Annotated in this window: 103 protein-coding genes and 2 pseudogenes (2 of these 105 cut by a window edge); 50 read left to right on the forward strand and 55 right to left on the reverse strand. The window is 70.5% G+C overall.

Features of this window, described 5'->3' with window-relative positions:
- The 4 genes in view from Aco04nite_RS16295 to Aco04nite_RS16310 are tightly spaced (each overlapping or abutting the next) and all read right to left on the reverse strand, a layout consistent with a single transcriptional unit that may run on beyond the window.
- Window positions 1-627, reverse strand: partial view of an ABC transporter substrate-binding protein gene (locus Aco04nite_RS16295; RefSeq protein WP_212998056.1) — the 5' portion only. The gene continues 303 nt to the left of window position 1, outside the view; the window shows 627 of its 930 coding nt (coding positions 1-627); it begins with the start codon at window positions 625-627; its stop codon lies off the left edge, out of view.
- A complete protein-coding gene (locus Aco04nite_RS16300) occupies window positions 624-1307 on the reverse strand; it encodes an ABC transporter permease (RefSeq protein WP_244876040.1) in 684 nt (227 codons plus the stop codon). The genes Aco04nite_RS16295 and Aco04nite_RS16300 overlap by 4 nt, the downstream gene beginning before the upstream one ends.
- Complete coding sequence (locus tag Aco04nite_RS16305) at window positions 1292-1927, reverse strand: ABC transporter permease (protein ID WP_212998057.1); 636 nt, start codon at window positions 1925-1927, stop codon at window positions 1292-1294. The genes Aco04nite_RS16300 and Aco04nite_RS16305 overlap by 16 nt, the downstream gene beginning before the upstream one ends.
- Entirely contained in the window at window positions 1924-2916 is a 993-nt protein-coding gene (locus Aco04nite_RS16310; protein ID WP_212998058.1) for an ABC transporter ATP-binding protein, read from the reverse strand. The genes Aco04nite_RS16305 and Aco04nite_RS16310 overlap by 4 nt, the downstream gene beginning before the upstream one ends.
- A 57-nt stretch (window positions 2917-2973) precedes the next feature.
- On the opposite strand from Aco04nite_RS16310, the gene Aco04nite_RS16315 reads away from it, so the two are divergent.
- On the forward strand, window positions 2974-4413 hold the full coding sequence (locus Aco04nite_RS16315) for an aromatic amino acid ammonia-lyase (protein WP_244876041.1): 1440 nt from the start codon (window positions 2974-2976) through the stop codon (window positions 4411-4413).
- Window positions 4414-4476: 63 nt separating this feature from the next.
- Here the strand turns inward: Aco04nite_RS16315 and Aco04nite_RS16320 are convergent, their stop codons facing one another.
- Window positions 4477-5046, reverse strand: coding sequence for a TetR/AcrR family transcriptional regulator (locus tag Aco04nite_RS16320; protein ID WP_212998060.1), 570 nt, complete (start codon window positions 5044-5046; stop codon window positions 4477-4479).
- A 74-nt stretch (window positions 5047-5120) separates the two neighbouring features.
- On the opposite strand from Aco04nite_RS16320, the gene Aco04nite_RS16325 reads away from it, so the two are divergent.
- A complete protein-coding gene (locus Aco04nite_RS16325) occupies window positions 5121-6023 on the forward strand; it encodes an NADP-dependent oxidoreductase (RefSeq protein ID WP_212998061.1) in 903 nt (300 codons plus the stop codon).
- Window positions 6024-6052: 29 nt separating this feature from the next.
- A pseudogene (locus Aco04nite_RS16330) lies at window positions 6053-6664 on the forward strand (SDR family NAD(P)-dependent oxidoreductase).
- A gap of 162 nt (window positions 6665-6826) precedes the next feature.
- Here the strand turns inward: Aco04nite_RS16330 and Aco04nite_RS16340 are convergent.
- From Aco04nite_RS16340 to Aco04nite_RS16350, 3 genes are read right to left on the reverse strand one after another with little or no spacing between them, the layout of a single operon-like run.
- Window positions 6827-7891 (reverse strand): saccharopine dehydrogenase NADP-binding domain-containing protein, encoded by a 1065-nt coding sequence (locus tag Aco04nite_RS16340; protein ID WP_212998064.1) that lies wholly within the window; start codon window positions 7889-7891, stop codon window positions 6827-6829.
- Window positions 7892-7943: 52 nt separating this feature from the next.
- Window positions 7944-9395 (reverse strand): aromatic amino acid lyase, encoded by a 1452-nt coding sequence (locus Aco04nite_RS16345; RefSeq protein WP_244876042.1) that lies wholly within the window; start codon window positions 9393-9395, stop codon window positions 7944-7946.
- Between the two features lie 5 nt (window positions 9396-9400).
- Entirely contained in the window at window positions 9401-10405 is a 1005-nt protein-coding gene (locus Aco04nite_RS16350; RefSeq protein WP_212998066.1) for an ornithine cyclodeaminase family protein, read from the reverse strand.
- 246 nt (window positions 10406-10651) lie between these two features.
- Between Aco04nite_RS16350 and Aco04nite_RS16355 the strand changes: the two genes are divergently transcribed.
- From Aco04nite_RS16355 to Aco04nite_RS16370, 4 genes are all read left to right on the forward strand, one after another.
- Window positions 10652-11317, forward strand: a complete 666-nt coding sequence (locus tag Aco04nite_RS16355; RefSeq protein ID WP_212998067.1) for a TIGR03618 family F420-dependent PPOX class oxidoreductase — start codon at window positions 10652-10654, stop codon at window positions 11315-11317.
- Window positions 11318-11385: 68 nt separating this feature from the next.
- Complete coding sequence (locus Aco04nite_RS16360) at window positions 11386-11820, forward strand: LLM class oxidoreductase (protein ID WP_212998068.1); 435 nt, start codon at window positions 11386-11388, stop codon at window positions 11818-11820.
- A complete protein-coding gene (locus Aco04nite_RS16365) occupies window positions 11820-12620 on the forward strand; it encodes a nitroreductase family protein (protein ID WP_212998069.1) in 801 nt (266 codons plus the stop codon). Before Aco04nite_RS16360 ends, Aco04nite_RS16365 begins: the two co-directional genes overlap by 1 nt.
- Window positions 12621-12693: 73 nt before the next feature.
- Window positions 12694-13980: an HNH endonuclease signature motif containing protein gene (locus Aco04nite_RS16370; RefSeq protein WP_212998070.1), complete on the forward strand. Its 1287-nt coding sequence runs from the start codon at window positions 12694-12696 to the stop codon at window positions 13978-13980.
- Between the two features lie 553 nt (window positions 13981-14533).
- Here the strand turns inward: Aco04nite_RS16370 and Aco04nite_RS16375 are convergent.
- Entirely contained in the window at window positions 14534-15667 is a 1134-nt protein-coding gene (locus Aco04nite_RS16375; RefSeq protein ID WP_212998071.1) for a glutamate--cysteine ligase, read from the reverse strand.
- Between the two features lie 71 nt (window positions 15668-15738).
- Between Aco04nite_RS16375 and Aco04nite_RS16380 the strand changes: the two genes are divergently transcribed.
- Entirely contained in the window at window positions 15739-16131 is a 393-nt protein-coding gene (locus Aco04nite_RS16380) for an ester cyclase (protein WP_212998072.1), read from the forward strand.
- Window positions 16132-16249: 118 nt separating this feature from the next.
- On the opposite strand, the gene Aco04nite_RS16385 is transcribed toward Aco04nite_RS16380, so the two are convergent.
- The gene (locus Aco04nite_RS16385) at window positions 16250-16960 is read right to left on the reverse strand and encodes a hypothetical protein (RefSeq protein WP_212998073.1); all 711 of its coding nucleotides are present in this window, start codon (window positions 16958-16960) and stop codon (window positions 16250-16252) included.
- Window positions 16953-18176: a TIR domain-containing protein gene (locus Aco04nite_RS16390; RefSeq protein WP_212998074.1), complete on the reverse strand. Its 1224-nt coding sequence runs from the start codon at window positions 18174-18176 to the stop codon at window positions 16953-16955. The genes Aco04nite_RS16385 and Aco04nite_RS16390 overlap by 8 nt, the downstream gene beginning before the upstream one ends.
- A 240-nt stretch (window positions 18177-18416) precedes the next feature.
- Here Aco04nite_RS16390 and Aco04nite_RS16395 point away from each other — a divergent pair, with 240 nt between their 5' ends.
- On the forward strand, window positions 18417-18848 hold the full coding sequence (locus Aco04nite_RS16395; RefSeq protein WP_212998075.1) for a MerR family transcriptional regulator: 432 nt from the start codon (window positions 18417-18419) through the stop codon (window positions 18846-18848).
- Here Aco04nite_RS16395 and Aco04nite_RS16400 read toward each other — a convergent pair.
- Window positions 18845-20713, reverse strand: coding sequence for a glycoside hydrolase family 27 protein (locus Aco04nite_RS16400; protein ID WP_212998076.1), 1869 nt, complete (start codon window positions 20711-20713; stop codon window positions 18845-18847). The two genes, Aco04nite_RS16395 and Aco04nite_RS16400, sit on opposite strands and share 4 nt — an antisense overlap.
- Before the next feature lie 68 nt (window positions 20714-20781).
- Window positions 20782-21387, reverse strand: a complete 606-nt coding sequence (locus Aco04nite_RS16405) for a DoxX-related protein (protein WP_212998077.1) — start codon at window positions 21385-21387, stop codon at window positions 20782-20784.
- Between the two features lie 3 nt (window positions 21388-21390).
- Between Aco04nite_RS16405 and Aco04nite_RS16410 the strand changes: the two genes are divergently transcribed.
- Complete coding sequence (locus Aco04nite_RS16410) at window positions 21391-22341, forward strand: AraC family transcriptional regulator (RefSeq protein WP_212998078.1); 951 nt, start codon at window positions 21391-21393, stop codon at window positions 22339-22341.
- Window positions 22342-22440: 99 nt separating this feature from the next.
- Here Aco04nite_RS16410 and Aco04nite_RS16415 read toward each other — a convergent pair whose 3' ends face one another.
- The 4 genes from Aco04nite_RS16415 to Aco04nite_RS16430 all read right to left on the reverse strand — a co-directional run bounded on the left by Aco04nite_RS16415 (window position 22441) and on the right by Aco04nite_RS16430 (window position 26837).
- Window positions 22441-23577 carry a chymotrypsin family serine protease gene (locus Aco04nite_RS16415; RefSeq protein ID WP_212998079.1) on the reverse strand — a complete coding sequence of 379 codons (1137 nt, stop codon included), beginning with the start codon at window positions 23575-23577 and terminating at the stop codon, window positions 22441-22443.
- 183 nt (window positions 23578-23760) lie between these two features.
- Window positions 23761-24558 carry an SDR family NAD(P)-dependent oxidoreductase gene (locus tag Aco04nite_RS16420; RefSeq protein WP_212998080.1) on the reverse strand — a complete coding sequence of 266 codons (798 nt, stop codon included), beginning with the start codon at window positions 24556-24558 and terminating at the stop codon, window positions 23761-23763.
- A gap of 64 nt (window positions 24559-24622) precedes the next feature.
- The gene (locus Aco04nite_RS16425) at window positions 24623-26017 is read right to left on the reverse strand and encodes an XRE family transcriptional regulator (protein ID WP_212998081.1); all 1395 of its coding nucleotides are present in this window, start codon (window positions 26015-26017) and stop codon (window positions 24623-24625) included.
- A gap of 46 nt (window positions 26018-26063) precedes the next feature.
- The gene (locus Aco04nite_RS16430) at window positions 26064-26837 is read right to left on the reverse strand and encodes an RNA ligase family protein (protein ID WP_212998082.1); all 774 of its coding nucleotides are present in this window, start codon (window positions 26835-26837) and stop codon (window positions 26064-26066) included.
- 197 nt (window positions 26838-27034) lie between these two features.
- Between Aco04nite_RS16430 and Aco04nite_RS16435 the strand changes: the two genes are divergently transcribed.
- From Aco04nite_RS16435 to Aco04nite_RS16450, 4 genes are all read left to right on the forward strand, one after another.
- Window positions 27035-30907, forward strand: coding sequence for a Pls/PosA family non-ribosomal peptide synthetase (locus Aco04nite_RS16435; protein ID WP_212998083.1), 3873 nt, complete (start codon window positions 27035-27037; stop codon window positions 30905-30907).
- A 174-nt stretch (window positions 30908-31081) separates the two neighbouring features.
- Window positions 31082-32425 (forward strand): M1 family metallopeptidase, encoded by a 1344-nt coding sequence (locus tag Aco04nite_RS16440; RefSeq protein ID WP_212998084.1) that lies wholly within the window; start codon window positions 31082-31084, stop codon window positions 32423-32425.
- 78 nt (window positions 32426-32503) lie between these two features.
- The gene (locus Aco04nite_RS16445; RefSeq protein ID WP_212998085.1) at window positions 32504-33865 is read left to right on the forward strand and encodes an aminopeptidase P family protein; all 1362 of its coding nucleotides are present in this window, start codon (window positions 32504-32506) and stop codon (window positions 33863-33865) included.
- 88 nt (window positions 33866-33953) lie between these two features.
- Window positions 33954-34334, forward strand: coding sequence for a DUF2750 domain-containing protein (locus tag Aco04nite_RS16450; RefSeq protein WP_212998086.1), 381 nt, complete (start codon window positions 33954-33956; stop codon window positions 34332-34334).
- Here Aco04nite_RS16450 and Aco04nite_RS16455 read toward each other — a convergent pair.
- The gene (locus tag Aco04nite_RS16455; RefSeq protein ID WP_212998087.1) at window positions 34327-35361 is read right to left on the reverse strand and encodes an LLM class flavin-dependent oxidoreductase; all 1035 of its coding nucleotides are present in this window, start codon (window positions 35359-35361) and stop codon (window positions 34327-34329) included. The two genes, Aco04nite_RS16450 and Aco04nite_RS16455, sit on opposite strands and share 8 nt — an antisense overlap.
- A gap of 73 nt (window positions 35362-35434) precedes the next feature.
- On the opposite strand from Aco04nite_RS16455, the gene Aco04nite_RS16460 reads away from it, so the two are divergent.
- Window positions 35435-36073: a TetR/AcrR family transcriptional regulator gene (locus Aco04nite_RS16460; protein ID WP_212998088.1), complete on the forward strand. Its 639-nt coding sequence runs from the start codon at window positions 35435-35437 to the stop codon at window positions 36071-36073.
- Between the two features lie 18 nt (window positions 36074-36091).
- Here the strand turns inward: Aco04nite_RS16460 and Aco04nite_RS16465 are convergent, their stop codons facing one another.
- Window positions 36092-38206 carry a catalase gene (locus Aco04nite_RS16465; RefSeq protein ID WP_212998089.1) on the reverse strand — a complete coding sequence of 705 codons (2115 nt, stop codon included), beginning with the start codon at window positions 38204-38206 and terminating at the stop codon, window positions 36092-36094.
- A 108-nt stretch (window positions 38207-38314) separates the two neighbouring features.
- Between Aco04nite_RS16465 and Aco04nite_RS16470 the strand changes: the two genes are divergently transcribed.
- Window positions 38315-39499 carry a zinc-dependent alcohol dehydrogenase gene (locus tag Aco04nite_RS16470; protein ID WP_212998090.1) on the forward strand — a complete coding sequence of 395 codons (1185 nt, stop codon included), beginning with the start codon at window positions 38315-38317 and terminating at the stop codon, window positions 39497-39499.
- 48 nt (window positions 39500-39547) lie between these two features.
- Here the strand turns inward: Aco04nite_RS16470 and Aco04nite_RS16475 are convergent, their stop codons facing one another.
- Both Aco04nite_RS16475 and Aco04nite_RS16480 read right to left on the reverse strand, forming a co-directional pair.
- On the reverse strand, window positions 39548-40327 hold the full coding sequence (locus Aco04nite_RS16475; RefSeq protein WP_244876043.1) for a S1 family peptidase: 780 nt from the start codon (window positions 40325-40327) through the stop codon (window positions 39548-39550).
- Window positions 40328-40393: 66 nt separating this feature from the next.
- Entirely contained in the window at window positions 40394-40705 is a 312-nt protein-coding gene (locus Aco04nite_RS16480; RefSeq protein ID WP_212998091.1) for a hypothetical protein, read from the reverse strand.
- On the opposite strand from Aco04nite_RS16480, the gene Aco04nite_RS16485 reads away from it, so the two are divergent.
- Entirely contained in the window at window positions 40677-40970 is a 294-nt protein-coding gene (locus Aco04nite_RS16485; RefSeq protein WP_212998092.1) for an MDR/zinc-dependent alcohol dehydrogenase-like family protein, read from the forward strand. The two genes, Aco04nite_RS16480 and Aco04nite_RS16485, sit on opposite strands and share 29 nt — an antisense overlap.
- A 76-nt stretch (window positions 40971-41046) precedes the next feature.
- On the opposite strand, the gene Aco04nite_RS16490 is transcribed toward Aco04nite_RS16485, so the two are convergent.
- Both Aco04nite_RS16490 and Aco04nite_RS16495 read right to left on the reverse strand, forming a co-directional pair.
- Complete coding sequence (locus Aco04nite_RS16490) at window positions 41047-41820, reverse strand: hypothetical protein (RefSeq protein ID WP_212998093.1); 774 nt, start codon at window positions 41818-41820, stop codon at window positions 41047-41049.
- The gene (locus Aco04nite_RS16495) at window positions 41817-42329 is read right to left on the reverse strand and encodes a SigE family RNA polymerase sigma factor (RefSeq protein WP_212998094.1); all 513 of its coding nucleotides are present in this window, start codon (window positions 42327-42329) and stop codon (window positions 41817-41819) included. Before Aco04nite_RS16495 ends, Aco04nite_RS16490 begins: the two co-directional genes overlap by 4 nt.
- Window positions 42330-42457: 128 nt before the next feature.
- Here Aco04nite_RS16495 and Aco04nite_RS16500 point away from each other — a divergent pair, with 128 nt between their 5' ends.
- The gene (locus Aco04nite_RS16500; protein ID WP_212998095.1) at window positions 42458-43480 is read left to right on the forward strand and encodes a fatty acid desaturase family protein; all 1023 of its coding nucleotides are present in this window, start codon (window positions 42458-42460) and stop codon (window positions 43478-43480) included.
- 16 nt (window positions 43481-43496) lie between these two features.
- Window positions 43497-44186 (forward strand): copper resistance CopC family protein, encoded by a 690-nt coding sequence (locus tag Aco04nite_RS16505; RefSeq protein WP_212998096.1) that lies wholly within the window; start codon window positions 43497-43499, stop codon window positions 44184-44186.
- A gap of 9 nt (window positions 44187-44195) precedes the next feature.
- Here Aco04nite_RS16505 and Aco04nite_RS16510 read toward each other — a convergent pair whose 3' ends face one another.
- On the reverse strand, window positions 44196-45062 hold the full coding sequence (locus tag Aco04nite_RS16510; protein WP_244876044.1) for an EamA family transporter: 867 nt from the start codon (window positions 45060-45062) through the stop codon (window positions 44196-44198).
- Between the two features lie 155 nt (window positions 45063-45217).
- Between Aco04nite_RS16510 and Aco04nite_RS16515 the strand changes: the two genes are divergently transcribed.
- The gene (locus Aco04nite_RS16515) at window positions 45218-46975 is read left to right on the forward strand and encodes an XRE family transcriptional regulator (protein ID WP_212998097.1); all 1758 of its coding nucleotides are present in this window, start codon (window positions 45218-45220) and stop codon (window positions 46973-46975) included.
- 75 nt (window positions 46976-47050) lie between these two features.
- The gene (locus Aco04nite_RS16520) at window positions 47051-48715 is read left to right on the forward strand and encodes a beta-1,3-glucanase family protein (RefSeq protein ID WP_212998098.1); all 1665 of its coding nucleotides are present in this window, start codon (window positions 47051-47053) and stop codon (window positions 48713-48715) included.
- 1 nt (window position 48716) lies between these two features.
- On the opposite strand, the gene Aco04nite_RS16525 is transcribed toward Aco04nite_RS16520, so the two are convergent.
- The 3 genes from Aco04nite_RS16525 to Aco04nite_RS16535 all read right to left on the reverse strand — a co-directional run bounded on the left by Aco04nite_RS16525 (window position 48717) and on the right by Aco04nite_RS16535 (window position 51009).
- Window positions 48717-49238, reverse strand: coding sequence for a hypothetical protein (locus Aco04nite_RS16525; protein WP_212998099.1), 522 nt, complete (start codon window positions 49236-49238; stop codon window positions 48717-48719).
- 150 nt (window positions 49239-49388) lie between these two features.
- The gene (lepB, locus tag Aco04nite_RS16530) at window positions 49389-50024 is read right to left on the reverse strand and encodes a signal peptidase I (RefSeq protein ID WP_212998100.1); all 636 of its coding nucleotides are present in this window, start codon (window positions 50022-50024) and stop codon (window positions 49389-49391) included.
- A gap of 64 nt (window positions 50025-50088) precedes the next feature.
- Window positions 50089-51009: an NAD(P)-dependent alcohol dehydrogenase gene (locus tag Aco04nite_RS16535; RefSeq protein ID WP_244876045.1), complete on the reverse strand. Its 921-nt coding sequence runs from the start codon at window positions 51007-51009 to the stop codon at window positions 50089-50091.
- Window positions 51010-51085: 76 nt separating this feature from the next.
- Between Aco04nite_RS16535 and Aco04nite_RS16540 the strand changes: the two genes are divergently transcribed.
- Window positions 51086-51655 (forward strand): TetR/AcrR family transcriptional regulator, encoded by a 570-nt coding sequence (locus tag Aco04nite_RS16540; RefSeq protein ID WP_212998102.1) that lies wholly within the window; start codon window positions 51086-51088, stop codon window positions 51653-51655.
- On the opposite strand, the gene Aco04nite_RS16545 is transcribed toward Aco04nite_RS16540, so the two are convergent.
- Genes Aco04nite_RS16545 through Aco04nite_RS16575 form a run of 7 tightly spaced genes read right to left on the reverse strand, consistent with a single transcriptional unit; the run spans window position 51642 to window position 58527 of the window.
- Window positions 51642-52475, reverse strand: coding sequence for a helix-turn-helix transcriptional regulator (locus Aco04nite_RS16545; protein WP_212998103.1), 834 nt, complete (start codon window positions 52473-52475; stop codon window positions 51642-51644). The two genes, Aco04nite_RS16540 and Aco04nite_RS16545, sit on opposite strands and share 14 nt — an antisense overlap.
- Window positions 52472-53311 carry an alpha/beta fold hydrolase gene (locus tag Aco04nite_RS16550; RefSeq protein ID WP_212998104.1) on the reverse strand — a complete coding sequence of 280 codons (840 nt, stop codon included), beginning with the start codon at window positions 53309-53311 and terminating at the stop codon, window positions 52472-52474. Before Aco04nite_RS16550 ends, Aco04nite_RS16545 begins: the two co-directional genes overlap by 4 nt.
- Window positions 53312-53363: 52 nt before the next feature.
- Window positions 53364-55106 carry an ABC transporter ATP-binding protein gene (locus tag Aco04nite_RS16555; protein ID WP_212998105.1) on the reverse strand — a complete coding sequence of 581 codons (1743 nt, stop codon included), beginning with the start codon at window positions 55104-55106 and terminating at the stop codon, window positions 53364-53366.
- Window positions 55103-55906 carry an ATP-binding cassette domain-containing protein gene (locus Aco04nite_RS49600; RefSeq protein ID WP_212998106.1) on the reverse strand — a complete coding sequence of 268 codons (804 nt, stop codon included), beginning with the start codon at window positions 55904-55906 and terminating at the stop codon, window positions 55103-55105. Before Aco04nite_RS49600 ends, Aco04nite_RS16555 begins: the two co-directional genes overlap by 4 nt.
- Window positions 55903-56682, reverse strand: coding sequence for an ABC transporter transmembrane domain-containing protein (locus Aco04nite_RS16565; protein WP_212998107.1), 780 nt, complete (start codon window positions 56680-56682; stop codon window positions 55903-55905). The genes Aco04nite_RS49600 and Aco04nite_RS16565 overlap by 4 nt, the downstream gene beginning before the upstream one ends.
- A gap of 11 nt (window positions 56683-56693) precedes the next feature.
- The gene (locus Aco04nite_RS16570; RefSeq protein ID WP_212998108.1) at window positions 56694-57740 is read right to left on the reverse strand and encodes a helix-turn-helix domain-containing protein; all 1047 of its coding nucleotides are present in this window, start codon (window positions 57738-57740) and stop codon (window positions 56694-56696) included.
- A 13-nt stretch (window positions 57741-57753) separates the two neighbouring features.
- On the reverse strand, window positions 57754-58527 hold the full coding sequence (locus Aco04nite_RS16575; RefSeq protein WP_212998109.1) for an enoyl-CoA hydratase/isomerase family protein: 774 nt from the start codon (window positions 58525-58527) through the stop codon (window positions 57754-57756).
- A 174-nt stretch (window positions 58528-58701) separates the two neighbouring features.
- Between Aco04nite_RS16575 and Aco04nite_RS16580 the strand changes: the two genes are divergently transcribed.
- The 4 genes from Aco04nite_RS16580 to Aco04nite_RS16595 all read left to right on the forward strand — a co-directional run bounded on the left by Aco04nite_RS16580 (window position 58702) and on the right by Aco04nite_RS16595 (window position 65898).
- Window positions 58702-59688, forward strand: a complete 987-nt coding sequence (locus Aco04nite_RS16580; RefSeq protein ID WP_212998110.1) for a phosphotransferase family protein — start codon at window positions 58702-58704, stop codon at window positions 59686-59688.
- Window positions 59689-59726: 38 nt separating this feature from the next.
- On the forward strand, window positions 59727-61043 hold the full coding sequence (locus Aco04nite_RS16585) for an MATE family efflux transporter (RefSeq protein WP_212998111.1): 1317 nt from the start codon (window positions 59727-59729) through the stop codon (window positions 61041-61043).
- A 149-nt stretch (window positions 61044-61192) separates the two neighbouring features.
- Complete coding sequence (locus Aco04nite_RS16590) at window positions 61193-64369, forward strand: LamG-like jellyroll fold domain-containing protein (protein WP_212998112.1); 3177 nt, start codon at window positions 61193-61195, stop codon at window positions 64367-64369.
- Between the two features lie 902 nt (window positions 64370-65271).
- Window positions 65272-65898 carry an excalibur calcium-binding domain-containing protein gene (locus Aco04nite_RS16595; RefSeq protein WP_212998113.1) on the forward strand — a complete coding sequence of 209 codons (627 nt, stop codon included), beginning with the start codon at window positions 65272-65274 and terminating at the stop codon, window positions 65896-65898.
- Between the two features lie 17 nt (window positions 65899-65915).
- On the opposite strand, the gene Aco04nite_RS16600 is transcribed toward Aco04nite_RS16595, so the two are convergent.
- The 4 genes from Aco04nite_RS16600 to Aco04nite_RS16615 all read right to left on the reverse strand — a co-directional run bounded on the left by Aco04nite_RS16600 (window position 65916) and on the right by Aco04nite_RS16615 (window position 70851).
- Window positions 65916-66749: a hypothetical protein gene (locus Aco04nite_RS16600; protein ID WP_244876046.1), complete on the reverse strand. Its 834-nt coding sequence runs from the start codon at window positions 66747-66749 to the stop codon at window positions 65916-65918.
- 46 nt (window positions 66750-66795) lie between these two features.
- Window positions 66796-68568 (reverse strand): AMP-dependent synthetase/ligase, encoded by a 1773-nt coding sequence (locus Aco04nite_RS16605; RefSeq protein WP_212998222.1) that lies wholly within the window; start codon window positions 68566-68568, stop codon window positions 66796-66798.
- Between the two features lie 115 nt (window positions 68569-68683).
- Window positions 68684-70360, reverse strand: a complete 1677-nt coding sequence (locus Aco04nite_RS16610; RefSeq protein ID WP_212998114.1) for a pectate lyase family protein — start codon at window positions 70358-70360, stop codon at window positions 68684-68686.
- A 140-nt stretch (window positions 70361-70500) separates the two neighbouring features.
- A complete protein-coding gene (locus Aco04nite_RS16615; protein ID WP_212998115.1) occupies window positions 70501-70851 on the reverse strand; it encodes a MerR family transcriptional regulator in 351 nt (116 codons plus the stop codon).
- Between the two features lie 52 nt (window positions 70852-70903).
- Between Aco04nite_RS16615 and Aco04nite_RS16620 the strand changes: the two genes are divergently transcribed.
- Both Aco04nite_RS16620 and Aco04nite_RS16625 read left to right on the forward strand, forming a co-directional pair.
- The gene (locus Aco04nite_RS16620; protein WP_212998116.1) at window positions 70904-72163 is read left to right on the forward strand and encodes an MFS transporter; all 1260 of its coding nucleotides are present in this window, start codon (window positions 70904-70906) and stop codon (window positions 72161-72163) included.
- Between the two features lie 51 nt (window positions 72164-72214).
- A complete protein-coding gene (locus tag Aco04nite_RS16625) occupies window positions 72215-72931 on the forward strand; it encodes a mycothiol-dependent nitroreductase Rv2466c family protein (protein ID WP_212998117.1) in 717 nt (238 codons plus the stop codon).
- 5 nt (window positions 72932-72936) lie between these two features.
- Here Aco04nite_RS16625 and Aco04nite_RS16630 read toward each other — a convergent pair whose 3' ends face one another.
- Complete coding sequence (locus Aco04nite_RS16630) at window positions 72937-73497, reverse strand: TetR/AcrR family transcriptional regulator (protein ID WP_212998118.1); 561 nt, start codon at window positions 73495-73497, stop codon at window positions 72937-72939.
- A 107-nt stretch (window positions 73498-73604) separates the two neighbouring features.
- Between Aco04nite_RS16630 and Aco04nite_RS16635 the strand changes: the two genes are divergently transcribed.
- Window positions 73605-74474 carry an alpha/beta fold hydrolase gene (locus Aco04nite_RS16635; protein ID WP_244876047.1) on the forward strand — a complete coding sequence of 290 codons (870 nt, stop codon included), beginning with the start codon at window positions 73605-73607 and terminating at the stop codon, window positions 74472-74474.
- A 48-nt stretch (window positions 74475-74522) separates the two neighbouring features.
- Here Aco04nite_RS16635 and Aco04nite_RS16640 read toward each other — a convergent pair whose 3' ends face one another.
- From Aco04nite_RS16640 to Aco04nite_RS16650, 3 genes are all read right to left on the reverse strand, one after another.
- Window positions 74523-74972: a hypothetical protein gene (locus tag Aco04nite_RS16640; protein ID WP_212998120.1), complete on the reverse strand. Its 450-nt coding sequence runs from the start codon at window positions 74970-74972 to the stop codon at window positions 74523-74525.
- The gene (locus tag Aco04nite_RS49605) at window positions 74972-76894 is read right to left on the reverse strand and encodes a serine/threonine protein kinase (RefSeq protein ID WP_280519348.1); all 1923 of its coding nucleotides are present in this window, start codon (window positions 76892-76894) and stop codon (window positions 74972-74974) included. Before Aco04nite_RS49605 ends, Aco04nite_RS16640 begins: the two co-directional genes overlap by 1 nt.
- 113 nt (window positions 76895-77007) lie before the next feature.
- A complete protein-coding gene (locus Aco04nite_RS16650; protein WP_212998122.1) occupies window positions 77008-78912 on the reverse strand; it encodes a potassium transporter Kup in 1905 nt (634 codons plus the stop codon).
- A 115-nt stretch (window positions 78913-79027) separates the two neighbouring features.
- Here Aco04nite_RS16650 and Aco04nite_RS16655 point away from each other — a divergent pair, with 115 nt between their 5' ends.
- The 5 genes from Aco04nite_RS16655 to Aco04nite_RS16675 all read left to right on the forward strand — a co-directional run bounded on the left by Aco04nite_RS16655 (window position 79028) and on the right by Aco04nite_RS16675 (window position 84763).
- Window positions 79028-80047 carry an ABC transporter ATP-binding protein gene (locus Aco04nite_RS16655; RefSeq protein ID WP_212998123.1) on the forward strand — a complete coding sequence of 340 codons (1020 nt, stop codon included), beginning with the start codon at window positions 79028-79030 and terminating at the stop codon, window positions 80045-80047.
- Window positions 80037-81236, forward strand: coding sequence for an ABC transporter substrate-binding protein (locus Aco04nite_RS16660; RefSeq protein WP_212998124.1), 1200 nt, complete (start codon window positions 80037-80039; stop codon window positions 81234-81236). The genes Aco04nite_RS16655 and Aco04nite_RS16660 overlap by 11 nt, the downstream gene beginning before the upstream one ends.
- Window positions 81237-81238: 2 nt before the next feature.
- Window positions 81239-82075, forward strand: coding sequence for an ABC transporter permease (locus Aco04nite_RS16665; protein WP_212998125.1), 837 nt, complete (start codon window positions 81239-81241; stop codon window positions 82073-82075).
- Window positions 82072-82890 (forward strand): ABC transporter permease, encoded by an 819-nt coding sequence (locus Aco04nite_RS16670; protein ID WP_212998126.1) that lies wholly within the window; start codon window positions 82072-82074, stop codon window positions 82888-82890. Before Aco04nite_RS16665 ends, Aco04nite_RS16670 begins: the two co-directional genes overlap by 4 nt.
- A 448-nt stretch (window positions 82891-83338) precedes the next feature.
- Entirely contained in the window at window positions 83339-84763 is a 1425-nt protein-coding gene (locus tag Aco04nite_RS16675; protein ID WP_212998127.1) for a tetratricopeptide repeat protein, read from the forward strand.
- Here Aco04nite_RS16675 and Aco04nite_RS16680 read toward each other — a convergent pair.
- Both Aco04nite_RS16680 and Aco04nite_RS48845 read right to left on the reverse strand, forming a co-directional pair.
- Entirely contained in the window at window positions 84712-85281 is a 570-nt protein-coding gene (locus Aco04nite_RS16680) for an ATP-dependent Clp protease proteolytic subunit (RefSeq protein WP_212998128.1), read from the reverse strand. The genes Aco04nite_RS16675 and Aco04nite_RS16680 overlap by 52 nt on opposite strands.
- A 145-nt stretch (window positions 85282-85426) precedes the next feature.
- Window positions 85427-85634: pseudogene (locus tag Aco04nite_RS48845) on the reverse strand (helix-turn-helix domain-containing protein); the annotation flags it as partial.
- Between the two features lie 32 nt (window positions 85635-85666).
- Here Aco04nite_RS48845 and Aco04nite_RS16690 point away from each other — a divergent pair.
- Entirely contained in the window at window positions 85667-87028 is a 1362-nt protein-coding gene (locus Aco04nite_RS16690) for a serine hydrolase domain-containing protein (protein ID WP_244876048.1), read from the forward strand.
- Here Aco04nite_RS16690 and Aco04nite_RS16695 read toward each other — a convergent pair.
- A complete protein-coding gene (locus Aco04nite_RS16695) occupies window positions 87022-88467 on the reverse strand; it encodes a GGDEF domain-containing protein (protein WP_212998130.1) in 1446 nt (481 codons plus the stop codon). The genes Aco04nite_RS16690 and Aco04nite_RS16695 overlap by 7 nt on opposite strands.
- Before the next feature lie 123 nt (window positions 88468-88590).
- Between Aco04nite_RS16695 and Aco04nite_RS16700 the strand changes: the two genes are divergently transcribed.
- From Aco04nite_RS16700 to Aco04nite_RS16720, 5 genes are read left to right on the forward strand one after another with little or no spacing between them, the layout of a single operon-like run.
- Window positions 88591-89019, forward strand: coding sequence for a YbaB/EbfC family DNA-binding protein (locus tag Aco04nite_RS16700; protein ID WP_212998131.1), 429 nt, complete (start codon window positions 88591-88593; stop codon window positions 89017-89019).
- An 8-nt stretch (window positions 89020-89027) separates the two neighbouring features.
- Window positions 89028-89342 carry a WXG100 family type VII secretion target gene (locus tag Aco04nite_RS16705; RefSeq protein ID WP_244876049.1) on the forward strand — a complete coding sequence of 105 codons (315 nt, stop codon included), beginning with the start codon at window positions 89028-89030 and terminating at the stop codon, window positions 89340-89342.
- On the forward strand, window positions 89342-89836 hold the full coding sequence (locus Aco04nite_RS16710; RefSeq protein WP_212998133.1) for a WXG100-like domain-containing protein: 495 nt from the start codon (window positions 89342-89344) through the stop codon (window positions 89834-89836). Before Aco04nite_RS16705 ends, Aco04nite_RS16710 begins: the two co-directional genes overlap by 1 nt.
- A 6-nt stretch (window positions 89837-89842) precedes the next feature.
- Window positions 89843-90337, forward strand: a complete 495-nt coding sequence (locus tag Aco04nite_RS16715; protein ID WP_244876050.1) for an EndoU domain-containing protein — start codon at window positions 89843-89845, stop codon at window positions 90335-90337.
- Window positions 90338-90355: 18 nt separating this feature from the next.
- A complete protein-coding gene (locus tag Aco04nite_RS16720) occupies window positions 90356-90799 on the forward strand; it encodes a hypothetical protein (RefSeq protein WP_212998134.1) in 444 nt (147 codons plus the stop codon).
- Here Aco04nite_RS16720 and Aco04nite_RS16725 read toward each other — a convergent pair.
- The 5 genes from Aco04nite_RS16725 to Aco04nite_RS16740 all read right to left on the reverse strand — a co-directional run bounded on the left by Aco04nite_RS16725 (window position 90796) and on the right by Aco04nite_RS16740 (window position 92809).
- A complete protein-coding gene (locus Aco04nite_RS16725) occupies window positions 90796-91290 on the reverse strand; it encodes a hypothetical protein (protein WP_212998135.1) in 495 nt (164 codons plus the stop codon). The two genes, Aco04nite_RS16720 and Aco04nite_RS16725, sit on opposite strands and share 4 nt — an antisense overlap.
- 129 nt (window positions 91291-91419) lie before the next feature.
- Window positions 91420-91683, reverse strand: coding sequence for a hypothetical protein (locus Aco04nite_RS16730; RefSeq protein ID WP_212998136.1), 264 nt, complete (start codon window positions 91681-91683; stop codon window positions 91420-91422).
- A 93-nt stretch (window positions 91684-91776) separates the two neighbouring features.
- The gene (locus Aco04nite_RS16735) at window positions 91777-92307 is read right to left on the reverse strand and encodes a 2'-5' RNA ligase family protein (protein ID WP_212998137.1); all 531 of its coding nucleotides are present in this window, start codon (window positions 92305-92307) and stop codon (window positions 91777-91779) included.
- The gene (locus tag Aco04nite_RS49610; protein WP_280519349.1) at window positions 92307-92429 is read right to left on the reverse strand and encodes a hypothetical protein; all 123 of its coding nucleotides are present in this window, start codon (window positions 92427-92429) and stop codon (window positions 92307-92309) included. Before Aco04nite_RS49610 ends, Aco04nite_RS16735 begins: the two co-directional genes overlap by 1 nt.
- Before the next feature lie 71 nt (window positions 92430-92500).
- Complete coding sequence (locus tag Aco04nite_RS16740; protein ID WP_212998138.1) at window positions 92501-92809, reverse strand: hypothetical protein; 309 nt, start codon at window positions 92807-92809, stop codon at window positions 92501-92503.
- Window positions 92810-92976: 167 nt separating this feature from the next.
- Between Aco04nite_RS16740 and Aco04nite_RS16745 the strand changes: the two genes are divergently transcribed.
- Window positions 92977-93177, forward strand: a complete 201-nt coding sequence (locus tag Aco04nite_RS16745) for a hypothetical protein (protein WP_203842538.1) — start codon at window positions 92977-92979, stop codon at window positions 93175-93177.
- A 1-nt stretch (window position 93178) separates the two neighbouring features.
- On the opposite strand, the gene pdhA is transcribed toward Aco04nite_RS16745, so the two are convergent.
- Window positions 93179-94309, reverse strand: coding sequence for a pyruvate dehydrogenase (acetyl-transferring) E1 component subunit alpha (gene pdhA / locus Aco04nite_RS16750; protein ID WP_212998139.1), 1131 nt, complete (start codon window positions 94307-94309; stop codon window positions 93179-93181).
- A 466-nt stretch (window positions 94310-94775) separates the two neighbouring features.
- On the opposite strand from pdhA, the gene Aco04nite_RS16755 reads away from it, so the two are divergent.
- The 3 genes from Aco04nite_RS16755 (at window position 94776) to Aco04nite_RS16765 (ending at window position 99225) form a co-directional block, all read left to right on the forward strand.
- Window positions 94776-96125 (forward strand): FAD-dependent oxidoreductase, encoded by a 1350-nt coding sequence (locus tag Aco04nite_RS16755; RefSeq protein WP_212998140.1) that lies wholly within the window; start codon window positions 94776-94778, stop codon window positions 96123-96125.
- A gap of 145 nt (window positions 96126-96270) precedes the next feature.
- Complete coding sequence (locus tag Aco04nite_RS16760; protein WP_244876051.1) at window positions 96271-97635, forward strand: glucose/sorbosone family PQQ-dependent dehydrogenase; 1365 nt, start codon at window positions 96271-96273, stop codon at window positions 97633-97635.
- Between the two features lie 60 nt (window positions 97636-97695).
- On the forward strand, window positions 97696-99225 hold the full coding sequence (locus tag Aco04nite_RS16765) for a helix-turn-helix domain-containing protein (RefSeq protein WP_212998141.1): 1530 nt from the start codon (window positions 97696-97698) through the stop codon (window positions 99223-99225).
- Here the strand turns inward: Aco04nite_RS16765 and Aco04nite_RS16770 are convergent.
- Entirely contained in the window at window positions 99206-100630 is a 1425-nt protein-coding gene (locus Aco04nite_RS16770; RefSeq protein ID WP_212998142.1) for an AfsR/SARP family transcriptional regulator, read from the reverse strand. The two genes, Aco04nite_RS16765 and Aco04nite_RS16770, sit on opposite strands and share 20 nt — an antisense overlap.
- Before the next feature lie 120 nt (window positions 100631-100750).
- Here Aco04nite_RS16770 and Aco04nite_RS16775 point away from each other — a divergent pair, with 120 nt between their 5' ends.
- Window positions 100751-103468 carry a helix-turn-helix transcriptional regulator gene (locus Aco04nite_RS16775; protein WP_212998143.1) on the forward strand — a complete coding sequence of 906 codons (2718 nt, stop codon included), beginning with the start codon at window positions 100751-100753 and terminating at the stop codon, window positions 103466-103468.
- A gap of 16 nt (window positions 103469-103484) precedes the next feature.
- Entirely contained in the window at window positions 103485-104444 is a 960-nt protein-coding gene (locus Aco04nite_RS16780) for an alpha/beta fold hydrolase (protein ID WP_212998144.1), read from the forward strand.
- A gap of 26 nt (window positions 104445-104470) precedes the next feature.
- Here Aco04nite_RS16780 and Aco04nite_RS16785 read toward each other — a convergent pair whose 3' ends face one another.
- Window positions 104471-105259, reverse strand: a complete 789-nt coding sequence (locus Aco04nite_RS16785) for an alpha/beta hydrolase (protein ID WP_244876052.1) — start codon at window positions 105257-105259, stop codon at window positions 104471-104473.
- A gap of 43 nt (window positions 105260-105302) precedes the next feature.
- Between Aco04nite_RS16785 and Aco04nite_RS16790 the strand changes: the two genes are divergently transcribed.
- Entirely contained in the window at window positions 105303-106481 is a 1179-nt protein-coding gene (locus Aco04nite_RS16790; RefSeq protein WP_244876053.1) for an FAD-dependent monooxygenase, read from the forward strand.
- A 68-nt stretch (window positions 106482-106549) separates the two neighbouring features.
- A complete protein-coding gene (locus Aco04nite_RS16795) occupies window positions 106550-107380 on the forward strand; it encodes an oxidoreductase (protein ID WP_212998146.1) in 831 nt (276 codons plus the stop codon).
- Between the two features lie 115 nt (window positions 107381-107495).
- On the opposite strand, the gene Aco04nite_RS16800 is transcribed toward Aco04nite_RS16795, so the two are convergent.
- Window positions 107496-108254: a DeoR/GlpR family DNA-binding transcription regulator gene (locus tag Aco04nite_RS16800; RefSeq protein ID WP_212998147.1), complete on the reverse strand. Its 759-nt coding sequence runs from the start codon at window positions 108252-108254 to the stop codon at window positions 107496-107498.
- A 38-nt stretch (window positions 108255-108292) separates the two neighbouring features.
- Here Aco04nite_RS16800 and Aco04nite_RS16805 point away from each other — a divergent pair, with 38 nt between their 5' ends.
- Window positions 108293-109525: an MFS transporter gene (locus Aco04nite_RS16805; protein WP_212998148.1), complete on the forward strand. Its 1233-nt coding sequence runs from the start codon at window positions 108293-108295 to the stop codon at window positions 109523-109525.
- A gap of 1497 nt (window positions 109526-111022) precedes the next feature.
- Here Aco04nite_RS16805 and Aco04nite_RS16810 read toward each other — a convergent pair.
- Entirely contained in the window at window positions 111023-111262 is a 240-nt protein-coding gene (locus Aco04nite_RS16810; RefSeq protein WP_212998149.1) for a hypothetical protein, read from the reverse strand.
- Between the two features lie 625 nt (window positions 111263-111887).
- Between Aco04nite_RS16810 and Aco04nite_RS16815 the strand changes: the two genes are divergently transcribed.
- Window positions 111888-111979: the start of a D-alanyl-D-alanine carboxypeptidase family protein gene (locus tag Aco04nite_RS16815; protein WP_244876054.1), read on the forward strand. 1192 nt of this gene lie beyond the right edge of the window; the window shows 92 of its 1284 coding nt (coding positions 1-92); it begins with the start codon at window positions 111888-111890; the stop codon falls past the right edge of the window.

Genomic DNA, 111979 nt, shown 5'->3' on the forward strand with positions numbered 1-111979 from the left:
CGGGCCACCGGCGTCGAGCGGCTTGAACTCCTTGAACTTCACGCCGTACAGGCTTTCGAGTCCCTTTAGCCCCTGGTAGCGCTCGGCCCATTCCGGTCCCGCGCCGACGGTGAGCTGACCGGCCACCGGCTTGAGGTCGTCGATGGTCTTGAGGCTGAACCTGGTCGCGGTCTCCTGGGTGACGCTGAGGGTGTCCTTGTCCTCGGCGGCGGACTGCTCCAGGACCTCGGTGCCGGCGGGCAGCACCTTCTTCAGCGCGGCGAGCACGTCGGTCGGCGAGCTGACGCCCTCGGGCGCGCCACCGGTGGCCAGCGCGGCGAGCAGGGCGCCGTTGTACTCGGGGAGCAGGTCGATCGACTTGTCCTGCAGCGCCTTGAGGTAGAGCTCGCGGGCGCCGATGTTGAACGTCCGCTTGACCTTCACCTGCTTGGCCTCGAGAGCCTGGGCGTAGATCTCGGCGAGCAGCTCGCTCTCGGCGAAGTTGGCCGAGCCGATGGTGATGCTTCCCGGCGCCGACGACGCGGAACCGGCGTCGTCCTTCAGCGGGTCGTCACCGGCGCCGCAGCCGGTGAGGGCGATCGTCGTCAGCGCGGCGATCGCCGCACCGATCAGGCGTATGCGTGTCATGAAGGACCTTTCGGAGAGGGATTCAGGCCGGGGGATACGACCCAGCGCTGCACCAGTGCGAGCAGCAGATCGAGCCCGACAGCCAGCACCGCGACGACGATGGCGCCGGCCAGCACTCGGGAATAGTCGTTGACGGCCAGGCCGTCGATGAGGAGCCGGCCGAGACCGCTGAGGCCCACCGCCGCGGCGACGGTCGCCGTCGCGACGACCTGGAGCGCGGCGCTGCGGAACCCGCTCATCAGCACGGGCAGGGCCATGGGCAGCTCGACGCGGGTGAGGACCTGCCAGGGGCGCATGCCCATGCCACGGGCGGCGTCGACGACCCGCTGGTCCAGGCTGCGCATCCCCGCGTACGCGGAGGTCAGGACCGGCGGGATGACCAGCACGCTCAGGGCGATGAGTACGGGTGTGAGCCCGAGCCCCAGCAGCGTGACCATCAGCATCAGCAGGCCCAGCGTGGGCAGGGACCGGCCCGCGTTGCCCGCGTTGATCGCCAGGAACGAGCCGCGCCCGGTGTGCCCGATGTAGAGCCCCGCGGGCAGCGCGATGACCGTGCCGATGAGCAGCGCCAGCGCGACGTATCCCAGGTGGGACAGGATCAGCTGGGGGATACCACCGGACAGCGTGGGATCCCAGTGCGCCGCGTCGAACAGGTAGGAGAGGTTCACACGCGACTCCACGGGGTGATCAGGCGCTGCACGAGCACGATGGCCAGGTCGGCGACCGCCGCGAGCGCGATCGAGAGGATGATGCCGACGAGGATGGGCTCGAGGTAGAACAGCTGGAAGCCGCGGGTGAACAGCTGCCCGAGCCCGCCGACGCCGATCAGGGCACCGACGCTGACCAGGCTGATGTTGGCGACGGTCGCCGCGCGCAGCCCCGCCAGGATCACCGGCAGCGCCACCGGGAGCTCGACGTCGACCAGGCGCCGGAACCGGCGGTAGCCCATCGCGGTCGCGGACTGGGTGACCAGCTCGTCGACCGAGCGCAGCCCGTCGGCGACGGTCCGTGCCAGCAGCGCGACCGTGTAGATGCTCAGCGCGACCACGATGTTGAGCGGCGAGAGGATCTTCGTGCCGAGGATCACCGGCAGGAACACGAACAGCGCCAGCGACGGGATCGAGTACAGCACCCCGCAGATGTTGACCAGCGGGTGGTAGACCCGGGGGAACCGGACACCGAGGTAACCGATCGGCAGCGCGACCACGAACCCGATGAGCACCGGCAGCAGGGCCAGCACGATGTGCTGGCGCAATGCGGCCAGGACGACGTCGGTGTTGTTCGACAGATAGGTGATCACGGCTGCTCGCGGCGCCGGGCGGCCAGGTGGTCGACGAGGTCGTGGTGACGCACGACCCCGTCGGCGACGCCCTCGGCGTCCACCCTTACCGCGATGCCGGCCGGGGAGATGATCGCCAGGTCGGTCACCAGCCGCAACGAGTCGGCGCGGGTGAAGCTGCCGTACCCCACGGGACGCCCCGCGTCGTCCAACGCCAGATCGCCGACCTCGGACAGTGGGCGTACGGGCAGGTCGGCGGCCGACTCGAAGGACAGGCTGCGCAGCCCGCGGTCGCGGCCCACGAACTCGGCCACGAAGTCGTCGGCGGGGTTCGCGAGCACCTCCCGCGGCGTGCCGACCTGGGCCAGCCGGCCGCCCTGGCGGAAGATGGCGACCACGTCACCGAGCTTGATCGCCTCGTCGATGTCGTGCGTCACCATCGCGATCGTCTTGCCCAGGTCCTTCTGCAGCCGCAGGAACTCGCGGTGCAGCCCCTCCCGGACCACCGGGTCGACCGCGCTGAACGGCTCGTCCATCACCATGATCGGCGGGTCGGCGGCCAGCGCGCGGGCCACGCCGACGCGCTGCTGCTGCCCGCCGGAGAGCTGAGCGGGGTAGCGCTTGGCGAACTCGGCGGACAGGCCGACCCGTTCCAGCAGGCCCAGCGCGTCGGTCCGGGCCTGCTTACGGGTACACCCGAGCAGCATCGGCACCGTCGCGACGTTGTCCAGCACCGTGCGGTGCGGGAAGAGCCCGGCGTGCTGGATGACGTAGCCGATGCCCCGGCGCAGCAGGGCCTCGTCCTGCTCCGCCACGTCGCGTCCGTCGATCAGTACCCGGCCCGACGTGGGCCGTACCATCCGGTTGATCATCCGGAGCGAGGTGGTCTTGCCGCAGCCGGACGGCCCGACGAGCACGGTGGTCTTGCCGGTGGGCAGCTCGAGCGAGAGATGATCTACCGCGGTGCTGCCGCCTGGATAGACCTTCACCACGTCTTCGAATGTGATCATGGAACCTCCTGAAGATCTTTATTCATACTTCCGGTGTAGTGAATGGGGTGTCAACAGGTGACCAGCGAAGACACGGTGGTCCGCCTCGACGGGCAGACTTTGACGACGGACGGCCTGCTCGCCGTCGCCTCCGGTGCGGCGGCCATCGAGGTCGACCCGGTGGCGCTGGGCCGCATCGGCGACCGGCACGCCGCGCTGGACGACGCCCGGGCCCGCGGCGCGGTCTACGGCGCCAACACCGGCGTCGGCGCCAACCGGCACGAGAGTACCGGCGACGATCTTGACCACGGCCTGCGGCTCCTGCGCAGCCACTGCGCGGCGACCGGCCCGGTCGAGGACGACGTGACGGCCCGCGCGGCGATGACCGTCCGGCTCAACCAGATCCTCGCGGGCGGATCGGGCATCTCCCGCCGGGTCACCGACGCGCTCGCCGAGGCGGTGCGCTCGGGTGCCGTACCCACCCTGCACTCCTGGGGTGCCATCGGCACGGCCGACCTGGCCGCCCTCGCCGAACTGGGCCTCACCCTCGCCGGCGAACGCCCCTGGCGCTACGGGCCCGGCCCGGTCACCACGATCGACGCCACCGACGCCCTCCCGATGATCAGCTCCAGCGCGCTGACCGTCGCGACGGCAGTGCTCGCCCTCGACCGCGTCCACACCCAGCTGCGCGCCTCCACGGTCATCGCCGCGCTGACATTCCTTGCTCTACAGGGCAACCCGGGAGCGTACGAGGCCGTCGTCCACCAGGCCCGCGCGCATCCCGGTCAGGTCGAGGTCGCGGGGATGCTCCGCCGGCTGGTGGCGGGCTCAGGTGCTCCCGCTCGTATCCAGGACCCGTTCGGGCTGCGGGTCCTGCCCCAGGTCACCGCACCCGCCGTCCACGCCGTCGACGCGCTGCACGACGTGCTGACGGCCGAGCTCAACGCGGCCGTGGAGAACCCGCTCGTGACCGCGGACGGCGTCCACCACCACGGTCAGTTCCACACCGCGACGCTGGCGTCCAGCCTGGACGCCGTACGCGGAACGTTCCTGCCCGTCCTGTCCCTGTCCTCGGCCCGCCTCGGCCTGCTGATGCGGCCCGACCTCACCGGTCTGCGCGCGTTCCTGGCGGCCGGCCCGGCGGGCAGCTCCGGCCTGATGATCAGCGAATACGTGGTCCAGGACCTGCTCACCGAGATCCGCGTCGGCATGCAGCCCGTCGCGGCCGGCACGCTGACCATTTCCCTCGGCCTGGAGGAACACGCCAGCTTCGCCACCCAGGGCGCCCGCTCCCTGCGCAGAATGTCCCACTACGCACCGACCCTGCTCGCCGCGGAACTGGTCGCCGCCGTCCGCGCCCTCCGCATGGCCCCGGGTCGTCTCACCGACGGCCCCGTCCGGCAGGCCTTCGAGATCGCCGCGGCCGCCCTGGAGCCCAGCTTCGAAGACCGCCCGCTGGGCACCGACCTCGAACGCGCAGCCGCCGTGCTCCCGGAGCTGGCACTCGTCGCGGCATAGGTCCGCCGCGGCTCGGGTCGGCGTGCGCCGTGGCCCGGGTCGGCGTGCGCCGCGGTGAGGGGCTCAGCAGAGGGCGCTGGCTGCCTGGACCTCGGTGAGGGCCTGGCGGGCGAGTTCGCCGAAGCCTGCGGTGCTGGTGGGGTCGTGCCAGCGTTCGTAGGCGATTTTCCAGGCGAGTGCGGCCAGTTCCGCGGCCACGGAGGCGGTGAGGGCGGGGACGCCGCGGCCGGTGAGGGCCTTGATCATGGCGGCGGTGATGCCCAGGCCCTTGAGGGCTTCTCGCTCTCGGAGCTCGGGGGTGGCGGCGATGACCGTCCAGCGTTTGGCGCTGAATTCGCGGCGGGTGGGGGTGAAGGTCTGGGCGCCGAGGGTCTCGAGGGCGTGGGCTACCGCTTCGAGGGGGGTGGCTTCGGGGGGTGCCGCGGTGATGGCTGCGGCGGTCAGGGTAGCGACCGTGTCGCCGCCGAAGAGGACTTCGCGTTTGTCGGGGAAGTGGCGGAAGAACGTGCTCTTCGTGAGGCCGGCGCGCTGGGCGATGTCGATCACGGTGGTGTTCTCGTAGCCGCGCTCCGCGAAGAGATCGAGGGCGGCGGAGGCGAGGCGTTCCGGTGCGTCGGGGTCCCAGCGAGCCATGGTCAGCAGTGTACGGCACTTGGTCCCATCACTCGTGTACGGTTACGGGACCAAGTCCCGTCGCGGAGGTTGTCATGAGCCGAGCTGTCATGTACGAGTCGTTCGGAGGGCCCGAGGTCCTCGAGCTGCGGGAGGTTCCGGAGCCGCACGCCGGTCCGGGGGAGATCCGCGTCCGCGTGACCGTGACCGGGCTGAACCCGATGGACTGGGGCATCGCCGCCCGCCCCGAGGTGGCCGCGCGGTTCGGCACGACCCTGCCGGCCCGGTTCGGGTCCGACTTCGCGGGTGTCGTCGACGAGGTCGGTGACGGGGTCACGGGATTCGCCGTGGGTGACCGGGTCTTCGGTGGCGCGCTCGGGCGGGCCGCTGCCGACTTCGTGGTGGTCGCTCCGCCGCTCTTCCGTACGCCGGCGGGGGTCAGCGACGACGTGGCCAGCACCATTCCGGTGGCCGGCCTGACCGCCGTGGCAGCACTCGACGCGATCGGCGTGGGAGCCGGCGACACCGTCCTGATCGGAGGCGCCGCGGGCGGGGTGGGTGTCTTCGCCGTGCAGCTCGCGACGCTTGCCGGTGCGCAGGTGATCGGCACGGGTTCGGCGGGGACGTTCGAGTTCCTGCGGGAGCTCGGTGCCGTACCCGTTGCCTATGGTCCTGGACTGGCCGATCGGGTGCGGGCGCTGGCTCCCGGCGGCGTGACCGCGGCGACCGACCTGTTCGGTGTGGAGACCGCCGAGACCGCGCTCGCGCTCGGCGTGCCGGCCGAGCGGATCTCCACGGTCGCCGGGCAGGTCGCCGGCGTGCGCTCCACCGGTGCCTTCGACGCCGCACCGGATGCCGTGGGGCGGATCACCGACGCGATCGTGGGCGGCGGGCTCACCGTGCCGATTGCCGCGACGTTCCCGATCGAGAAGCTCCGCGACGCCGTCGCCCTGCAGGCCGGCCGGCACGTCCACGGCAAGATCGCGATCACACTGTGAGCGGGACGTTCGATTACCGTGCGCAGACCGTGCTGGTCACCGGCGCGAGCTCGGGGATCGGTGCCGCGTTCGCCTCCGCCCTGGCGGCGCGGGGTGCGGATCTGGTGCTCGTCGCGCGCCGGGCCGAGCGGCTGGAGTCGATGGCTCAGGAATTGCGGGGCGCTCACGGCGTACGTGTGGAGTGTGTCCCTTGCGACCTTTCGCACCCTGCTGCCGCAAGCGAGTTGCAGAAGGCCGTCGCCGACCGTGGTGTGCGGGTGACGAGCCTGATCAACAATGCGGCGATCGGCAGCTTCGCCCTCTTCGCCGACTCGGACCCCGCGGGTCTGGCCGCCGAGATCGCCGTCGACGTGGCAGCGCCGGTGCAGGTGACTGCCGCGTTCATGCCGCAGCTGATGAGTGCGGGCACCGGGTTCATCATCAACGTCGCCAGCGTCTCGGCGTACTAACCGACGCCCCGGATGGTCGTCTACAGCGCCGCGAAGGCGTTCGTGGTGAGCTTCAGCGAGTCACTCTGGACGGAGCTGCGGGGCACCGGCCTGACCGCGTTCGCCGTGTCACCCGGCGGCACCACTACCGAGTTCACCGCCGGGATGGGACCCGATGCCGGCGTGCTGACCGCCGGCAGGATGCAGCTCTAGTGTCCTGATCGGCTTGCAGCGGGTGGCGAGGGCGGCAGGATCTGGCCGCGGGCACGAAGTTGCGCCGAATCCGGCTCTGCCGCAACCTTCTGCGGCTTTCTCCCTCACGGCGTGACTGCGACACCCCGGTCGCCGCAGCTATCGTGACACGTAGCTACCGGCTCAGGGCATCAGATACTCGCCACCGCACGACTCGGCGAGGGTGGTGCCGAAAAGGGCGGCCGGGGTGTACGCACCCGGCCGGCCCTCGCCGTTCAGCAGCCGGAGGGTGACCTCGGCGGGCACGGCGCCGGTGTACTCCTGAGCCTCACCCACCCGCAGCCACCCCTCCCGGGTCTCGCCGTCCGCCCAGGTCGCGACCGCGTGCCCCCAGGAGTGCTCGCGGGGCTTGTCCTTCGCCTTCACCTGCACCCCGGCGAGGCGGCGCTGGGCGAACGACCGGGCCGGCGCCCATTTCAGCATGAGCATCGCGGCCGGCATCACCGCGCGGACGAGCGCCCCGGACGGGACTTCGCTGGAGGCCGAGAGCACGTTGCGGGCGCCGCTCGCCCGCTGTGCCGCGAGCACCTCGCCGAGCGGCATGACCGCCGTGGTCACCTCGGAGCCGTCCGGCAGGGTGAGGCGCAGGGGGTCACCGCCGATCCGGGCCGGCGCGAGGCGGCCGTCGGTGATCTGACCACCCGCGAGCTCATTCGGGTCGCCGAGGATCGTGCCGGCCAGGGCCTCGCCGATGGTGCCCGCCTCCATTGCCAGGGAGGGCACCATGTCGACCCGGATCCGCAGCGGCGCGGGACGGCCCTCGCACAGTTTCACGACGACGCTCTCGGTGGCGGTCACGCCGAATCCGGCGCCGGTGACGAGGGTGCACCCGGCGGCTGTCGCCGCGGCGTCGCGGTCGAGCGTGGCGCCCACCGCGGTGATGTCGTTGGCGAGGTCGAGGTAGTGGCTGCCGGCGGCCAGGCAGGCGTCGATGAGCGGCCCGGCCGTCGTGGTGAACGGCCCGACCGTGTTGATGACCACCGCGGGGTGCTGCCGCCGGATCTGTGTGGCGGTGGCGTCGACCGAGGCGGCGACCAGTGTCCCGCTGCCGGTCGCCCGCGCGGCGGTGGTCAGGCGGTCCGCGTCCCTGCCCACCAGCACGGGGGTGAGCCCGCGTCGGCCCAGCTCGGCCGCGATGGCACGACCGCTGCGGCCGGTGCCGCCGAGAACCCAGATCTCTGCACCCATGGCGCTGTCTCCCCTGTTGCGAGCGCGCCCGATGACACGCTATGCCGTCACTCTACGCAGTGATGACATGGAGTGTCAACGAGCCCTCTGCGAGGAGGCCGATGATCCGGTCGAGGTCGCGTCCGAACGGCCGGTCGCCGGTGCCGGGAGGCAGGGCCGCGGCGACCTCACCGAAGGGTGCCTCCCGGGCATCGAGAAGGAATGCCTGGTGTACGCCGAGCAGCTCGCACGCCAGCACGTCCCGCAGCCCGGTCACCGCCTCTCCCAGACACTCGGCCGCCTCGAACCCGAAGCTCTGCACGTCCTCCTGCCCCAGCGACGTCTCCATCGCGCCACCCAGCGCGGGCAGCGTGAAACGCCGCAGCCGGTGCGTGACGCCCACGGCCCGCTTGTGCACGGCGGCCATCCCGGCGTGCAGGCCGGGGGAGTCCGACAGCTGCCGGGGCAACCCGGTGACCGCCGGGTCCAGCATCCGGTGCAGGCGGGCCGTCCCCAGGTCGGCCAGGTGCGCGAGGGCGGTGGTCAGCGCACCCGCCGTCGCGGCCAGGTCGGTGCCCGCGAAGCCGGCGGTGCCGACGAACCGGCCGTCGAGGTGCGCGGGGGAGTCGGTGACCGCGGTCAGAGCGCGCTCGGCGGCGGCCTCGAGCGCCGCGACCGCGCGCAGGGCCACGGCCAGGGCGGGCGCGGTGACCCGGAACGACACCGGTGCCTGCAGAGCCCGTGCCGGGCCGGTGCCGCGCAGCTCCAGCAGGGTGGCGAGGACGGTCCCGAGCTCGTCGCTGTCGGCCAGCGCCGGATGCAGCGGATCGGGGCTCGCGCGGACGACGGCGTGCGCCGCTGCCGCCACGGCGATCTGCTGGGTCAGCAGGGTCCGGACGGCGGCGGCGTGCAGCACCGCGAGGCCGGTCAGGCCGGGCACGCCCTCCAGGAACGCGACGCCCTCCTTGGGGCCGAACGAGCGGGGGCTCAGGCCGGCGGCTTCGAGGGCGGGGGCGGCGTCGGGCGCGTGACCGGCGGCGTCGAGCACCTGGCCGGTGCCGAGCAGGACGGCGCCGGTGTGGGCGAGGGGAATGATCTCGCCGGCGGCGCCGCTGCCCCGGGCCGGGACCGCCGGGATCACGTCGTGGTCCAGCAGGTCGATCAGGCTCCGGCACAGCTCGGCCGAGACGCCGGCGGCGGGATGCAGGAACGTACGCAGCCGCGCGGCGAGCAACGCCCGGGCCTCGTCCCGCCGCAGCCACGGCGCCGAGCCCACAGCCCGCCCGGCCATCAGGGTGTCCTGGTGCCGAGCCTGGGCGTCGGCGTCCAGGCGTACGCCCGCCATCGCGCCCATTCCGGTGTTGACCCCGTAGACCGGCTGGTCGCCGTCCAGGTCCGCGAGCACGGCCTGGCGGTTCGCGCTGAGTTCAGCGATCAGCGCCGGGCTGAGCTCGACCCGGCACGTGCCGCGGGCGAGCTGCTCGATCACGGCGCGGTCGAGCTCGTCGGCCCTGCTTACGAGCACGGTCCTCATCGGTACCGCAGGAGGGTGCCGGTGTCGGCGGCCTCGGCACGGGTGAGGATCAGGTGCGCCACCGCGACGTCGAGGATGGACAGGCCGCGGTGCCAGTAGAGGATCCGCTCGTCCGGGTGCTCGCGGCCCGGTTTGCGGCCCGTGACGATCTCGCCGATCTGGGCGTGGAGCGTCTTCTCGCTGAGCCGGCCGGTGTCGACGTGCGCGCGCAAGGCTCCGAAACGCCCGGAGCGCGACTCGCTCCAGTCGTCGACGACCACCTTGTCCATGACGTCGAGCAGATCGAGTTCCACAGCGCTGATCGTTCCGTACGGTACGACGAACGCGCCGGGCTTCACCGCAGCCGTACGCAGCAGGGGCTGAGGTTCCTGCAACCGGGACGCCTCGACGAGGATGTCCGCGCCCTCGAACGCCTCCGCGGCGGTGTCCACGGCCCGCACCGGCGTGTCCGTCGCCGCGCGCAGCTGGGCGGCGAAGGCCTCCCGCGATTCGGGGCGGCGGCTGGTCACCCGGATCTCGTCGAGCGGGAACAGGCTGTCGAGCATGGTGACATTGGAGAACGCCGTGCCCCGCGCGCCGACGTGGCCGAGGATCCGCGAGTCGGGGCGGGCTAGGAACTTGGCGCCGACCGCGGTCATCGCGCCCGTGCGGGCCTCGGTGATCCAGGTGGCGTCCATGATCGCGAGCGGGACACCGGTCGTCGGGTCGTAGACCGTGATCAGGGCCAGTTCGCTCGGGAGCCCGTACTGATAGTTGTCGACGAAGTCACCGACGACCTTGACGCCGCTGAGACCGTGCTCGCCGAGGGTGCCGACGTGCCCGCGCAGGACGTTGAAGTGCCCCGCGCCGCCGTTGTCCGGCACGAGGTGGGTCCGGGGCTCGAAGACGGTCAGCCCGCGCCCGTGCGCGTCGACGGCACCCTGCACCGCGTTGATGACCTCGGCCGGCCCGATGCCCAGCGAGTCGATGTCCGGCCCCGAGAGGAAGCGCAATTGGATCATGCACCTCACCCTATCGGCCCTGCTCAGAGCAATTCCTGTCTAGCATGTGGGAAAACTATGTAATGCGGGCCACCGAGGCAACCTGGGGTCTACCGCTGCGACGCCCCCAAACCCGGCGGCCCCCAACCCGGAATCGCCCGGCCCGGAATCGCCCGGCCCGGAATCGCCCGGCCCGGAATCGCCCGGCCCGGCGACGCCCGGCACGGAGGTGGCCTGCCCGAGGCGGTTGTGCGGTTAAGTGATGGGGTGCGGGAGCTACGTGATCGGCCTGAGTTCGCGGTTTTGTCGACCAGCGGGCCGGATGGTGTCGCTCAGCTGTCCGTGATGTGGGTCGGGTGGGACGGCGACGAGCTGGTGATGGCGACCAAGGGCTGCAGGCGCAAGGTTGCCGATGTTCGCAGGGATCCGCGGGTGACCGTGCTCGTCCACGATCGTGACCGGCCGGCCCGCTTCGTCGAGCTCCGTGGTCCCGCCCAGGTCACCGAGGAGGATGCGAGAAGCCTGGTCGACACGCGCGCACAGCGGTACACCCGCAAGGACCACGTGCGCGGGGGTGTTGCAGAGGAAGCGGATCGGGTTGTTCCTCGAGGCACGCCGAGCCGGTTGCCGCGAGGAGGTTCGGGCGGTGGCGATTCTGGGACTGGGCGGGGACCGTCCCGGTGCGTGGCGTGGGTGCCTGCCACGGATCGCCTCGTGGTCGAGGGCGTGGGGTGCGGGGCTGACGTGCTCACGGCGTACCGGAGCGGGCTGATCTGGATTGAGGCTCCTGACGAGGTGCGGCGGGAGCGGGCGATGGCCCGGGACGGTGACACCTACGCGCCGCACTGGGAACGCTGGGTCCGGCACGAGGACGCTTTCTACGCCGCGAACGACGTGCGCGGGCAAGCGGATCTGATCATTCAGAACGGCTGACCATCATGAACGGCCTTCCGCGACGACAACCGCGACCGCGCCACTGCGTCGGGCCGCCACTCGACGACGTGAAGGTCGCCCTCGGCCTGCCTGTGGGTTTTTCTGGTCCGGACGACCCGATCAGCATCACTGACCTGCCTGTGGACATCCTCGGCAGCGCGTTCTCCGCCGGGCTCAGCGTCTCCACCCGCGCGCTGATCGCCGAAGCACCCCGCACACCCCGCGACCTGATCCAGCGCGGCGCCGGTGGCTCCGGTCACCGCCTGCTGGTCGGCTCTGCCCGGGAGGTCGCCGACGACCTACGCTCGTGGTTCGAGGCAGGCACCGCTGACGGCTTCACGATCATGCCGGCCGACACCGCCGTCGACCTCCCGAACTTCGCCACCCTGGTGGTCCCGATCCTGCAGGAGTACGGCTTGTTCCAGAAGGAATACCCCCACCCCACCCTGCGCGGGCGGCTCGGCCTTCCGGCCCGTCAGGGCTTTTTCGAGGTGGCTGCCTGATGCCCGCCGCCGCCGCCCGCTACGGCGACCCGCTCGCCACCCTCGGCGTCCTCAACGACGTCCTGCGCCTGCAACTCGAGCGCCGCTCGGTCCGCAAGTTCACATCCCGCGACGTCACCGACGACGAGCTCACTGCCCTGATCGCGGCAGCCCAGTCCGCGGCCACGTCCTCGAACCTGCAACCGTGGAGCGTGGTGGCGGTCCGGGACCCCGCCCGCAAGGCCCGCCTGGCCGCGCTGGCCGGCAACCAGGCATTCGTCGCCCAGGCCCCGCTGTTCCTGATCTGGGTCGCCGACCTCGGCCGGGCCCACCGCCTCGCCCAGCGCGCCGGGACCCAGGTCGAGGCCGCGGACTACCTCGAAACCACCATCATCGGCTTCGTCGACACTGCGTTGGCCGCCCAGAACGCGGTTGTTGCCGCAGAGTCTCTCGGCCTGGGCTCGGTCTTCGTCGGCGCGGTCCGCAACCACCCCGAGGAGATCGCGACTGAGCTCGGCCTGCCGCCGCGCACGGTGGCGACCTTCGGGTTGGCCGTCGGCACCCCTGACCCCACGGAAGAAGCCGACGTCAAGCCACGCCTCCCGCAGGCCGCGGTCCTGCACCATGAGCAGTTCGACGCCGCCGCCGCGGACGCGCACATCGAGGCGTACGACAAGAGACTATCGGCCTACAACGAACGCTTCGGCCTGCGCGGCGCCTGGAGCGACCGCGTCCTCACCCGCCTTGCCGGCCCCGCCTCCATGGCCGGCCGCCACCGCCTCCGCGAAATCCTCGAACGCCTCGGCCTGCCCTCCCGGTGACGGTAGTCACATGGGTTCTCCAGGGGCCTAATGGAGCCTGAAACTGTCGTACGCCTGTTCTAATCTGGTCCTCATGTTGGCGCAGGTGCAGCAACTGGGTGTGGTCGCGGCGAAGGTCGCCGCGGCCCCGCTCTGGCAGCTGTCCGACACCGAGCTGACCGAGACCTTGAAGGCCGCGCACCGCCTGGAACAAGCCGCCAAATTCCTGCAGGCCCGGGTGACCCGTCAGATCGACACCCGAGGCGTCCCCGCGGCGCAGGGCTACCGATCCGTCACCGAGTGGCTGCGCGGCATGCTGATCCTGGACCTTGGCCCAGCCCGCGACCTCGTCGCCCACGCCGCTGTGCTGGACCACCCGGCGATCTCCCAGTCGGTCCTGGACGGCGACACCGATCTGAGCCAGGCCACGGTGATCACCCAGACCATCGAGAACATCCCCACCGACCTCGCCACCCTGAACGGTCCAGCCGGGGCACCGGTCATCAATGCCGCACAGACCGTGCAGGATGCCGAAACCCTGCTTCTCGACATGGCGGGCCGGCTGTCGGCAAACCAGCTGCGCCGTGCGGGGGACCGGATCCTGGCATACGTCGCCCCGGAGGTGGCCGATCGCGCCGACCGGGCCGCCCTGGCCCGCCAGGAAGCCCGCGCCCGTCGCGAACGCCGTCTCACCCTGTCACTCCCGATCGACGGCCTGGTGCACCTGTCCGGGATCCTCGGCGTCGAGGACGCCGCGACCATGCAAGCCGCGCTGCACCCGCTGTGCAAACCCGCCCCCGACGACAACCGAACCCCCGCACAACGCCGTGCGGACGCCCTGCTCGAGGTCTGCCGGTTGGCCCTACGCACCACAGAGCTTCCCACCGACGGCGGCGAACCACCCCAGCTCGCGATCACGGTCGCCTACGACCCGCTCACCCAGGCCCTGGGCATCGCCTCGACCGACACCGGCCTGCGCATATCCCCTGACACCATCCGGCGCCTGGCCTGTGACGCCCGGATCCTGCCGGTCGTCCTGGACGGCAAGGGCCAGGTCCTCAACGCCGGCCGCCGCCGCCGCACCGCAACCGGAGCCCTACGCCGCGCCCTCCACATCCGAGACGGCGGATGCGCCTTCCCCGACTGCGACCGCCCACCGAGATGGACAGACTCCCACCACATCCGCCACTGGACGACCGGCGGCCCCACCAACCTCGACAACCTCGTCCTCCTGTGCCGCCGTCACCACAACGTCGTCCACGACCCAGCGGCCGGCTGGACAATCACCCTCGGCCCCGACCGCCACCCCCTCTTCATACCCCCACCGACCCTCGACCCCACCCAGCTACCACGCCGCAACCTCTACCACCTGCGCCAGTGATCAAGCCCCAGTGATCAGGCGCCAATCGTTGGGCGCCACTGACTGGGCGCCACTGACTGGGCGCCACTGACTGGGCGCCACTGACTGGGCGCCACTGACTGGGCGCCACTGACTGGGCGCCACTGACTGGGCGCCACTGACTGGGCGCCACTGACTGGGCGCCACTGACTGGGCGCCACTGACCGGGCACCGATGATCAGTCGCCAGTGATCGGGCCTGGCCACCATCCCGTCACCAGCTCGCGTCCGGGCGCCCCGCTGCGCTGGATCGAGTAGCCCCGCGCCCTGGCTACCGCGCCCTGGCTACCGCGCCCTGGCTACCGCGCCCTGGCTACCGCGCCCTGGCTACCGCGCCCTGGCTACCGCGCCCTGGCTACCGCGCCTGGCCACCGCACCCGGGCGCCCCGACTGTCGCACTATGCCGCGACACCCGCACCCGCACCCGCACCCGCACCCGCATCAGCTGCCAGCCCCTGGCTGGCATATCGCCCTTGTGGAATCGGCACACCGTAGTGCCGTCACGCAGCGCGCCGGATTTCGCGGAACCACTCGCCTTATTGGGGTCGGCCCTCGCGTAGTTCGCGTACGAGGGAGGACACCACGGATTTGAGGCTGCCGTTGTTCGCCGCGGCGACGCGGAGCTGACGTTGATAGCTGGCGCCGTGTTCGGCGATGTCGCGCAGGTGGTCGAGCTGGGTCGTGCAGTCGAGCGCCTCGGCGATCGGGGCGAGGGCGGGCAGCAGCTCGTCGAGGTCCTTGGTGACCAGGCGCTCGTCGCCGTCGGCGTTCTGGATGATGATGGCGTCCATGCCGTAGCGGGCCGTGCGCCACTTGTTCTCGCGGACGAACCATGGTTGCAGGCCCGGGACGTCGCGGCCGGCGTCGAGCTCGCGGGAGAAGTGCTCGACGAGGCACTGGGTGAGGGCGGCGACGGCGCCGATCTCGCGTACGTTGGGGATGCCGTCGAAGCTTCTGACCTCGATCGTGCCCCACTTCGGTGACGGGCGGATGTCCCAGCGCAGTTCGTTCAATTCCTCGATGACGCCGATGTGCTGCAGGTCGGCGACCATAGCCTCGTACTGTGCCCACTCGGTGAACTGCGGCGGCAGGCCGGCCGTCGGCAGCTGCTGGAACATCAGGGCCCGGTTGGACGCGTAGCCGGTGTTCTCCCCGGCCCAGAACGGGCTCGACGCGCTCAGCGCCTGAAAGTGCGGCAGATAGTTCAGCAGTCCCTCGATGATGGGCAGCACTTTGCGCCGGTCCTCGACCGCGACGTGCACATGCACGCCCCAGATCATCATCTGCCGTCCCCACCAGCGGGTCCGGTCGATGAGCGTCTCGTAGCGCGGCTTCCCGGGCGTCACCTGCTGCTGGAACCACTGGCTGAACGGATGCGTTCCCGACGACATCAGGTCCACGCCCATCGGCTCGGCGAGCGCACCCACCCGCTCGACCAGGCGCGTCAGGTCGTCCACGGCATCCTGGGCGCGCAGGTGCGGCGCGCTGACCACCTCGACGGTGTTGGTGAGCAGCTCACCCGTGACATGCGGAAACCCCTCGAAAGCGCCGAGCCGCGACAACAGCTCCGGAGCGGCCGGAGCAAGCTCCCCACTGCGCCGATCGACACACGCGATCTCCCACTCGATCCCCAGACGCGATCTCTGCGACAGTGCGAAGTCGATACCCATGAACCTGATGCTACGAATCATGAGCTGAGCGCGCAGGAGAGTCCCACGCCCGTAAGGCAGGATGATCACCCATGACGAACACCGCCCTGGAGGCCCACTACCGCGCCTACCTGGCAGCCCTCAACGACCGCCGCCTCGATGACCTCGACCGCTACGTCCAGGACAACCTCACGTACAACGACAGACCGATGACCCGCCGGGAGTACCGGGACCTGATCGCCGCCGACATCGCCGCGATTCCCGACCTGTTCTACGCCGCGGACATCGTCGTCGCCGCGAACGACCAGGTGGCCTGCCGCATCGTCTTCGACTGCACGCCGCAGAGCGAATTCCTTGGCTTCACCCCGAACGGCAAGCGCTTGCACTTCGCGGAACACGTCTTCTACCGCTTCGATGAGGGCCGCATCGCCGCAGTCTCATCGCTGATCGACCGCCCGGCCATCGAGGCCCAGCTCCGCTCATAGCCCCCGTGTCTCCTCGCTGAGCATGACGCTGGCAACCCTTGGCTGCTTCTCCTCAATCGGATGGGGGTTCGGCCGCGAGGGCCGGATGGGGGTTCAGGCGCGAGGGCCGGATGGGGGTTCAGGCGCGATGGCTGGGTGGGGGTTCAGCCGCGAGCTGGGTGGCGACAGCGAGGGACAAACCGTCCGGTAGCCGGATTTGCTCGCTGGATGCCGGATCCAGGCTGGTATTGCGATACCGGATGAGGCTGAGGTCCGCCGGTCGCAGGCTCACGTGCACCGGATCGGCGGCGAGGATGTCCCGGATCTCGGTCTCTGCCGAAGGTTCTGGGGCCGTGGAGTATTCGCCCAGCACCAGGTAGCAGTCGGGGTCGAGCTCGTTGCCGGGCTCGTGGTATCGGTGGCGGAAGCCGAACGCCTCGGCCTCGCGCCTGATGCCGGCGAGTACCTGGGTCGGCGGGAACGGCCAGCCGATCACGATGGCTTGGCCACCCCGAAGTCCGAAAGCGCGCTCGTAGGGGTCCTGACCCCGGCTGGTGAACGAGGACGACCGCGGCAGGTAGCCGCCGAACCGCAGGTCGACGGGATGCTCGAGGCCCCGGCTCACACTGTGCGCGAGCCCCAGCACGTCCTGCGCCGTGACGGGGCGCAGGCGGAACTCGAGTCCGATGACGGTGGCGTGAATCTGTTCCAGGCTTCGCGGCACGAATGTCGGGACCCGTGCGCCAATTTTGTTCTGCAGCGAAGTCAGCCAGTCCTGCATTTTTTTCGGCTTCTCGCCATAAAACCCCACCAGGGTCGCACCGGCGTAGGCCGCAGCCGTGTCATCCATTGAAGACGTCTTCCAGAGCGTCGATGCCGATGGGTTTTGAATGGGCCCACTGGCGACGGAAGTCGGACGCGAAATGATTGAAAGGACCGTTTTCCTCCATGCGGCTGAATTGAAGCACGGGGCCCAGGTGCTGGGTGGTGTAATAGCCGCCCGGTTGGACCCGGATCTCGGCATCCGGCCGGAAGCTGGACGAGTCGTCGGGGTCCTCGGGGATGCCGGTCGGTGGTGCGTCGATGTCGCCGTCGATCATGACGCCGGTGAACGGGTACATGAAGGGGGCGAGTCTCATCTCGAAGGTGGGGAAGGCCGAGAATCCGCCACGGCGGATCGCCTGGTAGACGGCGCGGACGTCGATGGTGAGGTCCCGCCCTTCGCACGTGGACAGGCGCTGCATGTCGGGGGTGCCGGGGTCGAGGATGAGAACCTTGACGGCGACCGGATCCGCTCGCCGGAGCAGTTGGAGAAGCGTCTTGTCCAGGATCTGGAAGGACGACGACGCTGTCACACCGCTGATCGCGAGTTCCTTGTCGGCGCGGGCGTAGAACTCGTCCGGCGGGAGGGCGGTCAGCGACCCCTTGCGATGCTCGATGTCCCGCAGGCCCGCGACCCGCGCGGCCTCGAAGATGGACACACCGCGATCGCTGTACACGGGCTCGCTGACCCGGGCCTCGGCGCGGGCGACGATCTCGTCGATGCCGGGGATCTTCGCGCCGTCGATCCTGTCGTCGGCGATGGTGCATCCGGCCCGCCGGAGCAGGCGGGCCAGGCGCGGGACGGCGCCCCGGGCCCCGAGGTCGACCACGGTGAGCCCGTCGAGATTGCTGGCCTGCCGCACCGCACCGATCCGCGCGAAAATGGTCCGGTCGGGCAGGTGCGCGATCGCCATGCCGGTCTCGATCAGCACGTTCTGCCGTGGCTGACCCGAGTAGCGGGAGTCCGCGAGGCGGGAACCGTCCTGAACCAGGAGCGGATGAGTCACGGCGAGGTCGTCCGGCGTGAAGATCACGATCACGGCCCGGACGTCGGCGAAGAGCTCACGAACGGCAGCGATGGTGTTGGGCAGACCGGTCTCGGTCCGCAGCAGCGCCTCCTCGAAGGAGAGCGGAGTCAGACCCAGATCCGTGATCAGCGCCTCGATGGCATCCTTGGCGGGAATGTCGCGGCCATAAACGACCGCGACCACATCAGGGGTGGATTCTCGTGCCGCGTCGCTCAATTCGTCCTCGACTCCGCTCGTGGCGTTTCAGTATTGATTTTGCCCACACCTCGGTCAAGCACGGATCTCAGACGCGACCGAATGGCCCAGGCGTTCCGGCACAGAAAATGACGGGCCTCTACCAGGCGATCGACCGGGTACGCCGGCAGCGGCCGGACAGGCCGATCACGAGGTTTGCAGCCGACGCCGATCGCTGCGGGTTCTTGTGTTCAAGCGCTTGAGGTGTGTGACGCTGGCTGAATGGACGTTTTGACGATCCGGGACGTGGCCCGGCGGTGCGGGCTGAGCGAGCCGACGCTGCGGTATTACGAGGACATCGGGCTGATCGGGCCGATCGGGCGCGACGCGAGCGGGCATCGCCAGTACGACACTGCCGACCTCGACCTCATCGGGGCGCTGTCGTGTCTGCGGGCCACCGGGGTGAGCATCGGCGACATGCGGACCTACAAGGCCAACCTCGCCAACCGGGAGGAGACGGCCGCCGAGCAGCGGGACCTGCTGCTACGGCACGCGGAGCGGATCGAGGCGGAGATCGTCGCCCAGCATGCGCGGATCGGCTACCTGCGTGCGAAGGCCGCGGTCTGGGACGCCCGGGACCACGCGGACGGTGTTGCCGAGGCCGAGGCGTGGCAGGCCGTCAAGGAGGCGGCCCAGCACCTCGGCTTCCACTAACGCCAGCTCCATTTCTGGTTGTCGGCGGTGCCGCAGGTCCAGAGGACGAGCTTGGTGCCGTTCGCGGTGCCCTGGCCGGAGGCATCGAGGCAGAGGCCGGACTGCGTACCCGTGATGGTGCCGTTGGTGTTGAGGGTCCATTTCTGGTTGGGCTGACCGTTGCAGTCCCAGATGACCACCGCGGTGCCGTTGACCGTGCCGGCGTTGTAGGCGTCGAGGCACTTGTTCCCGTACACATAGAGCTGTTTTGTTGAAAGGTGGGTCCAGGCCTGGTTGGTCTGGCCGGCGCAGTCCCAGAGCTGGGCCTGGGTGCCGTTGGTGGTGGTGAAATTGTTGATGTCCAGGCAGCGGCCGGACTGCTTGCCGACGAGCGCGCCGGTTCTCGGGCCGCTGCCGGGGCTCTCGGTCCCGGTGACCGTCAGCAGGACCGCCTCGTGGGCCGGGACGCTCGCCGCGTAGCTCGTGGTTCTGCTGCCGAGGTCGGTAGCGGACCAGACGTTACGGACGGTCGCGGTGGCGGCGAGGCCGAGGTCGGCGAAGGTCGCGGTGACGGTGGCCGCGGTGCCGGTGCGGTTGAGCAAGACGACCGCGCGGCGGCCGCTGCCGGTGAGCACCTTGCTGTAGACCTGCAGGCCCTGGATGGCCTCGGCGACCCTGACACCCTGCCGGCCCAGCGGATCCTGATCGATGGCGATGACCTCGCGGTTCGTCAGGACGGTACGGGTCTCCGCGCTCATGGTCGTCAGGTTGTTCCCGGCCAGCAGGGGCGCGCCGGAGATCGCCCACAGGCTCAGATGGCTGCGGTTCTGCGCGGCGCTGAAACCGGGCATCCCCGCGATCAGCATGTCCGGGTCGTTGTAGCGCCCGGCGCCCTGCGCGGCCGGATGCTGCGCGGAGTCGAAGTTCGCCAGCACGCGGTCCATCGACGGGCTCTCGCCGTAGAAGATGATGTCAGTGCTGGTCCGCCACATCGTCGAGATCCCGGGAGCCCAGTCCCACGGATTCTGCTTCCCCCAGTTGCACACCGACAGCACCATCGGACGCCCGGTCACGCTGGTCGCCCGCACAATCGACTGCGCAATCGACTGGTACGCCGTCCGCGCATCCAGCCCCTCCGCGTCCCCGCCGCACCAGTCGACCTTCACGAAGTCGAAGCCCCACTGCGAGAACTGCAGGAAGTCCTGGTCGTAATGACCCTCGGACCCCGACCCTGGCGCCGCCGGACGACCGGTGGGGTAGTAGTAACCGCACCCGTCGCGGCCGGCGTCGGTGTAGATCCCGGCCTTCAGACCCTTGCTGTGGATGTACGCGGCAATCGCCTGCATCCCACCCGGCCACTCCGCCGTGTCCACAGTGATGTTGCCCGCCGAGTCCCGCGTTCCCTGCCACCAGCCCTCGTCGATGTTGACGTACTGATAGCCCGCATCCCTCATCCCGCTCGCGACCATCGCGTCGACCTGAGCCTTGATCACGCCGTAATTGATCTGCGCCGCAAAGGTGTTCCACGAAGCCCAGCCCATGGGCGGCGTCCCCACCACGGCGGCCGCCGTTGTATTGGCCGCTGCTGGGGCGTTGCTCGGCGTGGTTGCGTTGCCTGATGTGGTTGCGCTTCCAAGCATGGTGGTGCTGCCGAGTGTGGTTGCGCTGCCGGTTGCGGTGCGTGCCGTGGTGGTGCTGCCGAGAGTGGTCGCGCTGCTGGTTGCGGTTGCGGTGCGTGCCGCGGTTGCGCTGCCCAGCGTGGTTGCACTGCCTGTGGTGGTTGCGCTGCGTGGTGGGGTTGCGGTGGCCGGGGCCGTGAGACCGATCAGGCCGGCGGTGGTGACGAGTAGTGGTGCCGCGAGCCAACGCAGGAATCGGGTGCTCATCGGTGCCTCCCGGCCGGGACGAAACAAAACCGCAACACCGAGATAGTTAACGTTCACATAGGCAGATGTCAATGATTGTGGATGGCGACGACGACGGCCCAGCCGACGTACCCCAGGTTGAGCAGCACCTTCACTGCCGCGCCCACCAGCCTGCGAGCCCGCCGCGGCGAACCGGCCGAGCCGTCGAGGATGGCGAGGTCGGCGAGGTCGACGGGAATGTGATCCCGGCGGCTCGGCTCGGCCGGCTCCTGGCGCGGTGGCTGGGCCGGGTCAGGGCGCGGTGGCTGGGCCGGGTCAGGGCGCGGTGGCTGGGCCGGGTCAGGGCGTGGTGGCTCGGCCGGGTCCTGGCGTGGTTGCCCGGCCAGGTCGGGGCGTGGTGGCTCGGCCGGGTCCTGGCGTGGTCGCTCGGCCGTGGTTCGCATCAGGGTGTCGATGTGCGCCACCATGAAGACCGCGATCATTGCCGCGGCGGCCCATGCGCCCGCCTCCCGGCCCTGCGGTGTGAGCAGCGCAACCCCGTCGATTATCAGCGCGACCCCGCCGGCGAGGACAATGAGATCGGGCCGCCCCAGCCAGCCCGGAACCAGAGCGCGGACATACGCGGGCCGGACGAAATGTGCAATGCCGTTTACGAACAGGAAGAGGGCCAGGGCGATGGCCGCGACAGTGTGCATGCCATGAGCGTGGCGTCGACCGGTGCGTGGACGCTTGAACGAAACGATCGCCGCTTGGACTTCGCCACCACTCCCGTCGCGACGGTGTTCGCTGAATCCGCGGGCTTCCGGGTCACGGCGCACCGTCACCCGGCGTGGAAGATCGTTCTACCCCTCGGCGGCCACGTCGAAGTCAGCTACGGCCATACCGGTTTGACCGGCGCAGCCGACGATGCCGGCGGCCGCTCTGTCCTCGCGGCCGGCTCCGACGGTGCCCGCGCGATCGCTCCGGCCGGCTCCGACGGTGCTCGCGCGATAGCTTCGGCCGGCTCCGATGGTGCTCGCGCGATTGCTCCGGCCGGCTCCGACGGTGCTCGCGCGATTGCTCCGGCCGGATCTGGCGGTGTCCGCGTGAGTGCTCCGGCTGGCTTCGGTGATGTCCGCTCGGTTGGCGGAGCCGGGGTGATCGTGGCGCCGCAGGTGGTGCACAGTTGCTCGGTTTCCTCGGCCTATGTCGCGCTTCTGCTGGAGCCCTGGGAGTTGGCGCCCGCTGACCGGCCGGTCAGCGTCGATGTGGCGGGGGCCAGGCGCATCCTCGCGGCGCTCGGCCATGCCGGTGCGGGCGCTGACCTGGTCGCCGCTCGTGCCGAGATCGTGGGGCTCGCCGGCGTGGGTGTGCCGCTCGAGCCGCGGGTGGCGTACGCGGTGGATGCGGTCGTCCGCGACGGGTCCATCAGTGCGGTTGCCGCTGAGGTCGGGCTATCCGCGCCGCGGCTTCGTGCGCTGGTGCGGGGCTCGGTGGGGATTCCGTTGGCTCGGATCAGGTTGTGGGCGCGGTTGCGCTGTGCCGTTGCGGTGCTGCCAGGCGGGCCTGCGGCGGTGGTTGCTGTGTCCGCGGGGTTTGCGGATCAGGCCCATCTTGTCCGTACGGCTCGCGGGTTGCTCGGCCGTACCCCGTCCGAGCTGTTTCGGTGACCTGGAGCTGTTCCGGTGGCCTGGAACGGGGCGGTGGGCCGGCCCGCACGGCGGAACGGACCACGCGCCGGGCGTGATCCGTTCCTCAACCCGAGCGGGCTACTGGGCGATCCAGACGCCGTAGTCGCGGGTGGCGGTGCCGAAGTCCTGGAAGCCGAGGATGGTGTTGTTGCCGACGTACGTGTAGCAGTTGATGCCCTTGGCGATGGCGGCGCCACTTGCGGAACCGGTGTAGACCGGGCCGCCGCTGTCGCCGCCGCGGACGGCGGGCTGGCCGTCGACCTGGCGGGCCTCGACGGCGTCGCCGGCGTCGGTGTTGAACTTCTCGACCAGGAGGCCGCAGACCGGGCCGCCGGTGTCGCGGGCCGAGGAGCCGCCGGACTGGCAGAGGTATTCGCCGGGGAAGACCCAGTCCCAGCCGCCGACGGTGGCGACGGAGTTGGATTCGAGGCCGCCGAGGTACATCAGGTCGTCGACGTTGCCCGGGGTGGCGACCAGGCCGAGGTCGTGGGTGGCGTTCTTCGCGGTGAACGTTCCCATGAACTCGCCAGTGCCGTCGGTGATGCGGTCGCCGTTGTTGCCGCAGTGGCCGGCGGTCAGGATGAAGCGTTCGTTGGCGGCGTTGCGGACCGGGAACCCGGTGGTGCAGCGGGCGTTGCCGTTGATCTGGTCGGCGCCGCCCTTCCAGGGTGCCCAGTCGTCGCGCCGGCTGGTCTCGACCTTCGGTCCCTGGTCGACGATCTCCACCGGTACGCCGACGTCGGGGGCCTGCTTGCGCCCCACGGCCGTACGCATATCGAGCCCGACCACGACTTTGCTGCCGTCTACCGCGTACTTAACTCGGGTCTGGTTTGAGGAGTAGGTGGCCCGGAGGGTGGCGCCGGCCGTGCGCAGCTCCTGCAGTGTGTGATCGGCCGGGGAGACCTGCACCGGGGCGATCGCGCGGGCGGCGGTTACAGCCTTGCGGATCGGTGCGGGCAGCGCGCCCTTCCACCAGACGCCGACGTGGCCGTCCTCGAGGGCGATGCCGGCGTACCCGTGGGAGGCGCCACGCTCGACCGCGGTGCGGATGATGCTCGCGGCCCTGGTCAGGGGGATCTGCTTGCTCGCTACGGCGGTGATGTCCGTGGCGGGGGAAGCCGCGGACGGTGCCGCCACGGCGGGGGAGGAAGCGATGACGGTTGCCGCGGTGATGGCGAGGGCTGCGGTTGCGCCGAAGCGCCTGGTGCGTTTCATCCGGTTTGCCTTTCGGGGGGCACGCGCGGGGACGCGTGCGGACGGGCCAACCTGCCGCAGACTGCGCGGCGCCCCCAGCACACCACCGGGCACCCGCCCTGACCAGGCACTTCACCGGCAACTGCATTTATGCCGGCCTATTAACAGTACGCGCGCACGATCGTCCCCGTGCGGGGCTGAGGGCTACGCCGGACCGTCGTGCTGGTAGCGGGATGCCAGCTGCGGGCTCTGCCCGTGGAACGCGGCGAGGTCCGACCGGAAGACGGTTTCCAGGAGCGCGTAGTCCTTGACGCCGGGAGCGATGACGACCTCGCCGAGCTCGACGCCGGCCAGGGCGGCCGTGACCACATCGGCGGCGGACATGCGGGGGTACGCCGACAGGTCCATGCCCTGGACCTCGTGGAACTCGGTGGCCACGATGCCGGGGCAGACGACGTGCGCGGTGACACCGGTGCCGTCGAGTTCGGCGTGCAGGCTCTGGGTCATCGCAACGGTGTGGGCCAGTGTCCCGGTGTAGACGGCGCGGCCGGCGCGCAGCTGGTACGGGGCGACGGGCGCGGGGCCCGCGAAGGCGATCATCCCGGCAACATTGACGATGGTTCCGCTGCCACGTTCGATCATGGCGGGCAGGGCCGCGCGGGTCAGCAGGGTGGGCGCGGCCACCTTTACCTGGATGAGCTCGCGGGCCTTGGCCGCGGGGAGCTCGGCCATCGGCATGTAGTGGGCGACGCCGGCATTGTTGACGATCGTCGTCAGCGGCCGGGCGGCGCACACGCTGGCCACCTCGTCGATGCCGTCGTCGGTGCCGAGATCGGCGGCGATCACCTCGACGTGGACGCCGGGCAGGGACGCCGCGAGCTTCGCCAACCGGTCGCGGCGCCGCGCGACGACGATCAGGTCGACGCCGTCGGCGGCCAGGCGCTCGGCGAACGCGCGGCCGATTCCCGATGATGCGCCGGTGATGAGTGCCAGTCCAGACATGATTCTCCTTCGTCGCGGGTCGGTGGCCGAGGCCGTGACACCACGATGCGGCCCTGGCGTCCGGTCAGACAGGGCCCCGGTTGGACAGGGCCCCGGCAGGGCCCCTCTGGTGCTCGCGCCGGAGACGCTCGGCGGCGTAGAGGGCGACCAGGTCGTGGAAGCGGTACCGGCGGCCGACGGTCAGCAGCAGCCCGGCGTCGACGAGTTCCTCCAGTGCCGCGTCCGTGTCCGGTTCGCTCAGCCCCGCGGCTGCGGCGGCCCGTGTCACGTCGAAGTCCGCGTGGGCGATCGCGGCGCAGTGGCGGAACACGAGGGCCGTTGCCGGCGCGAGCTGGGCGTGGGAGACGGAGAAGGCTTCGCGTACGCCCTGATCGCCCGCGGTCAGTGCACCGAGCCGCCTGTCCTCGTCGCGAAGCTGCCCCACGATTCGTGCCACGCTCCACGACGGGCGACTCGCGAGCCTGTTCCCGGCGATGCGCAGCGCGAGTGGCAGGTAACCGCAGAGCCGGGCCAGCTCAGCGGTCGCGCCGGCCTCCGCCGTGGCCCGCGGGCCGATGATGATCTGCAGCAGGCGGACGCCGGCCTCGTGATCCAGCATGGGGAGCGCCAGCCTTTCGACCGCTTCGAGGCCGGTGAGCGGGCGGCATGCGGTGATCAGGACCAGACAGCCCGGAGCGGACGGGAGCAGTGGGCGCACCTGGCGTTCGCTGACAGCGTTGTCAAACACCACGAGCAGGTGCCGGCCCTGCGTCACCGTGCGGTAGAGCGCGGTACGTTCCGCCGCTGACCGCGGGATCCGGCTGTCCGGCACCCCCAGTGACCGCAGGATCCGCCCGAGAGTGACCGTCTGTTCGAATGCCGGCGCCGGGTCGGTGGCTGCAAGGGTTGCAGGGGCCGTCCCGCTGAGGTCTATGTAGATCTGGCCGTCGGGGAAGCGCTCTCTCAGCCGGTGGCCGGAGGCGACCGCAAGGGTGGTCTTGCCGACGCCCGCGAGGCCGTGCAGGACGACGACGGTTGGACCGGTGTCGCCTCCGGTGGCCGCCGCGCCGGAGAGTGCTGCCAGGTGGGCCAGTTCGGCGGTGCGGCCGGTCAGGTCGTTGATCGCGGGAGGGAGTTCGTGAGGGACCAGGACCCCGGCGTGGTGGCCCGGTGCGGGGGCGGCGGGAGGAGGGTCGATGGCGAGGGTCAGGAAGCCCTCGCGGTCGCCGTCGTTCAGGCGCAGGGCCTCGGCCAGCAGGGCGACCGTGCGGCGGCGGGGTGCGCGGACCTGGCCCCGTTCCAGGCTGCGGATGCCTCGGACGCTCAGGCCGGATGCCTCGGCCAGGCCCTCCTGGGTCATACGCTGCGTGTGACGCCAGTGCCGCAGCTCGGCGGCGAACCGATCCTCAGCGGACCGGTCGGCCCTGTCCCGCCCGGCCCTGTCCCGCCCTGCCCTGCCTCGTTCGGAGTCGAGCACCACCGCGTGCCCCCTTGGTCCACCGCCGTCGGAAATAGATGATAACGAACTAATGCGAGCGGCGGCGCAGCGTACGGTCATAGTCCTGGAACCGCGCCTTCGCGATCACCGACCGGTCCGGGCCGCGCAGCACGATGCCCTCCGCGCGGCCCTGCCCCGAGTCGTCCAGGGCGACCAGCGTGCGGGGCAGCCGCTCGCCGAGGAAGCCGTGCATCTTCTCGATGTCGGTGGGCAGCTCGGCCGCGTCGATCGTGAACAGGCGCGGTGTGAGGTCCACCCCGGCGGCGTCGGCGGCCGGCTGCAGTTCGTGCTCGGCGAGGTACGTCTGGCCGCCACCTTCCCGCCACGCCGAGATCTGCTGCGGGGGCCACGCCAGCCGTGCGGCCAGATCGTCGACGACGGCCACGTCGAACAGCCGCCAGCCGACCGCGCCCCGGGTGCTGTACTGCTTGGCCTGACCACCGATCTTGGCGCCGTACAACTCGAGGTAGTAGACCCGGGCCCGGTCGCCTGCCGGTAGCCGATCGGCCAGCGGCCTGAGGTTCTCGACGATGCCCTGCGAAGGGTTGCCGATGAGGTCGCCCTTCGCGTAGAGCAGCTCTTCGCGCGACCCGAGCAGGTAGGTGCCGTCGGGCAGCACGATGATCCGCGAGTTGGTGCCGTCGACCTTCTCGGTGGCGATGACCGGGCCGTCGAACGCGGTGGCGGGCTCGACGAGGTTGCCGTTGCGCGGGTCGAGCCGGTGGTAGGTGGGGATGGACGGGTACTTGGTGAGCGAGTTGAGGGCTCTCAGGTCGATCGCGCGTACGTCGAAGCCGGTCATCAGGCAATGCTGCCCGGCACGCCGGCCGGGTCACAAACCCTTTAGCGACCGGTGGGGCCGCTGTTCCGGTGCTCGCCGCAGGATCCGCCGGGGGTGTGTTGTCGGACACGAATCCGAAATGTCCCCGTCGCTTGCGCCGATGGGGACGTAGCGTGGACGGTTGCCCTGGACCGTGAGCTGGAGATGGAGCGCGCCTGGTGACTGTGACGACTGATCTGCGGTTGGTCACACTTCCTTCTATTGCCGAGGCGTCGCTCGCCCCGGCAGTGTTTCGCACCGACTCGGCGCCGGTGCGCCGCTCCCTGCTCGATGTTCTCGACGAGACCACGCGCGAGCACTCCCACGCCGCCGCCATCGACGACGGCACCCGGATGCTGACCTACCGTCAGCTGGCCGACGAGGTCGACGTGCTGCGCGGCAGGCTGGCCGGGCACGGCATCGGGGTCGGCGACCGGGTCGGCGTACGCGTGTCCTCCGGGTCCGTTGATCTTTATCTTGCGATCCTCGGGGTGCTCGCGGCGGGTGCGGCCTATGTGCCGGTCGACGCCGATGATCCCGAGGAGCGTGCTGAGCTCGTCTTCGGCGAGGCCGATGTCGCCGCGGTGCTGGGTGACGGCCTGACCGTCTCGATGCGGCGCGAGCCCGTGGGGGAGCCGGGGCGTCCCGGGCCCGGTGACGACGCCTGGATCATCTTCACGTCCGGCTCGACCGGCACGCCGAAGGGCGTCGCCGTCACGCACGGCTCGGCGGCCGCGTTCGTGGATGCCGAGGCGCAGCTGTTCCTGAGCGGTGACGACGCCGAGCCGATCGGGCCGGCCGACCGGGTGCTGGCGGGGCTGTCCGTGGCGTTCGACGCGTCCTGTGAAGAGATGTGGCTGGCGTGGCGGCACGGTGCCTGTCTCGTGCCGGCGGCCCGTTCGCTCGTGCGCAGCGGTGTCGATCTCGGTCCGTGGCTCGCCGGTCAGGGCATCACCGTCGTGTCGACCGTGCCCACGCTCGCCGCGCTGTGGCCCGTCGAGGCGCTCGATGACGTACGCCTGCTGATCTTCGGTGGTGAGGCCTGCCCACCGGAGCTCGCCGAGCGACTGGCTGTCGAGGGACGCGAGGTCTGGAACACCTACGGGCCGACCGAGGCGACCGTGGTGGCCTGCGGCGCCCGGCTGACCGGTGAGGGGCCCGTGCGCATCGGGCTGCCGCTGCTCGGCTGGGAGCTTGCCGTGGTCGACGCGGCCGGTGAGCCGGTGGCGATGGGCGGGACGGGCGAGCTGGTGATCGGCGGGGTGGGACTCGCCCGCTACCTCGACGCCGCCAAGGACGCGGAGAAGTTCGCGCCGCTCGACTCGCTGGGCTGGCAGCGGGCCTACCGCAGCGGTGACATCGTGCGCGCGGAGCCCGAGGGCCTGCTGTTCGTCGGGCGCGGGGACGAGCAGGTCAAGCTTGGCGGGCGCCGGATCGAGCTGGGCGAGGTCGACGCCGCGCTGCAGGCACTTCCCGGGGTCGCCGGTGCGGCCGCCGCCGTGAAGAAGACCGCCGCGGGCAACCAGCTCCTGGTCGGCTATGTCGTGGTTCGTGAGGGCGCCGAGTTCGACACGACCGTTGCCGCGACGCAACTGCGGGAGCAGCTCCCGGCCGCTCTCGTGCCGTTGCTGGCCGTGGTCGACGAGCTTCCCACCCGGACGTCCGGCAAGGTCGACCGGAACGCCCTCCCGTGGCCGCTCGCGACCGCCAAGGACGGCGCCGCCGAGCTGACGGCGACCGAGGAGTGGCTCGCCGGCGGCTGGGAGGAGATCCTCGGCCTGCGTCCCGCCGAGGCGGACGCCGACTTCTTCACCCACGGCGGCGGCAGCCTCACCGCCGCGCAGCTCGTGGCGTGGATCCGTGCCAGCCACCCGCAGGTGTCGGTCGCCGACATCTACCAGAACCCGAGCCTGTCCGGCCTCGCCGCGGTGCTCGAAGGGCTCGACACCACGGCGGCGGTCCGCCGCGACGTCCGGCCGACGCCCAGGCGGGCCGGGCTCATCCAGGGCCTGCTGCTGCTGCCGATGCTCGTGCTCGTCGGGCTGCGCTGGCTGACCTTGCTGGCCGGGCTCGGCAAGATCGCCGCCCTGATCGGGCCCGCGCCGTGGGCGCCGCCGGTCTCCTGGTGGTGGATCGCGGCCGGCTGGCTGGTGCTGTTCAGCGCGCCCGGGCGGATCGGTCTCGCGGCCGGGGCGGCCCGGCTGCTGCTGCGCGGCGTGGGCACCGGTGACTACCCGCGCGGTGGCGGCGTCCACCTGCGGCTCTGGGCCGCCGAGCGGTTCGCCGACCTGACCGGTGCGACCAGCGTCGCCGGCGCGTCCTGGATGATCACCTATGCGCGGGCGCTCGGGGCGCAGATCAGCCCCGACGTCGACCTGCACTCCGCGCCGCCGGTCACGGGCGCGCTGAAACTCGGCCGCGGCGCCGCCATCGAGCCCGAGGTCGACCTCTCCGGGTACTGGGTCGACGGCGACGTCGTGCACATCGGCAAGATCCGCATCGGCGCCGGCGCCCGGGTCGGCGCGCGCAGCACCCTCATGCCCGGCGCCCGGGTCGGCAAGAACGCCTGGGTCTCCGCCGGCACCACCGTCTCCGGCGCCGTGCGCGCCGGGAAGAGTCACGGCGACTGGCCCGAGCCCCGCGTGGCCTCGTCGAAGCTGCGGTCCGGCTACTGGGCCGCTGCCTACGGGACGACCGCGCAGCTGCTGGGCCTGGTGTCCGTTCTCGCCGCCCTGCCGGGGCTCGCCCTGCTCGGCTGGACCCTCTCGGACGGGCTGAGCGCGGAGATCGCCTGGGTGATCCCGGTCGCGGCCGTCGCTTATTTCCTGGCGTACGCCGTGATCGTGCTGGTCGCCGTCCGGCTGCTCAGCATCGGGCTGCGCGAGGGCTACCACCCCGTCCAGGGCCGCGTGGCCTGGCAGGTGTGGGCCACCGAGCGGCTGATGGGCATGGCCCGCGTCGGGTTGTTCCCGCTCTACGCCAGCCTGTTCACACCGGTGTGGCTGCGGCTGCTCGGCGCCGAGGTCGGTCGTGGCGTCGAGGCGTCGACCGTGCTCGCGGTGCCCGCCATGACCACGGTCGCCGACGGCGCGTTCCTGGCCGACGACACCATGGTCGCCACGTACGAGCTCAACCACGGCTGGCTGCGGGTCGCCCCGGCCCGCATCGGCAAGCAGGCGTTCCTCGGCAACTCGGGCATGACCGCCCCGGGCCGCTCGGTGCCCAAGCGCAGCCTGGTCGGGGTGCTCTCGTCGGCACCCCGCAAGGCGAAGAAGGGCTCGTCGTGGCTCGGTGCCCCGCCGATGCCGCTGCGCCGCACGGTCGAGGCCGCCGACACCAGCCGGACGTTCGACCCGCCGCTGCGGCTGAAGCTGGCCCGCGCGGCGATCGAGCTGTGCCGGATCGCCCCGGTGATGCTCGCCGCGGCCCTCGCCGTGCTCGTCCTCGCGACGCTCGACGTCGTGTGGCACAGCGCCGGTGGGTGGGCCGCCGCGCTCGCCGCCGGCCCGGTGATGTTCGCCGCCGCGCTCGTCGCCGGCGCTGTCTCGACGGCCGCCAAGTGGCTGCTGATCGGGCGGTTCCGGGTCGTCGACCACGCGCTCTGGACCTCGTTCGTGTGGCGCAACGAGCTCGCCGACACGTTCGTCGAGGTGCTCGGCGTGCCGTGGCTGGTCCGCTTCGCGACCGGCACGCCGCTGCTCCCCGCCTGGCTGCGCACGCTCGGCGCGAAGATCGGCCGGGGCGTCTGGCTGGAGACGTACTGGCTGCCCGAATATGATCTTGTCAGCCTGGGCGACGGGGCAACCGTGAACCGCGGTTGTGTGATTCAGACCCACTTGTTCCATGATCGTGTCATGAGCATGGACGAGGTGACCCTGGGCGCCGGTGCCGCCCTCGGCCCGCACAGCATCGTGCTGCCCGGCGCGAGCATCGGCGCACGCACCACCGTCGGCCCCGGTTCCCTGGTCACCCGCGGCGACGCGGTCCCCCAGGACAGCCGCTGGCTGGGTAACCCGATCGCGACCTGGTCGGCCCCGGCCGGTCAGGCATGACCGACTGCACCGAGCCACGCCTGCCTGCAGCCGGCGACGGCCCGCAGCGGCGAGGGCCAGAAGGGCATGCCGAAGGTGAGTCGGCATGACCGACTGCACCGAGCCACGCCTGCCTGCAGCCGGCGACGGCCCGCAGCGGCGAGGGCCAGAAGGGCATGCCGAAGGTGACTCGGCATGACGCCTAAGTTACCTGGTCCGCGGGGTGCCAAGCCGGGGGCGGACCACTCGCAGGACTCGTACCTGCCGGAGCACGGCAACGGCGGGTACCGGGTGGAGCACTACGACCTGGACCTGGAATACCGGATCACGTCCAACCGGCTCGGCGGCAAGGCGACCATCACCGCCGTGGCCGGTCAGGCGCTGTCCCGGTTCTCGCTCGATCTCGGGCGTTTCCGGGTGCAGGACGTGCGGGTGGACGGGTGGCCGGCGAAGCACCTCCAGCGCGGCCACAAGCTTTTCATCAAGCCCCAGCGCCCGATCGACGACGGCGACACGTTCCGCGTCGACATCCGGTATTCGGGGACGCCGCTGCCCATTTCCGGCCGGTGGGGTGACATCGGGTGGGACGAGCTGACCGACGGCGTGCTCGTCGCGAGCCAGCCGAACGGGGCACCGTCGTGGTTCCCGTGCGACGACCAGCCCGCGGCCAAGGCGACGTATCGGGTGGCGTTGACGGTCGCTTCCGCGTACGCCGTGCTGGTGACCGGTGATCTTGTCTCGAAATGGCGTGGTGCGGGCGCGACCAGCTGGGTCTATGAGCGCCGCGAACCCACGTCGCCCTATCTGATGAGCGTCCAGATCGGACGTTACGAGATGATGGAGCTCGCCGCGCCCGGCCCGATCAAGCAGCGCGCCGCCATCCCGCCGAGGTTGCGCGCGGGCGCCGCCTACGACCTCGGCCGGCACGACGAGATCATGGCGACGATGCAGCGCTACTTCGGGCCGTACCCCTTCAAGGAGTACGTGCTCGTGGTGGCCGACGACGAGCTCGACGACCCGATCGAGGCGCAGGGGATGGCCATCTTCGGCGCCAACCACATCGACGGGAAGCGCACCCACGAGCGGCTGGTCGTGCACGAGCTGGCGCATCAGTGGTTCGGCAACAGCCTCACGGTCGCGGACTGGCGTCACATCTGGCTCAACGAGGGCTTCGCGACGTACGCGGAATGGCTGTGGTCCGAGGTCAGCGGTGGTCTCCCGGCGGACACCCTCGCGGCCCAGTGGCACGGCTACCTCGCGGTCAGCGCGGCCGGCATCCGGGTGGTGGACCCGGGCGTCGACGCGATGTTCGACCCGGCCGTCTACAAGCGCGGCGCGCTCACCCTGCACGCCCTGCGCAAGAAGGTCGGCGCCGGCTCGTTCTTCCCGATGGTCCGCGCCTGGGTGGCCGAGCACCAGCACGCGACGGTGACCAGCGAGGACTTCCGGGCACACGCGCAGCGCTTCTCCCGCGAACCCCTCGACGGGCTGTTCAAGGAGTGGCTCGACACGCCGGCACTGCCCCCGCTGCCCCGGTGAGGGACGGCCGATTCCTGGTGGCACCCGCGTCGCCGCCCGTGTTCTGATGGAACGCGTCGAGCTCCTGGAGGCGAAGCGATGACCGAGTTGAGCACCCCGCCGTGGGCCGGGACGAAGCCTCCGTGGCTGGCCGACGACAGCCCCGGCTTCCTGGCCCGCATCGGCCAGGGCTGGGCCGAACGCGACGTCCCCGCCCCGGTCGATCCGGCCGCGGCGCGGGCTGCTGCCGCGCACCGGGCCCGGCTCAGCGCCGCACTGCCCGGCCAGACCCTGGTCCTGGCAGCCGGGCAGGCCCGGCCCCGCAACGGTGACGCGGACCACCCGTTCCGCGCGGACAGCGACTTCGTATGGGCGACGTCGTGTCAGGTCGAAGGGTCGGTGCTGGTCATGACACCGGCACCGGGCGGCCACGACGCGGTGCTCTACCTGCCCGCACCGGCAGGGCCCGGGGAGCGCGACTTCTACGCGAGCGCGGCGCACGGCGAGCTGTGGGTGGGGCCGTCCGCGGGCCTCGACGCGTGGTCGGCGGCCCTTGATCTGCCGGTCCGGCCCCGCTCGGCGCTCAGGACGCCCGACCCCTCGCCCGACGCCGATCTGCAGCGGGTCGTCGCCGACCTGCGCATGATCAAGGACGACTGGGAGATCGCCCAGCTGCGCGAGGCGATCGACCACACCGTCGCGGGGTTCGCGGCCGTGGCCGACGAGGTGCCGCGCGCGGTCGCCGACGGGCTGGGGGAGCGCTGGCTGCAGGGCACCTTCGACAGGTACGCGCGGACGTTCGGCAACGGCCCCGGCTACAGCACGATCGTCGGCTCCGGTGACCACGCCCCGATCCTGCACTGGGTCCGCTGCGACGGCCCGGTCCGGCCCGGTGAGACGTTGCTGCTCGACATGGGCGTGGAGGCGAGGTCGCTCTACACCGCCGACGTGACCCGGACGATCCCGGTGGGCGGCGCCTTCTCACCCGTTCAGCGGCAGGTGCACGATCTGGTCGAGGCCTCCCACCGGGCGGGTATGGACCAGGTGCGCCCCGGCGGTCTGTTCTCCGACTTCCACTTCGCCTCCCTGGAGGTCCTCGCCCGCGGCCTGCACGACTGGGGCCTGCTGCCGGTCTCGGTGGACGAGGCACTCGCACCGCGGGGCCAGGAGCACCGCCGCTACATCGTCTGCGGCATCGGTCACCACCTCGGCCTCGACGTGCACGATTGCGGCTCGTCGAACTACGACCAGTACCAGGGCGCGCCGCTCCGGTCCGGCATGGTGCTGACCGTCGAGCCCGGCCTGTACTTCCACGCCCACGACGAGACGCTGCCACCGGAGCTGCGCGGCATCGGCGTACGCATCGAGGACGACCTCCTGGTGACCGCGACCGGGCATGACGTTCTCTCCGGAGCCCTGCCGATCGACGCCGCCGGCCTGGAGAAGTGGGCCGCCCGCTGACCACGGCCGGGGAGCGCCGCCTGCCGTTCATGGTGGGCGGGCCGATACGATCGCAGCCGTACATCGGTGGGCGGTTATCGGAGGTCACGTGGCACGGGATGACATCTCGCGGGGCGAAGCGGAACGGCTGCGCGCGCTGGGCGGGGACGACCGGGTGGCCGCGACGTTCGACGTGCTCGCCGGCAAGGGTGTGCTGTGGGTGTGGGGGGACGAGTTCGACACCCTGTTCACCGAGGACGCGCGGCGCACGACCCTGCTGCCGATCTGGCCCTATGCCACCGTGGCCCAGCTGGAGAACGAGGAGGACGCCGAGCCGGGGGAGCACCCGATCGCGATTCCCGTGGACGAGTTCCTGAAGGAGTGGCTGCCGCAGCTCGAGGAGGACGACGCGGACATCGCGATCTTCCCCGTCGACGGGCACAACGCCGGCCAGCTCACGCTCAAGGAATTCCGCGCGAAACTCAACTGAGCGTTTCGCGCAGGGCGGGGGCGATCTCCGTGCCCAGGCGGTGCACGGAGGCCTCGACCAGCGGGGCCGGGAGACCGCCCCAGTCGGCGAGGAGTTGCAGGCGGTCGTAGCCGAGCACCTTGTGCAGGTGGACGAGCTTGTCGATGACGTGGCCGGGCGTACCGATCATCAGGGGCCGGTCGGGGCCGGTGCCGTCGGTGAAGGCCTGCGGGGTGACGACGAAACCGCCGCCTCCGGGGTGCTTGGGCCGCAGGAAGTCGTGATAGTTCGGGTACGTCGACGCGGCCTCCGCCTGCGTTTCCGCACCGAAGTAGTGCGCCGCGACGCCCACCCGCAGCCGATCGGCGTGCCCGGCCCGTGCGCCGGCCGCGCGGTAGAGGTCCACCAGCCCGCGGAGGTGCTCCGGGGAGCCGCCGAGGTAGCCGAGGATCAGCGGCAGGCCCAGCAGCCCGGCGCGGGCGGCGCTGGCCGGGGTCCCGCCGGCGCCGATCCATACGGGCAACGCCGCTTGCACGCCACGCGGCACCACGGCGGCCCGGGTCAGCGGCGGGCGGTGGGTGCCGCTCCAGGTGATCTCCGGTTCGTCGCGCAGGCGCAGCAGCAGGTCCAGCTTCTCGGTGAACACCTCGTTGTAGTCGTTGATGTCGACCCCGAACAGCGCGAACGGCTCCGGGTACGCACTGCGGCCCACGGTGATCTCCGCGCGGCCGCCGCTGATGAGGTCGAGGGTGGCGAAGTCCTGGTGCACGCGGACGGGGTCGAGCGCGCTCAGCACGGTCACGCCGCTGGTCAGCCGGATCCGGGCGGTGCGGGCCGCGACGGCGGCCAGCACGGGCACGGGTGACGAGACGACGAAGTCGCGGCTGTGGTGCTCGCCGAGCCCGAAGACGTCGAGGCCGAGTTCGTCCGCTTGGACGCCCAGCTCGATGATCTGGGCCGTGCGGGCGGCTTCGGTGACGGTGGTGCCGTCGACCGTGCGCGGCTGACGGTCGGCCAGGCTGGCGACACCGATTTCTACAACTGACATGATCGGTCCTAAAGTGGAAGGGGTCTTCCGCAACAGTATCCGGAAGAGGGCTTCCAGTTAAGGGGTGTGGGTCATGTCACGGCAGCCTCGGGCCGATGCGGTCCGCAACCGGGAGCGGGTGCTGGCGGCGGCCGCCGAGGTGTTCGGCGAGGCGGGCATCGACGTGCCGATGAGCGAAGTCGCACGTCGCGCCGGCGTGGGGATCGCCACGCTGATCCGCAACTTCCCGGCTCGCGCCGACCTCGTCGAGGCGACGTTCGGGGCGGCGATGACGGACTACGCGGACACGGCCACCAGGGCGGCGGCGGATTCCGATCCGTGGGCCGGTTTCTGCGGGTTCATCGGGTACGTCTGCCGGATCCCGCAGCGCGACCGCGGCTTCGCGCAGGTCCTGACCACGATGTTCACCGGCGCCGAGCTGCTCGAGGCGCAGCGCCAGCGCGGGCTGCGGGAGTTCATCCGGCTCGTCCGCAGGGCCAAGGCCGCCGGGGCGCTGCGGGCCGACTTCTCCCCGCACGACCTGCCGCTGATCCTGCTGGCCACCGGGGGAGTGATGCGCACTCAGAGCCCGGCTCTCGCCACCGCGCAGGACCGGCTGATCGGCTACCTGCTCCAGGCCTGCGCCGCGTCCAACACGACGCCGCTGCCAGGAGCGCCACCGCCGCGGGACCTCTACGCAGCTCTGGAGTTCCGGCGTGGGGGCCAGAGCTGACCCCCACGCCGCGGTTGCTTAAGCCGCCGGGCCGGCGGAGGACATCACCAGGGCGGCGCGGTCCCAGGCCCGGTGCAGGCCGACGGCCTTGATCAGATCCTTGGTGTACGCGCTCGACACCCCGTCGCTGAGCAGGATGCCCGGCGCGGTCGTGTCGATGCCCGCCGTGAGCAGGGCCTGCTCGCCGTCGCCCCAGGCACCGATGGCCTTGGCGTGCCGGAAGGCCTCCTGCAGCAGCACCGTCAACTTGATGTCGGCCAGTGCGCCGGCGCCGCCCGCGATGAGGATCGCGTCGTACTCCACCGAGCGGGTGGTGAGCAGCGTCCGCTCGATGATCTCGGTGCGGGCGCCCTTGCCGAGCGTGCCACCGACCGGGGCGATGACGCGGACGAACGCGCCCTTGGCCTCGAACGCCTTGCGGATCTTGCCGATGCCCGCCAGGTCGGCGCCCGGGGCGGCGACGATGCCGATGACCCGGCCGGCGATGGGACCGGGGACCGGGGAGATCTGCGACAGTGCCGGGGACGGCTGCACGTCGTCGGCCGGCTTGCCGACCGGTGCCGGCATGCCGAGACCCGCGGCGACTTGCTCGCACAGGTCGGCGTCGACGTTGGCGAGCACGCCCAGGGCGCGTTCCCGGATCGGCTGCTCGTAGACCTTGCCGAGCTCGAACGTGAAGGCCTCGACGATGTGCAGCTTCTCCACCGGGCTCATGCTCGCGTAGAACAGCGTGGCCTGCGAGAAGTGGTCGTCGAACGAGACCGGGTTGGCGCGCACCTTCTCGCCGTGGACGAGCCGCGGGACCTGGACGTAGCCGCCCTGCGGTTCGGTGGCGGGCTCGGGGCCCTCGTCACCGGCCAGGCTGTTGGGCAGGTACGGCGCGACGCCGCGGTGGATGACGCTCTGGTGCATGCCGTCGCGCAGGTTGTCGTTGACCGGGGCGTGCGACCGGTTGATCGGCAGCTGGGCGAAGTTGGGGCCGCCGAGCCGGGTGAGCTGGGTGTCGAGGTAGGAGAACAGCCGCGCCTGCATCAGCGGGTCGTTGGTGACCTCGATGCCGGGGACCAGGTGGCCGGTGTGAAACGCGACCTGCTCGGTCTCGGCGAAGTAGTTGTCCGGGTTGCGGTTCAGCGTGAGCCGGCCGATCAGCTGGACCGGTGCCAGCTCCTCGGGGACGATCTTCGTGGGGTCGAGCAGGTCGATGCCCTCGAACGTCTCGTCGTCGCTGTCCGGCATCACCTGGATGCCGAGCTCGTACTCGAGGAACGCTCCGGCGTCGATCGCGTCGGCCATGTCCCGGCGGTGGAAGTCCGGGTCGGTGCCCGCCGCCAGCTGGGCTTCCTCCCAGACCAGGGAATGCACCCCGGCCACGGGCTTCCAGTGGAATTTCACCAGACTCGTAGCGCCCTCGGCGTCGACCAGCCGGAAGGTGTGGACACCGAAGCCTTCCATCGTCCGGTAGGAACGCGGAATACCCCGGTCGGACATCGCCCACATGACGTGGTGGGTGGCCTCGGTGTGCAGGGAGACGAAGTCCCAGAAACTGTCGTGCGCGCTCTGCGCCTGCGGGATCTCCCGATCCGGGTGCGGTTTTCCGGCGTGGATGATGTCCGGGAACTTGATGCCGTCCTGAATGAAGAAGACGGGCATGTTGTTGCCGACCAGGTCGACGTTTCCCTCGGCAGTGTAGAACTTCACGGAGAAACCGCGGGTGTCGCGAACGGTGTCCGCCGATCCGCGGGAGCCGAGCGCCGTGGAGAAGCGGACGAATACCGGTGTCTCGCGGCCCTGTTCGGCCAGGAAAGGCGCCTTCGTCACCGATCCGGCACTGCCGTACGCTCGGAAAACTCCGTGCGCGGCGGCACCGCGGGCGTGCACGACCCGCTCCGGAATGCGCTCGTGGTCAAAATGGGTGATCTTTTCGCGCAGGTGGAAGTCCTCGAGCAGCGAAGGCCCCCGCGGCCCGGCTTTCAGGGAATGATCCGTGTCCGACAACCGCAGCCCCTCGGCGGTGGTCAGGAAGGCGCCGTTCTGCAGTCCTTGCTCAGGGGCAAGGGCCTTGCTCACCGGGCTGGTTTCCGCGGGATCGAGAGCGGCGGGGGACGGAGCCGGGGTGTTCTTCTTCGCAGCCATGCACAACCTCGATCACATAATGGAAACCATGAACGATGGTCGGGTGCCCTTGGTGAAGCACCTGAAACATCGATGAATAATCTGCGGGCGCCCGGGCATCCCGAACAAATGCGAGCTCTGACGTGGCAAGGAACTACCAAGGTGTCCGTGGAAACCGTGCCGGACCCGGTTATCGAAGAACCGACGGACGCGATCGTGCGGATCACGTCGACCGCGATCTGCGGCTCCGACCTGCACCTGTACGACGTCCTCGGCATGTATCTCGACGCCGGTGACGTCCTCGGTCACGAGCCGATGGGTATCGTCGAGGAGGTCGGCCCCGGGGTCACCCACATCAGGGCCGGCGACCGGGTGGTGATCCCGTTCAACATCTCCTGCGGCCACTGCTGGATGTGCACCCGCGGGCTGTTCGCCCAGTGCGAGACCACCCAGAACCGGTCGCAGGGTACGGGCGCCTCGCTGTTCGGCTTCTCCAAGCTCTACGGCCAGGTGCCGGGCGGCCAGGCCGAGTTCCTGCGCGTCCCGCAGGCCCAGTTCGGCCCGATCAAGGTGCCGGACGGCCACCCCGACGAGCGCTACCTGTTCCTGTCCGACGTGCTGACCACCTCATGGCAGGCGGCGAAGTTCGCGGACATCGCGCCCGGTGACACGGTGGTCGTCACCGGTCTCGGGCCGATCGGCCAGATGAGCGCCCGGATCGCCCGCCACCTCGGCGCCGGCCGCGTGATCGCGATCGACAACGTCCCGGAGCGGCTCGCGATGGCCCAGCGCCACGGCATCGAGGTGCTGAACTTCGACGAGGTGGATGACATCCCGGCGGCGATCCGCGACCAGACGGCGGGGCGCGGCGCGGACAGCGTCATCGAGGCGGTCGGCATGGAGGCCCACGGGACGCCGTTCCAGTCGGCGGCGATGAAGGCAGCGGGAATGCTCCCCGACGCGATCGCCCGCAAGGCCACCGAGAAGTTCGGCGTCGACCGGATGGGTGCCCTGCGGACGGCGTTCGACGCGGTCCGCCGCGCCGGCACGATCTCGATCATCGGCGTGTACGGCGGCAATGCCGACCCGTTCCCGATGATGGATCTCTTCGACAAGGGCGTGACGCTGCGCATGGGCCAGGCCCACGTGAAGCGCTGGGTCGACGACGTCCTGCCGCTGCTCACCGGTGACGACGACCCGCTCGGCGTGGACGACCTGGTCACGCATCGTGTGCCGCTGGAGGGCGCGCCGGACGCGTACGAGATGTTCAAGAACAAGTCGGACGGCTGCATCAAGGTCGTACTGAAGCCGTGATCCCTGACGGTGGTCGCCGCCCGACGACGCGGCGGCGACCACCGGGGATCAGGCGTTGACGATGTCCAGGATCCAGTCGGCGATGTTGTCGGTCCGGGCCGGGCTCTCGATCTCGGTGTGCGGGCAGCTCGGCCCGTTGCTCACGACCGCGACCAGCTCCGGGCCCCGCCAGCGCGGCTCGCGGAAGAACGGGCCACCCGAGTCGTAGGGGCAGGGCGTCGTGTCGGCCTGCGGGGCCAGCCCCCGCACGCCCAGGGTCGACTCCTGCAGCGACTCCACCTCGAGCTGCCCGGTCTGCAGATGTGTGGCCGGAACCGGGTTGGTGCTGGTCAGCGAGCCGTACCCGGTGAGGCGCAGCACGTCGCCTGCCTCCGGGGCACGCTTGGAGACCTTGAGCGGCTTGATGTCCGTGATCGGCGACGCCAGCTGCGCGAGCGCCACATCGGCCGTGGCCGACTGCCGGACCGCCACGATCTCGAGGTCGTGACCACCGGTCCCCGTCGTCAGATCGGTACGCCCGACGGTCGCCACGGTCGACGCCGCAACCGGCCGCTCGACGCGCACGCTGTTCTCGTCCCGGAAGCAGTGCCCGGCCGTGACCACCCAGTCGGGCGCGATCAGGGCACCGGAACAGGCGCTGTTGCGGGTGCCGCCCCCGAGCACGGGGATGCCGGTCATCGTCAGCTTGACCGAGAACCGGTACTTGCCGTCCTGCACGGCCTCACCGTTGGCGATCGCGTTGGCCGGCCCGATGCCGAACATCGCAATCCCGGCGGCAACCACCACGGTGGCGGCACCGGCGAGCAACCCTACTTTTCTGCGACGCAAAGCGTTCTCCTCGTTCGATGAACGTATCGATGCTTCGCGCCACGCTAGCCCTGCCATTCAAGCCGATCAACTCGACGGCCATCTACGTGAATATGTGCTGGTCAGGGCCGCGATCGAGCCCTTGATGACCTCTCGGTGAGCGGCTGCTGCCGATGCGTCATCGAGCCCCTCGGTGACGCCGGATCTGCTCAGTGCCAGCACCACGGTGACGAGGTGCTGGTCGTAGAGGCGGGCGGCGTACTCCGGCAGATCCTCGACGTCGAGCGGCACGTCGCTGAGCGTCTGCACCACGACCGCGTCGAACACGGCGTCGAAGAGCCCGTCCTTGCTGCCGTAGTACGCATAGTCGGTGACCCGCGGCGGATCGGCGTTCACCACGTCCAAGACCAAGATCGACGATGCGTACGCCCTGGGCGCCCACGACGTGGTGCTCTCCACCGACGACGCGCAGCCGGCCGAGCGGGCGGACACGTTCGACCTGCTGCTCGACACCGTCTCGGCGGGCTACCCGAAGACGCCGGTGATGCGGACGCTCGCGTTCGACGGGGCCCTGGTCTCCCTCGGGCTGCCCAGCGGTTTTGACGTGTCGCCGATGGTCCTCGTGGCCGGCCGGCGCTGGACCGGCTCCGGGGCAACGACGTGAAGTACCGCTTCGTGATCGACCTGGCTGCGGCACCGCGCCCCGCCTGACGAGCAGAGGGGCGCGGCGCATCCTGGTGTCAGCCGATGACGAAGGGCTTGCCGACCGGGAGTTCGGCGCCGGCCGCGTCGTAGGCGGTCCAGTCGCTGGTGTCCGGGAGCTCGTTCTTGGTGACCTTGCCGAGCTTGTACATCGGGTCGTTCTTGTCAGCCTGGAGGTAGACCTGGTCGAGGGGGAACCAGAAGAAGACGACGTTCGGGTCCTCGCTCCAGGTCGCCGTCTTCGCCGTGCGGACCTTGCCGCGGGACTTGACGGTGATCGTGGTGGCGGGGCCGACGTAGTAGCCGTACATCGGGAGGTTGACGTTCTCGGACGAGGACGGCAGGCCGATGGCGTGGAAGCCGGGGCTGTTGTCCGGGGCCTCCTCGTCGAACGTGTTGTCGCAGAAGGCCTGCGCGTCGGTGGGGGTGGCGGCGCAGACGCGGATGCCGAACTCGATGTCCGGGTATGCCGGGTTGTCGTTGTGGAACGCATTGATCTTGATCTTGGAGTTGCGCTGGCGGATGCCGGTGTCGACGGGCAGGCCCCAGTAGCCGTCCGGGGCGGCGGAGGCCGACGGCGTGGGCCAGGCGCTCGCGGCCGGGGCTCCCGTCTGGGCAGGGGGCGCCTGCGCCTGCCAGGTCGTCGCGGTCACGCCGCCGGTGACCACGAGGGCCGCCGCCGCGACGGTCGCGATCGCGGCGCGGCGCTTGAGACGCAGCTTGCGGCCCGCGCTCATGATGTCGTCCAGCGCGGGCGGGCGGCCGTCCTCGTCGCCGTGCAGGGCGGTCCGGAAGGTGTCGAGATCGTTCATGACGTCACTCCGTTCATTACGGGTTCGGTGTCGAGGCTGATCCGCAGCTTGGCCAGCGCGCGGGCGTTGAGGCTCTTCACGGTGCCGACGGCGATGTCGAGCTCCGCCGCGACGTCGCGTTCGCTGAGGTCGAAGTAGTGCCGGAGCACGACCACGGCGCGTTCGCGGTCCGCGAGTTTCGCCAGCGCGGCCAGCAGCCAGCGCTGCTCGGTGATGTCGCCGGCGAGGTCCTGCTCCGACGCCCGGTCGGGGAGGCGTTCCAGCTCGTGGGCGTCCTCCCGGATCGGGCGGCGCCACTGGTCCTTCAGGTGGTTGACCATGATCCGGCGGGTGTACGCGTACGGGTCCTGCCGCTGCACCCGCCGCCAGGCCGCGTACGTCTTCACGAGCGCGGTCTGCGCGGCGTCCTCGGCCTGCTGGCTGTTGCCGGTCAGCAGATACGCGGCGCGGCGCAGGCGCTGGAAGCTCGCCCCCGCGAACTCGGCGAACTCCGCGTCACCGCGCGCCATGGGCTGTCCTCGTTCTCGTCATGTCTTCTGGACGCGCGGGGCGGCCGAAAGGTTCGCAGCGACTTCACAGCTGCGGGGGGTGCTAGCACTCCTGACCCTGCCCCGGCGGTCGCGAGATCCTTGAGGGTATGACGACGACAGCTGTGCAGCGACCGAGCAGGCCGGCGGCCAGCGATTTCGCCGCCCTGAACAGGACCATCGCCGAAGCGGGACTGCTCGAACGGCGACCGGCCTACTACGCCGTACGCATCGGTGTGGTCGCTGCCATGCTCGTCGGCGGCTGGGCCGCGTTCTTCCTGATCGGCTCGTCCTGGTGGACGCTCGCGGTCGCGGCGTTCCTGGGAGTGGTGTTCTCGCAGGTCGCGCTGATCGCCCACGACCTCGCGCACCGGCAGGTGTTCCGCACGAAGGCGCCGAGCGAGCGCGCCGGGCGGATCGCCGCGAACGTCGCCGTCGGGATGAGTTACGGCTGGTGGATGGACAAGCACACCCGCCACCACAACAACCCCAACCATGACGACCTCGACCCGGACGTGCAGCCGGAGGTCCTGATCTGGGCGACCAGCTCCGCCCTGGGCCGCCGCGGCCTGGCGGCGTTCATCACCCGGCACCAGGCGGGCCTGTTCTTCCCGCTGCTCACGCTGCTCAGCATCGACCTGCGGGTGTCCAGCATCAAGGCGCTGGCCCGCCCCGGGATGAAGAAGCGTGGCCTGGAAGCCGGCCTGATGGCGCTGCACCTCGTCGCGTACGTCGCCGCGCTGCTCGTCGTGCTGTCGCCGCTGCAGGCGCTCGCGTTCTTCCTGCTGCACCACGCGGTGTTCGGGGTCTACCTGGGCATGACGTTCGCCCCGAACCACAAGGGCATGCCGCACCCGGACGGCGACGAGGACTACCTGCGCAAACAGGTCCTGACCTCGCGCAACGTCAACGGCGGGTTCCTGACCGACGCCGCGCTCGGTGGCCTGAACTACCAGATCGAGCACCACCTGTTCCCCGCGATGCCGACCCCGAACCTGCGCAAGGCGCAGCCGATCGTCCGGGCGTACTGCGAGCGGATGGGCGTCACCTACGAATCGACGAGCCTCGTCGAGTCGTACCGTCAGGCATTGAGCTATCTCCATGAGGTGGGGGCTCCGCTCCGAGCGGTGTGACGGCTAAGCTCCTTCGATGGGACGCTGGTTCGCCGTTATCGTGGCCGGTCTGCTCGTCTCCCCGTTGCTGCTCGTCGCCCTGTTGCTGGCGCCCGGACCCGCGCTGGCACACGGTGGCCTGGTCGTCACCACCCCCGCCGAGGGCCAGCAGGTCAGCACCCCGCTCGACGCGGTCACGCTGACCTTCACCGAGAAACCCGCGACGTTCGCCTACTTCACGGTCACGGCACCCACGGGTGCCCGGGTCGACGGCGGCTGGTCGAACGCCGAACCGGTCCCGCTCACCACCCCGGTCACCGAGTACCAGCTCACCGATGGTGTCTGGCAGCCGCAGGCCTACCGCACCGGCTTCCCCGTCCGGGTCACCGTGAGTCACTGGCCGGTCCCCGGCACCTACGTCGTCGGCTACCAGACCGTCGCTTCCGACGGTGACCAGGTCAAAGGCCAGATCCGCTTTGTGTACGCCGGAAGCCCGACCCCCGCACCGCCGAACTGGCAAGCGCCGGCCGACCAGCCCCAACCCGAACTCCTCGCCGCCGCCGGCCCGTCAACACCACCACAGGCCGCCGCCAAGCCCGCGAACGCCACCAGCGTCTGGGTCTGGCTGGTCCCCGTCCTCCTGCTCACCGCCGCCGTCCTGCTCTACCTCACCGTCCGCCCCCCGAAACGCCGCCCCGCCCGGCCCCCGCTCCGCGACGAGGGCTGATCCGGGCAGTCAGGCGGCGAAGCAGGCCAGGGCGACCAGGGCGCTGAGCACGCCCGCCAGGTGGACGCGGGGGAGGGGCTCCCCGAGGACCCCGACGTTGAGCAACACGGTCACCGCCGGGTACATCGAGGCGAGCATCGCGGCCGCGCCGAGCGCGCCGGCCGCGGCGGAGACGGCGAACGTCGCGTCGCCGATCGTGTCCAGCGCACCCACGGCGGCGGGGAGCAGGAACCAGCTCGTCGAGGGTGAGCCCGGACGCCCCCGCAACGCCCCGGACCACGCCGGGCGGCACATGACGAGCAGCAGGGCGACGACGCCGCCGGTGATGCGGGCATAGGCCGTGGCGGCGTACGGATCATCCGGTGCGGCCTCGTGGAGCAGCACGAAATAGGTACCGAAGCCCAGAGCCGCGCCCACCGCCGCGAGTGACGAGCGGAGGCCGGCGGTCCGGCCGGTCTGCGACTCGCCGGGCCTGCTCGTCAGCACGACAGCGGCGAGGGCGGCCACCGTGCCGGTCGCTTCGGGCAGGCCGAAGTGTTCTCCGTGCGTCAGCCCCCACCCCAGCGGCACCAGCGCCGCGCTCGCCGCCACCGGTGCGACGACCGTGAGTGAATGGTCCCGCATCGCCCGGTAGAGCAGCCCCATCGCCGGTATGCCGATCATCCCGGCCACGGCGGCGCCCACCAGGACCCGGGCGCCACCGGGCAGCGCCTGGCTCCGGTCGGCCAGATAGAGCAGGGCGATCACCATGCCCGCGACCTTGGCGCCGACCAGGACCGCACGCACGGGCAGCCGCCGGGCGCAGACCCCGGCAAGGAAGTCCGATCCACCCCACGCCAGCCCCGCCGCCCCGGCCGCCGCCATCGCCCCGTCCACCGCTGTGCCCCCTCGCTGTCGGACCACCCCCGGCCCGCGGCAGCTCCCTTCCCGGACGAATCCGGCACAAGGGGAACGAGGGTGTCGCCGTCGAGGACTCGCGCCGCGGTTGTGCGAGGCTTTCCCGGTTGCCGGGGCGGGGTGGGGAGATCGGTGTGGCGGACGACGGGTCCTTCGGGGCGGTCCTGCGGCGGTTGCGGGTTGCCGCCGATCTGACGCTGGAGCGGCTCGCGGAGCTCTCCGGGGTCACCAGCCGGGCGATCAGCGACATGGAACGCGGGGTCAGCCTGCGGCCGCAGGCCCGGACGGCCGCGGCACTGGCCGACGGGCTCGGGCTGAGCGGCGCGGATCGGGCGCTGCTGCTCGCGGCCCGCACCCGCCGGGACGCGCCGGCGCCGGTGGGCGGGCTGCCGTTGCCCCGGTGGATGGCTGACTTCACCGGTCGCGGCGTGGAGCTCGCGCAGGTCGCGGACTGGTCGGCGCGGGAGAGCCCGGTCGTGGTGATCAGTGGCGTGCCGGGCGTCGGGAAGACGTCGTTCGCGGTGAAGGCCGCTCAGGCGTGGGATGCCGCGGACCGGTTCTTCGTCGACATGCGAGGGCTGGACGCGGTCCCGGTGACGGCGGAGGCGGCGCTGGGCCGGTTGATCCGGGCGGTCGCGCCGGGGGAGGGCGCCCTGCCCGCGGAGCTCGAGGAGCTGAGTGCGCGGTGGGCGGACGTGGCCGGGGACCGGCGCATGGTTGTCGTCCTGGACAACGCCGCCGACGAGGCGCAGGTGCGGCCGGTGCTGCTCCGGACCGGCAACCGGGTGACGGTCCTGGTGACGAGCCGCAGCGTGCTCGGTGGCCTCGAGGGCGTCCGGTGGGTGTCGCTGGATCGGCTGCCCGCCACCGAGGCGGTGGCCCTGCTCGCGTCGATCGTCGACGACCAGGCGGCCCCGGAGGACGGTCTGCGCCGGATCGCCGAGTTGTGTGCCCACACGCCGCTGGCGTTGCGGATCGCGGGGAACCGGCTGGCGAACCGGCCGGGGTGGACGACCGGCGACCTGATCGCCCGGCTGAGCGCGCAGGAGCGGCGGCTGGACGCGCTGACGGCGGGTGACCTGCAGGTGCGGGCGGCGATCGGCCTGTCCTACCAGCAGCTGTCCGGGGCCACCCGGAGGTTGTTCCGGCGGCTCGCGCTCGTGCCGGGTGCGTCGACCGGGGTGGAGCTCGCCGCGGTGCTGGTGGGGGAGACGCCGGTGGTGACGGAGGACGCCCTCGACGAGCTGATCGAGCTGAGCCTGCTCCAGCAGACGCCGGACGGCCGGTTCCAGATGCACGACCTGCTGCGCCTCTACGCGACGGCGGTGCTGGAGCGCGAGGACGACGCGGGCGACCGGGTCGGCGCCGTGCAGCGCCGGGACGCCTGGCTGCTGGACACCACGATCGTGGCGGGGCGGTTCTTCGAGCCCGGGTACGGACCGGCGGCGTCCACGCCGTTCGACTCGCAGGCCGCCGCCGACGAGTGGCTGCGTGCGGAGGCTGACAACTGGCTGCCCGTCCTGGCCGGGGCGGCGGCGGACGGCGAGGACCAGCGCGTGGTCGACGTGGCGGAGTCCCTGCACTGGTTCTCCGACGGCTGGGCGTACTGGCCGGGCTGGGAGGACGTCTTCACCCTGTCGTCGCAGGCGGCGCAGCGGTTCGGCGACGACAAGCTCCAGTCGACCCATCTCGGCTATCTGGCCTGGGTCTACACCATCTGCCGCAACATTCCGGACCGGGCTGCTGCCGTCGCGCGCGAGGCACTGGAGCACGCCGAGCAGCTCGGCGGGCCGGCCTTCAAGGCGAGCAGCGTCGCGATGGACCGCGTCGCGCAGGCCGAGAAGCTGCTGGCCGGGGCGGACGAAGGGGCAGGGATCGAGGAGCGATCTTGACGGGCTCCGGGCGTACCCGCAGGGTGGGAATGCTCTTAGGTTTGTTTACCGTCTCTCCCCCTGAGGTTCATCCCCGTGCGTACGAAGAAGAAGATTCTCGGCATCGCCGCGGCTTTTGCCGTGGTGGTGGCCGGCGGCACCTATGCCGCGATCGGGCAGGCGTCGGCGGCCACCGGTCCCGCGCTGCTGCCCGTTTCCGTCAGTAACCAGACCGGTCGCGGTGAGGCCGTCTATCTGTACGTGATCGGCACCAACCTGAACACCGGCAAGCTCGGTTATGTCAACGCCGCAGGGTCGTTCGCGAACTGGCCCGCCGGGGCGAACCCGCCGTCCGCGGCTCCCGACGTGGCGATCGGCGGGCCGGGCAACGGTGGTGCCAGCACGTTGCAGTTGCCGAAGGGTATCTCCGGGCGGCTCTACTTCTCGTTCGGGCAGAAGCTCAAGTTCTTCCTGACGCCGGACGGTCTCGTGCAGCCGGCGCCGTGGGCGGGCGGCGACGCGAACCGCGACATCCTGTTCGACTGGAGCGAGTTCACCTACAACGATGCCGGGATCTGGCTCAACAGCTCGCAGGTGGACATGTTCGCGGTGCCGCACACCGTGTCGACCAAGGGTTCCGAGGGTAGCCATTCGACGGGCACGCTCGTCGCGAACGGCCGGGCCAATGTGATCAACGGGATGAAGTCGGCGGGGCTGTCCGGGTCGGTCTACACCCGGTCGGACGGTACGGTGCTGCGCGTGCTGGCGCCGGGTAAGGCGGCCGACACCGGTGGGCTGAGCACCACGTATCTGGACCCGTACATCACGAGTGCGTGGAACGCGTACACGAGCAGGACTTTGACCGTCGTGCCGTTCGGGGATCAGCCGAACCTCAAGTACTCCGGGCGTACGTCGGGCAACGTCATGAACTTCACGAACTCGTCGGGGCAGCAGGTGGCCTCGTTCAGCAAGCCGAGCTCGGCGAACGTGTGGGGCTGTGACGGCGCGCTCGGGGCGCCGAACGACCAGGTCGTCGGGCCGATCGCGCGGACGCTGTGCGCGGCGCTCAACCGGGGCACGCTGGGGACCGTCGACACCCAGCCGAGCACCAACGCGGCGGACTTCTACAAGAACAATCCGACGAATCAGTACGCCAAACTGGTCCACCAGAACATGGCCGACGGCAAGGCGTACGCGTTCGCGTTCGACGACGTCGGCAACTTCGAGTCCCTGGTGCACGACGGCGCTCCCACCTCGGCCGGCATCACGCTCAACCCGTTCACGGGCGGCGGCGGTGGCAGCACCCCGACCACGCAGCCCACCACGCAGCCCACTACGCAGCCCACGACCCAGGCTCCGACCACGCCGCCCGCATCCTCGGGAACGTCGCTGATCAGTGACTGGAACGGCAAGTGCATCGACGTCCCGGCGGCGAACTACGCCGACGGCGTCCAGGTGCAGATGTGGCCGTGCAACAACCTGACCCCGCAGAAGTGGACCGCCACCGGGGGCACGTTGCGCACCCAGAACGCCAAGTGCCTGGACGTGGCGGGCGGCTCGACCGCGAACGGTTCCGCCATCCAGATCGCGAACTGCTCGGGGAACGCCGCTCAGCAGTGGGTGCTGTCGGCCGCCGGTGACCTGGTGAACCCGCAGGCGAACAAGTGCATCGACATCAAGGACTGGAACTCCGCGGACCACGCGAAGCTTCAGCTCTGGGACTGCGCCGGCACGCAGAACCAGAAGTGGCACAAGGGCTGAGTCACGAAGAACCGTCCGGCCGCACTCCCGCGGCCGGGCGGTTCACGTGTGCCCGGATGGTGCCGGCCGACGCGTCCAGACCGCTGATCACCATGGAATAGCGGACCTGACCGGCCCTGCGCCTGCGCTGGGCCCGCCGTCCGAGGCGGTTCAGATGCAGCACCTGCGCATCGTCGGCCTCGTCGACGAAGACCTCGAACACCGCGACGGGCCACCTCCCCCGCACACGGGTCCGCGCTACGGCGGTGTGCGGGACCAGGACCGCGTCACGTCCCGCGGCGCCCAGCTCGATGCCCTCGTCGCCGAAGCTCAGGAACGCCGGTCGCCGGAACGTGGGCACGACCGTGAAGAGCGTGAACGCGACCGTGTACATACCGACGTGGATGATCCCGCTGCTGATCGTCTCGGAGCTCCAGCGCCCGAAGATCGCGGACAGTGCCAGATAGCCGGCGACACACCCGATGACCGACGCGACGAGACCTATCGTGATCGTGGCGAGCGCGAGGCGCCGGCGCGAACCCACATACGTTGTTTTCACTGGGCGCGGTGGGTTCCGGACCACCGCTCGACGTCGTCGAGCATGCCGAGACGTTCAGTCAGTGCGCCGGCCTGGAAGCGGCTGCGGGCGCCCAAGTTCTCCATGAGCGTGGATGCTATCCGGCGGGCCGTGTGCTCAGGGAGCGGGAACGCCGTCGAACGTCTTCGGCACGGTCAGCCACGTCGCCCGGCCGGCCGGCCAGAAGACGGTGAAAGCGCGGCCCACGACCGAATCGGCTGGGATCGTCGCCTCCTGGATGTTCTGGCTGGTCCGCCAGTGCTCCAGGGAGTCCGCGGACGCCTCGCGATGGTCACCCATCACCCAGATCCGGTCACTCGGGACGGTGATGTCGAACGGCGCGCCGGCAGCCTCGTTGGACACCCCGCCGGCATCCTTGTAGATGTACGGCTCCACAAGAGCGTGACCGTTGACCGTGATGCGCTGCTCGGCGTCGCAACACTGCACCCGGTCACCACCGACCCCGATGATGCGCTTGATGAAGTCCTCGCCCTCGTCCCCGCTCTGCCACTGCTTCGGCGCCCTGAACACGATGACCTCACCGCGCCGAGGGTCACGGAAGTCGTAGACGAGCTTGTTCACCAGCACCTTGTCGTCGATGTCGAGCGTGTGCTCCATCGACGGCGAGGGGATGAAGAAGGTCTGCAGCACGAACGCTCGCATGAGGACAGCAACAAGGATCGCCACCCCGACGAGGACCGGCAGCTCTCGCCAGAACGACCCCTGGCGCTTCTCGATCTGCTCCTCAACCACACCCGGAGCGTACGCGCCCCACGCTCGGCCACGCTCCCAGCCGCCGGCCGATCTCCGGGGAGCGTCAGGGGACCAGGACGAGTTTGCCGCGGTGGCCCGGCTCGGTGAGGGCGCGGTGGGCGTCGGCGATGCGCCGCAGCGGAAAGACCGTGTCCACCACGGGCCGCACCGAGCCCGCGGCGACGAATCCCGCGAGGTCGTCGAGCAGGCGGGTGTCGGGGTAGCTGCTGAACGTACGGACGCGTTGCTCGCCGAAGACGGCCGAGGCGGCGATCGCGGTCATGGCTTTCGCCGAGCCGAAGTTGACGGTGACCATGCGGCCGCCACGCTTGAGACGGCGGCGGTAGGCGAGCAGGTCCGCGCCGACGGTGTCCAGAATGACGTCAGCGGGCTCGAGATCGGCCGGTGCCACCGTCCGGTAGTCGATGACCTCGTGCGCGCCCAGTTCCGCCACGAAATCGAGGTCACGGCTGCCGGCCAGCGCGACCACGTGCGCGCCCAGCGCGACGGCGAGCTGCACGGCGACCATCCCCACCGTGCCGGCCGCGCCCCGGATCAGGACCCGCTCACCGGGGCGGACGTGGGTCATGTCGCGCAGGGCGGTCAGGGCCGTCGTGCCCGAGGTGACGAGTGCGGCGGCGTCGGTCCAGGACAGTGTGGACGGCATCGGGGCGACGCGGTCCGCGGGCACCACGGCGTATTCCGCGGCGGAGCCGGTGACGTGGCCGGACTTGGGGGAGACCATGCCCCAGACGGGCGCACCAGTGGCAAGGTCCGTCCCGGCGAGGTCGAGGCCGACGCCGAGGGGGAACTTACGGCCGGTCACGATCTTCAGGGTGCCGCTGCGGACCACCGCGTCGTGCCGGTTGACCGCCGAGGCCTCGATCTTCACGAGCACCTCGCCGGGACCTGCCGTGGGCCGCGGCACCGACGCCATCTCCAGGACCTCCGGACCGCCGTAGCGCTGGAACTGTGCTGCCGTCATCTGCCGCATGGAAACCGCCTCATGATGTATGCGATGTGAACGGCACTAACATAGCAGCAATGTTAGAATCGTCAACATGGCGGATCGGAAGACGTATCACCACGGGGCGCTGCGGCAGGCGCTGATCGACGGGGCGAAGGAGATCCTCGCCGAGAGCGGGCACGAGCAGTTCAGCCTCAACGAGGTGGCCCGCCGCGCCGGGGTCAGCACGGCCGCCCCCTACCGGCACTTCACCAACCGCGACGACCTGCTGAGCGCGGTGGCCGAGGAGGGTTACCGGACCCTCGCCGACGATCTCGAGAAGGCCACCGGGCTCGTGGGTCTCGGCGGCGCCTACGTGCGGTTCGCGCACGAGCATCCGGGGCTGTTCGTCACGATGTTCCGCAGCCGCCCGGGCGGTGAGGCCTCCGCGGCGGGCGAGGCGGCGTTCGGGACGCTGCTACGTGCGGTCGTGGCCGCGCAGGAGAGCGGCGAGATCGTCTCCCACGCGTCACCGGAGCTCACCGCCCGCTCGATCTGGGCGACGCTGCACGGCCTCGCGGTGCTCCACCTGCAACGCCCGCACGAGCGTTACGGCCTGGGCGGCGAGCCGGAAGAACTCGCCGCGACCACCCTGTCGGCGTTGCTGGGCGTCAAGCCCGGGTGATCAGGGCGTGCAGGCGGGTGAGTGCGGTGGTGGTGTCCGCGGTGGCGGGGCGCAGGAGCAGCATCCGCTGGCGGGAGAGCGGGCTGAGCATCACGACGCAGTCCAGGTCGAGGCGGCCCACCCGGTCGTCGTGGACCTGTTTCGTCGCGCAGTGCAGCACCGACACCTCGTGGTCGCCCCACATGGCCGCGAATTCGGCGCTGGCCGTGCTCAGCTGCGCGACCAGCGTGGTGGCCGCGGGATCGCCGTCGCGGCGGGCGACGATGGTGCGCAGGTCGGCGACGTACGCCCGCCCGGTCTGCTCGTGCTGCTCCTCGGGTTCCAGCTTGAGCCGCCACGCCGGCGACGTGAACCACCGCCACACCAGGTTCGGCTCGAAGCCGGGCAGCCCGGCGAACTGCCCGAACAGGGCGACGTTGAGCGTGTTCTGGGCGACCACGGTGCCGAGCTCGTCGGAGATGAACCCGGGGGTGGTGGCGGCGACCGCGTCGAGGACGCAGAGCAGGCCCGGGTCGACGTAGCCGGCGGGTTCGGGCTGCAGGGGCGCGGCCTGACCGGCGAGGCGGTAGAGGTGTTCGCGCTGGTCCCCGGTCAGCCGCAGGGCGCGGGACAGGCCGCCCAGGACGGCGGCCGACGGTTTCGGCCCGCGGCCCTGCTCGATGCGCTCGTAGTAGACCGGGGACATGCTCGCCAGGGTCGCCACCTCGTCGCGGCGCAGCCCCGGGGTGCGACGCCGCCCGATGACGGCGATGCCCACCGCCGCGGGTGCCAGTGACTCGCGGCGGTGCCGGAGGAAATCCCCCAGCTGGTCGAGGCTCATGACCTCACTTTAACGATCACCTCGGCGAGCTCCTCCGGCGCGGACAGGAACGGCGAGTGCGAGGTGGCCAGTTCGACGACCGTCGTGGGCGCGGCGGACACCGCGTCGATCTCCGTGACGAAGCGGCGCTGCAGGGCTGCCGGGACGGCGCGGTCGCCGGTGCACACGATGTAGGTGTGGGGCACGGATCCGTACCGTGCGGGGGTGATCGGGAAGGTCTCGCCCGGGATGCCCGCGGGGCCGTCCGGGGTGAGCAGGGCGATCGCCGCGCCGGCCGTAGGCTCGTCGACGTCGTGGTAGAAGGCGTCCCGGGCGGCGGCGTGCCCGGCCGGGTCGCCCGGGTCCAGCCGCAGGGCCCCGACCACGGCCGGGTCGGCCCGCAGCAGGGCGCCCACCTTCTCGCCCTCGTTCTCCGGGCTCGCGATGTAGTCGGCGGCCGGGACCCCGCTGACCGGCGCGAACGCGGCGAGATACACGAGCTCGGCGAAGAGCTCGGGGGCCAGCTCCGCCGCGGCGGTGGCGACGACCCCGCCCATGCTGTGCGCGACCACGACGCACGGGCGTCCGTTGCCGGCCAGGCGGATCTGCGCGACCAGGTCGCCCGCCGCGGACGAGGCGGTCACCCCGGCGGACGGCGCGGGCTCGGTCGCGAAGGCCGCCGGGTCGAAGGGCCGGGACCAGCGGGCGCGCGGCGAGCGTGCCTTCAGGCCGTGACCATCGAGGTCGACAGCGACGGAGGGTACGCCCGCAGCCGCCAGCTGTCCCGTCAGCCGGCTCCAGCACCAGCTTCCGTGCCACATGCCGTGCACCAGGATGACCGGGTTCTGTTCGTTCATGATCAGAACGTAGATTCCGCGCCGCGCGGTAACCACGCACAATCAGTACGGGTCAGCGCGACCACGCCGCCCACAATGTCGCGTAGTGGCCACCGCGCGCGAGCAGCTCGTCGTGCGTACCCGTCTCCGCGATCCTCCCGTCGGTCAGGACCGCGATGGCGTCGCAGGCACGGGCCTGGGTCAGCCGGTGCGCCACGACGATCGCGGTGCGTCCGGCGATCAGGGCCGACGCCGCTTCCTCGAGATCACGGGCGCCCGCGCTGCCCGCCTCGGCGGTGGCCTCGTCGAGGATGACCACGGGTGGGTCCCGCAGGGCGAGGCGGGCCAGAGCGAGTTGCTGGATCTGCGCGGCGGTCAGCGGGTGCTCGCCGGGGCCGACCAGCGTGTCCAGGCCCGACGGCAGTGCTTTGACCCAGGTGTCCGCGCGGACGGTCCGCAGCGCCGCGAATATCTGATCGTCACCGCACGGCCCCTTCGCCGCGAACGTGACATCGTCGCGCAGCGTCCCCGTGAACACATAGGTCTCCTGCGAGACCACCCCGACCCAGTCACGCAGCGTCCCCGCGTCGAGGTCCTGAATGCCGGTCCCGTCCAGCGTCAGCGTGCCGGCGGTCGCGGGGAACGTCCCGGCCACCAGGTTCGCCAGGGTCGTCTTCCCGGCCCCGCTGCCGCCGACGAGCGCGAGCGACGTACCCGCCGGCACCACGAGGTCGATGCCCCGGAGCACCACCGGCCCCTCGCCGTACGCGTGCCGCACCCCGCTCACCGCGACCGCGACGGACCGCCCAGGGGCGGCCCGGATTCCCGGCGCGGGCGGCGCCACGAGCAGCACCCCCGCGGTCCGGGCCAGCGAGGCCTGCGCGCGCTGCACGTCGTCGAAGGAGAGCAGCAGCTCACCCAGCGGCGAGAACAGCCGGTGGAACAACAGCGCGGCAGCCGTCACCGCACCGACCGTCACGACATCCGTGCGGACCAGCCACCACCCGGTCAGCAGCACCGCGGACAACCCGGCCGCCTCGGCCGCGTTCATCGACTTGCTGAACCAGAGATAACTGCGGGCCGCACGCAGGGCCACGCTCAGATTGTCCTGCGAGGCCGCCTCGAGCCGCCGCGTCTGCAGCGCCGCCATCCCGTACGCGTGCACGGTGGATCTGCCGTGCAACGACTCCAGCATGACCCGTCCCCGTTCGGCGGCCAGCCTGCGCTCCGTGGCGTAGAGCAGCGCCGCCCGGGGCAGGTAGGCCCGCAGGCTGAGCCCGTAGATCGGGAACACCACGACGAAAGCCAGCGCCAGCCGCCAGTCCAGCGCGAGGAACCCCACCGCCGACAGCACCACGGTGACACCCGCGCTCAGGACCTGCGCCACCACCGGCACAGCCGCGACGAAGTCCTCCAGATCCTCGGTCACCCGGGACGACACCTCGCCGCCGCCGACGTTCTCCAGCAGCGCCGGTGGCAGCCCGAGCGTGCGCTCCACGACCTTCTCGCGCAGGTCGGCCGCGATCAGTGACCCGAGCCGCTCATTGCCGCGCAGGGCCAGCGCGGAGCAGACCGCCCCGGCCAGAACAGCCCCGGCCAGGACCAGGATCAACTCATACGGGTACGCACCCCCGCCCCGAACCGCGTCCACCACCCGCCCCAGCACCAACGGCACGGTGACGGTGGCGGCGGCCCCGAGCCCGGTCCACCCGAACGCGAGCCAGGCCGCCCCGGGATGCGCCCGGACTGACTCCCCGAGCACCGCCGAACTCTCCCGCGCGGTGGCGATGGGCAGCGTGTGGGTGCTGGTCGTCATCGCAGCACCGCCTCGGCATAGTCGGCGTCCCCGGCCAGCCGGGCATGCGTATCCGTTATGGGTGGCCGGTCGCCGGGGAAGAACACCACCCGGTCGCAGCGGGCGAGCAGCGGCGGCGAGGTACAGACGACAACCGTGGTGCCACCCGCACCACCACCTGCGCTCGCACCACCATCGGCCGCGTCCCGGCGCAGCGCGGCCAGCCCCTCGGCCACCGCGTCCTCGGTGACGGCGTCCACCGCGGTGAGCGGGTCGCGCAGCACCAGCACCGGTGGCCGGGCGGCGAGAGCACGGGCCAGCGCGACCCGTTGCCGCTGCCCGCCGGAGAGGTTTACGCCACCGTTGAGAAGCGCGGTGCTCACCTCCGCCGCCTGCGCCGCGGCGAGCGCCCGGGACGGGTCCCCACCCCGGCCGGTGTCGAGGGCCTCCGCCAGGCTCCGTCCGAACAGGTGCACCGCGTGCGGCTCCACGAGTACCCCCGGACCGCGCAGCGACTCGATCACGGAGTCCGCCACCTCCGGTCGCACGCTGACGACACCGAGCAACTCACCCGCCCGCACGTCAACCTCGATGCCCCCACCTCGGAGCCGCACTTCCCCCTCGACCGCGCGGCTTGACAGGTCCGCTGTGCTCGCCCGTTCCACGCGGTCCAGCAGGGCGGCGACCCGGGCCGCACCGGCGCGGGCGATCGCGGCGAGTTTGATGCCGGCGGTGAGACGCTGGACCGGTTCGCCGGCGAAGGAGGCCATGGCGACCACGGTGATGAGCTCGCCGACCGTGATCCGCCCGGAGAGCGTCATCGCCCCGCGGCGGCAGCGGTCCCCACCAGCACGATTCCCGTGGCGACCTGCCCGGCACCCTCCACCGCGGCCGTCGCCGTGGCGCCCCGCAGCGCGGCGTCCAGCGACTCCCCGCTCGCCCGGCGATAGCGCCGGATCGCTTGAGGGACACCACCGAAGCCCCGCAACGGCCGTAACCCGTGCACGAGCTCGGCAGCGAGCGCGGCGGCCAGCCCGGAGCTCTGCTGGCGCGCGGCGATCCGGCGTTCCACCAGGGGACTGATCCGGTCGATCCCCACGGTGAGCACGGGTACGCCCACGGCGATGCCGATCCCGAGCCAGGGGTCGACGCCCAGCAGCACCACCACCGTCACGATCACGGCGGCGGCTCCCGAGACCACGTTCACCACCGCGCGCAGGACGTCCGCGGTGCCCTTGGCGTCGGAGACGAGGACGTTGGCGAGGTCCCCGGAGCGGCGGCCCGCGCCCGCGTGCGGATCGGTGAGGATCGCGGCGGTCGCGCGTACCCGCAGATCGTGGGCCTCGGTGGCGGTCGCCGCGGTGAGCTGCCAGAAAGTGGTGCCACCGCCGCTCGCCAGGATGGTGAACAGCACCAGGATCGCGCCGACCGCCACCAGGATCGAGGTGACGGACCCGCCGTTCACCGCGCGGTCGACGGCCAGGCCGATGGCCAGGGGGACCAGCGCCTCGCAGATCTGGTGCCCGGTCGACGCCGCGCAGGCCAGGGCGAGCGGGCGGGCCCGGCGCCGCAGCACGCCGGTGAGGAGGGATCGCATGCCCTCGGACGTTAGGAACGATGCGGCGGGTGCTCCAACGCTTCGGCCGGACCCGAATCGTCCGTGAACTGGGCGAGCAGGGCGGCGCCGGCGGGCTCGAGCTCGTAGAGCACGTGCCGGCCGGTGCGGGAGCGCGCGACGGCCCCCGTCTCCAGCAGCGAGCTGAGCTGCTCGGAGACGGTGCTGGGGGACAGGCCCAGCGTGGCGGCGAGCGCGGTGGTCGTCGCCGGTTCGGTCAACGCCCGCAGCACCCCGGCCCGCCCGGGCCCGATCAGCTGGGCCAGCCGGTCCCGCGCGGGTCGCACCGGTTTGCGGGCCAGCACCGCCGCGCCCCGGGCCTGGTAGGTCACCATCAGGATCTCGGGATGGTCCGTGGACACGCTCGGCCGGTCCTGCGCGAGGATCAGCGGCACCAGCAGCAGCCGCTTGTCGTGCGCGGGCAGCACCGACTCGCGCCGCTTCGGCAGGGACAGCACCGGCCGGTCCCAGCGGGCCACCCAGCGCAGACCGGTCAGGACCGCCTCGGGGCCGTGCGCGGCGAGCGTACGCGCGCGGAGCAGCACTTCCTCGTCCAGCGCGGCCCGCATCACCGGCCAGTACGGCGCGAGCGCCCCCGCCCAGAACGCCAGCATGGCGTCGGCGAGGAGGGTGAACGCGCGCTCCCCGTCGTACATGTAGGGCTTCAAAAAGCTTGGCAGTCCTTCGGGGTAGTGCGTGGTGAACTGCTCCTCGACGGTCTCGTGCGCCGTCGCGCGCAGCAGCTCCACCTGCTCGGCCAGTGCCGGCCGGGCTCCGATCGGCACGTGCGTGAAGAGATCCGGCGTCTTGCGGGCGTGCTCGGTGCCGTAGAGCTCGGCATAGACCCGCAGCGGCGCGGTCTCCGGGACGTCCCGCAGGACCTGACGGGCACGATCGACCCACTCGGTGTACGGCCAGGGCGCCCGCTCGTTCGCCCGCTCACGATGCACCAGCTCGAGCCCGGCGACCAGCTCGTTGAGCGGGCTCAACGCGATCCGGGTGCGGTCGAGCGTCGACTCGCCGAGCTGAATGCGGATCACTCATTCCCCCTTTTCATTCTCCGCGGAAGATCGGCTCGCGGCGCTGCAGGCTGGCGGCGATGCCCTCCGCGCTGTCCCGCGTCTGCCAGAGCTTCGCCTGCTCGGCCAGCTCGTGCTCCATCGCTGCGCGCGCCCGCTGCGGCAGGTCGCCACGCAAGCTTTCCCGCATCGACCGTACGGCCAGAGGCGCCGCCACCGCGAACGACCGCGCCCACTCCATCGCGGTCTCCCGAACCGTGCCCGGCGCAGCCAGCCGATCGGCGAGCCCCGCGGCGACCGCTTCCTCCCCGCCGACCCGCCGCCCCGTGAGCAGCATGTCCCCGGCCAGCTGCGGCCCCACCAGCCGCGGCAGCGTGACACTGAGCCCGAACCCCTGCGGAAACCCCAGCCGCGCGAAGTTGGCGACGAACCGCGTCGCCGCCTCGGCCACCCGGAAATCCGCCACGCACGCCAGCCCGAGCCCGCCACCCACCGCCGTACCCTGCACCGCCGCGATCATCGGCACCCGCACCTCGAACAGCGGCGCCGCCCGCCGGTACAACCGCCCCGCCGCGGACGCAGGATCCCCCGCGAAATCCGCCGTCGCAAAATCCGCGCCGGCACAGAAATGCCTCCCCTGCGACGCCAGCACGATGACCCGGCAGCCCGGATCCTCCCCGAGCGTGCCCGTCGCCTCGACGAGCTCACCGATGAGCCGCTCGTCGAAATGATTGTTCGGCGCCCGCCGGATCTCCACCAGCGCCACGCCCGCCCCGACCGAAACCGACAACTCGCCGCTGTGCGCCACAGATCCCTCTCTCGTCAGCCGGGCAATTCCGCCGATCGATCTTCACACGCGCAGCAGACCCGGGACCCGCCGGGACATCTTCCGGCGACGCTGGTGATGAGAGCGGTCTCGCCCGTACCGTGCGACGCGCTGGGCCAGGTCAACGGCTCATCCTGCGTACGAGGCGAGGCACCGATGGAAAGCATCACCAAGAACCGGCAGTCCCTGGACACCCTGCGCGCCATGATCGACAGGGCGTACGGCCTGGACCAGGTCCCCGAGGACGGCGATCGGGTGCACGAGCTGGGACACGGCTGGTTCAACGTGGCGTACCGGATCCGGCTGCGGGACGGCACCGGGGTGGTGCTCAAGATCGCGCCGCCGCCGCACATCGAGGTGATGACCTACGAGCGCGGCGCGATGGAGATCGAGTTGGCATCGCTGCGGCTCATCGCCGAACGCACCGGCGTGCCGGTCCCGCACGTCGACTACGCCGACCGCAGCCACGAACTCTGCGACGCCGACTGGTTCTTCATGCCCTACATCGACGCGGACAACTTCGGCATCGTGAAGGACAGCCTGAGCGCAGCCGACCGCGACAGCTACAACGAGGCGCTCGGTGCGGCGAACCGTGAGCTCAACAGCATCCGCGGCGCGGCTTTCGGCCCGATCACCGGGCCCGGCGATCCGACCTGGCGGGGGTGCTTCACCCGCATGATCGGCGACGTCCTGGCCGACGGGCAACGCCGATCCGTCGACATCGGCTACGACTACGACCTGATCCGCGACCTGATCGCCGGGAACCAGGACTGCCTGGACGAGGTGACCGAGCCCCGGTTCGTCGAGTGGGACCTGTGGGACAGCAACGTCATGATCCGCGACGGGAAGATCGTCGCGATCATCGACCACGAACGCGCGTTCTACGGCGACCCGCTCATGGAGGCCGGCTTCACCGCCGTCGATCTGCCCGCGTTCGGCGACCCCGCGGCGTTCCTGCGCGGGTACGGCCACGCCGGACTCACCGCCGGTGATCGGCAGCGCCGCAGGCTCTACACCCTCTACCTGGTTCTCATCATGATCATCGAGACCGTTTACCGCGGCCACACCGACACCGTGCAGTACGACTGGGCCCGCGAGCGCCTGCACGAGGTCATGGCTCTGTTCGGCCGGGAATCCCGCTGAGCCGCTCCACCCGCCGGCCCCCGGCCGAGACCACGGCGATGCTCGGCAGCCGCCCGATCGGGCGGCTGTTGTGGCACACCTGCTCCCAGACCACGCTGTCGGTCGGTGTCTACGGCATCTACGCCCTCACCAACGCGTGGTTCGTCGCTCGCGGCGTCGGCACCGACGCCATGGCGGCCGTCAACCTCGCCGCCCCGGTCCTGCTCATCCTCGGCGCTGTCTCCACCACAGTCGGAGCGGGCGGCGCGTCGCTGGTCTCCCGTCGTCTCGGCGCCGGCGACCCGGCCGGCGCTGCCCGTGCCACCGGAAACGCCTTCGCCGTCTTCTGGCTGACCGCAGCCCTGATCACCGGGGCCGGCCTGCTCGCCGTCGAGCCGCTGCTCACCGCACTCGGCACCGATCCCGCGACCCGCGGTCTCACCCGCGACTACATGATCGTGCTGCTCTGCGGGGCCCTCGTCTCGACCGGCTTCTCCAGCCTGGTCCGCGCCGAGGGCCGGCTGCGGTTCTCCACCCTGCTGTGGGTCGTCCCGGTCCTGGTCCAGATCACCCTCGACCCACTCCTGATCTTCGGACTCGGCTGGGGCGTTCGCGGCGCGGCCCTCGGCACCGTCGGCGGCCAGGCCGTCTCCGCGGCGATGAGCATCTGGTTCTTCTTCCTGCAACGCGACCGGCCCTACCGCATCACCCGGGCCGACCTGCGCCCCCACGGCCCGACCCTGCGTGCCCTGGTCGGCGTCGGTGCCCCGTCGTTCCTCGCCGGCTTCGGTGCGACCCTGGTCGCCCTACTGGTCAACAACACCCTGTCGCACGCCGGCGGCGCCACCGCGCTGGCCGCCTACGCCGTCTGCGCCCGGATCCAGACGTTCGTCATGATGCCGCAACTGGGCATCAGCCAGGGCCTGCAACCCATCGTCGGATACAACGCCGGGCGCGGCCTGCACCACCGGGTGGCCCGCGCCCGGACCCTGGCTCTGGGTGCCACCGTCGGCTACGGCGCAGTCGCGGCAGGCGTGGTCATCGTGGGCGCGGACCCGCTCGTGGCGCTGTTCCTGCCCGGCGGCGACGCCGCGACGACCACTCAGCAGGCTCTGCGCATCATCGCCGCAGGGTTCGTCGCTGCCGGGGTCACACCCCTGATATCGGCGTACAGCCAGGCAATCGGCCGGCCCGCGATCTCCTACGCCATCTCCGTCGGCACCCTGGTCCTCGTCAAGGCGCCCCTGGTGATCTCGCTCGCTCACCTCGGAGCGACAGGCGTCTGGATCGCCCTGGCCCTGGGCGAGACCCTGTCCGCACTGGCCGCGGTCGTCCTCCTGCGCCGCCTCCGGCGCGTCCGGGAGCGTCCCCTCTGACCCACCTTCCGCGGGCTGCGGCTGCGAGCTGCGGCTGGAGCGGCGAGTGGCGGCTGCGGGCTGCGGCGGCGAGCTGCGGGCGGGAGCAAATGTCCGTTCCTGTTACCTTCTGTTGACATGCCGCATACATTTGCGTCAATGTGTGTGGCATGCGCCGATCATCTCTGAGGCCACTTCTGCTGGTTGTCATGCTGGCCATCTCGATCCTCGCCGTGCCGTCGAGCCCCGCGGGGGCGGCCACTGTGCACGGTCTGAAGGGCGAATACTTCCGCATGTCCGCGCCGGGGGCGCGGGACTTCGCCGAGCTCGGCGGGGTGCTGCTGGACCCGAACATCGACCTGCCCGGGCTGGCGGGGACGTTCGAGTCGCTGACCGGGCGGACGGAGCACACGACCGCCCGCTGGACCGGGAAGATCACCGCGCCGGCGACCGGGGACTACACGTTCTCGATGGTCGGGGACAACGGGTTCCGGTTCCTGATCGACGATGCCGCGGTGATCGATCACTGGGTCGGGGACTGGGACGTCGAGCAGACCAGCAGCCCGGTGCATCTGGTGGCCGGTGAGGCTCACGACGTACGCATAGAGATGTTCCAGGATGTCGGTGGCGCGAACCTGTTCCTGCGCTGGTCCGGGGCCGGGATCGCCAGGCAGTTGGTGCCGGAGTCGGCGTTCACCCCGCCGGACGGGTTCCAGGTGTACCCGGTGGACTTCTCCGTCGACCGGGCCGGGACGAAGGTCGTCGCCGACTTCGAGGGCGCGATTGACAACGTTGGACAAGCGGCGCAGCACCTGGTTGTCGAGGCCGACACCACGCCGATGCCGATCAAGTCGGTGCGGGTCGCGGGGGACAAGCTCGTCATCACGCTGAGCGAGCCGGTGCAGAAGGGCCAGCGTGTGCGGGTCACGTACGACGGGAATGGTGGTCTGATCGTCGGCGGCGCAGCCGTTCCGCAGGTCATCCGGACCGCGGCGAACGCCTCCACCCACCGCCTGACCACGACGTGGGGCGACAAGGTCAACCCCGCCAGGCCACTGCAGGAATACCCCAGGCCCCAGCAGGTACGCAAGGACTGGCTGAACCTCAACGGACAGTGGGAGTTCGCCGGGGCGACCGCGGCGCAGCAACCGGTCTTCGGCAAGGCGCTCGGCGAGCGGATCACCGTGCCGTTCCCGATGGAGTCGCTGCTGTCCGGTGTGGAGCGCCACGAGGACCACTCGTTCTACCGCAAGCTCGTGTCGATCCCGCAGAACTGGGCGGGCAAGCGGCTGAAGCTGAACTTCGGCGCGGTCGACTACCAGGCGAAGGTGTGGGTCAACGGCACGCTCGTCGCCGAGCACACCGGTGGCTACACGGCCTTCACCGCGGACATCACCGACGCCGTGCGAGGCCGCGGCAAGCAGGAGATCGTCGTCGCCGTCACCGACACGACCGGGCAGGACCAGCCGATCGGCAAGCAGTCCACGAACCCGGGCGGCATCGTCTACACCCCGACGTCGGGCATCTGGCAGACAGTCTGGCTGGAGCCGGTGGCGCCGGTCTCGATCGACGACATCGTCACCACCCCCGACCTGGCCACCAGCTCGCTGACCGTGACGGTCAAGTCGGCCACCGCGACCGCCGGCACCAAGGTCACCGCGACCGCACGGGACAAGAAGGGCCACAAGGTCGCCACGGTCACGGGCGCCGTCAACACCGCGCTCCAGCTGAAGATCGCCAAGCCACACCTGTGGAGTACGGACGACCCGTACCTCTACGACCTCGACGTGACGCTGAAGAAGGACACCGTACGCAGCTACTTCGGCATGCGGTCCATCGCCGTGCAGAACGTCGGCGGCTTCCAGAAGCTCGTCCTCAACGGCAAGCCGGTCTTCTCTCTCGCCACCCTGGACCAGGGTTTCTGGCCCGACGGGCTCTACACGGCACCCAGCGACGAGGCGATGCTCTTCGACCTGAAGGCGACCAAGGCGCTCGGCTTCAACGCGATCCGCAAGCACATCAAGGTGGAACCGGCCCGCTGGTACCGCCACGCCGACGAGCTGGGCCTGCTGGTCTGGCAGGACTTCGTCTCCGCGGCCATCCGCACGCCCGCGGGTCAGCAGGCCTGGCGCACCCAGGCCGACCAGGAGATGGCGCAGCTGCACAACTCCCCGGCGCTGATCGGCTGGGTCGTCTTCAACGAGGGCTGGGGCGAATGGGACCGCACCGCGACCGGCCGCATCGCCGAAGAGGTCAAGGCCGCCGACCCGAGCCGCATCGTCAACGCCCACAGCGGCGTCAACTGCTGCGACTCCAAGGGTGACTCCGGCAAGGGCGACGTCATCGACCACCACGACTACCTGAACCGCGAAGCCCCCTACCCCGACGCCACCCGCGTCGCGATGGACGGCGAGCACGGCGGCTTCACCCTGCGCACCCCCGGGCACATGTGGCCCGGCCCGCCCGCGGCGATCTACAGCGGCGTCGCCGACAAGGCAGCCCTGACCGCCAAGTACGTCGACAACACCCGGACGTTCTACCTCGAGGCCGCGGGCGCCGAGCTGTCCGGCTCGGTCTACACCCAGATCACCGACCTGGAAACCGAGCTCAACGGCCTGTGGACGTACGACCGCCGCGAGATCAAGGTCGACCCGGCCCCCGTACGCGCCATCAACCTCCAGGTCATCCGCGCCGGCGCCGACGCCGGCAAGGACGCCACCTTTCCCGGCCGAGGCGACTGGGCCCTGAACGAAGGCACCGGCACCACCGCAGCGGACAGCAGCACGGGCGGCAGCCCCCTCTCCCTGAAGGGCGACGCGAAATGGGCCCCCGGCGTGACCGGCACAGCCCTGGCCTTCGACGGCGACGGCGACTCCGCCGAAACCACCGGCCCGGTCGTCGACACCACCCGCGACTACTCCATCGCCTCCTGGGTCACCCTCGACAAGATCCCGGGCAACTACGCCACCGCCATCAGCCAGGACGGCCGCAAAACCGAAAGCCCCTTCTACCTCCAGTACGGCCAGGGCGCCTTCGCCTTCAGCACCCCCGGCGGCAACCGCGCCCGCCTGACGATCACCCCCGACCTGAACCGCTGGTACCACCTCGTCGGCGTCCGCGACCACACAAGCGGCCAGGTCCGCCTCTACGTCGACGGCCAGCCCGCCGGTAATGCCACAGCCGGTCCGGACGTCGTCAGCACGGGGCCGCTGTCCGCCGGCCGTGCGAAGTACGCCGGCAACAGGACCGACTTCTGGTCCGGCTCGATCGACCAGGTCCACGCGTACGACCACGCACTGACCGATACCGAGGTCGCCGCCCTGTACGCGGCTGAGGCCCAGCACTGACCGACACCCACAACCATCGAGAGGTCCCTTCCGCTATGGGAGGGACCTCTCGTCGTGCAGCGACATGTCAGAGAGCCCGCGTCCAGCCGATGAACCGGTCAAAGGCCCTGCCGAGCGGGCCGGACATCCGGGAACCCTCCAGGTAGGACCGCATCACCGGGCCAGAGACGGGCCAGGGCCAGGGAGGACTTCTCCTTGGCCTGCTGTCCTGGATCAGCTGCCTTCGACCAGCTGCACATGCTGGGTCCAGGGGCTCAGGGCTGGCGGCGCGAGGTCGGCGCGGTGGGCCGTGGGGTCGGCGGGCAGGGTGGCACGGCGGCGGATCGGGTCGGGCTGTCCTCGGTGGTCATTTGTTGGACGGACCTTGACCCGTGCGTCCCGCTTGCGACGCTCTGGTCGGGGATGTTGGTCCTGGGCCTTGCCACCGCGTGTGAGCGTAGAGGGGCGCAGGGTGAGGCTGGCGAAAGTTATCTGTTGTCGTTGGTGGCGGAATGGTGCGCTTCGCTTTGGGTCGGCGCAATGTTATGTGGCGACGGCTGTCAAACGCGCAACATCGTGCGTTCGCCCATGACATATTCCTTATCGGGCGTGATGGTGCGTCGCTGGTAGTCACGCAGGGTGCGAGTCGCGTTGAAGGCTCGACGGTGCGGTGCGGTGCGGCGTGGTTGGTCGCCGTGGCCGTGGCAGTGGCTGTGCCGTGGCCGTGGCCGTGGCAGTAGCCGTGGCAGTGGCTGTGCCGTGGCCGTGGCCGTGGTGGTCTGAGGTGGTGGCCGCAGGGATTGGAGCATTTCGGTCGGTGGGCCGGGGCGGTGGCCGTGATGCGGAATGGGGCGCCGATCGTCGCTGGGGGGCTGGCCGGACAGGTGATCCACAGGGTTCGGTTTGTGGACCACAGTGGTCCGATGGTCACACCGGCGCAACCGTGGCAGCTGCCTGTTCCTCCGCCCGCCAAGCGTAAGAAGTGGCCGATCATTGTCGGTGCGTCCGTGCTGGGAGTGCTGCTGTGCTGCGGTGGCGTCACCGCGATCGGCCTGGCTGCCGGCGACCCCGCCAAGAAGGACACCGCGGATTCGAAGCTGATCGGCGCGCCCAGCAGCGCAACGGCCGGCCCGGACACCCCCGTGTCAACGGAGACCGCGTCGCCGACGGCCAGCTCGGCGGAGTCGGAGTCGGAGTCGGAGTCGACGACGTCGAAGCCGGCGGGGACAGCCGGCCCGAAACCGAAGCCGGCCGTCACGAACCCGCAGCCGCGCCCGACCACCACAAGGCCGACCACCCAAAGGCCGACCACCCAAAGGCCGACCACCAAGAAACCGACCACCAAGAAACCGACCACCAACAAGCCGACGACCCAAAAGCCGACCACGAAGAAGCCGACCACCAAGCCGAAGACCAAGAAGCCGACCGCCGAGGTCTACTACGCGAACTGCGCCGCGGTCAGGGCGGCCGGTGCTGATCCGATCTACGCAGGTGATCCCGGGTACTCACGCAAGCTGGACCGGGACGGCGATGGTGTGGCCTGCGAATAGTCCAGCCGGATGTGCGTTTACCGGCCGTAGCGGCTCTTGAGGTGGCGCCACCAGTCGCGGAACATCCAGGCGTCGAATTCGGTGATCCGGGTGGCGGAGCCTGCCTGCATGAGGAAGCCGCCGACGCCGGTGGGGGTCCAGTCGTAGAAGTCGTCGAGGCCCCAGGTGTGGCCCATTTCGTGCAGGAGGATGTGGATGTTGTCCGTGCTGAGGTTGGACATGTAGTACTCGCGGCCGATGCGCTGGCCCCAGTCGCCGCCGGCGCCGCCGTTGAAGCCGTCCGTCAGCCAGAGGGACTGGTCGTAGTGGTGGGTGATGCCGCCGGGGCAGGTCGGGTACTGCCCGTTCTGGTTGAAGAAGCGGCCGCACGGGGGTGCGCACTGCGGGGCGTTCTCGTTGATGTTGTTGACGTAGATGTCGACCGACGTGTCGGTCCACTGGAGTTGGGCGCGGTCGCGGACGGCCCAGCCGACGACCCGTACGGGGACGTCGGTGTAGGGCCAGCCGTTGTGGCCGACGAGCTCGTCCATCCATTTTTTGTGCTGGCGGGCGAGGGTGGCCTGGATCTGGTCACGCTGCGCCGCGGTGACGGTCGCCGAGGAATCCCAGCGTACGCAGTAGTTGATGTACCCGCCGTTGGCCATGACCTGGTCCCAGCCGTAGTTGCGGAACCCGTACAGGTTGCCGTTGTTGTACGTGGACTCGACGTGCTGCCAGACCTCGTTCAGCGGGGTGACGAGGTTGGCGGGTGGGCTCCAGGTGGCGGGGGCGGCGTGGGCCACCCCCGCGCCGCCCGGGATCAGGAGGACTGCTGCCAGCAGGGTGAGCAGGATTCTTCGGATCGGGGTCACGGTGCGCTCCTAGTCATCGACATATATCAATGAATGGAGGGTACGCCTACAGCTGGGCGACGCTTCCCGCGTACATGTGCTCGATCTGCGAAGCGAAGTTGGTCTCCACGACCTTGCGCTTGACCTTCATCGACGGGGTGATCTCGTCGTCGTCGATGGTGAGGTCGCGGGGGAGGATCGCGAACTTCTTGACGGTCTCCCAGCGGTTCAGCTTCGCGTTGAGCTGCTCGACGTAACCCGCGATCAGCTTCTCGGTCTCGGCGGCGGCGACCACCTCGGCGTACGGTTTTCCGCCGGCCCAGGCGACGATGGACTCCTCGTCGAGGGTGACGAGCATCGTGACGAAGTTGCGGGACTGGCCGATGACCAGGACCTGGGAGGCGTACGGGCAGACGGCCTTGAACTGGTTCTCGATCGCGCTGGGGGCGATGTACTTGCCGCCGGACGTCTTGACCAGGTCCTTCTTGCGGTCGGTGATGGTGAGGTAGCCGTCGGCGTCCACGTGGCCGATGTCGCCGGTGCGCAGGAAGCCGTCGTCGGTCAACGTGTCGCGGGTGGCCTCGGGCAGGTGGTGGTAGGCGCGCATGATCGACCGGCCGCGCAGCAGGATCTCGCCGTCGGTGTCGGTCTTCACCTCGAGGTTGCCGAGGGGCTGCCCGACCGTGCCGATGCGGAACGCGCCTGGGCGGTTCACGAAGCTGACCGCGCTCGACTCGGTCAGGCCGTAGCCCTCGAGGACGGGCAGGCCCGCCGCGGCGAAGAACTCGGCGATGTCGCGGCCGAGCGGGGCCGAGCCGGAGACCAGGACGATGCCCTTGCCGCCGAGGCGGTTCTGCAGCTTGCTGAACACGAGCTTCTCCGCGACGGCGTACCGTGCCCTGAGGAGAGCGCCGACCGGTTTGCCTGCCTGTTGCGCGGCGACCTTGCGTTTGCCGGTCGCGACGGCCCAGTGGAAGATCTTCGCCTTGAGCCCGCCACCGGCGATCGCCGTGGTGACGGCCCTGTTGTAGACCTTCTCGAAGATCCGCGGGGCGGCGCACATCAGCGTCGGGCGGACCACGGCGAGCATGTCGACGAGCTTGTCGACCCGTCCGTCCACGTAGGTCGGCACGCCGACGTGGATGACGCCGCTGAGCAGCGACTTGCCGAACGAGTGGGACAGCGGCAGCCACAGGTACTGCAGGCCCGCCGGGTCGAAGACGCCGACCCCGTCCTGCGCGACGGCCTGCCAGACCCAGCCGCCGTGGGTCAGCTCGACGCCGCGGGCCCGGCCGGTCGTCCCGGACGTGTAGATCAGGCTCGCCAGGTCGTCCGGCCCGATCGTCGCCACGATGTCCGTGATCAGGCCGGGCTCGGCCGCCAGCGCCGCCGCACCCCGGTCCTCCAGGTCGGCAAGGGTGAGCTGGGGTGGCCGCGCAGCCGGGTCGGCGGGACCGTCGATCAGCACGACGTGCGTCACGGAGGTCTGCGCGCCGGAGATCTTGGCAGCGTGCGAGGCGTTCTCGGCGATGAAGATCTTCGAGCCCGAATCCGTCACGATGTACGCGGCATCGTCCGGCGCGGTCGTCGGATAGACCGTGGTGGTGGCCGCACCCGCGCAGTTCACGCCCAGGTCGGCGAGCACCCACTCCAGGCGGGTGCTCGACAGCAGCGCGACCCGGTCGCCGGTCGTGACGCCGAGCCCGCGCAGACCGGCGGCGATCCGCGTTGCCCGCTCGCCGGTCTGCGCCCAGGTCAGCCAGATCAGGCCGGTGTCGTCCGGGGTCGGCACGGCGAACGCGCGCGAGCCGGGCGTGGCACGCACCCGATGGAACAACATCTCCGGGAGAGAGGCGTACGGCGCGTAATCGTCTGTGTTCACTCGGGGTCCTCGCCTGGCGTTGATCAACTCCGTTGATTCTCGTACACCGGGCGAGGACCACGTGCGGCAGGACTTAGATCTTGCCCGTTCCGGCGCCACCCTTGACCAGAGCGGACACCGCCGACACGGGTTCGAGGGTGACGGAGTACGGCGCGGTCGTGAACGAGCCGGCCCGGGTGATGACCGGCTCCTCACCGCCGAAGTCGTTACCCGTGGCGACCGCGAAGCCGTCCAGGTCCGAGTCCTCGGTCGTCCAGACCGGGAGCTTCACGTTCACGAAGACGTTGTTCTGCACCAGGCACTGCGCGTTCATCAGGCAGTGGATGCCGCTGGTCTTCGCGTCGGTGAACAGGTTGTCATAGAGGTGCACGGTGCCGAAGCGCACCCGCGGCAGCCGTGACGCCACGTTGTCGAACCAGTTGTGGCTGTACGTGATCCGCAGGTGGCCGGTGTCCTCGGCGGCATTACTGTCGCTGTGCCCGATGAGCGAGCCCTTCGCGTGGTCGTGCAGGTGGTTCCACGAGACCGTGACGAAGTCCGTCGCGTGGGTCAGGTCGAGCAGCCCGTCGTAGAAGTCCTTGTCGTGGCTGGTGTCGTTGAACAGCTCGTTGTGGTCGAACCAGAGGTGGTCCGACTTCTGCGCGGCGATCAGGTCGACCGGCGCCTGCGCGAACGAGATCTTCAGGTTGCGGATGATGACGTTGCCGGCCTTCTTGACGAAGAACCCGCCGCCGGTCAGCCCCGCGTTCGCGCCGACACCGACGATCGTCTTGTCGGACGAGACCACGACCTCATCCGAGCCGGAGCCCTTCAGCACGGTCGAGAGCTGCAGGATTTTCTTGCCGTCCGAGGCGGCTTCGGTCTTCAGCTGCGACAGCGACGTGATCTGCACGGTGGTGCCGCCCGCGCCGCCGGTGGTGCCCGCGCCGAACCCGATCGGGCTCGACTCGAACGTCCCCGTGCTGCTCTTCGTGGGCGTGGGTGACGCTGTCGCCGAGGGGGTCGCGGTCGGTGACGCGGTCGCGGTCGCTGTGGCCGTGGGTGACGCGGTTGCGGTCGCGGTGGGTGACGCTGCCCCGGTGGTGGTCACGGTGACGTTGTCGAACTGCGCTGTCGCATCGTACGTCTGGAGCCCGATCCGCCCGTTCCCGAACGAACTCGCCGTCGCACTCACCACCGACGCGCCGTTCACCGAACCGGTCAGCGTGCTCCCGCTGACGGTCAGCCCCAGCGTGTACGCGTTGCCCGCGCTCACGGTCAGCGCCGCCTCGCCGAGAACCGTGGCGGTGCCCGACCTGACCGACTCCAGGCGGACCTTGCCGGTGCCGGCGAGCGCGAGCCGGTAGAAACTGGTGGAGCTGGTGGAACGCGCGACGATCCCGGCGTACCCATCAGCTTTGATCGTGATCGGCTCGACCGAGGCAGTCACGGTGTAGTCGGTCCAGCTCGTGTCGCCGGCGAACTCCCGGGCCAGCGTCGCCCCGGTCTTGCCCTGCCGCAGCACCTTGCTGTCGTCGCCGGTCACCGCCCACGTGCCGCCGGACTTGGTCCAGCCCGCGGTGTCCCCGTCCTCGAAGGTGTCACTGAAGGCCGTGGTCGTCGCCGCCTTGGTGGAGGCGTCCGTGCCCGCTCCAGTCCCCGCGAACGAGACGGTAGCCGCGGCGCCGATGCCGGCCACTACGGCAGCCATGCCCGCCGCGAGAACGACCTTCCGCTTGCGAGAAGCCTTCTTCTTCGGTGCGTCTTCCATGGGTTCCCTTCCAGGACCGGCCTCGAAGCGGGGGTTGATCTTCGAGGTGACGGACATCTGGTGGCCCGGGACGCCCAGGAAGTTGCAGGCAACCCTCAGGTGGTGACCTGGATCACACTGTCAGGGGTCGCTGCTACGGCCTACCTGGTGACGGCGTCCAGGTAGGCGTCAATGGCCTGCAGATTCCTCGTCAGGCTGTCGAGACGCTCCGCCATGCGGTCGCGTTCCTGCCGGACCCGGTTCACGAAGTCCGGCGCGGGGTACTGCGAGCTCGCCGCCTCGGCCAGGCAGGGCAGCACGTCCCTGATGATCTCCGTCGTCAGTCCCGCACTGAGCAGACTGCGGATCTGCCCGACCCGCACGACCAGGGACTCGTCGTAGGCGCGATACCCGTTCTCCTCGCGCCCCGGGGTGAGCAGGCCCTGCTCCTCGTAGTAACGCAGGAGCCGGGGCGATACGTCAGCCCGCTCTGACAGTTCCTTGATTCTCATCGAGACCTCCCTCACAAGCCGTTTGCCCTCACATAGATGTGAAGGTTAGAGCATGGCCGAGCCGCCGCGATCGTGGCGGCTCGCCCAGCAGATGAGGTACAAATCCGTGTCCACCACACATCTCGACGCTCCGCCCGCACTGTCCGCGGAACGTCTGCCACTCCCGTCCCTGCTGGCGCTCTTCACTGCCGGGCTGATCACCACCCTGACCGAGGCGTTGCCGGCAGGGGTGTTGCCCCGGATGAGTCAGGCGCTCGGTGTCTCGGAATCCGTCGCCGGCCAGACGGTCACGATCTACGCGGTGGGAACCCTGCTGACCGCTGTCCCCGTCGCGCTCGCCACAGCGACCTGGCCACGACGTCATCTGCTCCTGGCCGCGCTGGCAGGGTTCGTGATCGCCAACCTCGTCACCGCCGTCTCCCTCAGCTTCGCTGTCACGATGGCGGCCCGGTTCGTCGCGGGGGCCGCGTCCGGGGTTGTCTGGAGCCTGCTCGGTGGGTACGCGGCACGGCTCGTCGGTCCCGCGCTCCAGGGGCGGGCGATGGCGTTCGCCTTTGCCGGCACCCCGGTGGCCCTGTCCCTCGGCGTGCCGATCGGCTCGTACCTCGGCGAGGCGGTCGGGTGGCAGCTCACCTTCGGCTTCGCCTCGGCGCTGACCGGCCTGCTGATCGTCTGGACCGCCTGGAAGCTGCCCAACCTCCCCGGCCGGAAGGCTGAGGACCGGATTCCGTTGCACAGGATCCTCAGACTTCGGGGCATCCGTACGGTCCTCGCGGTGACAGGCGCATTCGTACTCGCACACACCGTCCTGTACACGTACATCGCTCCGATTCTCGCCGGCGCCGGTCTGCCGGATCACGTCCAGTGGATCCTTCTCGACTTCGGCATCGCCTCGATCATCAGCATCTGGCTCACGGGTGTGTTCGTCGATCGCCACCACCGCCGGCTCGTTGTTGTCAGCACCGGGCTGTTCGCCGCGGCCTCGGTGGTCCTTGCTGTGGCCGGCTCGAGCGTCGTGGCCGGCTACATCACGGTCGCGGCCTGGGGACTCGCGTTCGGCGGGGCGGCCACCCTGCTGCAGTCGGCGTTGATGAGGGCGGCCGGAGAGCACGCCGACGTGGCCCAGTCGTCGATGGTGACCACCTGGAACCTGGGGATCGGCCTCGGCGGCCTCGTCGGCGGCGCACTCCTGGCCGGCTTCGGCCCGAGCTCGCTCGTCATCGCGGCGGTCGTGCTCACGGTCCCGACCGTGCTCGTGGTCGTCCTCGCCCGGCAGCATGCCTTTCCGGGCCGGCAGCAGGCCGGCAGTTGAAGATCTCGGCAGCAGGCCAGTAGTTGACGATTGAGTGGAAGGGTTACCCGCATGGCTGACATCAATTTCTACTTCGATCCGATCTGCCCGTTCGCGTGGATGACGAGCAAGTGGATCCGGATCGTGCAGGCCCACCGCGACTACACCGTGGACTGGCGGTTCATCTCGTTGCGACTGATCAACTCGCACCTCGACTACGACAGTCACTTCCCGCCGGAGTACGAGGCTCAGCACACCGCCGGGCTGCGGCTGCTACGCGTTGCCTCGGCGGTGCGGGAGAAGCGCGGCCGTGAGGCGATCGGGCCGCTGTACGCCGCGTACGGTGCCCGCATCCTGGAGACCGGCCCCGACGAGAGCCGGAAGCCCGGCTGGCAGGGCACTGCGGAACTCGCCGCCGCCGCGCTCGCCGAGGCCGGCCTGCCCACATCTCTGGCCGGGTTCCTCGCCGACACGTCCCGGGACGCCGAGATCCAGGCGGAGTCGGACGAGGCGCTGTCGCTGACGGGCAAGGACGTGGGTACGCCGATCGTGCACTTCGAGCCGCCCGCCGGTGTCGCGTTCTTCGGCCCGGTGATCAGCCGGCTGCCCGACGAGAAGCAGGCCGCGGAGTTGTGGGATCACGTCGTCGGCCTCGCCCGGTTCCCCGGGTTCGCCGAGCTCAAGCGGAGCCTGCGCGAGCAGCCGCAGCTGCCGTCGTTCGGCGTCGCGGCGCAGGAGCCGGGCAAGGTCGAGGACTGGCACGCCGGCAGCCGGCGTCTCAAGAAGTAGACCCGTCAGCCCTTCGCCACCAGGAGCGCGAGAGCACCGGCGGTCGCCTCGTCCGCTGACGCCTGCCGTCCGGTTGCTCGCGCGACGACGAACGCACCCTCGACGACGGCCAGCAGGGCGGCGGCCGTCTTCGCGGGATCCAGCCCCGGCGGCAGGGAGCCGTCGTCCAGGGCCTCGCGAACCACATCGGTGAGGAGGCCGGCCAGCTCGGTGAACGCGGAGCCCAGCGCTTCCCGGAGGTCGGTCTCGGCGAGGATCCCGGCGTCGTACGCGAATCCGCCGATCTGGCATCCGCCGAGCGCGTCGCCGGCCGAGGCGAGAAAGGCTGCCAGCCGGTCCCGGCCGGTCGGCAGTCCTTGCATGGCCGCGCGTACGGAAGCGACGAGGTCCCGTCCGTTCTCGGCGATGACCTCCTGGGCGAGACCGGGCTTCGTCGGGAAGTGGTGATAGAAGCTGCCCTGCCCGACGCCGGAGTCCGCCATCACCTGCTTCGGGCTCGTCGTCGAGTAGCCGTGGTGCCAGAAGAGCCGCTTGGCCGAGTCGATGATCCGCCGCCTGTTGTCCATGAGACGAGCCTAACAGCCCTCCATACCTAGAAGTAGGGTTGCCGCCATACCTAGAAGTATGTATGGTCATTCTCGTCCGACCCGCTCGCCGGAAAAGGAGCACCACCATGACCGCCGTCGTGCATTACAAAACCGAAGACCTCGACGGATTCGAGATGTTCTACCGGGAAGCCGGCCCCGCCGACGCGCCCGTCGTGCTTCTGCTGCACGGCTTTCCGACCTCGTCGCACATGTTCCGAGACCTGATTCCGTACCTCGCGGACCGCTTCCACGTCATCGCCCCGGACCTGCCCGGCTACGGCGGAAGCGCCACCCCCGACCGGGCGGAGTTCTCCTACACGTTCGACAACGCGGCGGCGTACGTGCAGAAGCTTCTGACCAAGCTCGGCGTGACCAGGTACGCCGTCAACGTCTTCGACTACGGCGCACCCACCGCGTGGCGGCTCGCCCTGGCCGACCCGGACGCGATCACCGCGCTCATCGTGCAGAACGGCAACGCCTACGACGAGGGCCTGGACAACGACTTCTGGGCGCCGATCAAGCGCTACTGGGCCGACAACAGCCCCGGGAACCGTGACGCCCTGCGCGGACTGGTCACCCTGGACACCACGAAGTTCCAGTACACCGATGGGATGGCCCACGCCTCCCGCATCTCACCCGACAACTGGATCGTCGACCAGGCCCTGCTCGACCGTCCCGGCAACGACGAGATCCAGCTCGACTACTTCCTCGACTACGGCACGAACCCGGCGCTCTACCCGCCGGTCCAGCAGTGGCTGCGCGACCACCAGCCCCCGACGCTGATCGTGTGGGGCGCCAACGACGTCATCTTCCCGGCCGCGGGCGCCCACCCCTACAAGCGCGACCTCGAGGACGTCGAGTTCCACCTCTTCGACAGCGGTCACTTCCTTCTCGAGGACCGCGCCGACGAGGTCTTCCCGCTCATCCACGACTTCCTGACCCGCAAGCTCGGCTGACCGATCGGGTCGTGGCCCGGTCGCGGTCGGGCCACGACCCGTTGGCTGTCAGCCAGGGTTGATCCCGAGCGCTGCGACCAGCTCGCGCAGCGTCTCCTCGGCGAACGTGTTGTGCGCTGTGAGCAGAGCACGGATGGCCTCCGGGTCGGGGATGAGACCCGCCTCGGCCGCCCACGCGAGGGCCTGCATGAGCACCTCATCCGCGCTCTCCTCCAGCTCCGGCGCTCCGAACTCCGCGGCCGTGTCCGGATGCAGATAGGTGTGCCACCCGCTGCCGGACGGGCTCAGCGCCTCGACGTCGGCAACGTCGCTGTCCATCACGTACGCCGAGAGCGCCGGCCTCCCCGACTCCTCGACCAGCGCGGCCAGGGCACCGCGCGCATCACCGTCGAGCTGCGCCCACCGCCAGCCGTTGCCCAGGTCGATCTCGTGCAGCAGATTCGCGCCCTCGAACGGCTTCCCGGTGCGAGCGACCAGGATCCGGCCCGTGTATCCCATCAGTGATTCCATTTCTGGTTCGAATTCCCGGAGCATTCCCACACCTGAGCCACGACCCCGTTCGACGCGTCGCTGTCGGGCACGTCGACGCAGGCGATGTCCTTGAGGCTCACCAGATCGTACGATTCGTTGTAGTTGAAGCGTTGCGCCGAGGAGCCACTGCAGGTGGCTCCGCGCAGCCGGGCGCCGTCCCCACTGCCCGTGACCTGGACGCAGAGCCCCAGCACCCGCAGGGTGTCGTCACCGGGAAGGTCGAACTTCTGTGCGTCCCGGCCGTCGCACTGCCACAACACGATGGCCTTGCTGGTGGTGTTCAGCTGCAGGCACGTGCCGGTGCCCATGTTGCTCATGGTCGTGCCGACCGCGATGCTCTTCGTGCTGGTCGCTCCCGGCGCTGCGGCGGTCGGCTTCGTCGTGGTCGTGACCGATGTGGAGCCGGTCGCGGGGCTGGACGCCGAGCCACCTTTGTTCGGCCGCGACGGTGTGGCACTGCGCGACCGGTGCGCGGTCGAGGCCGGCTTCCCGCTGCCCGGTGCCGGGGAACTCCCCGCGGGACCCGGAGTCTCCTGCGTCGCGCCGGGCAGTGCCGCGGGCGGGGTCTCGCCCGCCTCGGCGGTGGAGAACAACGGCCGCGCGGCGATTCCACCGCCCACCAGCAGGACTACCACCGCAGCCGCCGACCACCAGATCGGGCGCATCCGCTTCGACCGCGCCACCGATGCAGCTGCGGGAGTCGTCGCACCCGCGGTCGCCGGCACACCGTGTGGTGTCGACGCCGTGGGCCGGTCGCCCGGGTTCGGGTGCGCACGCACGTCGATGCCCGCGATGCCGTCGAGCGTGCCCGCTCCTGTGGGCGCGGCATGTACCACCGGCGCGGCGGGCCCGGCAGACGCGGCGGACGCGGCGGGCCCGGCAGACGCGGCAGACGCGGCAGGCGCGGCGGGCGAGGCGAGCGCGAGGTGTGCGGCGGGCGACGCGGGCGTGGGGTGTGCCGTCGGCCGGGCGGGCGTGGCGGGTGCGCCCGGGCCGGTGGACGGGGTGGGGGCCGGGCCGTTCGGGGCCAGGGCGGCGAGGCGGTCCAGGTCGGAGGGGGTCGGGGCGAGGACGGCGAGGGGGTCGGGCTCGGAGGCGGCGGCTGTTCGCAGGAGGGATTCGGCGGTGGGGGCGTCGGCTCGGTGGGCCGGGTCCTTCTGCAGGAGGCCGGCCAGGGCGGGGTAGAGCGCGCCGGCGCGCTCCGGGGGTTTGGGTAGCTCGGTGGCCAGGGCGGCGAGGGTGGCGATGGGGGAGGAGCGTTCGTAGGGGGTGCGGCCCTCGACGGCGTAGTAGAGGGTGGCGCCGAGGGACCACAGGTCGCTGGCGGGGCCGACCTCGCCGTCGAGGGCTCGTTCGGGGGCGAGGTAGGACGGGGAGCCGAGCAGGACACCGGTGCGGGTCATGGCGCTGTCGCCGGCGGCCACGGCGAGGCCGAAGTCGGTGAGGACGACGCGGCCGTCGGTGGCGAGCAGGACGTTGGCCGGTTTGACGTCGCGGTGCAGGATGCCGGCGCGGTGGGCGGCTCGCAGGCCGTTGAGGATGCCGAGGCCGATGCGGGCGGCTTTCGCGGGCGGCATGGGGCCCTCGTCACGCAGGACCTGGTGCATCGAGCGGGACTCGACGAGCTCCATCACGATCCACGGGCTGTCCTGCTCGTGGACGACGTCGAAGATGCGGATCACGTTGGGGTGGTCGAACTGGGCGACCGCGCGGGCCTCCCGGATCGCGCGTTCGCGGAGCTCGATGATCTCGCCGTGGGTGAGGCCGGCCGGCAGGAGGAGCTGTTTGAGCGCGACCTCGCGGTGCAGCAACTCGTCGTGGGCGGCCCAGACCCGGCCCATGCCACCCTCGCCGAGGATGCGCACGAGACGGTAACGGGCTGCGACCATTGTAGATTCGGTGTCCGGCACCGCGGCAGATTACCGGCAACCCGGGACGTCCCGAGGACGGATCTCCCCGTGTGTCGCATGGCAGACACGATGTATCTCGCGCACGAAGGCTGTCAGACCTCGATGTGTGAGCCCATGATCACCGTGCGGTCGCGGGGGAGTCCGAAGTACTCCGCGGCGTCGGCGGTGATGTAGGACGTCGCGACGAAGAGGTGTTTGCGCCAGGGTGCCATCGTCGGGGCCGTGCCGATCCGGAGCTCGATCTTCGACAGGAAGTACGAGGCCTGGTCGAGCTGCAGGTGACCCTCGGTGATCGCGGGCTCGAGCTGCCGCAGCACGCCGGGCACGTCGGGGGTCTCCATGTAGCCGAAGCGGGCTATGACGTGGATGATGCCGTCGTCGCCGTAGCCGAGGTCGTCGGCGACGATCCGTTCGTCCGAAGGGACGCGGGGCACGGGTTCGGTGGTGAGCGTCATGATGACGACGTTCTCGTGGCGGACGTGGTTGTGCTCGACGTTGGCGCGCATCGCCAGGGGTGCCGTCTGCTTGCCGCGGTTGAGGAACACCGCTGTGCCGCGTACCCGCTGGATCTGGGATCGGGGGTCTCTGAGCTCGTCGATGAACTCGCGCAGTGAGCCTTCCTGACGGTCGCGCTCGGCCGTGACGATCTTGCGGCCGCGCTGCCAGGTGGTCATGAGGGTGAACGCGGTGAGGCCGATCAGCAGCGGCAGCCAGGCGCCGTGGGCCAGTTTGGTGAGGTTGGCGGCGACGAAGAGCAGGTCGACCGCGAGCAGGACGGTGGCGCCGCTGACGATGAGCCACAGCGGTGCGCCCCATTTGCCGCGGGCGACGTAGAAGAAGACCAGGGTGGTGATGGTGATCGTGCCGGTCACGGCCATGCCGAACGCGAAGGCCAGGGCCGCCGAGCTGCGGAACGCGAAGACCAGCGTGAGGACCGAGACCATCAGGAGCCAGTTGATCCACGGTACGTAGATCTGCCCGACCGAGGATTCCGATGTGTGCACGACCCGCAGCCGGGGCAGGTAACCGAGCTGCGCCGCCTGCGACGCGACCGAGTAGGCCCCTGTGATCACGGCCTGCGAGGCGATCACCGTGGCCGCGGTGGCGAGCACCACCATCGGCAGCCGTCCCCAGCTCGGCAGGAGCAGGAAGAACGGGCTGCGGATGTTCGCCGGGTCGTCGAGGATCAATGCCCCCTGGCCCAGGTAGCTGACAGTGGACGCGGGAAGGACGAGGAACAACCAGCCCCGCGCGATCGCGCGGCGGCCGAAATGGCCCATGTCGGCATAGATGGCCTCGGCGCCCGTGACCGCCAGCACGATCGCGGCGAGGGCGAAGAAGGCGATGTGGAAGTGGCCGATGAGGAAGCCCACCGCGTACGTCGGCGAGAGGGCTCTGAGGATCGCGGGGTGTCCGGCGATGCCGATCGCACCGAACGTGGCGATCGCCCCGAACCAGAGGATCATGATCGGGCCGAAGATGCGCCCGACAGCGGCCGTGCCCCGGCGCTGGACCAGGAAGAGCACGACGATGATCACGGCGGTGATCGGCACGACCAGGCTACCCAGGGAGGGCTCGACGACCTTGATCCCCTCGATCGCGGAGAGCACCGAGATCGCCGGGGTGATCATGCTGTCGCCGAAGAACAGCGAGGCGCCGAAGATGCCGACCGCGGCGAGCACGCCGGCCGCCTTGTGGCCGCGCTGCGCACCCCAGCGGCGCAGCAGTGCGATGAGTGCCATGATGCCGCCCTCGCCGTCGTTGTCGACGCGCATGGCGAGCAGCACGTACGTCACCGTGACGATGATCATGACGGACCAGAACATCAGCGAGACGACCCCGAAGACGTTGCTGTCGCTGACCGGCACGGGGTGCGGGTCGTCCGGGCTGAACACGGTCTGCAGCGTGTAGATCGGGCTGGTGCCGATGTCCCCGAACACCACGCCCAGCGCGCCCACCACCACGGCCAGCCGGACGGAATCATGCGAAGTCGTCACGGTGAAACGATAAAGGTCAACTCAGGCGCAAGAGGGCGATGCCGGAATCCGCCCCAATATAAAGATCCAGCGGTAACCGTGCGGGGTGATTACCGAGATCCGCTACAACAGGCCCATGACCGTCGAGCTGAGCGGGTTGCGCAAGACCTTCGGCGCCGTCACGGCGGTCGACGGGATCGACCTGCGGATCGGCGACGGCGAGTTCTTCTCGATGCTGGGCCCGTCCGGCTCGGGCAAGACCACCGTGCTGCGGCTGATCGCCGGGTTCGAGCTGCCCACCGCGGGCACCGTGGCGCTGGACGGCCGTGACGTCACCCGGCTGGCGCCGTTCGAGCGCGACGTCAACACCGTCTTCCAGGACTACGCGCTGTTCCCGCATCTCAGCGTGCAGGAGAACGTCGAGTACGGGCTGAAGGTGCGCAAGGTCGCGAAACGTGAACGCCGTGAGCGCGCCCGGGAGGCCCTCGCCAAGGTGCGGCTCGAGGGCTTCGGCGCGCGTAAACCGTCGGCGATGTCCGGCGGTCAGCGCCAGCGGGTCGCCCTGGCCCGGGCGCTGGTCAACCGGCCGAAGGTGCTGCTGCTCGACGAGCCCCTCGGCGCGCTCGACCGCAAGCTGCGCGAGCAGATGCAGGTGGAACTCAAGGCGATCCAGCGCGACGCCGGCATCACGTTCGTCTTCGTCACGCACGACCAGGACGAGGCGCTGACGATGAGCGACCGGGTGGCGGTCTTCGACGGGGGCCGCATCGTGCAGGTCGGCACCCCGGAGTCGGTCTACGAGCGCCCGGCGAGCGCGTTCGTGGCGGACTTCGTCGGATCGTCCAACGTGTTCTCCGGGGAGACCGCAAGGACCCTCTTCAGGAAGGAGGGCACCTTTTCCGTACGCCCGGAGAAGATCGCGATCACCGACGAGCCGGCAGCCGCGCCGGGCACTGTGGCCGAGGTCATCTACGCCGGGCCGGTCACCCGCTACGTGGTCGACCTGGACGCCGGCGCCCGGGTGGTCGTGGTCGAGCAGAACAGCCGCACCCCGCGCGCGCTCGCCGGGCTGCGCGGTCAGCGGGTCCGGCTCGGCTGGCACGAGGAGCACGTCATCCCACTCCCCTCCGGAAAGGACAGCGCGCATGCGAGCTGACAGCAGGTGGACGACGGCGGTTCTGGTGGCGGGGGTGCTCACGCTCGCCGCGTGCGGTGGCGGTGACGAGGGCGGCGGATCCGGCCCGGGCGGCCTGTCCGTGCCCAGAATCGAGAAACTGGCAGCGCTCGGCGCGGGGGAGGGCGAGGTCAACATCGTCTCCTGGGCCGGATACGTCGAGGACGGCTCGACCGACAAGACGGTCGACTGGGTCAGCCCGTTCGAGTCGGAGACCGGTTGCAAGGTCAACAACAAGGTGGCCGCGACCTCCGACGAGATGGTCACCCTCATGAAGACCGGAGAGTACGACGTGGTGTCGGCGTCCGGCGACGCGTCGCTGCGGCTGATCTACGGCGGCGACGTGGCTCCCGTGAACACCGGCCTGATCGCGAATTACAAGGACATCTTCGACGGGCTCAAGGACAAGCCGTGGAACGCCGTCAACGGGGTTGCGTACGGCGTCCCGCACGGCCGCGGCGCGAACGTCCTGATGTACCGCACCGACATCGTCAAGCCCGCACCGACGTCGTGGGGCGCCGTCTTCGACCCGGACTCGCCGTTCAAGGGCAGGATCACCGCGTACGACTCGCCGATCTACATCGCCGACGCCGCGCTCTACCTCATGAAGAGCAAGCCGGATCTGGGCATCAAGAACCCGTACGCGCTCGACGACACCCAGTTCGACGCCGCCGTCGCGCTGTTGAAGGAGCAGAACAAGGCGATCGGGGAGTACTGGGCGGACTACACGAAGGAGGTGCAGGCGTTCAAGGCCGGCAACTCCGTGCTCGGCACGTCGTGGCAGGTGATCGTCAACCTCGCGAAGGCCGACAGGGCGCCGGTCGAGGCGGTGCTGCCCAGCGAGGGAGCCACCGGCTGGTCGGACACCTGGATGATCGCGGCGAAGGCGGCACACCCGAACTGCGGCTACCTCTGGATGAACCACATCGTGTCGCCCAGGGCCAACGCCGCGGTCGCCGAATGGTTCGGGGAGGCACCCGCCAACAAGCTGTCCTGCGCGCAGACCGTCGACAAGAACCACTGCACCACGTTCCACGCCGACGACGAGTCCTACTTCGACCAGGTCTGGTACTGGACCACCCCGCTCGCGCAGTGCGTCGACGGGCGTACCGACGTCACGTGCAAGGACTACGCGGCGTGGACGCAGGCGTGGACGGCGATCAAGGGGTGAGCATGCACCGCCATCCCCGGTGGCAACTCGCGGCGCTGCTGACCGCCCCGGTGCTGTGGCTCGTTGTCGCGTATCTCGGCGCTCTGGGCGTACTCATGGTGTCCGCGTTCTGGACCGTCAACGGGTTCACCGGGGGCATCGTCCGGGAATTCTCGCTCGCCAACTTCCGGACGATCCTCGGCGAGGAGGTCTACCGCACGGTCACGCTGCGGTCGGTGGGGGTGGCGGCCGCGGTGACGGTGATCTGCGTCGTGGTCGCCGTACCCATGGCGTTCTACATGGCCAAGGTCGCCTCCGCCCGGGCGCGGCCCTGGCTGGTCATCGCGGTGCTCACGCCGTTGTGGGCGAGTTACCTCGTCAAGGCGTACGCGTGGCGGGTCCTGCTCGGCAACGGCGGCCCGATCGACTCGCTGCTCGGGGGCCCCGGCCGCGGCCCCGGATATGGACTGACCGCGACGGTGATCGTGCTGGCGTACCTGTGGCTGCCGTACATGATCCTGCCGATCCATGCCGGCCTGGACCGCCTGCCGGACTCGCTGCTGGAGGCCTCGGCCGACCTCGGCGCCCGCGCCGGTCACACCCTGCGCCGGATCGTCCTGCCGCTGCTCGTCCCGCCCGTGGCCGCCGGATCGATCTTCACGTTCTCGCTCTCGCTGGGCGACTACATCACCGTCCAGATCGTCGGCGGCAAGACCCAACTGATCGGCAACCTGGTGTACGCGAACATCGGCGCGGCCGGCAACCTCCCGTTCGCCGCCGCCCTCGCCACGATCCCCGTCCTCATCATGGTCATCTACCTGATCGCCGTCCGCCGCTCGGGCGCTCTGGAGGAGCTGTGACGTTGTCACCCGCGGCGCGCTGGGCGTTGCGCGCCGCCATGGCCCTCGGCCTGACCTTCATCTACGTGCCGCTGCTGCTGGTCCTGGTCAATTCCTTCAACGGCGACCGTACGTTCGCCTGGCCCCCGCACGACCTCACCACCCGCTGGTGGGCGGCGGCCTGGGCCAGCGACGGCGCCCGCCAGGCCCTGCTCACCTCCGTGCAGGCCGCCCTCGGGGCCACCGCCACCGCCCTGCTGCTCGGCACACTGGTCGCCTTCGCCGTGCACCGCTTCGCGTTCTTCGGCCGCGACACCCTGTCCCTGCTGATCGTCCTGCCGATCGCCCTGCCCGGCATCGTCACCGGCATCGCCCTGGACAGCGCGTGGCGCTCGGTCATGGGCGAGCTCGGCATCGGCAAGGGCCTGCTCTCCGTCGTGGTCGGTCACGCCACGTTCTGCGTGGTCACCGTCTACAACAACGTGCTCGCCCGGCTGCGCCGCACCGGCACGAGCCTGGAGGAGGCCTCCGCCGACCTGGGAGCAGGGCCGTGGCAGACCTTCCGCTACGTGACGTTCCCGCTGATCCGCTCGGCCCTGCTCGCCGGTGGCCTGCTGGCCTTCGCGCTCTCCTTCGACGAGATCATCGTGACCACGTTCACCGCCGGCCCAGGCCTCACCACCCTGCCCCTCTGGATCTTCACCAACCTCTTCCGCCCCAACCAGGCCCCGGTGGTGAACGTCGTCGCGGCCGTCCTGATCCTGCTCTCGGTCCTGCCGGTCTGGGTCGCGCAGCGCTTCGGCAGTCCCACCCAGGATGCGAACATCACCGACTGACCATGTTCGATCTTGTCAACTCTGGTCAAGATCCGTATTGGACGCTCGCAGTAGACGATGTCGATGCCGCACTGTGGAGTTGTTCAAGTGCTCCATCGGCAGTCCTGTATCAGGGAGACAGCATCATGCGTTTTGCGGCCATATCTATCTTCGTAACCGTTGTCACTTGGCTGATTTTCACGGCGGTGGTTCTGTTCTTCGCACTGACCTACGTCTGGTCACGACACGATGGACACCGTCAGCGAGCACATGAAATGGTGTCCCTACTCCTTCGTCGTGATCTGCCGTTGTTGACCAGTCGACGCCATGTCCCGGAGGGGCGGTCTGACAGGTCCGCGCGTCGCAAGGAGAGGCGCGTGAAGTCAGACGGCGCGCGCACTCGCGGTCGTTCGTTGCGAAGAGAGCGGGCGGCGATGGAGGGGCGTTCATACCAGGATCGGAGACGTGGATGACCGCGGAAGGACGTCTGTACGAGGCTATTCGTGAGGCTCACCTGGCAGCCAGTGCCCCGAGCAGCCGGACGATCGCACGCAAGATCGAGCGGCGGGACTCTCTGACCGGCTTTGACCTGCGTGCCATGAGCGAGTTCAAAGCCTTGAGCCACACCACGGTCAATGATGTCATCCGGGGCCGACGAATTCCCAAACTCGAGACCTTGCTCCTGGTCGTCGATGCGCTCAACGGCGACAGAGAGCATTTCAAGCGGCTATGGCAGGACGCACAACCTCGCGATGATGGTCTTCCCCGTGCTACGGGTTCGCGCACCGCAGAGCCTGCTGTCTCGTTTCTGAGTTCGAAGTATGTCAACACGCATCACGAAGTCGCCGAGGCCATGTTCAAGGAGGGTTCCTACGAGGACGCCGAGCGCCAGCTCGACCTCGTGACAGCTGCGGCGCGACACAACAAGGCTCGTGCGCTGTACACACGGGGGTGTTGGGCGCTGGCCGAGGCCCTCTACCGAGAAGTATTGCAAAGCCGGCGCCATCTGCTCGGCGACGAAGACGAGGAGACTCTCGCTACCCGGAACAACCTTGCACTGGTTCTGTTCGACCAAGGCAAGGTTGACGAAGCCCAACCCGAGCATGATGCCGTCTACATGGCTTTCAAAAATCTGTATGGCGAAAATCATGAGACAACCCTTGGCTGCCGGTACAACCGGGCGCGGATTCTCCACCGCCGAGGACGACTAGCTGACGCCGAAGCCGAATTCCGGGCCGTACTGGTGCTTCTTCGCACGACGTCCGACCGTCTCATGTTTCTCGTCGTCCAGAACAATCTTGGCAGGGTGCTCTACGACCGGGGAGACGTGCGGGGTGCTCGTGCGGAATATGAGGCCGTGCTGAGCGCGCAGCGGAAGCTCCTTCGTGAGGATCACCCTGATCTGCTGCGCACTCGGCACAACATTGGTCTGGTGCTACGCGAAGAGGGCAAAAGAGAAGAGGCGGAACGCGAGTTCAAAGACGTCTTGAAGCTGCAGCGGCAGGTGTTGGGAGAGCGTCATGCCCACGTCTTCGACACTCGCCACCACCTCGCTCTTCTCGAATTCGATCGTCGCCGGTTCGGCCTGGCCGAAGAGGGGTTTCGCCGGGTGATCAACGATCAAGGTGAACTGCTCGGCGCCGCACACCCGGACACGCTGCGAACCCGACGCAACCACGCCCTGGCCGTGCGTGATCTAGGTGACTTGGTGGCGGCGGTCCATGAGCTTCGTACGGTCCTCGAACTTCAGCAGAAAACATTGGGATTTGACCATGACGAGACGTCACAGACTCGCCGCAATCTCGCCGATCTGAAGGCCGATTATATTCTTGACACCATCGATCACACCGGGATCGGCGCTGCCTCGGTGATGACCTCGTCGATGAGGCCGTAGTCCCGGGCCTGCTCGGCGGTGAACCAGCGGTCGCGGTCGGAGTCCTCGGCGATCTGCGCGACCGGGCGGCCGCTGTGCTGCGCGATCAGCTCGTGCATCTGACGCTTGGTGAACAACATGTTCTCCGCCTGGATCATGATGTCGGCGCTCGTCCCGCCGATGCCGCCGGACGCCTGGTGCATCATCACCCGCGAGTGCGGCAGCGCATACCGCTTGCCGGCCGTGCCCGACGTGAGCAGGAACTGCCCCATCGAGGCAGCCAGGCCGATCCCGATCGTCGCCACGTCGTTCGGGATGAACCGCATCGTGTCGTAGACGGCCATACCCGCGCTCACCGATCCGCCCGGCGAGTTGATGTAGAGCTGGATGTCGCGCTCGGGGTCCGCCGCGGACAGCAGCAACAGCTGCGCGCAGACCGTGTTGGCGCTCTCGTCGTTCACCTCGGTGCCGAGGAAGACGATGCGCTGCTTCAGTAGCTCCTCGAAGAGCTGGAAACCGTGGGGCTCAGAGTTCGGCATAGGGCCAGTTTCGGCGTACGCATGCCGCGATTGATACTTTCTCTGCTGGCGGCAGATCGGCCCATAGCAGATCTGCTCAGAGCGTATCTGCCCTGAGCAGAGCCGATGGGCTTGGCCGTTTTCGTGCTCAGCAGTTCGAGCCGCACGTCTTCCAGCAGGTCAACCAGGTCTATGCCCAGCGCACGGCAGATTCCGGCCAGGATCTCCGACGAGGCCTCCTTGCGGCCCCGCTCGATCTCCGACAGGTACGGCATGGACACCCCGGCATCATCCGCGACGTGCTGCAACGTGCGGCCCTGCCGTTGGCGAAGGCGCCGCAACACTGTCCCGATGGCCGTCCTCAGCAGCGACATACCCCCGATCATAAGGCTTGTAAATTCCTCGCATGTCCCTCGAACTGCTGCCCGGCACCCGTCGCGCCCTGCTGCACAAGCTCGCCACCGCCCAGGTCCAGGGACGCACACCCTCGATCGTGGCCGCGGTGATCCGCGACGGCGACGTGGTCTGGTCGGACGCCCGGGGAACCGTGAACGGCGACGTGCCCGACGGCAACACCCAGTACCGGATCGGCTCGATCACCAAGACGTTCGTGGCGGTCCTGGTCCTGCGGCTGCGCGACGCGGGCCGGCTGTCTCTCACCGACCCGCTCAGCCTGCATCTGCCCGGCGTGGCCCCCGACGGCATCACCATCCGCGACCTGCTCGCGCACACCGCGGGCCTGTCCTCCGAGTCACCCGGCCCGTGGTGGGAACGCACCCCCGGCACCCTGCGCCCGGACCTGGGTGGCGTCCTCGGCGACGACCCCCTGCGTCACCCGGTGGGCCGGCGCTTCCATTACTCCAATCCCGGGTACGCGCTGCTGGGCGCCCTGGTCGCGAAACTGCACGACGAGCCCTGGGGCGCCGTACTGCGTCGGGAGATCCTGGAACCGCTCGGCATGACCCGCACGACCCCGCACCCGGTCGCCCCGCACGCCACCGGCTGGGCCGTCCATCCCTGGGCCGACGTCCTGCTGCCGGAACCGCTCCAGGACACCGGTCTGCTCTCCCCGGCCGGCCAGCTCTGGTCGACTACCACCGACCTGGCCCGCTTCGCGTCGTTCCTGCTGACCTCGCCCGTGGCCCAGGACATGCGGATCCCCTCCAGCCCGTCGGAACCCACCAGCCTCGACAGCCCGTACGGGCTGGGCGTGCAGCTCCTGCACCGCGACGGCCGCCTCCTCGCGGGCCACACCGGATCCATGCCCGGCTTCCTCGCCACCGTGTGGGTGAGCCCCGACGACAACCTCGGCGCGGTCGTCCTGGCCAACACGACAGCGGGCCTCACCGTCGGCACCCTCACCGCCGAGCTGCTACAGATCGTGACCTCGCACGAGCCCCGCATCCCCGCGCCGTGGCGCCCCCTGGAATCCGTTGATCCGGGGGTGCTGGAGCTTGCCGGCCCCTGGTACTGGGGACCGCAGGGGTACGCACTGCGGCCGCTCGCCGACGGCTTCGTCGAACTCGCCTCCCTGACCGGCAAAACCGGTATCCGCTTCCGCCCCACCGCCTCCACCGAAACCTGGGAAGCACTCAACGGCTACTTCACCGGCGAACACCTCCGGGTGATCCGCGACCCGGCAGGCACGGTCACCCACCTCGACGTGGGCTCGTTCGTCTTCACCCGCCAGCCCTACGACCCGGCGTCCCCCATCCCGGGCGGCGTCGACCCCACCGGCTGGCAGACCGCGCCGACCGGCCTCTACTGACCTGCCGCCCCGAGCAGGGTGCGGCGGGCGGCCTTCTCGGCGTACATGCCGGCATCAGCGGCGGCCAGCAGGGTGTCGGCTGTCGGGTCGGTGAGGTCGGCGGCTGCGGCGACGCCGATGCTGGCGCCGATCTCGTACTCGCGGTCGCCGTCCCGCACCGGCCCGGCGATCAGGTCACGTAGCCGTTCGACCAGGGCGGACGCGTCCCCCTCACCGGTGGCGTCCACGGCCACGACGACGAACTCGTCGCCGCCGAGCCGGGCCGCCAGATCGCCAGGCCGCAGCGCGCGGGTGAGCCGGTCGGCGATCTCGACCAGCACGAGGTCACCGGCCGCGTGCCCGTAGCCGTCGTTGACCTGCTTGAAGCCGTTCAGGTCGAGGTAACAGACGACCGGGCCGTAGCCCACCGGCTGGACCAGCTCGGTGGTCAGGCGGGCGATCAGCGCCGGGCGGTTCGCCAGCCCGGTCAGCATGTCGTGGCCGGCCTGGTGGGCGAGAATGGCCTGAGTACGCTCCTGCTCACGGACCACGAGCAGGAAGCGGGCCAGGATCAACCCGGTGAGCAGCACGGCCGAGCAGATCAGGGAGATCCGGCCCGCCAGGCTCACGGTCACCAGCGCGGCCATGATCGGGAACGTCAGCAGAGCGACGCCCAGGAAGACGACCCGCGCGGGATGCAGCCGCCGGTCGTCGGGCCGCGGATCCGCGAAGCGCTCGGCGTCGCGGTGCAGCACGGTGCTGATGAACAGCACATTGCCGAGCAGCAGAATGCCGTCGAACCGGCTGATCGTGGCATCGGAGATGGCAGGGAAGATCACCGGCCCGGTGGACTCCAACAGGTCGCCGACCAGTTCCAGCACCACCGCGGCGATCAGGAAGCGCCCCGGCCCGCCCTTGGCACCGGGCGACAGCACCAGCACGACGACCGCGACGAACAGCAGCACGTCGGTGAGAGGGTAGAGAACGGCCAGGGCCACCTCCGGCGAGAGACGCTGGTTCTGAGCCGCCGGCAGCACCACATATTGCCCGAACAACCACGCGACCACGGTCGCCATCGTCAACCCGTCGAGCAGGCCGTTACGCAGCCGCACGGCCGACCGGCGCCGCGCCAGCCGGAGCAACCCGGCGGCAAGAATCGGGTTCCCCGCGATCCACAACGCGTCGGACGGCGTCACATCACCAAGATCGGGCGTGAGCCGCTCCACGACGTCATAGAGCACATCCCCGGCCAGCCACATACTCTCCGCAACCATGATCATGACAAAGCTGCCCCGCGCCGCCCCCCGGAACGTCCGCAGCCGCCACCACCCGACCGCCACAGCCGTGCCATACATGACCAGGTAGACCCAATGCGAATACCAGGCACCGGGCGCCGCCGCGGTCACCAGCGCGGCGACCGCACCGACCAGCAGAACCGATCGGGCGGTAAGGCATTTCATACCCCACAATCGGCACCCACCACCCCCGGCGAAGGATTCCGCCACCCCGGCATCCCCCTCCACTTTGACAGGTTTCGATATGGTCGGGTTGGGGGTGCGACCGCCCTCGCGAGGAGGTTGAGAATGACCAGCCCGATCGATCCATCCGGCCTGAGCGGAACGCTGGCCGATGTGGTGGCCGCGCTCGGCCGGGCCCAGAAGCCCTCCGGTGACCAGGACGAATCGGAACCGCCCCTCGGTACGGGCGAGGCCGCGGACAGCCGGATCCGGGTCCGGGCCGTCCTGCCCGGGCGGATCGAGAATCTCGAGCTGGAGCCCTCGGTGCTGCGGCTGAGCGCCGACGAGCTGGCGCGCGAGGTCGAGTCGGCCGTCAATGCCGCGCTTGCTGACCTGCGGGGCCGGGCGGTAGCCACTGCTGGTCAGGCCGGCCTCGGTGCGCTCACCGACCAGCTCAAGGAGATCCAGTTCGATGCGGAGCGCCAGTTCACGAAGCTGACCGCGTCGCTGGTCGAAGCGCAGGAGCAGCTCATCCGCCGGGCCGGTGAGCGATGACCGGCTTCATGATCGATCCTGAACGGCTCTCGGCGACCGGATCGACTCTGCAGAGCGTCGCCTCACGGCTCTCCGCGGAGCTGGCGTCGTTCCAGTCCGAGCTGGCTGGTTTCGGCGCGCCCTGGGGGAGTGACGACATCGGCTCGCTGATCGGCGCCGCCCACGACGAGGTGTCGTCGTGGGCGTTCGAGTGCTACCAGGACGCCCTCGACGAGATGGCCGCGGCCGGCGCCGACGTGATGGACATCAGCGCGCAGTACACCGAGGTGGACGAGAACGTAGGCCGCCGGTTCGACGGGTTGGCTGACGAGCTGGGGCACTGATGGGCTTGGAGATACCGGGTGAGCTCCAATCGCTGCTCGACATCCTCGGCTACCACTGGCCGGAGGCCGACGAGACCGCGCTGGTCGACATGGGGCAGGCATGGATGTCGTTCTCCGACAGGCTCGAGGCGATCGTGTCGGACGCGACATCCACCGCCACCGAGGTGTGGAACGAGCATGAGGGCGAGGCCGTCGCCGCGTTCCAGACGTGGTGGGCGAGGGAGGACAGTCCGGCCAAGGCACTCCTGGACGGCACGAAGGCTGCCACGCTGACCGGCACGGGCCTGATGATCTGCGGCGGGATCGTGCTCACCCTCAAGATAGCGGTCATCGCCCAGCTCGCCATCCTGGCCGTGGAGATCGCGCAGGCCGTGGCGACGGCCGCACCGACGTTCGGAGCGAGCCTGGCCGAGATCCCGATCTTCCAGCAGCTGACCCGGACGATCATCGGGAATCTCGTGCAGGACGCCATCTTCCAGCTGCTGGAAGGGTGACCGGGCATGGCAGGAGGCTCCGGCAAACTCATGCGGGCCGCGCTACGTTTCCTGCGCAAGACTCAGAAGCGGGCCCGCTCCGATCGGATGAATCCGCACTTCACGACCCACACCATCGGCGGCGGCCACGTGCGACCGGGCCAGCCCAAGGGCTCCGGCTACCACTACCGCCCCGGCGGCGAGGACTACCCCGGCCGCCGGCTCGTGCCCGGCTCGAAGGTCGACCACCCGAACGGCGTGTACGAGGCGGAACCCGAGTTCTTCGACCCGACCCTGAACCCGCCGGCCGGCACGTGGAAACCGAAGGCCGGCAACAGCGGCGCCAGCACGTTCTTCCCCGACGACTGGACGGCGGCACAGGTGGACAACGCGGTGTCCGGCGCCTTCAAGAACTCGGCGCCGGTGTCCGCGAACAAGTGGACTGGTACCTACAATGGCGTCACGGTTGAAGGTTTTTACAACCAGTCCGGCGGCTTTACGCACGGCTGGCCCGTTCCCTAACGCACCGAGAGGCCTCCGGTGAGTGTTGTCAGCTTGCGGATCGATCCCACTTTCCGCCGTCCCGTCTACCAGGTCGAGGACCAGCGATACGACCTTCTGGGCGAATGGCTGACCACTGACCTCGGCACGTTCTTTCTCGTAACCCTGGACGCGCTGGCGATGGCCGATGACGTGGCTCGCGGCGAAGCGCCGTTCGAGGAGTGGAGCAGCGAGAACTACGCGGTGTCGTTCACGCCGCCGGCGCTGCTGATCACCAACCTGTGGATCCCTGGTGCCGAGGGGGAGTTTCCGGCCGGCGTCGCTCGGGTGGCGATCGAGGATTACTGGCGTTTCCTGGTCGCCCAACCGGAACGGTCCGTCGTCCGGGAGTACCGTCCCGACCTCCCGGAGTGGCAGGCGAACCTGCTGCGGTGGGAGGAGAAGTGGGGGCGCCCCCACCCGTACCGGGGACGGCTTTTCTAGGCTTGGTAGCCGCTGCGGACAGCCTCGCCGCGGTCGACCGCGCGGGCGGCCAGGCCGGCCGGTAGCGCGGCGACTGCGATTGTCAGCCAGGCGAAGAGCAACGGGTTGACCCACCACGGCACCAGTTCGAAGCGGGTTCCGTCGGACCATGAGCACGTACGCGCGATGGGGAGTGCGTTTTCGGCTATGCCCGTCCAGCGGTCGTCGGGCGGGCCGGGGGTGCCGGAGTAGAAACCTGCCGCGGAGGCGCACGTCTCGGCGGGGTCCAATGCGCCGAAGCCGGACAGCATGCCCCATGCGTACGTCGCTGCCGCGTAGATGAGCGCGGTCAGGACGATCGTGGTCAGCGAGCCGAGTGTCAGCAGGGCGGCGGAGATGGTGAGGCCGCGGCGGCGGACCAGGCGGCGGACGCGTATTGCCAGGATCAGCAGTGGCGTGAGCAGAACGAGAGCGATGACCGCGAGGGCGACAAGCAGAAAGGTGACCTCCATGCCGGGCACGGTAGGCCCCGGCCGGTAACCGGTGTCGTCGTCCACACCGCACTGGCACGAGTTCGGGAGGTCATAGGGCTGGACTACTCGGCGGCAAGGTTCAGGGTGACGACGAGGACTGAGCGTCGTTCACAAGGATTCGGGCATGTCGTGACCGCCGAAGCTGCCATGATCGTGACCGCCGCCGCCGCCGCCGCTGGAGCCGGTGGAGGCGTCCTGGCCCAGGTCGCTGTGGCGCATGACGGAGACCATGCCCATCACTCCATGGTGTACGGCGTCCAGGTCCCGTGCTCGTCGGTAGCGCGCCCGTACGCCGGATGTCAGGTCGTAGATGATCAGCATGACCACGGCGAGAAAATTGGCGACGCCGAGGATCAGCAGCACGATTGCCATCACACGCCTCCCGCAACCTCACCCTCAGGGTGAACCCGGCTCCGGCGGCGGATCCAGCCCTCCTGCGCCCCTTGCGGATTGCGGCGGGCGGGGTCATGCCGGTGTGAGCCGGGTTCTGGTGTGTCCGCCCGGTAGGTCCACGAGATGGGCTGTGGAGACGTGGGCGGGGACCGGGGTGGGGAAGGACGCCACGATCTCGATGATCCTTGCTCTGTCGGTGGCGCCGGTTGCGAGGGTGCAGTGCGGTGAGAGGGCGTCGGGGCGGTAGTAGGGCCAGATGTCTGCCACCAGAGGCTCGGTAGCGTTGTGGACCTGGCGGTGCAGCATCAGTAGGCGGGAGGTGGGGGTGACGCCGAGGAAGGCGGGGGCCTCGCCGGTGAGGAAGAAGCCGAGGCTTGTCAGGGGCAGCGGGAGGCCGGCCGCCGTGGTGAACAGCGGCCGGAGGGCGGCGGCGACCTGGGACGCGTTGCCGTTTCCGAACACCGACAGGGTGACGTGGGGGTGGTAGTCGGCGTGGGGGCGGCTGCCGAGGGAGGGGATGCCGGCGGCGTCGAGGGCGGCCCAGATCTGCCTGATGTGGTGGTCGGAGCGGTCGTCGAGGAGGAGCTCGACCGCTTGTGGCATCAGTGGGGGTGGCGGTCGGCTGCGGCGTAGGAGGCTGCCGCGGGGAGGGCGGAGACCGTGAGGACCGCGGGCCAGCCGCCGATGAGGGAGCCTGCGGTGATCGCCGCCGTCGGTACGCGCATGGCCTGACCGTACTACCGCGGCCCGTGGGGCGGAGTGACCCGCTCCACGGGTCCGTCGGTGGCCGGCCGGGTCAGCGGTTGCGGAAGCCGCGTCGCCAGGTGCTGCGTGCGGCGAGCTCGCGGGCCTGGGTGGCGGCGCGCCGGCGTTGCAGGATCAGGGCGGTGACGGCGGCTGCCACGGCCATGGTGGCGGCGGCGGTGGCCATCCAGTGGTCTCCTGCGGTCCGGCCGGCCTGGCGCGCCCGGCCCGGTAGTTCCGCGGCCGTGGTCCGGGCCGTGGTGATCATCCTGAGGGGGCGGGTGAGGTCCGTGCGGGTGCGCTCGATGTCGGTCCGGATCTCTTCCGGCGTGCGGGTATCGATGGTCTCGTTGGCGGTCATGGTGCCTCCGTCGGCCTGGTCGGTTGCGTCCTGGAGGGGCTTTGCCCCGGGATGCGGCGACTAAGCGTCGGGCATTTGACAGCAAATTACGCCAGGTGACAAAGCCTGGCTTCTCGGGCCGGATTGCTCCATGGTGAACCTTCGACGTCCTGACAAGGTGGTGGCTGGTGCAGCGTTACAGCGACGACGACGGCACGTCCGTGCCGGAGGGCCCGGAGACCCGCCGGCTCGAGATCCACAACTCATCCATCGACGAGGAACTAGCCGTGGCCGGCGCCTGCGCGCTGGTGCATCTGCCGACCGGGCGGGTCTGCACGAAGGAGCACAGCCACTCCGGGTCGTGTGAGTTCGTGACCGCGGACCGGTAGGTCAGTGACCGGAGCCGAAGAGAGCCTCGTAATCGGTGAACTGCCGGCGCTGGGCGTCGATGCGGGGTGACCCCTGCGGATAGACGTTGTCGAACATGGAGACGGGCCTGGGGTCCGGCAGGGCCATCACCCGTTCGCGCAGGTCCAGGGCGATCTTGGTGACGTCGTTCTCGACCTGCTGGAAGAACGTGTCGTCGGCGATCTGCTGCTTGGTGAGGAAGGACTTCATCCGGCTGATCGGGTCCTTGGCCTTCCAGGCCTCGACCTCGCCGGCGTCGCGGTAGCGGGTCGGGTCGTCCGAGCTGGTGTGGGCACCCATCCGGTACGTGTACGCCTCGATCAGGGTCGGCCCGTTGCCGGTGCGCGCGTTGTCGAGCGCGGCACGGGTGACGGCGTACGACGCGAGCACGTCGTTGCCGTCGACGCGGATGCCGGGGAAGCCGAAGCCGTCGGCGCGGCGGTACAGCGGGATGCGGGTCTGGCGTTCGAGGGGCTCGGAGATCGCCCACTGGTTGTTCTGGCAGAAGAACACGAGCGGGGCGTTGTAGACGCTCGACCACACGAAGGCCTCGTTGACCTCACCCTGGCTCGTCGAGCCGTCGCCGAAGAACGCGATGGCGGCCTCGCCGTCGGGAGTGCCGGTCTTGCCGTCGAGGTTGATGCCCATGGCGTAACCGGTGGCGTGCAGCGTGTGGGCGCCGATCACGAGCGTGTAGATGCCGAACTTGAACTCGTTGGGGTCCCAGCCGCCCTGGTCGATGCCGCGGAACAGGCCGAACGGCATGATCGGGTCGATGCCCCGGGTGTAGAGCACGCCGTGCTCGCGGTACGAGGGGAACGCCATGTCCTGGGGGCGCATCGCCCGCCCGGCGCCGACCTGGGCGGCTTCCTGACCGAGCAGGCTGGCCCACAGGCCCAGCTCGCCCTGGCGTTGCAGCGCGAGCCCCTCGGCGTCGAGGCGCCGGACCATCACGAGATCGGTGTAGAGCTCGCGGTACTCGTCGTCGGTGAAGTCGGCCGAATACGTCACGCCGTCGGGCGTGGTGTAGCTGTCGGCGCGCTCCCCGTCGGGGTTGAGCAGCTGAACGAAACCGCCGGCCGGAGCATCAGCGCCGGCTGCACCGCTCACCATCGATCTGTCCCCCATCTCGCCGCGTCTGTCTGCACGGTGCAGGGAACTATTCATCACATCCGGCCGGTACGAAAGTCAAAAGCCGTGGTGATCCAGATCTCATGGTCAGCGGTACAGAACCGCAGCGTGCTCCGGGTGGCACTCGAACCCGGGCCCTCGTCGGCGACGCTTGCGTGCCGGAGCGGAGAGGCCGATGTGACGCAGTTCTCTATGCCGAGTTCGCCGGCCGTGGTCGTGGGGCCGGCGCGTCGTCCCGGCGCGTGAAACACCAGGTCCGAACGGGTTTGCACGAGGCCGGCGGGGTGCCGGGCGGCCGGCGCGGTGGCGAGAAAAGTATAGTTAGGCATCCCTAAGAAGCTCCGGCCCCATGATCAGGTTGACCTCAACCACGGTTGAAGTTTTACAGTTCAGGACTGCTGCCGGATCTTGGCAGTGCGGACTGACAGCGCGAGCAAGGGATGCAACCATGGACCGCCCCCTGCGGGTTGCCGTAATCGGTGCCGGCCCGGCCGGCATCTACGCCGCCGATCACCTGATCAAGGCCTCGGAGACGGTTACCGTCGACATCATCGACCGGTTGCCGACGCCCTACGGCCTGATCCGCTATGGCGTGGCGCCCGACCACCCGCGGATCAAGGAGATCATCACCGCGCTGCACCGGGTGCTCGACAACCCGCGGATCCGGTTCATCGGCAACATCGACTACGGCGTGGACGTCAAGCCGGAGGAGATGCGCCGCTTCTACGACGCGACGATCATCGCGACGGGGGCGGACAAGGACCGCGAGCTGGACATCCCGGGCATCGACCTGGTCGGCAGCTACGGCGCCGCGGACTTCGCCTCCTGGTACAACGGGCACCCCGACGTGCCGCGCGAGTGGCCGCTGACCGCCACCAAGGTCGCCGTGATCGGCGCCGGCAACGTCGCCGTCGACGTGGCCCGGATCCTCGCCAAGACCGCCGACGAGCTGCTCGTCACCGAGATCCCGGACAACGTCTACCAGGAGCTCAAGGCCAGCCCGGTCACCGACGTGCACATGTTCTCGCGCCGTGGCCCGGCACAGGTGAAGTTCACCCCGCAGGAGCTGCGCGAGCTGGACGTGTCGCCGAACGTCGAGGTGATCGTGCACCCCGAGGGCATCGAGTTCGACGAGGGCAGCCTCGAGACGATCCGGGCCACCCGGCACGTCAAGATGTGCGTCGACATCCTGCAGAACTGGGCCGTGCGGGACCCCCGCGACCGCCCTCGCCGCCTGCACCTGCACTTCCTGCAGGCCCCCGTGTCGATCGGCGGCGACGGCAAGGTCGAGTCGATCCGGACCGAGACCCAGGAGCTGACCGGCGACGGCTGGGTCCGCGGCACCGGCGAGTTCACCGACTGGGACGTCCAGGCGGTCTACCGGGCGGTCGGCTACCTCAGCAAGGCCCTCGCCGACCTGCCGTTCGACACGAAGACCGGCACCATCCCGCACGAGGCCGGCCGGATCATGGACCTCGACGGCGAGCACATCCCCGGCATGTACGTCACCGGCTGGATCAAGCGCGGTCCGGTGGGTCTGATCGGGCACACCAAGGGCGACGCGGGCGAGACCATCACCAGCCTGATGGCGGACGCCGCCACGCTGCCCCGGGCGACCGACGCCGACCCGGCCGCCGTCATCGCGTACCTGGAGCAGCGGGGTCTGGACTTCACCACCTGGGCCGGCTGGCAGGTGCTGGACCGGCACGAGATCTCCCTCGGCGAGCCGCACGGCCGCAAGCGCGTCAAGGTGGTCGCCCGGCACGAGATGATCAGCATTTCCAAGACGCTGAACTGACCCCGGCTCTTCCCCACGGGCCCGGCGCCGCAATGGCGCCGGGCCCGTGACCGCGAACGGGTCCGGTGCGTTACACGCACTGAAGATCAACGCGCGGTGTGCGCCGGCTGGGAATGGGAAGCTCTTGAGGACTGTCCTCGCGGCGGTGGCCGCTGTATCCACGCTGACCCTGGGCGTTGCGGCGCCCGGTGCCGCGGCACCGCGTACGACATTCACCCGGACGGTTCTGGCAACCGGGCTGGCGGACCCGTACGAGATCGTCTGGGGTCCGGACAGCCAGCTCTGGGTGACCGAGAAGAGCGGCCTGAAGGTCACCCGGGTCGATCCGGCGACCGGGACGAAGACCACGGCGCTCGACCTCGCCGGGACGGCATACCACCAGGCCGGGGGCAGCCAGGACGGGTTGCTCGGGCTCGCCTTCGGATCCGGGTACGCGTACCTGTCGTACTCGTACCTCACGAAGACCCCCGCCGCCGTGACCGGCGAGACGCTGCGCCTGAAGATCGTCCGCTACACCGTGGACGCCGCGACCCACACGCTGATCAGCCCGGCCGACGTGCTCACCGGGCTCCCGTCCGGCACCGACCACCAGTCGGGCCGGCTGCGCGTCGGCCCCGACCGCAAGCTGTACTACACGATCGGTGACCAGGGCGCGAACCAGTTCGCCAACGCCTGCGACCCGAACTGGGCCCAGCGCCTGCCGACCCTCGCCGAGGTGCGGGCCGGGGACTGGAGCTCGTACGTCGGCAAGACGCTGCGGCTGAACCCGGACGGGTCGATCCCCGCGGACAACCCGAGACTCGGCGGGGTACGCAGCCACGTCATCACGTACGGTCACCGCAACCCGCAGGGGATGGACTTCACCGGCGACGGGCGGCTCTACGAGGCGGAGCAGGGCCCCAAGACCGACGACGAGATCAACATCGTCCACCGGGGGAGCAACTACGGCTGGCCGTACGTGGCCGGGAAGCGCGACGACAGCGCGTACGTGTATTCCAACTGGTCCGCCGCTCCCGGCTGCAAGACCCTCGCCTACGACGAGCTCGTGGCCCCCGCCGCGGTGCCGACGCAGCAGGAGTCCGCCTGGACCGGCACCCTCGACGCGCCGATCAGCACACTGGGCACCACGGTCGGCAACGACTACGACTTCCGGGACCCGGCATCGAAGTGCGCCCCGAGCGAGGACTGGTTCATCTGCAACCCGACCATCGCGCCGTCGAGCCTCACCTACTACAGGGGCGTCCGCGGCTGGGGCAGCGCCCTGCTCGTCACCAGCCTCAAGGACGGCGCCGTGCACCGGCTCGTACTCAGCGTCGACGGCCGCAGCGTCGTCAAGCAGGAACGGCTGTGGGTATCGCGGAACCGTTACCGCGACACGGCTCTCAGCCCCGACGGCACAACGGTCTACGTCGCCACCGACAGCACCGGGATGGTCCGCGGCCCGGACGGCACACCCACCGACGTCCTCACGGACCCCGGCGCGATCCTCGCGTTCCGGGTGGGTGCCTGACCGGGGAATGCAGTCATTGTTGCTGATGGGTACGCCGTGAGCGCACCCTACGGTGAGAACATGACCATCGAGCTGACCCGGCTCCGGGAACCCTCCGCGGCCGCCTGCCTCCCCGCCGCCCGGCTGATCGCCGCCGGACAGCCGGGGGCAGCGCTCGACGCCCTGGCCGAGCTGGCTCTGGCACTGCTCTTCGACGGCGACCGGCCCGCGGTGCGGGGGCCCCTGCTCGAATGCCTGCTGCGTCTGCCCGGCAGCGGTGGCGATCCGCGCTACCTGGCCGCACTCGCGGTCGCGACACCGGACGACGCCCGGCACCTGCTGGCCGCCGTCGTCGCCGAGCCGCCGCGGCACGACCCGGACGCGTGCTGGCCGCTGGCCGTCGCCGCCCTGCACGTCGGAGAACCAGCCCGCGCCGCCGACCTGCTGGCGGCCACGGCCCGAACGCTGGCCGCTCCGGACGCGGCGCCGGCGTCGGACTGGGCGCTGGCTTCGGACGCGGCGCGGGCGTCGGACGGGTTGCGGGCTTCGGACGGGGTGCGGGATTCGGACGGGGTGCGGGATTCGGATGGGTCGCGGGATTCGGATGGGTCGCGGGCTTCGGATGGGGTGCGGGCTTCGGACGGGGTGCGGGCGCTTGCTTCGGAGGGTGCGCGGCCGGGGCTGCTTGCGCGGGTGGAGACGGTGCATGCGCACGTGACCATGACGCTGGGGGACTGGGATGCGGCCGGTCGTGCGGCGGAGGAGGGGATGCGCCTGGCGGGGCTGACGGGCCAGCCGGTCTGGCAGCTGCGGGCGACGGCGATCCGAGCCACCGTACGGGCACTGCGCGGCGACGTCCCGGGCGCGCTCACCGACTGCGACGTGGTGGACCGGGTGGCCGCCCGCGGGCACGACGTGGGCGCGGCCGGGGCGCAGAGCCGGGTGGCCCGCGCCGTGACCGAGCTGGGCCGCGGCTCGTGGGCAATCGCATATGCGCTGCTCAGCACGCTGTTCGACGACACCGCCGAGGGATACGACCCGGGCACGGCGGCGCGCTGGCTCGACCTGTTTGCCGAAGCCGCTGTGCACAGCGGCAACCACGCGCCGCTGGCCGCCGTCGTTCATCGCATGCGGGACGAGTCCCTCAACCTGGCCTACGCCCGGGCGCTGCTCGCCGACGACGCGGACTGTTTCAAGCTCGCCCTGGCCGCCACACCGGGGCACCATCCGTGGCTGCGGGCGCGGATCGAGCTGGGTCTGGGCTCCTGGCTGCGCCGCCGGCGCCGGATCGCCGAGGCCCGCGTGCACCTGGCCGCGGCGCAGCGCAGCCTGGCGCTGGCCGGTGCCACGGCCTGGGCGCGGCGGGCGGCTGCGGAGCTGCGCGCCGCGGGAGTGCCGGCCGGGGAATCCGAGCCCGGCGTCCTGTCGCCGCAGGAGCTGCGGATCGCCCGGCTCGCCGCGCAGGGCCTGTCGAACCGGGAGATCGGGTTACGGCTGATGCTGTCCCCGCGTACGGTGGCGTCGCATCTGTATCGGATCTTCCCGAAGCTGGAGATAACGTCCCGGACCCAGCTGGCGCCCCGGATCGCGGTCAGACCGGCACCGGGCTGAGCGTGGTTTCGAGCGGGATCGGCTGCGCCCCCTCGTGGGCGATCAGGCCGGTCAGGCAGTGCCGGCTGGTCGCGATCACCAGGCAGCCGGGATCGGCGGGCAGCACCGCCCGCACCTGCACGCTCCCACGCGCGCCGTCGAGCACGAAGAGCAGCTTGCGCCCCCGCACCGCCTGATGGAACGCCGCCGCCAGGCTCTCCTGATCGGCACCGGCCGTGGGCCGCATCCCGAGCGCGGTCAGAAAGCCCCGCAGCACCTGGGCCGGGGCGGCACCCTCGCCGTCGTCGCCCCACAGGTCGATGTAGAACTGCCCGTCGGGGAACTTCCCGGCAATGCGATGCGCCCAGTGCAGGGCGAGGGCCGTCTTCCCGATCCCCGCCACCCCCGTGATCGCGCAGATCCGATGCCCGGCCGCGTGCTTCCCGCCCTCAGCACTTCCGTCCGCGGCCAGGCTTCCGTCCGCGGCCAGGCTTCCGTCCGCGGCCAGGCTTCCGTCCGCGGCCGCGGCGAACCTGGCGAGGTAGGCGTCGGCGGCTGCCAGCTCCCGCTCGCGACCGAGGAAGACCGCGGGTGCGGGGGGAAGCTGGGCGGGCACGGTGACGGCGAGGGTCGTGGGCCGCCCGGCTGCGGGGGAGCGTGCGACCACCCGGCGGCGGGCGTCGCCGAGCTCGTGCCCGGGCTCGATCCCCAGCTCGGTGTTGAGCCGGCGCCGCACGTCCTCGTAGACGGCGAGCGCCCCGGCCCGTTCGCCGCCCGCGGCGAGGCAGTCGATCAGCCGGGCGTGCAGCGGCTCGTCCAGCGGATGCCGGGCACTCAGGGCCATCAGGTGCGGCGTGACCTGGCGTTCCCGGCCGCACCGCAGTGCCGCGTCGGCGGCGGCCATCGCAGCACCGACCCGCTCGCGCTCGACGACCCGGAACGGTGTCGCCTGCGCGAGCGGGAACGTCAACCCTTCCCCGGGAGCCCCGGACGCCAGCTCCAGCGCCTGCAGGAGCAGATCGGCGACCGTCGCGGGGCTGGTCCCGGGCTGGGCAGCGCGCTCGGCGAGCAGCCGGAACCGCCGCAGGTCACACGAGACGGCGTCGACCCGCACCTCGTAACCGCTCCCCGACCGGACCAGCCAGCGACCCTCCGCCCGGTGCGGCAGCTCCGGCTCGAACGTGCGCCGCAACGCCCCCACGTGCCGGTGCACGAGATTGGTCGCGCTGGCGCTGGGCCGCTCACCCCAGATCAGGTCGATCAGCCCGGCGATCGTGACCAGCCGCCCGTCCGCGGCCAGCAGGATGCCGAGCAGCGCGCGCCGCTGCGGCGGCCCGAGCTCGAGCGGCCGCTGGTTGCGCCACGCCCGCACACCACCGAACAGGCCGAAATAGACCTTGGGGCCGGGCAGCAGCGTCTGCGTCACGCCTCGACGGTAGGAGCGCCCACGGCCCACGGCAAGGCCGTCCCACCCGGTGTGGGCCGCGTCTCCGGCGGTCACTCGATGGTCACTGGCCCTGGTTACCGTCCCGCCCCGGGAGGAACCGTGCGGGAAGAACTGATCGGGCGCTCGGGCTTGCTCGAGGCGGTGCGGCTCCGGCTGGCCCAGCCGCCGATCCGGCCGATCCTGGTCCTGACCGGCGAGCCCGGCATCGGCCTCACCACCCTGCTGTCCACCGCCGCCCGCGAGGCACCGGCCACCCCGGTGATCGTGGACGACGCGCACCTGCTGGACCCGGCAGACATCCAGAAGATCCAGGACCTCACCGACGTACGCCGTGAGCACCCCCTCCGCGTCCTCGCCGCCACCCATCACGAGCAGGCACCGTGGCCGGGCGCGGAAACGATCCGGGTCGGCGCCCTCGACGATGCCGCCGCCGACCGGCTGCTGACCCGCGAGGCCGGGAACCTCCCCGCGATCGAGCGGCGCCTGATCGCCGCCGGCGCCCACGGAAACCCCCTCGCGCTGACGGAGTTGCCGGTCGCGTGGCGCACGGCCGGCCCCGAGCGGCTCTGGGAGCCACCCGTCACCGACCGGCTCGCCGCGAGCCTGGTCGCGGGTCTGGCCGGGCTGCCACAGTCCACACGCGCGGCGCTGGACCTCGTCGCGGTGGCGGAAACCCTCACGCTCGGCGAACTGGCCGCCGCGTCCGGGGCGGACCCGGACATCCTGAGCCTGGCCCTCGGTCCCGGTCCCGGTCTCGGCCTCGGCCTCGGCCTCGGCCTCGGCCTCGGCCTCGGCAGCGGCAGCGGCAGCGGCAGCGGCCTCGGCAGCGGCCTCGGCAGCGGCAGCGGCAACGGCAGCGGCAACGGCAACGGTTCCAGCCTCGGCCCAGATCTTGGTTCCGGCGTTGGCGTTGGCGTCGGCGCGATCGTGATCCGGGGGCATGGCGTGGCGTTCCGGCAGCCGCTGCTGCGGGCCGCGCTGCTGCATCTGATGCCGTTCGCGGTTCGCATCCGCGCTCATGCGGCGCTGGCCGGGACACTGCGCGGTGAGGAACGCTGGTGGCACGCCGCGCAGGCCGTCCCCGGCCGGGATGACGGTCTCGCTGATCTGCTGGATCCGTTACGCAGCAACGTATCGCCGCTCGTGGAGCTGCGCCGGCTGGTCGTCGCCGCGCGGCTGACCACCGATCCCGCCCGGAGCGGTACCAGGCTGATCCGCGCCGCTTCGGCGGCTGCCCAACTGGGCCACCACTCGCTCGGGCACGAGATACTAAACAAAGTGGACGTCGGTCGACTCGACGACGCGGGCCGGGTGCGGCTGTCGCTCGCCCGGTCGTCGCACGGCGCCGCTGCTGCTGATTCTGGGCTCGGGTTGGACGTTCTGCTCGCCGCTGCCCGGGAGGCACCGGGCGATCCGGGTGTTCTTGCCGCCCTCCGGCGGTTGCCGGCGCCCCTGCGTGCCGGGGCCCGCTACGCGGCGGCCCTGGCCTGGGCAGCACCGACCCGCCACGGCCCCGAGGTGCAAACCCTGACCACCGCCGCCCCGTATCGGGTGGCCACAGATCGGGAGGCCACAGATCGGGAGGCTGAGGCGGACAGAACCGGCCCGGACGAATCCGTCGGGCTTGAGCAGGCCGGGCTTGAGCAGGCCGGGCTTGAGCAGGCCGGGCTTGAGCAGGCCGGGCTGAGGAAGGCCGGGCTGGGGGAGAACGGGCTGGGGGAGAACGGGCTGGGGGAGGTCGGGCTGGAGCGGGTTGCCGGGGCGGCAGGGAGTGCGTTGCTGGGGGAGGCGGCGTTGGTGGTGGGGGATCCTCGTACGGCTGCGCGGCATCTGGCGGTGGCAGGGCGGGGGCTGGAGGCGGTGGGTCGGCTGGGGGATCTGGCGGCGGTGACGGCGATGCGGGCCGGTGCGGCGCTGGTGCTGGGGGACTGGGGGACGGCTCGGCGGGCGGCGAGTTTCGACGGCGGGCGGGAGTGGCCGGTGTGGACGGCGTACACGCTGGCAGTGGAAGCTGTGCTGGCCGCGTGCCGGGGTGATGTTCGGGCCTGCGGGAGCGCGGCGGCGGCTGCGGAGGGGGAGCTGGACGGGCGGCGGGCTCCCGGGGTTCGGGTGCGGTTGGTGACGGCGCGGGCGATTGCCCTGTCGGGAGGCGGTGAGCACCTGGCCGCGTACGAGATGATGGCGACCGCCACCGGGACCGGGATGCACGTGCCGGAGCTGGCCGAAGCCCTCGGGTTTCTCGCGGAGGTCGCGGCCCTGGGCGGTCGCCACGATGCGGCTCGCGCCGTGCTCGCCCGTCATGGCGGTGCCGCCTGGCTCAGCCCTGTTCTCGCCGCGAACCTGCTGCTGGCGGATGCCCTGCTGGCCGATGCCGAGCCGCATTTCCGCAAGGCGCTCGCCGGTGGGCTGGACGACTGGCCGTGGCTGGATGCCCGTGTGCGGCTCGCCTTCGCGACGTGGCTCGGGCGGGAGGGACGGACCGGTGAGGCCCGCGCGCAACTGCATCTTGCCAGGGCGACGTTCGCCGAACTCGGGGCAACGCCGTGGCTGCGGCGTACGACCGGGGCGCTGGCCGATGCCGGTCCGGTGGTGCACGCGGATCTTTCCCCGCAGGAGCTGGCCGTCGCGCGGCTGGCCGCGGAGGGGCTGACGAACCGGGAGATCGGGCAGCGGCTGTTCCTGTCACCGCGTACCGTGGCGTCCCATCTTTATCGGCTCTTTCCGAAGCTGGCGGTGACGTCCCGGCGCGAGTTACGCGAACTGCCCGATATCAGCCGTCCGCGCAGTCGACCGACTCAAGACCGGTCCGGGGGCTGATCCCTACCGTCGCCGCATGACAACAATTCGACGGTACGCCGCGGTCGTGCTCGCCGTGGTCCTGGCCCTCGCCTCACCCGTGGCGGCCCGCCTGCATCCCCCGGCCGGAAATCCGGTGCCACCACAGGGTTTCAGCGCGAGGGACGCGAACGTCAACGGGATCAAGATGCACTACGTCATCGGCGGGCACGGGCCCACGCTGGTGCTGCTGCACGGATATCCGGAGACGTCGTACGAGTGGTTCGGGGTGCTGCCCGCGCTGGGACGCAGTTACACGGTCATCGCGCCCGATCTGCGCGGTGCGGGAGGCAGCAGTGCGCCGGCCGGGGGCTACGACAAGGTGACCATGGCCGCTGACGTGCATGCGTTGCTGGCCTCGCTCGGGCGTACCCGTGAGGTGAATGTGGTCGGTCATGACATCGGGACCATGGTGGCGTACGCGTATGCCGCTGCCTATCGCGGTGAGGTGCGCAAACTCGCGCTGACCGAGGCGCCGATCCCGGACGATACCGTCTACACCTATCCGTCGCTGAACAAGGGCGGGCCCGGCTTCTGGAACTTCGGGTTCTTCTCGCTGACCAACGGCCTGCCCGAGAACACGATCGACGGGCACGAGAAGCAGTGGGTCGCCGGGTTCGTCGACTGGCTCGCGGTCAACAAGGCCGCCATTCACGAGCAGGACACCGATGTGTACGCGCAAGCGCTGCGCGACGACGCCCATCTGCGCGCCAGCTTCGAGTGGTTCCGCGCCTTCGGCACCGACAACGGCGACGTCGCGCTGTCCGGGCAGCGGAAGCTGACGATCCCGGTCCTGGCCGTCGGCGCCGACCACAGCCTGAAGGAGAAGGTGGCGGAGCAGGCCCGCTCGTACGCCGTACACGTCCAGGAAGCGGTCGTTCCGAATTCGGGCCACTGGATCTGGGAGGAGCAGCCGGCGTACATGACCGAACTGCTCCTCACGTTCCTGGCCCGCTAAAGGCTCTTCGTGTGCTTCTCGACCCGTCAGAGGCCCTGCGCGTGCAGCCAGTCGAGTGACGTCTGCGCCACCTCGCGCCAGCCGTTGTCGATGGTCAGGGAGTGCCCGCGGTCGGGGAACGCCACGAGTTCGGTGACCGCGGGGGAGTGCCGGTACTGCTTCGCCGTGGCCTCGGTGATGACCTCCGGGACGGTGTGGTCCTTGCCGCCCGCGATGAGCAGCAACGGGCCGCGCGAGGTGTTGCCGGTGTCGACGGCGGCGGGGGAGTGCAGCGAGAAGTTCGCCGCCGCCGCCTCGAACAGCGGGCGCCCGGGGGCGGGGATCGTCCACCGGTCGTACAGGCCGGCGGATTCCTCCTCGCTGATCGCGTTGCCGAAGCCGTAGCGGAACTGCTCGGCGGTCAGCGAGACGGCCCGGCGGATGTTCGCCGGATTCTTGAACACCGGCAGCGTCGCGTGCAGCGCGGACAGCGGCAGCGGCAGCACCCCCTTGATCTGGGCGGCGTCCACGGCGACGACGGCCGCGGCCCGGCCGAGCCCGAGGATCTTCTGCGCGATCATGCCGCCGAACGAGTGCCCGATCAGGATCGGCGGCTCGCCCAGCCCGTCGAGGAAACTCAGGTAGTGCTCGGTCACGGCGTCGATGCCGTGGTCGGCGATCGAGTCCGGGTTGGCCCGGGCCTCGGCCACGGTGTCGGGGGTGCCGGGCCATTCGGGTGCGACGGTGTCGTACCCGGCCGCCGTGAAGAATTCCTGCCAGGGGTCCCAGGAGGTCGCGTGCAGCCAGAGGCCGTGGATGAAAACGATAGTGGGCATGGCGGTCATGGTCGCGGCGAAACCCCGCCGGGTCTTGAGGAGAATGACTGAACGCGAGACTGTGGACGGCATGCGTATCGCGGTGGTGGGTGCGGGCGTCGGCGGGCTGACCGCCGCGATCGCGTTGCGGGCCCGTGGACTCCAGGTCGACGTGTACGACCAGGCGAGCGAGCTGACCGAGATCGGCGCCGGCGTCTCCCTGGGGGGCAATGGCATGCGGGTGCTCGACGCGCTCGGCCTCGGCGCGGCTGTCCGGGGCGCCTCGGCCGCGTTGCAGCGCATCGAGTTCCATCATTGGCGGTCCGGCTCGGTCTTCTACGAACATCCCCTCGGGGAATGGTACGAGCACCGCTTCGGTGGCCCGTTCCTCGGCATCCACCGCGCCGACTTCCATCAGGTGCTCCTCGACGCGTTCGACGGGCAGCCGCAGCTGGGCCGGCGGTGCGTAGCGCTCAACGAATCGGCCGACCATGTCTCACTGGTGTTCGCCGACGGCGGCAGCGCCCGGGCCGATGTGGTGATCGGCGCGGACGGGCTGCGCTCCGCCGTCCGTTCGCACGTGACCACGTCGACGGAACCGGTTTTCTCCGCCATGAGCTGTTACCGCGGCCTGGTGCCGGTCGACCGGGTGCCGGGCGGGGACACTTTCGCTCTGACGTTCTTCCTCGGCCCGGACCGGCACCTGGTGGCCTATCCCGTACGCGGGGGCTCGCTGATCAACTTCGTCGCGTACGTGCCCGACCCCTCGTGGACGCTGGAATCCTGGTCGGCGCGCAGCACCGCCGCCGAGGCTGCCGCCGCGTTCGACGGCTGGACGCCCGCGGTGACCACGATGCTGGGCAATGCTGGGGAGGTCGGCCGGTGGGCGCTCTACGACCGGGAACCGTTGCGGCGGTGGAGCACCGGGCGGGTCACGCTGCTCGGGGACGCCGCCCATCCGATGCTGCCGCACGCCGGGCAGGGCAGTAACCAGGCCGTCGAGGACGCCGCGGCGCTGGCGGCGTACCTGAGCAGGGATCTGCCCGTGGCTGTGGCCCTGCAGAAGTACGAACAGGTGCGTAAGGCGCGTACCCGGAAGATCCAGATGGGCGCGCGCAGCAACGCGGCCTGCTTCCAGCTGCCGGACGGCCCGGCGGCCGAGCAGCGCAACGCGCGACTGGCGGCGCTGCCCGACATGGTGGGCTGGATCCATGAGTACGACGTCCACGCGGCGCTCGACTGAGTGGTATCACCCGTACCAGGACGAGTTGTAGCTCCCGGACGACCGTTCGCGGGCGCAGGATCGACGGCATGACCGAGACCCTGAAGCTGGCCGACGACCTGGTGCTGACCCGGATGGGCTACGGCGCCATGCAACTCGCGGGACCGAACGCGTCCGGGCCGCCCCGCGACCGCGCCGAGGCCGTCCAGGTCCTGCGCACCGCCGTCGACCTGGGCATCACGCACCTGGACACCAGCGACTACTACGGCCCGTACACCACCAACGAGATCATCCGCGAGGCGCTGCACCCGTACCCGCCGGACCTGAAGATCGTCACCAAGGTCGGCTTCCGTCGCGGGCCGGGTGGCAGCTGGGACCCGTCGACCGGCGACCTGCGCGACCAGGTCCAGGCGAACCTCACCCGCCTCGGGCTGGACGCACTCGACGCCGTCAACCTGCGCCTCGCCGGGCCAGGACCGGTCGCCGAGACCTTCGGCGTGCTGGCCGACCTGCAGAAAGAGGGCCTGGTACGCCACCTCGGCCTGTCCAACGTGACGGCCGGGCAGGTCACCGAGGCCCGCTCGATCGCACCCGTCGTCTTCGTCCAGAACCTCTACAACCTGGTCGTACGCGGTGATGACGCCCTGATCGACACCCTCGCCGCGGACGGCATCGGCTTCGTCACGTTCTTCCCGCTCGGCGGCTTCTCCCCGCTGCAGTCCGGCGTGCTCGACGAGATCGCCGCGTCCCTGGGCGCCACTGCGCAGCAGGTCGCGCTGGCCTGGCTGCTGCAGCGCTCACCCAACATCCTCGTGATCCCGGGTACGTCGTCCGTGGCCCACCTGCGCGAGAACGTCGCCGCCGCGGACCTGCGCCTTCCCGCCGACGCCGTTGCCAAGCTGAACACCCTGGCGGCGTAGGACCGGCGCCTGATTCGGCTGCGTCTTTGGGCTGCGGCCCCGGCTGTGGGCCGGGCTGCGGCTGCGGCTGTGGGCCGGGCTGCGGCTGCGGCTGTGGGCCGGCGTTGCGATTCGGTCAGGCGATTTCGATGCGGACGCCGCTGTCGGCGAGGCGGGCCAGGGCTTCGGTGGGGGCTGAGGGGTCGGTGACGATCACGTCGACCTCTTCCAGGCGGCAGACCAGTGCCATGGCGCTGCGGGCGAACTTCGAGCCCTCCGCGATCAGGACCGTGCGCTCGGCGGCGCCCTTGATCGCCTGCTTCACGGCCGCGTCGGCCAGGTCGTAAGCGGTGACGCCGACGGCGGGCGCGGCCGCGCAGCAGGTCAGGATCGCGGTGTCGAAACGCAGGCCGGTCAGGGTGCGCTCGGCGAGCGGGCCCACGATCGTGCCCTCCGGCCGGCGGACCGTCCCGCCCGGCAGGATCAGGCTCACGCTCTGGCTGCCGGCGAGGGCGGCGATGCCCTGCACGGAGAACGGCATCGCGGTGATCCGGCGCTGAGCCAGCGCGGTCGCCGCGGCCGCCCCGGTGGTGCCGCTGTCGATGACGACCGCCTCACCGTCGGCGATCAGATCGGCGGCGGCCCCGGCCAGCCGCGCCTTGAGCCCGATGTCGTCCACGGCCCGGATGTCGAAGGGCAGACCCTCGCCACGCAGGGAGGTCGTCACCGCCCCGCCGCGGACCCGGCGCAGCGCCCCGGCCGCGGCAAGCTGATCGAGGTCGCGACGGACCGTGATCGACGAGGTGCCGAGCAGCCTCGCGAGGTCGGGAACATCCACGCGGCCGTCGCGGTGCAGTGCGTCGAGAATCTCTTTCTGGCGCTGCTGGTTGCCCATGCCTTGCACTTTACCAGCCCAATGATTAAATGATCAGCATGAACGATCGTACGATCACAGGGGTTGAACGTTTGTCGCCGGCAGAGCTGGCACGCTGGCGCAACGCGATCATCGTCGCGTTCGCGATCGGCGGCCTCGCGCTCGCCACCTGGGGCCCGCGCCTGCCCGACCTGCGGGCCGCCCTGGACCTGAGCACCGGCTCGATCGGCGTCCTGCTGGCCGGCGTCACGGTCGGATCCGTCGCCGGCCTGCTCGCCTCCACACCCCTGCTCGGCCGGCTCGGCGCCCGCCGCGCGATCCCCGCGGCCCTGCTCCTGGTCGCCGCGGCTGTCGCCGTGATCGGTGCCGGCGCCGGAGTTCTGCACTCGATGCTGCTGGTCGGCGCCGGCTTCGTCGTGGTGGGCTTCGCGATCGGCTCCCTCGACGTCATGATCAACGTGGAGGGTGCGGCGATCGAGCAACTTGCCGGGCGTACCCTCATGCCTCTGATGCATGCGGCCTGGTCCGCCGGCGCCGCCATCGGCTCGGGAATCGGCGCGGGTTGTGCGGCCCTCGGCATCAGCCCCACCTGGCAGTTCGCCGGCGAAGCCGCCCTGATGGCCGCCACCGCCGCAGTCCTGGGCCGCGCGATCCCCACGGGCCCCCGCGCAGGCGACGAGACCCCGGGCGTCCCGGTCCCGGCCACGGAGCGCCTGCGCCGCTGGCTGCGCGGCTGGGCCGACTGGCGCCTCCTGCTCATCGGCGTGGTCATGCTCGGCGCGGAACTGGGCGAAGGCACCGCCAACAACTGGCTCACCCTCGCCGCCAAGGACGGCCACGCCCAGGCGGCGGCCACGGCGGCACTGTTCTTCACGGTCTTCGCGGTCGGCGAGACCACCGCCCGCGTCCTCGGCGGCCCGCTGGTCGACAGACTGGGCCGGGTCCGCACCGTACGCATAACTTCGGCACTCGGCGTCCTCGGCGTCGCCCTGTTCATCCTCTCGGACAACGTCGTGGTCCTGCTCATCGGCGTCCTGCTGTGGGCAGTCGGCGTCTCCATGGGCTTCCCGCTCGGCATGTCGGCGGCAGCGGACAGTGGCCCCAACCCTGCCGCCCGGGTCAGCGTCGTCGCCACCATCGGCTACTTCGCCAACCTCGCCGGCCCACCCGCGGTCGGCTTCGCCGCCGAGGCCACCAGCCTGCTCACGGCCCTGTGGCTGGTCGCAATCCTGTTCACGGTCGCCGTTGCGGCTGCGGGCGCTGTCCGCCCACCCCGCGAAAGAACTCCCTGAGGGCCGGTCCGTTTCCAGCGCTTGAGGCGGTGGGGCCTACCGGGGTGAATGTGGTCACATGGCTGCTTGCTGGTGATCCGGCCGCGAGGTGCACTCCCGTCGGCAGCCGGACGGGCGCCGGCTGCTTCATGGTGATCCGGCCGCGCATTCCCACCGGCAGCCGGACGTTCGTCGGCTGCACGGTCGTATCCGTCCGGGGCGTGTGCACTTCGCCCTGGACGGAGGGCCGGCGAACCCCGCTCGCCGGAACACTCCGCGGGCGCTGCGGGCACTCAACCACTTCTCGCCTGAACGGGGGCGTGCGGCGGGTGGCGCGCATCCGGGATGATGTCCGGATGCCCGGAACGGCCGGGCCGAGAGGAGCGGGTGGATGACACCGCCGGACCAGAACGCCACCCCGGGGTCGCAGCCGCCCCCGAGCGACCCCGCCACCCCGGCGAGAGGTGCGGCCAAGGTCGTCGGCTCGGCCCGCATCCCCGCCGCCCGGCCCCCATCGGACACTCCCGGCGTCTACCGCTCCCCAGCCACTGAAACCCCGACCGACGAGGCGACAAACCCACCCGAATCGGCCCAGGCGGCCGATTCCACAACAACTGCCCCCAAACCCCGCGAGCCCGAACCGCAGCAGCAGCCTGCCCCTTCCAGCCCCGCAGCGGTCACCCCACCGGCCCCTGCCAGCCCCGCGCCGGTCACGCCGCCTGCGTCTTCGAGCCCCGCGCCGGTCACGCCGCCTGCGTCTTCGAGCCCCGCGCCGGTCACGCCGCCTGCGTCTTCGAGCCCCGCGCCGGTCACGCCGCCTGCGTCTTCCGGCCCTGCGCCGGTCACGCCACCTGCGCCTTCGACCCCCGGGCCGGTTGCCCCGCCTGCGCCTTCCGGCCCTGCGCCGGTTGCCCCGCCTGCGCCTGCCGGCTCGGCTCAGGTCACTCCGGGCGCGCCTACCGCCCCGGCTCCGGCTCCGGTCACACCGGCCGCGCCTACCGGCCCCGCTCCGGTCACGCCGCCCGCCGCGTCACGCCCCGCAGCGGTCAGCCCGCCCGCGCCGGAACCGGCACCCTGGTCAGCCTTCACCCCTGGCCCGAAGTCCAAGCCGGCACCCGAACCCGCATCCGGCCCGACCCCCGCGCCGGGCCCCGGACGAGGCACAGCTCCCGCGCGAGGCGCCGAACCCACCAGCCCTGGATCCGCGAGCGGCCCTGGCGGCTCTGACGCGACCGCGGTTCATCCGGTAGCCGGCCCCGGCCCCGGCTCGTCCGGCTCGTCCGGCTCGGCATCGGTCGCCGCGGCGAAGTCTGATCCGCCGACCCGGGTGAGTCCGGCAGCCGGCTCGGCATCGGTCGATTCCGGGGGTTCCGGGACGGCTGGTTCCGGGACCGCGGGATCTCCTGGCTCGGCAGCAGGCAATTCCGCCGGCACCGCGTCGGTCGGTCCGGCAGGGGCGGGATCGCAGGCAGCGACTCGTTCGTCATCGGCGGGCCCGGCCGGATCCGGACCGTTTGGTCAGGCTCGGTCTGCTTCCGGATCCGCTTCGGTCGGGCCGGCCGGGTCGGCCGCAGCGCCATCAGCCGCGCTGGGCCGTTCCGCGTCGGGGTCTGCCTCGGTTGCTCCGGGCCGTTCGGCGGTGGGTTCTTCCGCAGGGTCGGCGTCAGGGTCGGCGTCGGTGGGGCCGAACAGCTCTGTCTCCGGTTCGCCGGCGGGGGCCCAGGGGCGGGCCGCCTCGGGGTCCGCGTCGGTTCCCACCGGTAACGCCTCGGTCAGCCCGCCGTTCGGTGGGCCGGCCGGGACTGTGTTCGGCTCTCCGGCCGGTGCGCGTCCGGGCGTTCAGGCCGGCCCGCCGCCGAGTGGGCAGACCGGTGAGTCGGCCGGTCCGCAAGCCGCAGCTACCGTGACTCCGAGCCGGACACCGTTCGGTGCGCGCCCGGCGACCTCGACCGGCACGCCAGGCACCCCGCCATTCGGCAGCCAGCCGGGAACCTCGCCCGGCACTCCGCCGGGGACCTCGCCCGGCACTCCGCCGGGGACCTCGTCTGGCACTCCGTTCGGTTCGCGGCCGGTGGCCTCGGCGAGTGCGCCGGCTACCGCGCCGTTCGGTGTGCGGCCCGGGGCGTCGCCGGGTCAGCAGGCGGGAAACCCCGCTGCCCAGCCGTTCGGTGCGCGGCCGGTGGCCTCGGCAAGTGCGCCGGCCACCCTGCCGTCCGGGCTGGAGCCTGCCGGTCCGCAGCCTGGCGTGCGTGGCAATCCGCTGGGCGGTCCGCAGCCTGGAGTGCCTGTCACTCAGGCGCCCGGGGCGCGGCCGGGGTCGTCGGCGGGCCGGTCGGTGGGCACGGCCTACGGGACGCCGGTTGCCACTCCGAATCGTCCGGCATTGAGCGCTCCGGTCGGAGCGCCGGCCGGCACCACGCCGAGCGGCACGGTGACCACCACAGCCGGGAAGAAGAGCCGTCGCAAGCTGGTCGT

The sequence above is a fragment of the Winogradskya consettensis genome (genome assembly GCF_018332715.1).
Lineage (GTDB): Bacteria > Actinomycetota > Actinomycetes > Mycobacteriales > Micromonosporaceae > Actinoplanes > Actinoplanes consettensis.

What these genes read in the sequence shown, in the direction of transcription:
- Aco04nite_RS16310 (WP_212998058.1), bottom strand. Translation starts at nt 2,916, where the DNA reads ATGATCACATTCGAAGACGTGGTGAAGGTCTATCCAGGCGGCAGCACC.
- Aco04nite_RS16320 (WP_212998060.1), bottom strand. Translation starts at nt 5,046, where the DNA reads ATGGCTCGCTGGGACCCCGACGCACCGGAACGCCTCGCCTCCGCCGCC.
- Aco04nite_RS16325 (WP_212998061.1), top strand. Translation starts at nt 5,121, where the DNA reads ATGAGCCGAGCTGTCATGTACGAGTCGTTCGGAGGGCCCGAGGTCCTC.
- Aco04nite_RS16340 (WP_212998064.1), bottom strand. Translation starts at nt 7,891, where the DNA reads ATGGGTGCAGAGATCTGGGTTCTCGGCGGCACCGGCCGCAGCGGTCGT.
- Aco04nite_RS16350 (WP_212998066.1), bottom strand. Translation starts at nt 10,405, where the DNA reads ATGATCCAATTGCGCTTCCTCTCGGGGCCGGACATCGACTCGCTGGGC.
- Aco04nite_RS16365 (WP_212998069.1), top strand. Translation starts at nt 11,820, where the DNA reads ATGCCCGCCGCCGCCGCCCGCTACGGCGACCCGCTCGCCACCCTCGGC.
- Aco04nite_RS16370 (WP_212998070.1), top strand. Translation starts at nt 12,694, where the DNA reads ATGTTGGCGCAGGTGCAGCAACTGGGTGTGGTCGCGGCGAAGGTCGCC.
- Aco04nite_RS16375 (WP_212998071.1), bottom strand. Translation starts at nt 15,667, where the DNA reads ATGGGTATCGACTTCGCACTGTCGCAGAGATCGCGTCTGGGGATCGAG.
- Aco04nite_RS16380 (WP_212998072.1), top strand. Translation starts at nt 15,739, where the DNA reads ATGACGAACACCGCCCTGGAGGCCCACTACCGCGCCTACCTGGCAGCC.
- Aco04nite_RS16385 (WP_212998073.1), bottom strand. Translation starts at nt 16,960, where the DNA reads ATGGATGACACGGCTGCGGCCTACGCCGGTGCGACCCTGGTGGGGTTT.
- Aco04nite_RS16395 (WP_212998075.1), top strand. Translation starts at nt 18,417, where the DNA reads ATGGACGTTTTGACGATCCGGGACGTGGCCCGGCGGTGCGGGCTGAGC.
- Aco04nite_RS16400 (WP_212998076.1), bottom strand. Translation starts at nt 20,713, where the DNA reads ATGAGCACCCGATTCCTGCGTTGGCTCGCGGCACCACTACTCGTCACC.
- Aco04nite_RS16405 (WP_212998077.1), bottom strand. Translation starts at nt 21,387, where the DNA reads ATGCACACTGTCGCGGCCATCGCCCTGGCCCTCTTCCTGTTCGTAAAC.
- Aco04nite_RS16410 (WP_212998078.1), top strand. Translation starts at nt 21,391, where the DNA reads ATGAGCGTGGCGTCGACCGGTGCGTGGACGCTTGAACGAAACGATCGC.
- Aco04nite_RS16415 (WP_212998079.1), bottom strand. Translation starts at nt 23,577, where the DNA reads ATGAAACGCACCAGGCGCTTCGGCGCAACCGCAGCCCTCGCCATCACC.
- Aco04nite_RS16420 (WP_212998080.1), bottom strand. Translation starts at nt 24,558, where the DNA reads ATGTCTGGACTGGCACTCATCACCGGCGCATCATCGGGAATCGGCCGC.
- Aco04nite_RS16430 (WP_212998082.1), bottom strand. Translation starts at nt 26,837, where the DNA reads ATGACCGGCTTCGACGTACGCGCGATCGACCTGAGAGCCCTCAACTCG.
- Aco04nite_RS16440 (WP_212998084.1), top strand. Translation starts at nt 31,082, where the DNA reads ATGACGCCTAAGTTACCTGGTCCGCGGGGTGCCAAGCCGGGGGCGGAC.
- Aco04nite_RS16445 (WP_212998085.1), top strand. Translation starts at nt 32,504, where the DNA reads ATGACCGAGTTGAGCACCCCGCCGTGGGCCGGGACGAAGCCTCCGTGG.
- Aco04nite_RS16455 (WP_212998087.1), bottom strand. Translation starts at nt 35,361, where the DNA reads ATGTCAGTTGTAGAAATCGGTGTCGCCAGCCTGGCCGACCGTCAGCCG.
- Aco04nite_RS16460 (WP_212998088.1), top strand. Translation starts at nt 35,435, where the DNA reads ATGTCACGGCAGCCTCGGGCCGATGCGGTCCGCAACCGGGAGCGGGTG.
- Aco04nite_RS16465 (WP_212998089.1), bottom strand. Translation starts at nt 38,206, where the DNA reads ATGGCTGCGAAGAAGAACACCCCGGCTCCGTCCCCCGCCGCTCTCGAT.
- Aco04nite_RS16470 (WP_212998090.1), top strand. Translation starts at nt 38,315, where the DNA reads ATGCGAGCTCTGACGTGGCAAGGAACTACCAAGGTGTCCGTGGAAACC.
- Aco04nite_RS16490 (WP_212998093.1), bottom strand. Translation starts at nt 41,820, where the DNA reads ATGAACGATCTCGACACCTTCCGGACCGCCCTGCACGGCGACGAGGAC.
- Aco04nite_RS16495 (WP_212998094.1), bottom strand. Translation starts at nt 42,329, where the DNA reads ATGGCGCGCGGTGACGCGGAGTTCGCCGAGTTCGCGGGGGCGAGCTTC.
- Aco04nite_RS16500 (WP_212998095.1), top strand. Translation starts at nt 42,458, where the DNA reads ATGACGACGACAGCTGTGCAGCGACCGAGCAGGCCGGCGGCCAGCGAT.
- Aco04nite_RS16505 (WP_212998096.1), top strand. Translation starts at nt 43,497, where the DNA reads ATGGGACGCTGGTTCGCCGTTATCGTGGCCGGTCTGCTCGTCTCCCCG.
- Aco04nite_RS16535 (WP_244876045.1), bottom strand. Translation starts at nt 51,009, where the DNA reads ATGACGGCAGCACAGTTCCAGCGCTACGGCGGTCCGGAGGTCCTGGAG.
- Aco04nite_RS16540 (WP_212998102.1), top strand. Translation starts at nt 51,086, where the DNA reads ATGGCGGATCGGAAGACGTATCACCACGGGGCGCTGCGGCAGGCGCTG.
- Aco04nite_RS16545 (WP_212998103.1), bottom strand. Translation starts at nt 52,475, where the DNA reads ATGAGCCTCGACCAGCTGGGGGATTTCCTCCGGCACCGCCGCGAGTCA.
- Aco04nite_RS16550 (WP_212998104.1), bottom strand. Translation starts at nt 53,311, where the DNA reads ATGAACGAACAGAACCCGGTCATCCTGGTGCACGGCATGTGGCACGGA.
- Aco04nite_RS16555 (WP_212998105.1), bottom strand. Translation starts at nt 55,106, where the DNA reads ATGACGACCAGCACCCACACGCTGCCCATCGCCACCGCGCGGGAGAGT.
- Aco04nite_RS49600 (WP_212998106.1), bottom strand. Translation starts at nt 55,906, where the DNA reads ATGACGCTCTCCGGGCGGATCACGGTCGGCGAGCTCATCACCGTGGTC.
- Aco04nite_RS16565 (WP_212998107.1), bottom strand. Translation starts at nt 56,682, where the DNA reads ATGCGATCCCTCCTCACCGGCGTGCTGCGGCGCCGGGCCCGCCCGCTC.
- Aco04nite_RS16580 (WP_212998110.1), top strand. Translation starts at nt 58,702, where the DNA reads ATGGAAAGCATCACCAAGAACCGGCAGTCCCTGGACACCCTGCGCGCC.
- Aco04nite_RS16585 (WP_212998111.1), top strand. Translation starts at nt 59,727, where the DNA reads ATGCTCGGCAGCCGCCCGATCGGGCGGCTGTTGTGGCACACCTGCTCC.
- Aco04nite_RS16590 (WP_212998112.1), top strand. Translation starts at nt 61,193, where the DNA reads ATGCGCCGATCATCTCTGAGGCCACTTCTGCTGGTTGTCATGCTGGCC.
- Aco04nite_RS16595 (WP_212998113.1), top strand. Translation starts at nt 65,272, where the DNA reads ATGGTCACACCGGCGCAACCGTGGCAGCTGCCTGTTCCTCCGCCCGCC.
- Aco04nite_RS16605 (WP_212998222.1), bottom strand. Translation starts at nt 68,568, where the DNA reads ATGTTGTTCCATCGGGTGCGTGCCACGCCCGGCTCGCGCGCGTTCGCC.
- Aco04nite_RS16610 (WP_212998114.1), bottom strand. Translation starts at nt 70,360, where the DNA reads ATGGAAGACGCACCGAAGAAGAAGGCTTCTCGCAAGCGGAAGGTCGTT.
- Aco04nite_RS16615 (WP_212998115.1), bottom strand. Translation starts at nt 70,851, where the DNA reads ATGAGAATCAAGGAACTGTCAGAGCGGGCTGACGTATCGCCCCGGCTC.
- Aco04nite_RS16620 (WP_212998116.1), top strand. Translation starts at nt 70,904, where the DNA reads ATGGCCGAGCCGCCGCGATCGTGGCGGCTCGCCCAGCAGATGAGGTAC.
- Aco04nite_RS16625 (WP_212998117.1), top strand. Translation starts at nt 72,215, where the DNA reads ATGGCTGACATCAATTTCTACTTCGATCCGATCTGCCCGTTCGCGTGG.
- Aco04nite_RS16630 (WP_212998118.1), bottom strand. Translation starts at nt 73,497, where the DNA reads ATGGACAACAGGCGGCGGATCATCGACTCGGCCAAGCGGCTCTTCTGG.
- Aco04nite_RS16635 (WP_244876047.1), top strand. Translation starts at nt 73,605, where the DNA reads ATGACCGCCGTCGTGCATTACAAAACCGAAGACCTCGACGGATTCGAG.
- Aco04nite_RS16640 (WP_212998120.1), bottom strand. Translation starts at nt 74,972, where the DNA reads ATGGGATACACGGGCCGGATCCTGGTCGCTCGCACCGGGAAGCCGTTC.
- Aco04nite_RS49605 (WP_280519348.1), bottom strand. Translation starts at nt 76,894, where the DNA reads ATGGTCGCAGCCCGTTACCGTCTCGTGCGCATCCTCGGCGAGGGTGGC.
- Aco04nite_RS16655 (WP_212998123.1), top strand. Translation starts at nt 79,028, where the DNA reads ATGACCGTCGAGCTGAGCGGGTTGCGCAAGACCTTCGGCGCCGTCACG.
- Aco04nite_RS16660 (WP_212998124.1), top strand. Translation starts at nt 80,037, where the DNA reads ATGCGAGCTGACAGCAGGTGGACGACGGCGGTTCTGGTGGCGGGGGTG.
- Aco04nite_RS16665 (WP_212998125.1), top strand. Translation starts at nt 81,239, where the DNA reads ATGCACCGCCATCCCCGGTGGCAACTCGCGGCGCTGCTGACCGCCCCG.
- Aco04nite_RS16675 (WP_212998127.1), top strand. Translation starts at nt 83,339, where the DNA reads ATGACCGCGGAAGGACGTCTGTACGAGGCTATTCGTGAGGCTCACCTG.
- Aco04nite_RS16680 (WP_212998128.1), bottom strand. Translation starts at nt 85,281, where the DNA reads ATGCCGAACTCTGAGCCCCACGGTTTCCAGCTCTTCGAGGAGCTACTG.
- Aco04nite_RS16690 (WP_244876048.1), top strand. Translation starts at nt 85,667, where the DNA reads ATGTCCCTCGAACTGCTGCCCGGCACCCGTCGCGCCCTGCTGCACAAG.
- Aco04nite_RS16695 (WP_212998130.1), bottom strand. Translation starts at nt 88,467, where the DNA reads ATGAAATGCCTTACCGCCCGATCGGTTCTGCTGGTCGGTGCGGTCGCC.
- Aco04nite_RS16700 (WP_212998131.1), top strand. Translation starts at nt 88,591, where the DNA reads ATGACCAGCCCGATCGATCCATCCGGCCTGAGCGGAACGCTGGCCGAT.
- Aco04nite_RS16705 (WP_244876049.1), top strand. Translation starts at nt 89,028, where the DNA reads ATGATCGATCCTGAACGGCTCTCGGCGACCGGATCGACTCTGCAGAGC.
- Aco04nite_RS16710 (WP_212998133.1), top strand. Translation starts at nt 89,342, where the DNA reads ATGGGCTTGGAGATACCGGGTGAGCTCCAATCGCTGCTCGACATCCTC.
- Aco04nite_RS16715 (WP_244876050.1), top strand. Translation starts at nt 89,843, where the DNA reads ATGGCAGGAGGCTCCGGCAAACTCATGCGGGCCGCGCTACGTTTCCTG.
- Aco04nite_RS16725 (WP_212998135.1), bottom strand. Translation starts at nt 91,290, where the DNA reads ATGGAGGTCACCTTTCTGCTTGTCGCCCTCGCGGTCATCGCTCTCGTT.
- Aco04nite_RS16730 (WP_212998136.1), bottom strand. Translation starts at nt 91,683, where the DNA reads ATGGCAATCGTGCTGCTGATCCTCGGCGTCGCCAATTTTCTCGCCGTG.
- Aco04nite_RS16735 (WP_212998137.1), bottom strand. Translation starts at nt 92,307, where the DNA reads ATGCCACAAGCGGTCGAGCTCCTCCTCGACGACCGCTCCGACCACCAC.
- Aco04nite_RS49610 (WP_280519349.1), bottom strand. Translation starts at nt 92,429, where the DNA reads ATGCGCGTACCGACGGCGGCGATCACCGCAGGCTCCCTCATCGGCGGC.
- Aco04nite_RS16740 (WP_212998138.1), bottom strand. Translation starts at nt 92,809, where the DNA reads ATGACCGCCAACGAGACCATCGATACCCGCACGCCGGAAGAGATCCGG.
- pdhA (WP_212998139.1), bottom strand. Translation starts at nt 94,309, where the DNA reads ATGGTGAGCGGTGCAGCCGGCGCTGATGCTCCGGCCGGCGGTTTCGTT.
- Aco04nite_RS16755 (WP_212998140.1), top strand. Translation starts at nt 94,776, where the DNA reads ATGGACCGCCCCCTGCGGGTTGCCGTAATCGGTGCCGGCCCGGCCGGC.
- Aco04nite_RS16765 (WP_212998141.1), top strand. Translation starts at nt 97,696, where the DNA reads ATGACCATCGAGCTGACCCGGCTCCGGGAACCCTCCGCGGCCGCCTGC.
- Aco04nite_RS16780 (WP_212998144.1), top strand. Translation starts at nt 103,485, where the DNA reads ATGACAACAATTCGACGGTACGCCGCGGTCGTGCTCGCCGTGGTCCTG.
- Aco04nite_RS16785 (WP_244876052.1), bottom strand. Translation starts at nt 105,259, where the DNA reads ATGCCCACTATCGTTTTCATCCACGGCCTCTGGCTGCACGCGACCTCC.
- Aco04nite_RS16790 (WP_244876053.1), top strand. Translation starts at nt 105,303, where the DNA reads ATGACTGAACGCGAGACTGTGGACGGCATGCGTATCGCGGTGGTGGGT.
- Aco04nite_RS16795 (WP_212998146.1), top strand. Translation starts at nt 106,550, where the DNA reads ATGACCGAGACCCTGAAGCTGGCCGACGACCTGGTGCTGACCCGGATG.
- Aco04nite_RS16800 (WP_212998147.1), bottom strand. Translation starts at nt 108,254, where the DNA reads ATGGGCAACCAGCAGCGCCAGAAAGAGATTCTCGACGCACTGCACCGC.
- Aco04nite_RS16805 (WP_212998148.1), top strand. Translation starts at nt 108,293, where the DNA reads ATGAACGATCGTACGATCACAGGGGTTGAACGTTTGTCGCCGGCAGAG.